A 115,343-nucleotide genomic window follows, 5' to 3' on the forward strand; every position below is an offset into this window, starting at 1 on the left:
CTGCTCCAGCTGGTAAAGTTGGTGTAAGCGTATAAGTATAAATAGGATTATTATTTACTGGTCTCAAATTAACTGTAATTGTACCATTGTTATTTGTGCCTTGCGGCGCATTACAATCTACTGGTGTAATGGCAATATCAGACGTTAATAAATCAACCGGAGTTGGATCTACCATCACCACTTTGTTTACAACAGTGTAAGAACAATTTCTTAAATCATAAACTACGATTTCATAGCTTCCTGCACCTGTTAAAGCAGGAACTGTATAATAAGCAGTATCTAAACCTGCTGGGAAAGCTATTGGAGCATAAGCTCCAGCGTTATCTTTATTAACTGTATAAGTATAAGAACCATATCCGCCTTGAGCAGTAATTTTAATGGTTCCGTCTACAGTACCTGTACAGAAAATATTTTTATCATTTTGTGCCGTAGCAAAAAGTTGAGGTTTGATCTCATTACTTGATACAGTTACTTCACAACCATAAGCATCTTTTACAATAATATCATAAATTCCTGGAGTCAGGTTCGTAAATGTATTATTTGTTGTCCAAGATTGTTTTTTATCAATACTGTATTCATAACCTCCTGCACCACCTGAAGCCGTTACAACTAAAGTAGCTAAATCTGTGCTATCGTAACAATAATCAGATGTTGAAGCAATTACTGCAGTAGGAGGTGTTGGAATTACCAAATTAAATGAATCTGTAATCGTACAACCGTTAGCGTCTCTTACAGAAACTCCGTAAAGACCATCAAGTCTAAGACCTGCAAAATTACCAGTTGTATTTGTTATTGCCGCACCAGATGGAGGAGAAAGAGTAAATACATTATTACCCCATCCGCCTTGAGTTGTTATTTTAACCGCACCATCAGTTGTACAACCTAGTGGCGTAACATCTAGAGGGTCTAAACTTAAGGCAATAGTTGGCTCGTTAATAATTGCAACTGTTGAAGTAGTAGTACATCTAGGATAAGCTGTTTCTACAATTCTTACTGTATAATTTGTTCCTGCGCCTAAACCGAAAGGTATTGTAAACGGATTAGAAGTAGACGTATCATGAGATCCAGATGCTCCAATTCCAACTACTGGTGTTACACCATCATACAATGCATAAGTGTATGGTCCAGTGTAGCCTGAAACAAAAATTTCAATATTTCCATTTGTTGCAGATTTACACTGAACATCTGCAACTGTAGTTGCTGTTACATTTATAGCATCAAATAATGGAACATCATAAATATTAGATAGAATCTCACAACCAGTAGCGTTATCTGTTATTCTAAACTGATAAGTGCTACCTGCTGAAGTTGCATCATAATTATATGTTCTTGATCCGCTTGAAGCTGCAAGAATAGTGTATGCATTACCATCGATTGAAACTTCATATTTCAAATCAATTGGTGTTGATGATCCACCTACTACATCTATTTGTATCAGCTCTCTACCATTCACACAATCAATTTGCGAACCTGCAACTGTTGATCTTGTTGCTGTTGCAGAAATTAATTTTGGCAATGGAGCCAATGGTGTCGTTAATGTTGAAGTATCTAAACAGCCATTAGAATCTTTAACCCAATAAGTAGGATTTTGGATTGCTAAATTATCTTCAATCTCAAATGTATATTTATTGTCTGGCGGAGTACTATTACTTGTAAAATAGTTCGTACCGTCTTTACTGAAAGTATAAGTACCTGTACCACCTAAACCTGTTACAACAACTGTTGTTATCGTAGGATCTACTGCACAACTAAATGGTGTAGCATCTGCACTTGCAACTACAGCTGCTGGAGCTGGCACATTTGCCGGTAATTCTAATTCACAACCTCGTCCAGAAATTACTTTAATCGTATAATCTCCTGCACTTAATCCTGTGAATACATTATTATTTAATTGCGTTTTAGCAAGTCCCGCTGGTAAAACTGGTGTTAATACATAAGTATAATCTGGATTATCATTTGCTGGATTTAAATTAACAGTCAATGTTCCGTTATCTGTCGCGCCTACTTGACCAGCAGTACAATCTACAGGAGTAGTAACAATATCTGTAACTACAAAATTGATTGGTGTTGGAAGTATCATATCTACATCTACTGATCTCGTACAAGTTGTATTAAGATCTCTAACAGTAATTGTATAATTTCCTGCAGTAAGACCTACAAATTTAGGATCATTAATCTGCGTTACATTAGGAATTGCAGGCGCTGAATTTTTTACTAAAGTATACTGAAAATTATTTGGCGTAAATCCACCTGTTACTTCAGCAGTAATTTCCCCATCATTATTTTCACAAATAGGATTTTTTGAAAAACTTGCTTTAAGTTCAAGCGGTGTAGAAATTAGATCTAAATCAACCTTATTGCCACATCCATTTACATCTTTAACTTCTACACTATGAGCTCCTGAAGAAAGATTTGTAATAGAGAATGATGTAGAAGGCAATGGAATTGGAGCACCACCATCTAAGATGTAATAATGCTGACCTACACCTGTTGTTGTCAAATTAACATCGATTACAAAAGAACCTTCTGTAACACAGATATCATTTGTTACAGCCGTAATTACAGGTACAGTATCCAATCCAACATTAATAAACGAATATTGAATACATCCATTTGCATCTTTTACATAAACTATATAATTACCATCATCTAAATTAAATGTATTTTTAGTTTGACCGTTTAAATCAAAAGTAGCAGGGAATGAAGGTTCTACAATTGGATCATTACTGTGATCCGTACCATCGATTACTCCAACTGCTCCAGTATCAGCAAAAATTTGATATAAATAGGGAACTGAAATAGTATGGTTTGGGTCTGTTGGTGTTGGATCTGGAATACTAGTTGTTCCTCCTTGTCCAAATGCCTCAACTATACCTTTTAAAGGTCCACAGTTGTCATTTTTAGAAGTCGTTGTTAATGTTAATGGTACAACTGACTGAGTAATTGTGAATGTTTTTGATGAATTTAAACACACAGTTGCTCCTAGTCCGTCTTGTTCTGTAAATAAGATATAATAAGTACCAGGAACTAGAGGTCCAACATTATTTACAGACATAGTTGGCAATGTAACTGTTCCACCTACTAAAGGCATAACCAGTTTATTTGTCTGCGAATTAAAAATTTCATATTTAACTTGTGTTGTTGTCGGTTGAGTGTTTGCAATAGTAAACGATACATTACCATTACCTGCTCCCTGACAAGTAACATTTGCTGCTTTTATTGTACTAGTTAAAACAGATGCCGTTTTTGTTGGAGACTCTGCTTGTTTAAAATAGTAACATCTTGTTGTCTCATCATAAACAATAAATGAATAAACAACTCCAGGGTTCAATCCTGTAAAAGTCGACTGTAAGTATAAAGGATTAGTTGAATCTGATGAATCTGCATCCTGATAAGCCGTTGGATTTAAAGGGTATGAATGAGGAATTGGTGCTCCAACTCCTGGAACAATTGGATACAATGCAAAGTGATATGGTCCTCCAGTAAATGCAGGATTCACGCTCACTATTACACTCGCATCGGTACAAGACGCAGCCCCAGAAGTAACATCAATAATCAAATCTGTAGGAGGCGAAGACATTGTAATTGTTTTGGTAACAGAACAACCATTTTTATCTGAAACTGTTAATTCATAAATACCAAAATTTAAAATATTGAAAGTATAATCTCCTCTAACATCAGATATTGAATGAGGTGCTACTTGAGTCGGTTCTCCTACATTGTTAGTTAATGTATAAGTAAATGGTCCTAATGGTGCTGTATCACTCGAACCTCCTGTAAAATCCTTTACAGAAATAGATCCATATGTCAAACCTGTACCATCACACGTTAATGGAACTGTAGGTGTCATAAATTCAATCTTTGCTGGCTCTCTTATAATAGTTGATTTGTCTAAATAACAGCCTTTAGCGTCTGTAACTCTAACAATATAATTTCCTGCAGGAAGCCCAGTAGTTTGAGTACCATAATTTACATTTGCTGTAGCAGGAATTAAAGTAGAATTGTCTTTAGTCACATTTATTGTATAAGGACTTGCTCCTTTTGTCTGATCAATTGTAACTGTGATAGAGCCTGTCGAATCTCCATTACATAAAATTGTAGAGTTTGGAGTAAGTGAAAAGTCTGGATTAGTTTTTGGAGCTACAACTACTGTTGAAGTAAGGCTACAATGTGTAGTTGAAGCATCACTCAATGTAAATAAATAAGTTGTACTTCCTGTTGCTGTTGTTGCAGTAGGATCTGTGTAAATAAATGTTGTACCTGTAACAGATCTAACAGTTGGATCTAATGTTCCATTAATCGTTACAGTATAAGTATAAGGCGTTTTTCCTCCCGATATAGTACCTTTAATTTCAACATCCTGACCATTACAAGTAGCTAAAGTTTCTAATTTAGCTTCAAATTTTAATTCCGTTTCAATAGCTTGTGCAGGTAAAGTCAAGATACAACCTGTGCTCATATCTTTTACTTTAACAACATAACTTCCTGGATTTAAATTATTGAAAGTTCCACTTGCTTGATACATTCCATCGTTAATATTGTACATATAAGTTGGAGAAACAACCGCAGGAGTAACTACGATTGTAGCTTTTCCTACTGCATCATAACATAAATCAGACAATGTTAAATCTATACTTGCATCTGGTTGAATCGCTGCTGCAACATTAAATGTTGTTGTAATTGTACATCCGTTTCCATTTAAATCTGTAACAGAAATACCATATGTTCCTGATTGAGTTAAATTACTAAACGTAGCACTAGCTTGTGGTCCAACTACTGTGTTATCAGGTAATGTTAAAGTATATCTGTTATTACCCCATCCGCCAACTGTATTGATAACTACTTTACCATTGTTTGGAGAACACGTAATTGGTGTTATAGTTGGCGCTGAAAATGCGAACTGAACAGCTGCTTCTTTTACCTCTAAGGCTTTAGTTGCAGTACATTGAGTTGTTGGGTTTGTAATCGTAATTGTATAAATACCCGCTGCTAAACCTGTATAATCTATTACGTTTCCAGTTTGTGTGGATTGTGAGATCGGAATAATCGCGTTCGCAGCATTTCTAAGAACATAAGTAAATGTACCTGAATTTCCTGAAACAGTAAATGAAAGTTTACCGTCAGCCGCACCTTTACAGTTCACATTTGAAGTTACTGATCCATTTACAGTTACTGGTAATACATTATCAATTTTAAAGTTTCCAGTAGTGGCACAATCATTCGCATCGGTAACTTTAAAGTAATAAGTTCCAGGAGCTAAATCGGCAAAAGTATGATCTTGAGCTGTAACCCCAGTTGCAATTGGAGCTGTTGGAGCAACCGCTGCATCTGTATTTGTTATTTCAAATCTAAATGGAGCAACTCCATCGTCTACTCTAACTGTTAAATCAGTTTTATCTCTACCTGATGCACAAGTAATTGCTGCCGGAGCATCAAAAGTCATATTAGTTGGTGGAACTAATGCCTTAACATCTGGAGAAATAAGTACTCTAAAAGGACAATTATTAGCATCATAAACATCAACTGTAACTGTTCCAGTTGTAGTTGTTGTGTATGTATTTGATGTTACTGGAGTTGCACCATTGTAACTATATCTGTATTTATTAGCTCCCGTATATGGTGTTCCTGGGTTATCAATAGTTACCGTAATGGTAGCTGCTTGAGTAGCATTATTCGCTCCACATTTTAAAGGCGTAGTAACATCTGCATGAGCTGTTAATTGCGCTGGATTTGTTAGTGCTCTAGATACTACAACTTGACATTTTTTAGCATCTGTAACTCTAAACCAATAAGTTCCTGCACCAACACCTGTTAGCTTGTTTGAAGTCATACTAGAAAATCCTGTTGTACCAGAAATTGTAGAAACTTCATAAGTATATGGTGCTAAGCCTAAACTTGGTGTTACTTCGATTGAACCATCTGTTCCGTTGTAACAAGTAGGATTATTTGGAGTTGTATCTGCTGTTGGAGATACCCTTGCGTTAATATTTTGAGTAACAGTTGTTCTACAACCTTTGTTATCAAATATTTCAAATTGATAAGTCGCTGCCGCAGAACCTGTGGTTGTTGTGTAATTAAATGTATTTAAACCTGCTCCAACCGCAATTGGGGTACCGCTAAATCCGCCTCCATTTGTACTTACTCTGTATGTATAATCTGGATATCCATTACTAATAACAACTTTAATAATAGCATTAGGATTTGTTGCATCACAATCTAAATCTTTAACCAATGGATCTAATTTAGCAGATAAAGGAACAGCAATTGTTTCTTCAGCTAAATCGGTTGTACAACCAGTTAAAATATCTCTTACTGTAATAATATGTTTTCCTGGATTTAATCCTGGGAATGTTCCAGAAGCCTGATAATTGCCTTCATCAATTCTGTATTCATAATTTGGATTTGGCTGTGGTGCATTGGTTGGCGTTGCAATTAACGTTGCTCCAGCTCCTCCAGCACAATAATCTGAAGTTACATCTATATTAGCAGCTGGATATACTTCTGGTTTAATTGTAAAAGTTCCTGTTACTTGACACCCTTTCAAATCTGTTACAACAAATGAATAATCACCTGCTGATAAATTTGAAAATGTTTTAATGCTTTGCTTAATTGGTGTCCCGGCTGGTAACGTTGGTGTTACCTCATAACTATAAGTTCCCCAACCCCCTTTAGCGTTAATAGTAGCAGAACCTTTTGCTTTACAAGTTACATCTACAGTTCCTGTAGGATCTAAAGCCAATACAGCTGTAGGAGCAGAAATTGTTTCATCATCTGATTGAGAACATTTTGTAACATCATTTGTTACTATAATTGTATGTAAACCTGCATTTAAATTTGGTGCAGAAATAGTAAATGAAGTTCCTGTATTAGGTGAAGTTCCTTTTTGAACTGGTAAAGTACCATCAATTTGATATGTATAATCTACATTATTTCCTAATCCAGAAACTGTAAAAGTAACTTCACCTTTTGAGTCTCCTAAACAATTTACATCACTTACTACTGAACTTGAAATTGAGAAAACTGGTAATGCATCAATTTTATCTGTTTTACTAAAAGAACAATTTTTAGCATCTTTTACTTCAAAAGTGTAAGTAACTCCTGGATTTAAATTTGCGAATGTTCCTGTAGTATTACTTGTTACTGCACTTGCCGGAGCCGTAATAGAATAAGTAAAAGGTCCCGCTAAAGGCGCTCCTAATGCATCTCTTACATCAGTAATAGAAAAAGTTGATTTATTTGTAGGACAAGTAAGCGCAGATTTATTGATAGTCATTGCTTTTGGACCATTTAATGCTTCAATAGTTAAAGCCGGTGTAGTAGTAAATGTACAAGAATTGCTGTCTGTAATAGTTACTGTATAACTTCCTGCAGTTGTAATACCACTGAAAACTTTAGAGTCCTGAGTTACTAAAGCAACACCATCTCTATTTAATGTGTATTTATAAACACCATTTCCACCAGTAACTACAGCACCAACTGTTATAGTTGCAGGGTTATCACAAGTATAAGGTGTCGTTATTGTTGCAGTACCGTTGATAGCATCTGGAGCAATCAAAGTTACTTTTAAAGTTTGAGTACATTTATTAGAATCTATTACATAATAAGTATATTCTACACCAGCACTTAATCCGGTAAAATATGATTTGTCATTATACGTGATTCCATCCGTACTATATTTAAAGTCGCCTGATCCTCCACTTGGTTTTAGAAGAATTGTTCCATCATTCGAAGTATTACATTTTGGATTAACATTCTCAGAAGTTAAAATAATAGCGTTTAATGGTAAAATAGTAGCTTTAACACTAGTAACAGAACAACTTCCAGAATCTGTAACTCTAAAAGTATAATCTCCTGCTACTGTAGTACTATACGTAAAAGTATTTCCTGTTATAGTAGGTTGTACCAAAGTACCCGTAGTATCTCCTGAAGCAATTGCTACTACAAAAGGTCCTTTACCTCCTGAAATGGTTCCCGTAATGATAGCTCTATTATCTGGAGCAACATCACAACTTAAGGCTCTTGTTACAGGAACCTCAACTGTTAATTTTTCGTTTATAATTTGAGTTATGGTATTTGAGAAACAACCAAAACTGTCTTTAATTTTAAAAGTATAAGAACCAGGATCTGTAGCGGTATAAGTAAAAGTTGGACCATCAAAAGGTGCACTTTCTTCACTTTCATTTCCGCCATTAAATTGTGTAGTGTAAGTATATTTTCCAACTCCACCATTTATTTTCACTATTATTTCAGCAGAATTGTTAAAACATAAATTAGAAGTTTGAAATTCAATTTGTGCAGGAACCGGAGCCACAACATCTACAGAAGCTAAAACTGCTGTCTGACATGAATTTAAATCTCTCGCAATAACTTTATAGTTACCAATTTTTTTGATATCTAGGAATTCTCCAGATTGTTGAAACGGTTTTACAACTGTTACACCGTCAGATTCTCTTAATTCATATTCATAACCTGGAGTTCCATCGCTTGCTTCTGCTTTGATCGTTGCACCGAAATCACAAGTCAATACTTGATCTACCCAAGCTCTAACCTTTAACTCTTTAGGCATTTTGATTTCCTGAGCTAATGGGAAAGTACAACTGTTAGCCGAATTATCGTAACGAATCTGAATATTGTAAGTACCTGCTTGAAGGTTTGTTAAAGTTATACTACCACTAGAAGCCGCAGGAACCGGAATATAAGTTCTCCAACCTGCTGGATCACCTGCTACAAAATATTGGAATCCCTTAACTGGGTCAAAATTTTTGGCAGATAAAGTGATTTCACCATTTTGCTCACCACTACATTGTATATTTTTAAAACCTGTAATCCCTGCTGAGAAAGCTTTACTTCCATCAACATAGATAGGAAAATCAGCAACCGTATTACACGATTTTGGTATTTGACGAACCCAAATATCATCAATAAGTACGTCGTTACCGTTGAACTGATTACTGTAAGAACGAATTACAAAACTCAGGTTTTTATATGCACCTGGATTTAACATCAATTCTTTATACTCCCATTTCTCCGACTTAGGAACAACCCAAGGATTTGAAGTATCAGTTGTAGCAACAATTGTCTCAGTACCACCAACTCCATTTAAGTTATTAACCAGCTGAATGGTTAATTTTGGATCGTCATGCGTGGTTGAAGTCTTAACAATTAAGTTTTCAGCCCATAACGAAATTATTACATCTTGGTTTTCAATAACATCTTTAATAGGTTTACTATATAAGATACCACCAATTCCTGCCGTTCCTCCGACGTTTACAACTAGGAATCTTCCAAGTGCATCTGTTGGTGTAGTATGATCTTTCGCTACAATCCAAGAATTATTAAATCTTGTTCTAATTTTACTTGCAACTGCATATTCTCCATCATTAATCCATTCATCTCTATTACATGCATATCCAGGTAAAAGGTGAGTAAATGCCTCATCTTCGTAGCAATATGCAGGATTAATTCCAGGAGTTGTTGTAAAACCACCTTTTCCAAAATCTTCCTGCAATAAGTTACTATAAGTAGAAACTTTTAATACATTATATTTTACAGTTACGGTATGATCTCCTTGTGTCACGTTTCTGAAAACGTTTGTTGGAATAGAGGTATTTAAAACACCGTCCATGTAGTAATCATAAGCATATTTTGGATCTCCAGAACCGCTATTTGTAACTGTTACTGTAGTTGTTGCCGATCCGTCACAATTAAAAACAGGATCTAAAACTTTAATTGTTGGAGGGTCTGGTTTTTTATCAATTGTAATTCCACCCATGGCGTACTCACAACCCGCAGCATCTTTTATATAAACTGTATGGCTTTGACCATAATTCATATACTCAGAATTCTTGTCTGTCCAGGTTTTTTTACCATCAAAACTATATTTGTAAGGAAATGGCTCTGGAAAGGGAGTTCCCCCCTGAGGGTTTATAATCCTTACCAATCCATAAAGTTCTTTTCCTACTGGACCACAACCCGACAATTCACCTACACCTGCTGATGCTGTCAAAGCCACAGAAGGACCTACTGTAACTATAGTTGCTGGTTCAGTACAGAAAGAACCATTTCCATTAATATTTTTTCTATATCTTACAATTACTCTATAGCTTCCTTCATTAGGAATATCGAATACAGTTGTACTAGGTGAAAAGTTAGCTCCATTATCAATACTGTATTCTATAAGATTGTACGTATTATTGTTGGTTACACTAAGTGAAATTTTACCGATATTACCTAAGCAATCGCCATCAACCTTATTAATTTGGTAAATAGGTTTAGTAACGGCTGGAACGTTTACTGTCACATTATTAGCAGCACTACAGCCGTTAGCATCTTCTACACGGATGATATAACTTCCAGGTTGCGTTACTACAATAATGTTCGTCGGATTTTCTGTAAAACCGGCACCATTCGTATTTACAAAATATTTATAAGGAGCTGTTCCCCCATTTCTTGTAATTGTTATTTGACCAGAACTACATACGCCTAATGCAGTAGTTAGACTTGCACCAGAAGTTATTGGATTTGGTGCTCCTGCGATCGTGATAGTGTTTTTTTCTGGATCACAAGTAGAACCTTTTATAGAAGTTAATACCGTGTATGTTCCTGAAGATAGTCCATTAAAAGATGTTATTGGATCTAGTGTTGGACCAACTCTATTTAAATAAGATCCACCTGTATTAGTTCCATTGTATATAGTGTAAGTATACTCCTGATTTATATCATTTGTAATTACTTGTACACTTCCTGTTGCTCCACTACATTTTGGAGAAGCAATAGAGGTCGTTACTGCGAAAGTAACATTTTTTATTTCAAGGTTTATAACTTTAAATTCGCATGAACCAACTACTCCTTTTATTCTTATAAAAGCAGTGTAATTACCAGGAGTACTTGTTGTAAAAATGTTACTATCTTGCCATGCTCCCGAAGTCCCTGTTCTTGTAAAACTATATTCGTAACCAGCTCCAAACCCACCTACAGAAATTCTACCATTAACCTGGCAATTTCCGGCACTATTTCTAATAATATCACTTTTTGTAGTAGCCGTTGGTATTAATGTATTCTGATAAACATTAAAGTAAAAAATATACGGATTTCCTGCTGCATCCACTATTCTAACACGAAATTGTCCTGCTGAATTTGCCAAATAATCTTTTCCTGTACCCACTTGATTCCAACAAGTAGATGCTGCGCCTTCATTTGCACAATCACTATTCGAAACAGTGACACAAGTTCCACCTGAAATAAATCTTTCCCAGATTATAGATTGTGCATCTGTTATTTGCGTATTAATAAGACGAGAATCATTTCCGCCGCACAAAAACAACTTTGGAAGTAATTTACCATCATTTGGACATTGCGTTACTTGTCCAGCATAAGGTAGCTGTGCATACGGAATTACTGGATTGGTTAAAGCTGCAACTTTAGCATCTTTATCTTTCGATTCTCCAGCATTTAAACTAAATGGATTTTCAAGCTGATTACTTGCATCTAAGAATAAATTCCCATTTGAACTTGGAGTAAGTTTTGAATTAAATGCAATTCCATTTTGCGCTTGGGACACAAAATTGAATAGCAAAGCTAAAGCAAAAATCAGCGTTCTTAATGTAGTAGGTTTTTTCATAATCATTTTTTGTTACTTCTTCTTAATGCTAAGGGGCATTAGCTAATAAGATTATTTATTTTAGATAACATTTATTTCAAAGTCTCTCTCACAATTTAAGAGAGACTATTATTTTTCTTTATTAATTCTCCACTTTTACAATGGCCATTCTTCCATTATATGATTTGTTTCCTTTTGCCTCCAATGCTTTTGTAGCCTCTTGCAAACCATCAAACTTCTCGTAATAGATATAATATTTACTTGTTGTTACATTGTAAAAGAAATTAATATCAGTACGTCCTGCAGCAACTGCTTTTTTCAGGAACTCATCTCGTTTTTCAACACTATTGTGAACCGCAAGAATTAAATAATAACCACTGTCAGAGTTTTTAATATTCTTAATAATCTGCATGTTTGACTGCTCTTCACCAAAATCAAAATCATTTGCTGTCAAAGGTGTATTACTTACTTTCGTTGTCTCTTTTATACGTTTAAGAGCTGCAACGTCCTGCGCATATCTTCCTTGATCATTCTCATAAGCAGCACGTTTAATTCTACGTTTACGCTCAATCTCAGTCTCCGTTTTGATACGCTCTAAATCTGCAATTAAAGCCGCACCTTGTTGTTCCATTCTCAACTGAGCTGCTTTCAACTCATTTATTTTCTCCAAATAAGCCTTGTTTAAAGGATCATTTTTAGGGAATTTTTTAAGCCTTTCATTGTATAGATTAGTCAACTTCGCAATCTCATTTTTCATGCTTGCATTAGCATCAGCAATCTGTACTTTCAACGCTTCAATCTGACTGTTTTCTGCCGCTACACTCTTAAATGGTTTAGGCTCTCTGTAAATTCCTTTTTCGCTTAAGTCATTCTCCTCTTTTAAGTCATTCAAATCTTTTTGTTTATTAGCAACAGTCGCTGTGAATTGTGCTAATAACTCATTTTGCATTTTACTTGTATTCGCAATAGAATTAGTTAACTCCTCAATAGCTTTTGCAGTTGCATCTTTGTTTGCCGCCTCTGCAGCTAATCTTGCTCTTTCTGCTTCAGCATCCGCTTTTGCTTTTGCGTCTGCAGCTAATTTTTCCTGACGAGCCTGTTCTTCCAATCTTGCTTTTTCTTCAGCAGCTTGTTGCAATTTTATCGCTTCTGCATCTGCCTTTGCTTTTGCTTCAGCTGCCAGTCTAGATTTCTCTGCTTCCGCATCTGCTTTTGCTTTGGCATCAGCAGCCAATTTCGCCTGACGTGCTTCTTCTGCTAATCTTGCTTTTTCTTCAGCAGCTTGTTTTATTAGTAATGCCTCAGCGTCTGCTTTCGCTTTTGCATCTGCAGCTAATTTTATTTTCAGTGCGTCTGCATCTGCTTTTGCTTTTGCATCTGCAGCTAATTTCGCTTGACGTGCTTCTTCTGCCAATCTTCCTTTCTCTTCAGCATCAGCTTTTGCTTTTGCATCGGCAGCCAATTTCGCTTGACGAGCCTCTTCTGCTAATCTTGCTTTTTCGTCAGCAGCTTGTTTTGCTTTTAATGCTTCAGCATCTGCCTTCGCTTTTGTATCAGCTGCTAATTTTGCCTGACGTGCATTTTCTTCTTCTTGTAATCTCTTCGTTTCAGCATCTGCTTTTGCCTTAGCTGTAGCTTCAGCATCAGCTTTTACTTTTGCATCTGCTAATAATTTTGCTTGTAAAGCAACCATATCTGCTTTTGCTTTAGCATCTGCTGCCAGCTTAGCTTCTAGTGCTTCAGCGTCTGCTTTAGCTTTCGCATCGGCAGCTAATTTAGCTTGGCGAGCTTCTTCTTCAACTCTTGCTTTTTCATCTGCCGCTTGTTTTGCTTTCAATGCTTCGGCATCTGCTTTCGCTTTTGCATCAGCCGCTAATTTAGCCTGACGAGCATCTTCAGCTTCTTGTAATTTTTTCGCTTCAGCTTCAGCTTTTGCTTTTGCAGTAGCTTCAGCATCGGCTTTAACCCTTGCATCAGCGATTAGTTTAGCTTGTAAAGCTTCCATATCTGCTTTTGCTTTGGCGTCCGCTGCTAACCTTGCTTTTTCTGCTTCGGCATCTGCTTTCGCTTTTGTTTCAGCTGCTAGTCTTGCTTTTTCTGCTTCGGCATCTGCTTTCGCTTTTGCATCAGCAGCTAATTTTGCTTTTGCTGCAGCTTCAGCATCTGCTTTTGCTTTAGCATCTGCCACAAGTTTTGCCTGAAGTGCTTCTGCATCTAATTGTTTTTGACGAGCTTCTTCAGCTTGTCTTATTTTTAATGCCTCTGCATCCGCTTTTGCTTTTGCTTCTGCAGCAATAAGAGCTTGTCTTGCTTCTTCATCTGCTTTAGCTTTCGCTTCGGCAGCTAATTTTTCTTTTTGAGCAGCATCCTCAGCAGCTTTTGCTTTTGCATCTGCAGCAGCTTTTGCTTTGTTTGCAGCATCAATAGACGCTTTTGTTTTTGCTTCTGCAGCAGCTTTTGCTTTTGCTTCTGCAGCTAATCTTGCCTGTAATGCATCCGAATCTGCTTTTGCTTTGGCATCAGCAGCTAAAATAGACTGCATATCTGCCGCTTCTGCTTTTGCTTTGGCATCTGCTTTACGTTTTGCTTCTGCCGCATCTGCCTTCGCTTTATTATCTGCAATTAATTTTATTCTAGCAGCTTCTGCATCGGCTTTTGCTTTTTCCGCTGCCGCCAATCTTGCTTGTCTTGCAGCTTCAGCATCTGCTTTTACTTTTTCTGCAGCTGCTAATCTCGCTTTTGCTGCAGCTTCTGCATCTGCTTTTGCTTTATCAGCAGCTAATTGCGCCGCTGTTTTTTGTGGTGCAGGTGCTGGTTTTGCTACTTCAGCTTTTGCTTTTGCTGCAGCTTCGGCATCGGCTTTCGCTTTTGCATCTGCTGCTAATTTCAATTTCATTGCTTCAGCATCAGCTTTTGATTTATCAGCAGCTAGTTGCACTTGTGTTTTTGGTGCAGCAGCAGTTGGTTTATTTGCAGCAGCTTGTGCTCTTGCAGCCGCAGCGGCATCTACTCTAGCTTTGTTATCTGCAGCCAACTTAATTCTACGTTCTTCTGCATCTGCTCTGGCTTTATCAGCAGCCAATTGCGCTTGTGTTTTTTGTGTTGCAGCAACCGCTCTGTTTGCCGTTGCAGTTTGCGCTCTTGCTGCAGCCGCTGCATCTGCTTTGGCTTTAGCTTCGGCAGCTAGTTTTATTTTAACAGCTTCAGCATCGGCTTTAGCTTTATTATCGGCTTCTAATTTTGCTTTTGCTGCAGCTTCGGCATCTGCCTTAACTTTTTCTGAGGCAGCTAATCTAGCCTGTCTTGCTTCGGCATCTGCTTTTGCTTTTGCTTCAGCGGCTAATCTTTGTTTTTCAGCACCATCTTCTCTCGTCACCTTCGCGGCTGTTGATGGTTTTGCCATTACTGGTTTTGGTTTTGCCGGATCAATTAAAGATCCTTCATCTTCATCTGCGTAGTAGTAATTTCTGTTTTTGAATCTGTAGGCAATAGCAAATTCATGTGAACCGCCTAAATTAGAGAAATTGCCCATTCCCCTTTCGTAATTGTATTCAATAGCAATACTTGGAGAAATATTAATCCCAAGTCCTGCTGAAACTCCGTATAAAGTATTATATCCTGCTTGTGCCCAAATTCCTTGTTGCAATGTCAGCATACCAAGACCAGAAATAACTGTTTTGTCTTTTTTAATCTCTGTTCTAACAATACCTGAAAATTTACTTCTGTCGAAAAAACCGTAGCTATCAATATATCCGGTGTACATGGCGTGCAATCGAATTGCTCTTTCCGGATCTTCTTTTACCATTCCAGAACCGAAATTGTATAAAACTAAATTGTTAATCGATAATCCGAAATCCAAGAAAGCTGTACCGTAGTTAATTCCAGGATTTACTGTTAGTAAAGTACTTGAAGGATAGTCTCCTGTTAGAATAGTTGAATCATCAGAAATGATTTTACCTTTGTTTAAACCACTTTGATAAGCACCTACGTTTAAACCAAAAGTCAAGTTACTATCCTGATCCAAAACAATATTATGGGCAAAATTGGCGATTCCTCCAAACACAGTCATCAAACCATAATTTTGTTGAAACAAACCAATCGCAAAGGCGTCATTTTCTCTAATACGCCCAGAATAATTGGCTAAATACGTTTGTGGAGCATCCTCAAATTGAACCCATTGTCTTTTGTTATAAAAACTTACATACGGATTTGCTTCACGAACAAAACTGAATGTTGGGTTGATTAAATATCTATTAAATTTTAAAGAATTTCTAATGGGTAATGAAAACGAAACAACTCCATCCTCAGAAGCGTCTTGAGAATAGAGTACATTTGAAAAGCCGTAAAATAAAGTGATGAATAGTAGGATTTTCTTCATATTATTTTATAACAGTTATTGATCCTTTTTTTTCACCGGTGTCGCCTTGAATGACATAGTAATAAACGGGATTTACATTTTTAAAATCTATATTGCTTTTGGGCCAATCGCCTTGATAATTTACGACATCAAGTACCATATCACCATTTGAACTGATGATCATAACCTTGGTAGTCGCATTTTTGTATTCGTCTGGAATGTTCCAATACGGATTCATTCCGCTCAATTTAATAATGTTTGGAATAACGCTTGCCGGACCAGAATCACCATTTATCCTAAATGAAAACTCTTTAGTGGCAACACAACCAGATGACTGAGAAATTTTTACTTTATAGTTACCTTTAACTTTTACCAAATAACTACTTGCTGTTTCTCCTGTAATTAAATTATCATTTAAATACCATTCAAAACTTGGGGCCGTTGCATCAGTAGTTACTGCTACATTCAAAGTTTCACCTTCGCTTAATTTATAGCCATCTTGTGCATCAATGCTTGCGTTAAAACCATTGCTTTGAAGATTGATAGAACCTGTGGCACTACATCCTCCAAAATCAACTTCTACAGAATATACTCCAGATTCGTTTGTCGAATAGGTTCTGTTTGTAGCACCATTAATGTTCGCTCCATCTTTTTTCCATTGGTATCTGTTTCCAGAAGTTGCCGTCAAAACAGTTCCTGTTCCACTTGAACAAAATGGGTTTCCTAAACTAGAATTAATGACTACCGCGCCACTTGAAGAAGAATTTCCGACAGTAACGTGATTAGAGCTAAAATTGGTATCTGTACAAGAACCATAATCAATAGTTACAAAATAATCACCGGCAGAATTTACTGTTAACGTTTTAGCACTTTGTCCTGCAATAACAACATTATCTTTATACCAAATATATTTTAGATTTGGGTAATTTACTGGTGAAGAAGAAGGAACTCCTGTTGTACCATTATCTATTGATAAAGTAATACTTCCGCCAGAACAAATTGTAGCACTGGTTTCTTTATTGTTGATTGAAAAAGTGGTCTCGTAATCTTTGAAATAAGCGGGAAAAGAAGTCACTCCTTGAGAATTTCTAAATCGAGGACTTGCATAAGTTTGAGAACTTTTTATTCTCAAACCATAATTGTCAGAACCGACAAGATTTACCGGAACCGCAAACTTTATAGTTTTTTGCGTTGCCGATAAATCTACAGTCTGTAATAATGTGGTAGCAATTGGGTTATTTGATGCATCTAAAAGTTCTACCGTGAAGGTAGTTCCTGCAGGAAAATTAACATAGCTAAATGTTGCATAAAATTCATTAAAAGAATTACCAGCACACAGTTTCTCCAAACCATCTAGTTGCTGTGGCACTATGGTTTGGGCATGCAAATTCCCTTTAGCAAAAAACAAAATGCTAACGAAAATTAAAAATTTGGTAAAAGATAAAGTAGTTTTTTGAATCATATAGTGCGTGTTCTTGCTAAGTCGATACGCTCAAAAAACAAAATATCAATGAAGGTTTCTGAGAAGTCATACTTATAGTTTTCAATGATATCTTTTGCAAGAATTGAAGTTGCTGTAAGTGATGTATTCTCTTTACAATCGTTAGATACTGTATTGGTTTCAGCTGCTATAGTAAGGCTGTCCTTGGGGTTGGACATCCCTACTATAAACTGATTAAATTTGTCTGAATTGCTGTTTTCTACAACAGCATTAGTACTTTTTTGGTTACTAATACCTATAGTTAAGTTGCACTCAGAACCAGCAGCCTTTGTAGGTTTTTCTGCTGTATTCTGTGCATATAGAGTTAACGATATAGGCGAAACCAAAAATATTATATATAAAAAATATTTTTTCGTAGATACCATTATGTCTTGATCTTTATTTGGGGTCCTTTAACGATACAATGTGTCTGGGGACTTTATTAATAAAATTTTCGTGTGGGAATAAAAATCGAAACTATTATCTATTTACCGCTTGAAGCTGTGATTTTTCCTAATTGTAATCTGAAATCTGGTTTTTTAGGATTGAAGATATCAATAAAAGTTTCTTTGTTGTCACTTTTTGAGTAAACGTTAAAGAAAATACTATTTCCATACCAGCTCTCTAAATCTTCGTTATTAGAATTGTATTCTGTAAAGATGTTTCCATTACATAAATTGAAATACATTTCTTCAAACTTAATTTTCTTAAGATTGGCGTCATTGATTTCTGTTTTGCTGTCTAATAATACTGCAGGGCTAAATCCAGAGATTACACTTCTCTTCATTTCAAGAGAAGCACCCTCTGCAATATAAACAGCTTCTTTTACCAAACCTGCTTGAATATCAGCGTTGATGTTTTCACTGTCATTAACCATTGTAATATTACTTGCAACAACTAAAGTTTGTTTTTTAGTAAAATCTGTTTCACTTTTCTTCTCAAAAGATCTTACTTCCATACAACGAGATCCGTCTTTAGTACTTGAGAAATAAGAAGATCTTACTGCTAAAGAATTAAAGAAACGACATTGTACACCTTGAGAAAATTTAAAGTCATCATTAACTGATTTATAAGAAACAAATTTTGTAGCATTTAAGTCACCTCCTAAGACTCCGAAAGAATCTCCACCAGCGTAACTAACCATGATATTTTCTAAAATTGTTTTGTTTCCAACACCAGCAAGAGTTAAACCGTTGAAAGTATCTGCACCTTTAACTTTTTTACCAGCGAACTCGATTCTTACGAATCTTAAAACTCCAGAATTTGAAGCCACATTATCTCCTCCGTAAGTAGTAAGAGTTGGATCAAGATCTAAGTTGTAAGAACCAACATTTCCAAATTTATTGATTGGAGCATCTCCAAGAACAACAATTCCACCCCAATCACCAGCTTTTTTCATGCTTCTGTTTGAAGTAAATACAATTGGATCTGTTTCTAAACCGTCAGCAACTAATTGTGCACCTTTTGTAACTACCAATGTTCCTTTAGTTTCGAAATCACCAATAATTACTGTTCCTGGCTCAATAGTCAAAACAGCATTGTTTGTAACGTATACGTTTCCTTGCAAAACGTAGATGTTTCTTTTAAGCAATTTAGTATTAACAGAAATGTTTCCTGCTAAAATTTGGTTTGCTTCTCCATAGTCAACTTTGTTAGGCTTAAATTCGGTCCAGTTGTTTAACCAATTAGTGTAGCCCATAATTCCTTTCTCTTGTTGAGCATTCATACTCGCAACTGTCAAAAGAACGCAGATTAGTTGAGTAATTTTTTTCATGATAAGGGGGTATTACGGTTAATAATAAATTTGGGTATGCGTAAATGAAAAAACTCCTCTCGAATTTTCCGAAATTATCAGAACCCTCGAGAATGAGTCTTTTTTTATTATGTTTTTCAAAAGCATTCCACTTAGATTTTTTCAATCTACGTAAACGCTTCGAAAAAGGTTTTAAAAAAATTAATCAGTTATTACATTTCGTTCAAATCGTTGAACTCGTGTAATGATTTCAATGTACTTTCGTAAAATAAAATTGCAGCGATTAGATTTCCTTTATCAGAATAAGGCATCATTTTTCTCTGAAACTCTACAGTAGTATCCAAAAATGTTGAAGTACCAACTGCCTGAGCATCTAAGATTTTTTTGTGATCACCATCGTCTGGAATACCTAAGTCTGCCATAGTAACACCTGGTTTAGTTACCAAAGCAATGTAAGGGAGAGTTTTTACTAAAACTTTAATACGCTCAATGTATAATTCCAAAAGCTCACCTTTTTGCATACCACTCAATTCTTTTTGATCATGGTATTTACGGATAAGAGCCGTTGTACTAATAATACTTCTAGGAGCATTCTTTGCCTGTGCTGAAACAGCAGCTGTAGTTAAGATAAAAAAAGCACTTAATAGAGTAATTTTCCCTTTCATAGATTCTTATTTTATAATTGGTTGTTGATAAAAACAAAAATATAGAAATTAACTTAATTAACAACTCTTATGGATTTTTTTTTCAAAATATTTTCTTAAAAAAAGCTTAAAAACCAGCGTTATGTCGAGAAAATGTGCGTTTTAACGTGCTTTTTGTTAAAAAAAATGGGGGTTAAAACGTAGGATATTAGCTATAGAATTTAAAAATAACAAACATTAAATAATCAAAAAAAACTTACGTTTGTCATTTTTTCAAAAAAAATATTAACAAAAACATCTTGATAAATGCTCAGGTTGAGATCTTTATTAACAAAATTGTGTCTAAAAAGAGACAAAAAAAAATCAAAAACGCACTCGTAATTTGAAAATTATAACTAAGCAAGAAACTTTGCTTTTAAAATTTTTGACTACATCATTTTCTTTTATCTTTGCTCCATGCAATTTTCTCAAATTTTAGGTCAAGATTACATCAAAAGCCACTTGACAAAAAGTGCTGCTTCTGGTAGAATTCCACACGCACAGTTATTCGTTGGTCCGGAAGGAAGCGGAACATTAATCACTGCTATCGCTTATGCCCAGTACATTTTATGCAATAATACCGGAGATGAGAATTCGAACGGAAACGATTCCTGTAATCTAAAGTTTGATAACATCTCTCATCCGGATTTGCACTTTATCTATCCGACTGTTACAACCGAAGACGTAAAAACAAAACCCAAAAGTTTAGATTTTATACAAGACTGGCGAAGCTTCATTCAGGAAATGCCATACGGTGGTTTGTTCGATTGGTATAAAATTCTTGGTGTTCAAAACAAACAAGGAGAAATCCGTGTCGAAGATGCTCAAGAAGTTCTAAAATCGCTTGCACTAAAATCTTATGAAGGTGGCTACAAAATCATGATTATCTGGATGGCAGATAAAATGAATATAGCCGCATCAAACAAATTATTAAAACTTTTAGAAGAACCATCAGAAAAAACCATGTTTATTCTGATTTCTCAAAATGAAGAAGATATTATTCAGACCATACGATCTCGTTGTCAGGTAATTCACTTTAACGGACTTCCAGAAAAGATAATTGCCGAGGCTTTAGTTTCGCAAGAAAATATAGATCTGAATTTAGCCAAAAAAATTGCTCATCAGGCACAAGGTAATTTCAATAAAGCATTGCATTTGTTAAAAGAAGATGACGATGAATTTCCGTTTGAGCAATGGTTTGTCAATTGGGTTCGCGCTGCTTTTAGAGCAAAAGGAAATGCGGCTGCCATTCAGGACTTAATTTCTTGGAGTGAGCAAATTGCCGCACTAGGACGTGAAAGCCAGAAAAAATTTATTCAGTATTGTATCGAAATGTTCCGCCAGGCTCTAATGTTAAATTATCAGGCACCAAGTTTGGTTTACATAGAACCAAAAGTCGATAAATTTAAATTGGAAAATTTTGCTCCTTTTGTCAATGGAAACAACATTCATGAAATATTCAAAGAGCTTTCAGACGCAATGTATCACATTGAAAGAAACGGAAATGCAAAAATAATTTTAACCGATTTATCCATCAAATTAACTCGTTTAATTCACAAAAAATAAATTTAAGATGAACAACGTTGCCTCTATTCTGATTTTGGCTTTTTTAGCTTTAACCTTTTTGCAATCTGGTTATGAAAAAATTTTTTATTGGAAAGATAATGTGACTTGGCTGAAAGAACATTTTGCAAAAACACCACTAAAAAATCAAGTTCCGCTTGCTCTTTTGCATTTGTTAATTTTAGAATTAATTTCAGGAATTTTATGTGTTGTCGGAGGTATTCAGTTAGTAACAAACAACGGAAGAGAATTTGGTTTTTATGGAGCCATATTTTCATGTATCTGTTTGTTAATGATGCTTTTCGGACAAAGACTTGCTAAAGATTACGATGGTGCGAGAACCATCGTTATATATTTTATTCCCGCTGTATCAGCAGTTTATTGGTTGAATTAACCAATACAATTTTTAAATTTTAGATTAAAAAAATGAATCCAAAACATCCTTCAGAATCCCTGACTATTTTAACTGATTTAGTTTTACCGAGCGAAACAAATCCTTTAAACAATCTTTTTGGTGGCGAATTATTAGCCAGAATGGATCGTGCCGCAAGTATTGCCGCTCGCAGACATTCGCGCCGAATTGTAGTGACCGCTTCTGTAAATCACGTTGCTTTCAACAGAGCCATTTCGCTTGGAAGCGTTGTAACAGTAGAGGCAAAAGTCTCAAGATCATTCAAAAGTTCTATGGAAGTTTTTATTGATGTTTGGGTAGAAGATCGCGAATCTGGAAACAGAACAAAAGCCAACGAAGCCATATACACTTTCGTAGCCGTTGATGACAATGGAAGACCTGTTGAAGTACCGGCAATTATACCGGAAACCGAACTTGAAATTCAACGTTTTGATGCAGCTCTCCGACGTAAACAGCTGAGTTTACTGCTTGCCGGAAAAATAAAACCTGCAGATGCAACTGAATTAAAGGCTTTATTTTTATAGATCAAATTTGTGACAATTTGGAACAATCAAACTTCAAAAAAAGAAGTAATTTTACAAATTATAAAACTGATCAATAAATTTGTAGGAGAATTTTCCTATATTTATCCAAAAAGACAAATAATAATTTAGATATTAGAAAAAAATGAGTTCAGAAAAAGAAGCCAAATTAAAAGCGTTACAATTAACTCTTGATAAACTTGACAAAACCTACGGAAAAGGTACCGTAATGAAAATGGGCGACAGAGCTATTGTAGAAGTAGAAACGATTTCTTCTGGCTCACTTGGTGTTGATTTAGCTCTTGGAGTAAACGGTTATCCAAAAGGTAGAATTATCGAAATATATGGTCCGGAATCTTCTGGAAAAACTACTTTGACGCTTCACGCAATTGCAGAGGCTCAAAAAGCGGGTGGTATTGCTGCCTTTATCGATGCCGAACACGCATTTGATAGAAACTACGCAGAAAAATTAAACGTTGATATTGAAAATTTAATCATATCTCAGCCAGACAATGGAGAACAGGCTTTAGAAATCGCTGAAAACTTAATTCGTTCTGGAGCAATTGATATTGTGGTAATTGACTCTGTTGCAGCTTTGACTCCGAAAAGTGAAATTGAAGGTGAAATGGGAGATTCTAAAATGGGTCTTCACGCTCGTTTAATGTCACAAGCTTTAAGAAAACTTACCGGAACTATCAGCAAAACAAACTGTACTGTTTTCTTTATCAACCAGCTTCGTGAAAAAATTGGTGTTATGTTCGGAAATCCAGAAACTACAACTGGAGGTAACGCACTTAAATTCTACGCTTCTGTACGTTTAGATATTCGTCGTTCTGCTCAAATTAAAGATGGTGAAAACGTAATTGGTAACAGAACTAAAGTAAAAATCGTTAAAAATAAAGTAGCACCGCCTTTCAAAACTGCTGAATTCGATATTATGTACGGAGAAGGCGTTTCTAAAACTGGTGAAATCCTAGATTTAGCAGTAGAATTTGATATCGTTAAAAAAGCAGGATCTTGGTTCAGTTACGGAGATACAAAATTAGGACAAGGTCGTGATGCTGTTAAAACTTTAATCAAAGATAATCCAGAACTAGCTGATGAACTGGAAGTTAAAATTAAAGAGCATATTAAAGAATTAGCAAACGCATAAGCGATATAAATTTAGTTAAAGACTCATTCTAAACCTCGGCATATTGTCGGGGTTTTTTATTTTAAAAAAAAATAAACTTTTGACGCAACCATTTCAAAAAATCATCATCTAGTAAAAAAAGCAGTCTCATAATTTGATACCGCCATATATCAATTTGGAGGTTTTTTTAGAATTTACATTGGTTGGTAATTTTGAACAAAATCCGTTAGTTTTCTTCATCTAACGGATTTTTATTCAATTATTTAGATTTTTTTTCCGTTCAACGCAACCATTTTTATTTTCGTGCATCTATAATAATGTGACATTAACTTGAGTTTATACTTTTAAACTCTTTATTATCAACCATTAATATTTTTAACCATGAAAGAAAAAATAGAATTGTTGTACAATAAAAACCGAAGAAAAACCAAATTGAGATTTAAAAAAGTATTGCGTTTTATTTCAGAAAAGATCATTCATAGATAACTTTTGAATAAAAATGGGGGTTTTTAATTCAAAGCAAAAATCCGGTAGATTAAATAAATCTACCGGATTTTCTATTTTTTATCAAGACAATTATTTTTTATCGAAAGCAATTAATGCATCATAAATTATATTTCTAACCTGATCTTTCAGTTCTTTTCTATGATCAATTGTCAAACCTTGTGTTTCTATGAAAGGTAAGATTCGGACACGCATTTTACCAGGACTTCCACTTAAAAAAGTATAAGAAAAACGTTTTTTGTTGTCTGGAAAAACAATTGGTACAATCGGAATCTGATGATCAATTGCCAATCTGAAAGCGCCATCTTTAAATTCATCCAGTAAAATACTTTCATCATCTGGAACTCCGCCTTCAGGGAAAATGCAAATACTCAAACCTTGATTTAAACGACTTTGGGCTCTTTTGAAAACTTCATTTTTACTTTTCGACGAATTTCTATCAACCAAAATACAGGTTCTTTTATAGAAAAATCCAAAAAGCGGAATCTTGACCAACTCTTTCTTCCCGACAAAAACAAACGGATTTTTAATTAAAGCCAGCATAAGCATGATATCGGTCATTGAGGTATGATTGGCTACAATCATGTAACTTTTTCCTTTAATGAGCTTCTGTTCGCGTTTTACGGTATAATAAAACCCCATTCCGAAAAGGATAAATTTGGCCCAAACACGCGCCATTTTAAAAAAATACGGATATCCTTTTTCTGATAGTATAGAAATCAGTAAAAATGGTAGCATAATAATGATCGGAACCGCCATTACAACGTAAAACCAAACGCGCCAAAGAATCCAAAAAGCAATTTTCAATATTTTCATAGAATCAAATGTAAGAAAGAGAAATGAATATTTTAGTTGGTTGTATAAAAACAATTGCCGCTTTTTTGTAACGCAGAGGGCACGGAGTTTTTCGCAGAGTACGCTGAGATTTTTTTGAGAGAATGCTTTGCATGAGTTCGCAAAGATTACACTTTACTTTTCTTATAATTTTTTAAAGCTTCAAAACTCTACGAAAAAACTCCATACCCTTTGCATTAAAATTATTATTTTTGAACGAAAATTTTTGTTAAAATATTGATTAATTTTATGACTGAAAATGAACTATCAACTGTAGTTATTGGACTTGCAATTCAAATTCATAGAACACTTGGACCAGGATTATTAGAAAATGTTTACAAAGAATGTTTGTTTTATAAAATCAAGCAACGTGGACTTCAGGTTGAAAAAGAAAAATCAATGCCATTGATTTTTGAAGAAATCAAATTAGAATGTGGTTATCGCATTGACTTATTGGTTGAAAACAAATTAGTTATTGAAATAAAAGCTGTTGAAGACTTAACCGAAAATCACTTAGCGCAGACTTTAACATACTTGAAAATTGGAAAATACAAACTTGGTTTATTAATAAACTTCAACGAAGCACTTTTAAAAAACGGAATCAGAAGAGTAGCAAACAATCTTTAAATATAAAATAACATGTCAGCGAACTTCCAAAAACTCTAAAAAAACTCAGCGTACTCTGCGAAAAACCTCCGCGCTCTCCGCGTTACAAAAAACAGTAGGATTTAAAGATCAAGCTTAGCGAACTTCATGCAAAGCATTTTCTCAAAAAACTCAGCTTACTCTGCGAAAAAACTCCGTGCTCTCTGCGTAACATTATCCAGCAAAAATAGCCTTAAATCTTTACGAGCTTTGCGGTTAGAAAAAACATTCCGACATTTGCAATTCAGAAAAAACTAGAATGGCGAAAATACTTACTGGTGTTCAAAGTACAGGAACACCGCATTTAGGAAATTTATTAGGAGCAATTATTCCAGCAATCGAATTGTCTAACAATCCGGAAAATGAATCTTATTTGTTTATTGCTGATTTGCATTCAATTACTCAAATTAAAGACGGAAAAACTTTAAGAGAAAACACCTATAGTACTGCAGCAGCTTGGCTTGCGTGTGGGCTAAATCCTGAAAAAGTTACTTTTTACAGACAATCTGATGTAGTGCAAACTACAGAATTGACTTGGTATTTAAGCTGTTTTTTTCCATTCCAAAGACTGACATTAGCCCATTCTTTCAAAGATAAAGCAGATCGTTTAGATGATGTTAACGCTGGACTATTCACTTACCCAATGTTAATGGCAGCCGATATTTTATTGTATGATGCAGAATTTGTTCCGGTTGGAAAAGATCAATTACAGCATTTAGAAATTACTCGTGATGTTGCCTCTCGTTTCAATCACCAAATGGGTGAAACTTTTGTTCTTCCTGAAGCGAAAATCCAGGAAAACATTATGTTGATTCCAGGAACAAACGGCGGAAAAATGAGTAAATCTGCCAACAATATCATCAACATTTTCTTGGATGACAAAGCTTTAAGAAAACAAGTAATGAGTATTGAAACTGATAGTACTCCTCTTGAAGATCCTAAAAATCCAGATACTTGTAATGCATTTGCTATCTATTCTTTGTTAGCAAATGAAGAACAAACTGCACAAATGAGAGCCAATTATTTGGGCGGAAATTACGGTTACGGTCACGCAAAACAAGCTTTGTTTGAACTGATTACAGAAAAATTCAAAACCGAAAGAGAAAAATACAATTACTATATCAACAACCTTGAAGAAGTAGATGCTTTATTGAAAAAAGGTGCTTCCAAAGCTTCTGTTATTGCTGATGGTGTTTTAGCAAAAGTTAGAGAGGTTCTAGGATTTGGGAAATAACTCGTAATCCTTTAAGATAAAAAAAGCGCTGATCGATTTTAAAATCTGATCAGCGCTTTTTCTTTGGACTAAATTCTGTTTTATGGATTTATTTTTTGTAACTTCAAGTAAATTAATCATTTAAAAAATAAAAGATGAATAAGTATATTGAAGATTATGATGTTCCTCCGTATTTATTTCAAATCCTAAATATCGTTTTTGGATTATTGTTAATTTATATTTTATACCGATTGTATAAACATTTTACTAAAAAATAAAATAGGATTTTCTGCGTTAAATTGACTCAAAAAGTTTTCCAGGAAGAGGTCTGATTAAACCCTTTAATTCCATGTTTATCAGAACTCCAGAAAGTTTAAAAATTGGAAAATCACATTCAATCGCAATTATATCCAATAATTCTTTTCCGTTCTTTTGTAGAAAATCATAAACCTCTTGTTCTTCAGGTTCTAATTCAACAAAAAGTTGTTTTTGAATGTTTTTCGGTTTTTCTTTAATGTCCCAATTCAGCATGTAAATAATATCGGCAGCATTTGTTAACACATTTGCTTTCTGAGTTTTAATCAAATTATTACAGCCTTGACTGTACTTATCAGTAATTCTTCCTGGCACTGCAAAAACATCACGATTGTATTCGTTGGCCATATTCGCAGTAATTAAAGAACCACCTTTATCAGCTGATTCTATCACAATTGTAGCTTCGGTCATCCCCGCAACAATACGATTTCTTCTAACAAATTTTTCCTTATCCGGATTAGAATCACTCCAAAATTCTGTTATAAAACCGCCGTTTTCTTCCATTTTAGCCATGTACTTTTTATGCGTTCTCGGGTAAATCTGATTTAAACCATGAGCCAAAACTCCAATAGTCTGTAAATTAAAATCCATTGCAGCCTGATGTGCTACAATATCCACTCCGTATGCAAATCCGCTAACAATTATTGGGTCTAATGGAGCTAAATCTTCAATCAGTTTTTTACAAAAATCTGTTCCGTAAGAGGTAATTTGTCTTGTTCCTACAATGCTGATTAATTTCCTGTTTTTAAAATCAATATTACCAGCGGTAAAAATAAGGATTGGTGCATCGAAACAGTGTTTGAGTCTGTCCGGATAACTTTCATCCTGAAAATAAGAAGTTTTAATTCCATTATTTCTAATAAACTCCAATTCCTTTTCCGCTTTTTCAAATATTTTCTTGTCTTTTAAATTCTTTAAGAGGACTGTTCCAATCCCATCAATTGAAGCTAGTTGTGTACTTTTCGCTTTAAAAATATCCGATGGATTTTCAAAATAATGAAGTAATTTTTTACCCAATACATCTCCTACTCCATCAACTTTTAACAAGGCCAATACATTAAACAAATCCTGATCGCTCATATTCTTAAAAACATTATGTAAAATAGAAAATTTGTTTCTATTTTTTTGAAGTGCAAATATCAATAAAACAAAGTAATTTCTTAATAAATTTAAAGATTAAAATTAAGCGGATTTATTCCTTTGCAAAAAATAAAACTTTAAAGTATTGACTTTTAATACACTAAAAATATTTTCTAATTGTTAATAAAAATTGTGAATAAAATTTTGATAAGTATAAGCGTTGCATAACTTTGTTACTATGAAAATCGAAGTATATATTTCACAGTTATTGTATCGTTATCAGTGCGTAACGGTTCCAGGATTTGGTGCATTTTTAACAGAAACTCACTCAGCTCAGCTGAATGAAAGCACTAATTCGTTTTTTCCTCCAAAAAAAACTATTTCTTTCAACAGTCGTATCAAAAATAACGACGGTTTGTTAGCAAATCATATTGCTCAAGCTGAAAAAACATCTTATGGTTTTGCGGTTAGCGCTATTGCATTTGAAGTGACAAACTGGAAAAAGTCTTTAGAAGAAGATGGTGTCATCTCTCTAAAAAACATTGGCGAATTGCGTTTAAATTCTGAAAGCAATATCATTTTCATTCCGAATGATCAAACCAACTATTTATCAACTTCATTTGGTTTAAGTCCGTTTGTTTCTCCGATGGTGAAAAAAGAAATTTTCGAGAAAAAAATCGAAAAAATTGCCTCAAAAGAAAAAGATGTTGTTTTGTTGCCTACTAATGAAGAACAAAACAGATCTACTAACCCTTTCCTTAAATATGCTGCAATTTTAGTATTAGCACTTGGAATTACTGGAAGTATCGGTTATCCTTTATATCAAAATCAAATTGAAAATCAGACCCTTTTAGTAGAACAAGCAGTTCAGAAAAAAGTTCAGAACAAAATTCAAGAGGCAACCTTTTTAATTAAAAATCCTCTTCCGGCAGTAACATTAACTGTAGATTCTGCAAGTGTTGAAACAGCAGAACCAACTATGCCTTATCATATTGTAGCTGGTGCTTTTAGAAGTGAACAAAATGCTGCAAAAGCTTATAACCAATTAATTAAAGATGGTTTTAAGGCTCGAATGCTAAAAGAAAATAAGCACGGTTTGTTTCCTGTTTTGTACGGAAGTTATGCTACAATGAGAGAAGCCGAACAAGCTCAAAAAGAAATTCAAAAAGGAGAAAATCCATTAGCTTGGATTTTGGTCGAAAACCTATAAATCTCAAAAAAATCCCGTTCTTCTGACTGGGATTTTTTTTTGTCTTATTCTATTGTTTTTAAATTTTTTACTAGCACTATTCCAAGATTTCTTCTAATAAATTAGCGAGCAAAAATTTAAAATAAAAATGGATAAAATTTTTAAAACTTTAGTGGTTGTATTACTGCTTAATTCGCACTCTTTTTTTGCACAAACCCAAATCGCTAAACAAGATTTGGAACTCCAAAAATCTGAAATTCAAGCTCAAAAAACTTTAAAAGAATATCATAAAAAATTGGACGACAAAATTGAAATCTTAAAAAGAGACCAAAAGGAATTCGAAAAGAAAAAGAAAAACTTAGCTAAATCAGAAAACAATTTAAAAACTACAAAAGCTAAAGTTGAAAAGCTAGAAATGGCGAATCAGAAAATGGAAAACAAGATAAATACCTTTTCTGTTTCTGATGAAGAAATACAAAAGCAACGTATCAAAATTAAAGAAAATGAAGTCAATATTCAGAAACTGAAATTGACCCAAATTACTCAGGAAAAGGAACTTGAAAAAGTAATGTCGACGATTTAAAATAAAAAAACCGAATTCGCAATGAATTCGGTTTTTTGTTTATCGTGAAACAATTTTAGCATTTTGAGATAAGATTTCCTTTCCAGATTGATAAACAGTCAATGTTGCGGGAGGGGAATCTTTTTCTCCCAAAACGATAAAATAGCATTCATATTTGAAATTACCTTTTTTAAATTCGTAATAATGATTTCCGCCTGTTCCATCGGCAACAAAAACACCATTTTCAATTACAAGATCTGGAGTATCCGTCATTTTCTTTTTGATTGACCACGAAGCGTATCGAAAATTATTATTTCCTAAATCGTCAATTCTGATTCTGAATTTTGAAGTTTCTAAAATAGCAACTGGTTCTTTAAATTTTGAAAGCGAAGCATTTACGTTTTTTTTCTGAGCCGCAATCAATTCATTTTTCAATTTCAATTCTTCATCTGATTGATTATTGATACTGATAATTCTTCCATCAGTATCAATCCACATATCGCCACGATTCAGCATAATTCCACGCCACCCTACTTCTGACCAATCTTTTGCTGGATCCGATTTTGTTATTTTTTCAATCAAAACTTTATCAAAAATTTGGTTGTATCTTTTTACAAAATCAGCTTTATCCTTAACCGAAGGAATTGGATAATTTCGTTTAAAGGGAAATTTGATTCGTTTTGAAATTGCTTCTTTATCCCCGTTTTTCACTTCAAGAATAAATTTCGAAATGAACTTTTGATATTCTGGTTTCAAATCCTGGGCATTCAAAAACAAAGAATTAAACATCAGAATCGTTAGCAATATTTTAAATGTTTTCATGTCAAAAATAATTTAATGCGTTAAAAATTAAACGTTTGAAAAACAGAAAAACAATGTTTCACGTGGGACGTTTAAAAAATCAATTTATGCTCGCCTTGAACATTTTTAATTCATCCCAAGTAAATTCATCTCCATATTTTTCTTTCAAAGGACTCAAAGATTCTTCTTGGTAAAATTGAAAAGCTTCGCGCAAAGCCAAAATTTTATCATAAGGCAATACGTCGCCGATTTCTATTTTTTTCGATTGAATCAATTTAATCAAATGCCCTTCAATTGTTTGAACGTTTAATTTACGCATTCTTGCAATATCTTCGACAGAATATTTATCTAACCACAGATCATAAGTTTCTTCAACTGTCGTTTTTTTAGCCGTTTTAAGCTCGTTTTTCTCTTTCTTAGTTGATTTGTATCGAATAACGGGTTCTTCTGTCCTAAAAATGTCTGTATTTGTCGTTTTAAGCTCTTCCCTAATCCTTTCTGCTTTGTTGGTTTTGTAATTTTTAATATTTGGCGAGGTTAACTTCTCTTTGCTGATTTCTTCGCCAGCAACCACAACTTCAATTAATAACTTGGCTTTCATTAATCGTAAAACGGCTTTCGTTTGCAAATCTTCCAAAAAGTTAAGCTCTTCGTAGAACTCTTTTACTTTTTTAAATTTTTGAATTTCAGCTATTTTATAAATCAGATCATCCACCAATTTGTCCATTGCTTTAAAAAAATAATCGTAGGCCGCATCTACCCTTTCTTTCACAAAAAATAAATCAACCGTTTCTTTGATGAAAATTTTATTGAGTTGTGCGATGAATTTCTGCGAAGGATCTAGAAGCTGCTCCATAATTTCCATTCGCTTATGCGCCCAAACTGCGTGTTTCGATTTTTCTGAACCTGCCGCATTTTCGTTATAACTAAAACGGTGATTGCGCCATTCTTGCGCCAATTCTCCCCAATTAAAACTATTAATCAAATAGTTATGAATAAAATTTTTGGTTTCGAAGTGAAGCGCTTTCTCCAAAGTTTCCTCCGTAGCTTTATTCAATGCGTAATCCATCACATCTTGGTCGTTGGAAATACCATTCATCTGCATCGGAGAAAGTAAAATAAGCCCGTTTAACGAACGCAAACGCGAAAGTGCTACATAGGCTTGTCCGGGAAGAAAAACTTGCGATACATCAAGCGCTGCTTTGTCAAAAGTTAAACCTTGGCTTTTGTGCACTGTAATCGCCCACGCCAACTTGATTGGGTAATGCGCAAAAGTTCCTAAAACTTCTTCTTCGATATCTTTGGTTTGTTCGTTGACTTTGTATCGGATATTTTTCCATTCGTACTTCTCAACTTCAAGCGTCATATTTTCTTCTGGAAAATGAACAAAGATTTCTTCATCTGAAAGCGATTTGATTACGCCCATCTTTCCGTTAAAATATCTTTTCTCAAAAGACAAATCATTTTTGACGAACATGATTTGCGCGCCAACTTTCAATTTCAGTTCTTCTTCAACCGGAAAAATCTTTTCTGGAAAATCTCCCACCACAAATGGCGTATAAACGTATTCTTTACCATCTAAATCATTGATTGACTGTGAGTTGATAGAATCTGCCTTAGCATTATGCGTTGTCAATGTGATGTAACCTTTGTTCTCTTTGAAGTCAAAATCGGGCTTAACATATTGATTTAGAATAGCTATATCTTCTGGAGTGATCTGATTATTTCGAAGATTATTCAAAACCGAAATAAAAGCATCGTCCGTCTGGCGATAAATTTTAGAAAGCTCAATATAAATCGGCGGATACGTTTGCAGAACATGAGAATGAAAAAAGAATTTCCCACGGTAATAGTTTTTCAAAGTTCGCCATTCTTCGTCACGAATTACTGGCGGCAACTGAAGCAGGTCTCCAATGAACAAAACTTGAACTCCACCAAAAGGATGTGTGTTTCTTCGAACGGTTTGCATCATGAAATCAACAGCATCAAGAAGATCTCCTCGTAGCATACTGACTTCATCGATAACCAGCAATTCCATGTTTTTAATAACATTTCGCTTGACATTATTCATTTTGAAATGACGTCGCAAGGTTTCTTTATTTTCAAATTTTACCGTTTCTGTAAATTGCGCACTCGCATCGTAAGACGGAATAAATGCAGAAAACGGAAGCTGAAACATCGAATGAATCGTTACACCACCCGCATTCAAAGCGGCGATTCCTGTTGGTGCAACGACCACTGTATTTTTGTGTGTTGTTGCTATTATTTCGCGTAAAAGCGTAGTTTTTCCAGTACCTGCTTTTCCGGTAAGGAAAATAGATTTCTGTGTCTGATTGATGAATTGTAAAGTATAAGCTGCCGCTTCTGAAACATTCTGCATTGGGCTTGTATTAAAAAATAAAATTACCGCATTTTTATAAAAAGAAAAAACCTAAATCGTAGTGGATTTAGGTTTTCAGTAATTTAGTTAGTTTGGGTAGTTTTTATTTTTTTGCTTCACCTTCTTTAGTTTCAGCGGCTGGTTTTGCATCTGCTTTTGGTGTTGCTTTGTATTTATCATTTAATTCTTTAATGATATCCTTTGTAATATCATATTTGTCTTCAGCATACAAAACAGAAGCAGCATCTCCAGTTCCGTAGATATAGGCGTAACCGTTTTTCTTTCCGTAATCTTTGATGAATTTTTTAACTCCACTAACAAGAGAATCCATTTCTACTCCACTTTCTTGTTGTAATTGTTGTGCTAAAGCTTGTTGTGCGTAACCTAATTGCTGCTCTCTTTTTTGCAACTCAGCACCTCTTTGCTGTGCCCAAGCCTGACCGTTTGCTTGCGCCTGGCTTTGAAAATTAGCAGCGTCTTGTTTAAAACGTGAAATTTCAGCTTGTAATTGTCTTCCTTTTTCTTCCGCCTGAGCTTTATACTTAGCTTCTAGATCTTTTGCCTCAGTGTACTCTTTCATTAAAACCGAAGTATCCACGTAAGCTGTTTTTACTTCCTTTACCTCTGCTGTTTTGTTACAAGAAACTGCGAAAACTGAAAGTGCGATAATAACGAATGCTTTTTTCATTTTTTTAAATTCTATTTTTTTAAGTATGAAAGACAAAAATATAAAAAAATCAATAGGATTAACATAAACTTTAAAAAATGCTCCAATTTTATGATATTGTTTTTATTTATAGAAAAAATAATAGCAATAAACCGTCGCTATTACAGTAAAATCGACATTTTTTTATATTTTTTACAAAATAAAAAAGCTATTCTATCACTTTTCGATAAAATAGCTTTTTTAATATAATTTCGATTTTTACTTATTTTTCAAAACGTAAATATGCGAAGAATATTCTTTTGAGCTTTTAGCTTTCCAGTTTGATTTTAAACCGACGAAAAAAGCTTTGATGTAATTCATTTTTCCTGTTTTGTATTTTTCTGATAAAAGACTCACATAAAATGAATCGAACTTCATTGGAAGTACTTTTTCCAATTTCATATCTACTCTTTCAAAAAGCAATTGAATTGATTTTTTTGAAAAATGCCAAAAATGAATTGGCACATCAAAAGCTGCCCAAAACGTTTGATAATGATTCGCATCAAATGATTTAAAATTTGGAACCGCAACAATTAATGTTCCAGTTGGCTTTAATAAACGTTTCAATTCGCTGATTTGTTCTTCTAAATTTGGAACATGTTCTAAAACATGCCACATTGTAATTACATCCAAAGAATGATTTTCTAAAGTGCTAGTTTCTTCTACAAATGAAATTCCTTTTTGTTTGGCAATATTTTTTGCTCGATCGCTTGGTTCTATTCCAATCGTTTCCCAACCGTTGTTTTTTGCAGTTAAAAGAAAATCTCCTGTTCCAGCTCCGATATCCAAAAGTTTTCCTTTTTGCGGTTGTTGTGAATTAATTAAATTCAATTTATTCTGAAGTGCAATATTTTTTACAAAATGATATGCTTTTTCAAATAACGAACGTTTGTTGTCTGTATGCGAAATATAATCTTCGCTTTCGTAATATTTACCTAAATTTTGAAGTTCAGGTTGTGGCGAAGTAATTAGCATATCTAATTCTTCATCATGATACAATTCGAAAATTTCTTTTGAAACAGAATGGTCTTTTACAGTAAGAAAATGTTTTTTGTTTAAAACGTCCATTTTTAAAATTCTAGTATTGGTTTAATTTATAGCAAATCCTAAAAACGAAATTATTTCATTTTTAGGATTTATTGTTTTTTTATTTATTTGTTTTTTCAAAACGTTTCACGTGGAACATTTATAGTTTTCAGTCGCAGTTTTCAGTCGCAGTTTTCAGTCGCAGTTTTCAGTCGCAGTTTTCAGTCGCAGTTTTCAGTCGCAGTTTTCAGTTACAGTAAAACTGAAAACTGAAAACTGCGACTGTAAACTTCCTATCTTCCCATATAAATCAAAAGTACAGAAATATCACTTGGTGATACTCCGCTGATTCTTGAAGCTTGCGAAATAGTTACAGGACGAATCTTGCTTAATTTCTGTTTTGCTTCAATAGACATTGATTTTATTTTGTTATAATCAAAATTGTCCGGAATTTTTACTTCTTCCAAACGATTTAATTTATCTGCATTGTTTCTTTCTTTTTCGATATATCCAGAATATTTTACCTGAATTACAGCTTGCTCTACAATTTCTTCGTCAAGTTGATTCTCTTCGACGTACGCTGAAACTTTTTCAAACTTCAACATGTCTTCCAATTCAATTTGCGGACGAGAGAAAATCTTGAACATTTTATCTCCTTGCGAAATTGGTGCAGATTCTTTTGCTTCCAAAATAGGATTTGTTTCTGCAACACTTACACTTGTTTCTTTGAAGAACGAAACCATCTTTTCAGATTCGTTCAATTTTCTTTCCATTCTGCGTAAACGAGCTTCAGAAGCTAAACCAATTTCGTATGACATTGGAGTCAATCTGAAATCGGCATTATCTTGACGCAACAATGTTCTGTATTCTGCTCTTGATGTAAACATACGATATGGTTCTTCTGTCCCTTTCGTAATCAAGTCATCAATTAGAACTCCGATATACGCTTCGTCACGTTTTAAAATCAATGGATCTTTTTCGTGAACTTTCAAGTGTGCATTTATTCCGGCCATCAAACCTTGAGAAGCTGCTTCTTCATATCCTGTAGTTCCGTTAATCTGACCTGCGAAATACAATCCTTCAACCAACTTTGTTTCTAAAGTATGTTTCAATTGTGTTGGCGGAAAGAAATCATATTCTATAGCATAACCAGGTCTAAAGAATTTTACATTCTCAAAACCTGCTACCGAACGAAGCGCTTTAAATTGAATATCTTCTGGAAGAGAAGTTGAAAATCCGTTTACATAAACTTCGCATGTATTCCATCCTTCTGGCTCCACAAATAATTGGTGACGCTCTTTATCTGCAAAACGATTTATTTTATCTTCAATCGACGGACAATATCTTGGCCCTAAACTTTTGATTCTTCCGTTGAACATTGGAGAACGATCAAAACCTTCTCTCAAAATATCATGAACATTCAACGACGTATACGTCATGTAACAAGAACCCTGATGCGTTAACGGAGAAGTCACATCTGAATAAGAAAACTTATCTGGTTTAGCATCTCCTTTTTCTTCGTTCATTTTAGAATAATCTAAAGAACGTCCATCTACTCGAGGTGGCGTTCCTGTTTTCATTCTTCCTGCTTCAAAACCTGCTTTGATTAAATCTTCGGTAATTCCAGTTGCAGCACTTTCTCCTGCTCTACCACCTCCGAATTGTTTTTCTCCGATATGAATTAAACCATTCAAAAAAGTACCATTTGTCAAAACAACAGATTTGGAACGAATCTCCACACCAAGTGAAGTTCTAATTCCTTTTATCTTTCCGTTTTCAATAATTAACCCTTTTACCATTTCTTGGTAAAAATCTAAATTTGGAGTTCCTTCCAGCATCATTCTCCATTCTTCTGCGAAACGCATTCTGTCACTTTGAACTCTCGGAGACCACATTGCAGGTCCTTTTGATTTGTTCAGCATTTTGAATTGGATTGCAGTCTTATCAGAAACGATTCCTGAATATCCTCCAAGCGCATCGATTTCACGAACGATCTGTCCTTTTGCAATTCCTCCCATCGCAGGATTGCAAGACATCTGTGCAATGTTTTGCAAACTCATTGTAACCAATAAAGTTTTCGATCCCAAATTTGCAGCCGCAGCCGCAGCCTCAGAACCAGCATGGCCTGCACCCACCACAATTACATCATATTCTTCTAAAAACATTTTGTTTTATTATTCTCCAAAAACCGCTGACGCGGTTTCTAGAATTACATTTATAACTTTCTTGTTCCACGTGGAACGCATATTCTTTTTGTTTCAGGTTTGAGGTTTCATGTTTCAAGTTCAAACTGGAATCTTCAAATTGGAATCTTCAAATTGGAATCTTCAAATTGGAATCTTCAAATTGGAATCTTCAAATTGGAATCTTCAAATTGGAATCTTCAAATTGGAATCTTCAAATTGGAATCTTCAAATTGGGATCTTCAAATTGGAATCTTCAAATCAAATCTTCAGATCGAAATGTTTCACGTGAAACATTTTAAACTTCCATTCTAAACTTCTATTCTAAATTCTCAAATCAGAACTCTCAAATCAGAACTCTCAAATCAGAACTCTCAAATCAGAACTCTCAAATCAGAACTCTCAAATCAGAACTCTCAAATCAGAACTCTCAAATCAGAACTCTCAAATCAGAACTCTCAAATTTAAACTCAAACTCATGTTCCACGTGGAACGTTCTAAAATATCATTCTTCAAAATATCAATTTCAAAAATCGTTCCACGTGAAACATTACTTATTTTTCTTTAAAATTCAAACCTAAAAAATCGTTCCACGTGGAACGATTTAATCTTTCATCCGAATTCGTTATAAAACGTTCCACGTGGAACGTTATTATTTAACCTTAAACTTTCTAAGTATGTTTCACGTGGAACGTTATAAAAATTCAAAATCTAAAACGTTTCACGTGGAACACACACTTATTTTATAAAAGAAGTTTAATTACTGTTCCACGTGAAACATCTTCATCTTTTCTTCTTCTTTTGCTCTCATTAATTGAGCGTCTTCATCTGTCTTATCCTTGTATCCACAGTAGTGTAGAATACCATGAGACAGTACTCTTTTAAGTTCTTCTGCAAATGAAACATTGAAGTCTTTTGCATTGTCTGCAACACGTTCTACAGAAACAAAAATATCTCCATTCAACTCGTTACCAACAGTATAATCAAAACTGATAATATCTGTAAGTGTATCGTGATCTAGATATTCAACATTGATCTTATGTAGATATTCATCATCACAAAATATATAGTTGATTTCTCCTTCACTCTTCTTTTCAGAAACAATAACAGCACTTAGCCAATCGCTAAAAGCCTGCTCGTCTCCTAAAGTAAAATCTGTTTCGTAATTAAAATTTATCATTTTGTATTAAAGTATTCTTGAACTTTTTGATTAAAATTCGAGCGCAAAGGTAGTGATTGTCTGTTTAATATCTCTACACTGTTTAAATAATCCAATAGTGAACTAGGTAAAGCATTCGAACGATTTGTAAATTCAGCCTTATTTGTTTCAGATTGTCTTTGTGTATCTTGCCCTTGTTGCTGAACTGCGTTGTTCAATTTCCATAATTCTTGCTGGATATTTAGTATACGTTGCAAGTTCTCATTTTTAAAACCTTTATTTAAAATCTGCTTTTCAGATTGCTTCATTTGATCTATTATAGATTTACCTTGAGAGTCCAAACCTTTCTTTGCTAATTCTTTTTGCAATGCTTCTCTCAGTTTAACTTGCTCTTTGTAAATCTCCATGATAGCTTCTGCATCTCCTTCTCCATCTTCACCTTCATTACCGTTCTTTTCTCCTTTACCATTCTTACCATCTTTACCAAAACCTTTATCTCCACTTTTGTTTCCTTGTCCTTCTTTCCCCTGACCGTCTTTCCCTTGACCACTTTGTCCTTGTCCAGACTTTCCATCTTTTCCTTCACCTGGTTTATCACCCTGCTGTTGTCCAGATTTCATTCCGTCTTTCATCTTATCGGCAAGACCTTTTTGTTTCTGAATAATATCTGGCAATTGCATTCCTTGTCCGTCTCCCGGTTTTGGTTTTCCTGCTCCTGGTTTAGCCATTGACATCTGCATATTATTTAATAAATCACTTAAGAAATCGGCTAACTTATTAGCAGATGAAACTGCATATTGTTGGTGTGAAACTCCTCTAGGAATCTGAACATCGGTTAAGGTTTCAATTGCCTTGTCCATGTTGTATTGCACATTTCCAATTTCTTTAGTTACGTCTTCTGCTACCTTTGGGTTACGTAATGAAAGGGCAAACAAACTATCATCAACATGTCTGAACTGTTGTTTCAAATTCTGCTGAATCTTGATATTCTTTGTAAAGGTTGACGAACCCAATTTCATTGCTTTAAACTGTTTCATCACATCTTCTTGTGATAAAGAATAAGCTAGAAGATTATCAAGAATCTGACGAAGCATGGCAACATCTTCTTCTAATTGTTCTTGTTCCCCACCTTCCATTTCGCTCTGCATTTCCTGAGCCATGTTTTTCATTTTCTTAGCCGCACTCTTCTGTTTTGGCTTAGCTCCAGAAGTATTCTTTTTACTTAATTCTTCAGAAGCTTTGTTCAGATCATTGTCTACATCTTTCTCTTTAGAAGCATCTGATGGAATATCAAGAGGTTTCTTTAAAGTCTTATTCTCCTCTTTCAAATCTTTTAAATCTTCCTGAATCTTATCAAAAGATTTATTGATTTCATCTTGCTTCTCTTTAGTGTTTTCTTTTTCTTTATTTGATAACTGTTCCTGTTGTTCTGACAGTTTATTTAATTTCTCAGCAACTTGTTCTGCTTTCTTTGAAACATAAAAACGCTTGGTTAACTCCACCAATTGTTCTAAATTACGAGATTGGTTTTTACTGATTTGTTTGAACTTTTCCATTTTATCAAACAGTTCTTCGCTGTTTAATTTATCATTCAAGTTCTTTAATTCGTCTAATAATTTCTGATTCTTTTCTAAATCTTTCTGTGCATTATCTAAACGCTTTTGTAAATCTTCAGCCGTTTTATCTTTCTTATCGTCTTTAAACTTATCTAGATTCTGATTCATTTTTTCAGAGAACTGCTTCATCATTTCGTCTTGTTGTTTCTGACGTTTGATGAAATCACTAATCTTCTGCTGATCTTTAAACTCTAAATTGTCTTTTTCTTTTCCTGTATTTTGAAGCTTATCCATTTCAGAAATCTGCTTCGTTTGGTTCTTCAAAGATTTAGATAAACTATTGATATTATTATTTTGCTGTTGTAATTCTTGATCTTGAATTTCATCTGTCGTAGCTACACGATCTGAAAACGTAGAAGACTTTGTACTCTTAAATCCGTGTGGTGCATCGTTATCAAAAACTTCAAAATAGTATTCGTATGAAACACCTTCTTCAACTGGAAGGTTACTTGGAAAATTAAAAACGAATTGATCAAATACTCCAGCCTTCACAGGAATGTTTCCACGCTTAGCAGATTGTGGTTTGTTACGTTCGTAGTATACAATTTGAAGTTTCGAAAGTCCGTTGTCATCACCTAATCTTCCTAAAATATAGTTCTTATCTAGCTTTAAACTATCTGGTGCAGGCCCTACATTGATGGTTGGATACTGATCTTTTATGACAGACAGCTGATAGTCTAATTTTTCGTAGTTTTTAACCTTATCGTTTGACGTAAGAATTTGATATTCTGTATTTTGACTAATATTTTTAGCCAATTTAAACTCATTTTCTACCTTATTAAACTTGAATACCTCATTATCTCTTTTCCATGTTACCTCTTGGGTAGATTTGGTATTCATTTTCCAAGTTACGGTTGTGCCTTCAGGTACAATTGCGTTTCCAGTTCCTTGAATTATTTCTGATTTTTTCTTTAAATAAGAAGGAAAATTCAAAACCATTTCGAAGTTTGCAATTGACGGAACAGTGATAACTTTCAAATCATATTCTTCTGAAAGAACTGAATTTCCTTCAAAAGAAAAACGAATATCTTCTGCTGGTTTCTCCACTTTAAATTCAAACTTTCCAGGTTGAGAAGATTCCATAAAATAACTTTCGTTACCAATATGAATCATCACATTTTCTGGAACTACGTTTCCAACAGATTCCATTTTGATTACGAAATCTTTGTTTTGCTCTGCCTGCAAATTATAATTCAGAACAACAAATTTGAAAGGAGCTGGTGGTAAAAATGCAGAATTAAAATGCACTACTCTATTCAAACTTTGAGAAATTACATTACTATTTCCAGAAATATAAAACACTGCAAAAAGCAAAATTGGAACTAAAGCTAATGGCAAATATTTTTTGTTTGCTTTAAAATTGATTGCATTTCCAAATGGAATTGGTTGCAATGAATTTGCCTTTTGTTCTATTGAAGCCAAAACTAATTCTGAATTTTCAGCATTATTTTCTGAAGACAATTGTAAAAAGTTCGTCAGCTTATCGCTCACTTCTGTGAAATGATTTCCGATAATTTTTGAAGCTTGAGAATAATCAATTCCTTTTTGAAGTTTAAATAATTTGAATAATGGAAACAGAATTAAACGAACCAAAAGGAAAACTTCAACAGCAATAAAAATCCAAAAAAGAAAAGTTCTTCCTAATGGTTTTAACCAAAGAAAGTATTCCACAAAAAGCGTAAACAAAAAATATAATAAACCAAAACCGGTAAAAAGTAAGATCCCTTTTATCAATTCGTTGGTATAATATTTCTTAATGAAAGCCTCGAGCTTTTGATATATTGCAGATGATGTCTTCAAAATAAATCTCTTTTAATTATAACCTATAAAAGTAGTAATTATTAATTAGATAATATTCAATTAGAAAATTAGTCAATTAAGCTTAACACAAGAAATTATCTAATTTTCTCATTACTTAATTTTCTAATTCAGAGTCGTATCTTTGCATCAAAATTTAAACAAATGTCAAAGCAAGTTCGTGTGCGTTTTGCACCAAGTCCGACTGGACCATTACATATTGGCGGAGTTCGTACTGCCCTATTTAATTATTTATTTGCAAAGAAACATAACGGAGTTTTTTATCTGAGAATTGAAGATACAGATCAGACTCGTTTTGTTCCTGGTGCAGAGGCTTACATTATGGAAGCTCTTGAATGGTTAGGAATTGCTCCTGAAGAAACTGTTGGAAAAAATGAAAAATTTGGTCCATACAGACAAAGCGAACGTAAAGATCTTTACCAACAATATGCCGATCAATTAATAAATTCTGGTTGGGCGTATTATGCTTTTGATACTCCAGAAGCTTTAGATGCACATAGAAAACAACACGAAGCTGAAGGAAAAACATTTATTTACAATCATCACAATCGTGAAAAATTAGATACTTCTTTAGTAATTTCTGCTGAAGAAACTGCGAAGAGAATTGCAAATGGAGAACATTATGTGATCCGTTTTAAAACTCCGGTTGATGAAACTTTACATTTGAAAGATATCATTCGTGGTGATGTTAAGTTTGAAACCAATCTTTTGGATGATAAAGTTTTGTTTAAAAGTGACGGAATGCCAACATATCATTTAGCCAATATTGTTGATGATCATTTGATGGAAACTTCACATGTAATTCGTGGAGAAGAATGGTTACCATCTATGCCACTTCACGTTTTATTATATAGAGCATTTGGTTGGGACGCTCCAGAATTTGCTCATTTACCTTTGATTTTGAAACCAGTTGGAAATGGTAAATTATCAAAAAGAGATGGAGACAAAATGGGATTCCCAGTATTTCCTTTAGAATGGAAAACAGAAGAAGGTGTTTCATCAGGTTACAGAGAAAAAGGATTTTTCCCTGAAGCTGTTGTAAACTTCCTTGCTTTACTTGGATGGAATGATGGAACTGACAAAGAAATATATTCTCTAGAAGAATTGGCTGCATCTTTTGACTTGAACAGAGTTCATAAAGCTGGAGCTAAATTTGATCCTGAGAAAAACAAATGGTTCAATCACCAATATTTAGTAAAACAAAATGATTCAGATTTAGCAAAAACCTTCTCTCCTATTTTAGTAGAAAAAGGCTTCTCAACTCCGCTCGAAGTGACAACTAGAATTGTATCACTAATTAAAGAAAGAGCCAATTTCGTTTCTGATTTTTGGGAATTAACAGATTTCTTTTTCCAAGCACCAACATCTTATGATGAGAAAGCAAGCAAAAATTGGAAAGAAGAAACTCCAGCTTTAATGCAAGAATTGATTTCTGTTTTAGAAAATATCGAAGATTTTACATCAGCAAATATTGAAACAATTGTAAAAGATTGGTTGACTAAAAACGAAATTGGAATGGGTAAAGTTATGCAACCTTTCCGTCTTAGTTTAGTTGGAGCTTTAAAAGGTCCCCACCTATTTGATATTGTAGAAATTGTTGGAAAAGAAGAAACTATTTCTAGAATTCAGAAAGCAATTTCAACATTATAAAATAATTTAATTTACCATTAAGGCATTAAGAAAATTAAGCTCAACAAAATGGTAAAAAAATAAGTTTTTAAGTTCATAAAGCTTAGCTTAATTATCTTGCCAAAGCTTGACTTAATTTACTTAATGCCTTAATGGTTCAAAAAAACGAAACGCTAAGTAACATCATTAAAATGTTCTTAGCGTTTTTTTAATGTTTGATAATTTTAATTTAGAAGAATTTTCGTAATTTACCAGAATCATAAATATAAATTAAATAACCATGAACACAGCATTAATTATCTTTTTAGTATTGGCATTCTTCATTTTTATGTCGTCTTTCTTTACTGTAAAACAACAATCTTCTGTAATTATTGAGCGTTTTGGAAAATTTCAAAGTGTTAGAAATTCAGGATTACAACTTAAAATTCCGATGGTTGATAGATTGGCCGGAAGAGTAAATCTTAAAATTCAACAGTTGGATGTTATCATCGAAACTAAAACTAGAGACAACGTTTTTATCAAAATGAAAGTTTCAGTTCAGTTTAAAGTAATCCAGGATAAAGTTTACGAAGCATTTTATAAACTAGAATATCCACACGATCAGATTACTTCTTATGTATTTGATGTTGTTCGTGCAGAAGTTCCGAAACTAAAATTGGATGATGTTTTTGAAAGAAAAGATGATATTGCGGTTGCAGTAAAACGCGAATTGAACGAAGCAATGTCTACTTACGGATATGATATCATCAATACTTTGGTTACTGATATTGATCCAGACATTCAGGTAAAAAATGCAATGAACAGAATCAATGCTGCTGATAGAGAAAAAACGGCTGCAGAATTTGAGGCTGAAAGTTCAAGAATTAGAATTGTTGCAAAAGCAAAAGCCGAAGCAGAAAGTAAACGTTTACAAGGACAAGGTATCGCAGACCAACGTCGCGAAATTGCAAGAGGTCTTGTAGAAAGTGTTGAAGTTTTGAACCAAGTTGGCATTAATTCTCAAGAAGCTTCTGCCCTAATTGTAGTTACGCAACATTATGATACTTTACAATCTATTGGATCAGATACCAATTCAAACTTAATTCTTCTTCCAAATTCTCCACAAGCCGGAAGCGATATGCTGAATAATATGGTTGCTTCATTCTCAGCTTCAAACCAAGTTGGCGAAATGATGAAAAAGAACACTAAAAAAGTAGAGAAACCAAAACCAATTCAAAGACAATCAGGTTATGAAGATGACATTCAACCAGATGTTCAACAATAATAATAAATGAAAAAGAGGCTTAATTGCCTCTTTTTTTATTTATAAACCAATTGATAACAAAAGGTAAAATGGATTGTAAAATTTGTGGAAACGATTTTTTGACATAACCTGTATAAGATGAAACAAATCCGTTTACTATATTTTGTGGTGTAATGCTTTCTTTAGTTTTCTGAAAACTCAAAACCAATTTCTGATAATTGATTTCTTTTTCTAATTTCAGAATTTCTAAATCTCTATCAATTTCAGCATAAGATGAGTATTTTTTCTTTTCCATAGTAATTAATCATTAAAAAAGATTTCTGAAAATTTCTCTAAAATCGGACCTTCAACCATTTTATCTTTTATAAAGAAAAGCAAAATAGTAAAGAAAAGATAAATCCCTCCTACTGCTAAAAATCCAAGTGCATTACTTTCAAACAAAGAACCAAAAGCATATGCTGCAGCAAAAGATCCAAAAATTAAAACCATTGTAAAACAAACTAAAATCAAAGTAAACTTAAAAATTAAAGTTGTTGATTTCATTGCCACTTTAAAACCCCAAAGTTTGTAATAAGCTAAATGACTGTCAATATAAACTTTAGTCTGTTCCTGAATTTTCTCTGTATTTTCTTTTAATTCTTCGAAAGGCATAATTGGAATTTTAAAAAATAAAAAAGCACAAAACTTCCTTATAAAAATAAGCAAGTAATGTGCCCTTTGTAATTGTTATTATTTTTGAAGCTTAGCGTTTTGCGCTTTTAATTCAGCCAATTTAGATTCTAAAAAAGTAATCACTTCTTCTGTTTTATGACTAACATTTGAAAGTAATTCATTTAAAGTTCCATCAAGATTTTGAGTTGCACTTGTAAATTTTTCACGAAGAACTTCAGAACTAGCATCAAAAGAGTCTTTTATGTTATGCTTGGCATCATCTATACCTTCTTTTATTTTTGCTCTGGTTTTAGATCCTTTATCCGGTGCAAATAAAATTCCGATTGCTGCTCCTGCAGCTGCTGCAGCTAAAATTGCCGCTGCTGTATTTAAGTTCTTAGACATGATATTACAATTTTAAATTATTACTTAAAGATACTCTTTTTTGAACTTATAAATTTCTGATTAATTGTAATTTACAAAAAATTAACAATATAATTAATACACATACGTTGTAGCCTCGTATTTACCATCTTTCTCAGCTATACTAACGAATGGCGAACCACTTGAAGCCGACTTACTTTTAATTCTCATAGCAGTTTGTTTCTCATTTGCAATAGGCGGTTCACCTTTTGTCTTGGTCGAGACTCCAGTAAATGTTCCTGTCTGCTTCAGTCCTATTGTCTTTTCCTGAGGTAAAACAGTTACCATTTTGTAATCGTCTTTTGAATCTACAACTATTTTATCAGAAATTTTTTGAGTCTGTTTTGTCTGTTTATTTGTAATAGATGAAACAGCATGTTTACTGATTTTGATTTCCTCAGAACTTCCAACATTTGAATAATAAACTAAACCATTTTCTGATTTAATGAAATTTACATCAAGACTTTCACCATTGTGTTTTGTAATTTGATGTGTTTGTGAAATTGCAACATTTGCAAATAACACCGCTAGTGTAAAATATAATACTTTCATGATAATTAGATTTAAATTAAAAATGATCAGATTTGAAATTTAAAAACTAAATTTTCACAATTCAAGATTATGGAATTTTTTGAATTATGATACAATTTGAAAAATACCTTTTACGAGAAATATTATCAAAATTACATCACAATAAAAATGAGAACATAAAATTGTCTTTTCAAGAAATCGGTTTTGAAAATCTACTGCAATAAAAATTACGAGTTTTTAAAAACAATAAATTTCAGATTAGATTCTTTAACGGCAAATTTTAATTTTTGATAAAAATCATCTCTGACTTCTACTTTACGCTAAAAATAACAGTTTTTGGAAGAATTGCATGTTAATAAGCCGTTAAACTGACCAAAATAACAGCTAAAATTAAAATAAGACTCATAAATAAGCAATAATTTAAAAAAGGAGTTATCTATCAAATGATATTAAAAATTGCTTTAAAATCAATTTATTGAAGTCGAAATTAATCTATAAAAACTATTAAAATTAAATTTAAAATCATTTTTATATATAATAATTAAAAACTTAGTTTTATAAAAATTAATAATTAAAATTCATGAATAAAAAATCGAAATCAAAAAACTAAAAAATAATAAAAAGCTATAGTTTTAAACTTTATAGTTAGTTTTATAAATAATAAATAAAAACTAAATTTTATACAAAATGATAACCAAAACTTATAAATATGCAAAATGAAGTAAAAAACTAAAAAAATAAGAAAAAACTTTAATTTTAGTTTTTTGAAAAGAAAATTGACGCAAAAAAACTCTAAAATTTAAATAAAGAGTTTTAATGAATGAAAAATTAAAAAACATCTTCTCTGTTCGACCATTTTTTATTTTAGCTTAAAAACTATTTATGAATGTTATTTTTAATATATAAAATTGATTAAAATTTCAATTATCATATCTTTTATAAATAATAAATACAATCAATTAAAAATACTAATAAAATCATTTAAAACTATATTATAAACTTTGATCGAAAAATTGGGAGTAAAAAAAGCAAAAAATTGAATTGAAGAGTTTTAATAAACTTAAATTAAAAGAATGAATTGGTTATCCAACATTTTTTTATTTTTCATTAAAATCGATTTATGAAAGTCACTTTTAATCTATAAAAATTATAAAATTATAAATTTCGATAGTAAATATATATAATAAAAAAAAGCGCTTATAAAAGCGCTTTTCATAAATTTAGTTGATATTACTTCTTCACCATTTCAGAAAGAATTTCAATTTCTCTCTCCGAAGCATTTTTTGGTGGATTTGAATATAATTTCAAAATTTCATCATCAAACTGATTTCTTAAACTTTCGTTTTCAATATCTCTTAAGTTCAAAAGTGCTTTTGATCTTACATAAGTAGATTCACTTTTTAAAGACATTGAATATAATTTCTTAATATCTTCTTCTTCAAAATCTGTAGATTTCCAGCTTGAATACTTCAAAATAAACTGAGAAAACAACAGCGAAGCCTTATTATTGTTGATGTTTTTCTTTAATGAATTCTGCATCAAAGAGAAACTAGAAACATTTTTGATGTTCTCCCCTATTGCACTTTCAATTGCAATTCGCTCTGGTTTACTTTCAACTTTGAAATATTTGTTGATTTCTTTTAAAGAATTATTGATGCTGTTTTCTTCTTTCTTACCTTTTTCTTCCCAAGCATCTTTCAATCCAACTGTTTTGTTAAATACTAATTTTGAAGGAGTTGAGTCTTTATCAACAGTAAAATATCCTAAACGTTGAAACTGAAATTTATCTTCATTTTGAGCTGTTGATAAACTTGGTTCAACATATCCAGTAACAATTTCTAACGAATTTGGATTCACAAAATCTAAGAAGTTTTTCTCTTTATAACTGTCTGGAGCTTCATCAGTAAACAAACGATCGTACAAACGAACTTCTGCTTCTAAAGCATGTTTTATAGAAACCCAATGTAAGGTTCCAGATACTTTTCTTTGGCTTGCTTCTGTTCCGCTTCCGCTTAAAGAATCGGTATCATAAGTTACATGAATTTCAGTAATATTGCCTTCAGTATCTTTTATAACTGATTCTCCTTTAATGATATAGGCATTTTTAAGACGCACTTCTTTTCCTAAAGTCAAACGGAAATATTTAGCTGGAGCTTCTTCTAAAAAGTCTTCTCTTTCAATGTATAATTCACGAGAAAAAGGTACTTTTCTGAAACCTGCATTTTCATCTTCTTGATTGTTTTCAGCTTCTAACCACTCTTCTTTATCTTCTGGATAATTAGTAATTACCAGTTTTACAGGATCTAAAACAGCCATTACACGAGGTGCAATTTTGTTTAAATCTTCACGAATACAGAATTCTAAAACTGATACATTGATCAAATTATCACGTTTTGCAATACCAATTGTGTTAGCAAAATTACGCAAAGAAGCAGCTGTATAACCACGTCTTCTTAACCCAGAAATAGTTGACATTCTTGGATCATCCCAACCGTTAACATGCTTTTCTTTAACAAGTTGCTGTAATTTTCTTTTGCTAACAACTGTGTGTGATAAGTTACGTCTTGCAAATTCTCTTTGCTTTGGACGCAATTTATTATCATCAAAAATCTGATCTAAAAACCAATCGTATAATTCGCGGTGAGGCAAGAATTCCAGCGTACAAAATGAGTGAGAAATTTGCTCTAAATAATCACTTTGTCCGTGTGCCCAATCGTACATTGGATAGATTTTCCAAGCATCTCCAGTTCTATGGTGATGTTTGTGTAAAATCCTGTACATGATAGGATCACGCATCAACATATTTGTTGATTTCATGTCAATTTTTGCACGAAGAATATGTGTACCAGCCTCAAATTCACCATTTTTCATTCTTTCGAATAAATCTAAGTTTTCTTCAACTGAACGATTTCTATACGGACTATCAGTTCCTGGAGTTGTTGGAGTTCCTTTTTGAACTGCCATATCTTCAGAAGATTGACTATCAACATAAGCTTTATCTTTTTTAATTAATAAAACTGCCCAATCGTATAATTGTTGGAAATAATCTGAAGCATAACATTCTTCTGCCCAAGTATATCCTAACCATTCTACATCTTTTTTAATAGCATCAACAAATTCCTGTTCTTCTTTTTCAGGGTTTGTATCATCAAAACGTAAATTCACAGGAGATTGATAATCAATTCCTAAACCAAAATTTAAAGCAATAGAACTTGCGTGCCCAATGTGTAAATAACCATTAGGTTCTGGTGGAAAACGAAAGCGAAGTTTAGTATTTGAAAGACCTGATTTTACGTCTTCCTCTATGATTTGTTCAATAAAATTGAGTGATTTCTCTTCTGATGCCATTATTTTATAGTAATTTTAGCAAAGATAAAAAAAAGGTTTCAGGTTTCAGGTTTAAAGTTATTTAACTAGCGCAAAACCTGAAACTTTAAACTTGAAACAAGATAAAATGGGAGTTATTAAACTTAAAAATATCCGTACTTTTTCTTACCACGGATGTTTAATTGAAGAGGGAAAAATTGGATCTGATTACACTGTGGATCTAAAAATTAAAACCAATTTACAGAAATCAGCCGAAACAGATCATCTTTTAGACACTGTTGACTACGTTCATTTGAATAAAATTGTGACGGAAGAAATGGCAATTCGTTCGCATTTATTGGAACATGTTGCTAAAAGAATCAATATTCGCGTGCTGGCAGAGATAGAAACAGTAGAAAAAACAACAGTTTGGGTTTCAAAAGTTAATCCTCCTATTGGTGGTGATGTTGAGTCAGTTACTATAAAAATGACGGAAATTAGAAAGTAATCATTGCAATTAAATCTGTATTTTTTTAAAATAGTTCATTTGAAACTTTTGAAATTTAAAGATTTTAGTTACTTTTGCCATCCGTTCAAGTAATGGCGTCGTGGCCGAGCGGCTAGGCTGGGCTCTGCAAAAGCTCCTACTCCGGTTCGAATCCGGACGATGCCTCAAAAGAGATACAGAAATGTGTCTCTTTTTTTTATGTCTAATTTTTAGAAAAAATTAATTAAAGATATTGGCTCGAATCCGAACGATGCCTCAAAACGAGATACAGAAATGTATCTCGTTTTTTTATGTTTAATTTTTAGAAAAAATTAATTAAAGATATTGGTTCAAATCAGTATGATGCCTCAAAAAGAGATACAGAAATGTGTCTCTTTTTTTTATGTTTAATTTTTAGAAAAAACTAATTAAAGATATTGGTTCAAATCCGGACGATACCTCAAAACCTTCAAATTACTTTGAAGTTTTTTTATGTTTAATTTTTTAGTCATTGCGAGGAACGAAGCAATCGCACTAAGTAAATCAGTATTAATAAACTTATATTAGTACGATTGCTTCGTTCCTCGCAATGACAATTAACACTTATAAACACAAAAAAGCCCCTGAAAATCAGAGGCTTTTTTGATATAATTTGAGTTATTAACAACTACTTCTTCTCTATTCTTTCGAAAGCATTCTTAACCATTTCTTTTTCTCCTGGAAACCAGCCTTGAGTTATTAACGCTAATCCAAAAATCATTAAAACAATACTAATTCCTTTTTTGATTTTAAGAATATTAGTCGGAGTCATTTTCGATTTTAATTGTTTGGCTAATAGAATTTTAATACAATCTACTAACAGATAAGCAACAATTACAGAAGCAAAAAAAGTCATCATTCTTGGAGTCTGCATTTGTAATTTTGGACCGATTGAAATAATTACGGCAAGCCAAAAGCCTAAAACACCAATGTTGATAACGTTAAGTAAAAAGCCTTTTACGAATAAACTTCCGTAATTTCTTTTGATAATATCACGATCTATTTCTTCATCATCAATTTTCTCTTCGTTTTTAAGTCTTACGAAAGAAATAATACCGTAAGCGAGCATTATTATACCACCAAAGATAAAAAGTGCAGGCTTATCTTTTAAACTAGAAATCAATCTGTAACTTCCTAAATAAGCAATTGCTATAAAAAAAATATCACCTAATACTACGCCGCAGTCAAAAACTAATGCAGCTCGAAATCCTTTGGTAATACTGGTTTCTAATAGTATAAAAAATACCGGACCTACCATAAAGCTTAGAAAAAGTCCCCATGGCAGTCCAGCCAAAATATCATTTATCATCAAAATACGACTTGTTATTTTACTTCTTCGATTTTACCACCGAAAACTGTTTTTTGGTTTATTTGTTTTGGTTTTCCATAAATGTAAATAGAGCCTCCTGCGCTCACTTTTGCATCAACAAGGGTCGAAGCATTAACATCGGCTTTTCCGCCCGCAGAAACGCTTACTTTGGTCTGAGAAGTGGCTAATTTACTTCCAAGGAAATATCCTCCCGCTCCTAAACCTGCATCAAGGTTATCTGCTTTACCAGTTGCAGTGATTTCTCCACCAGAAACTGAACTTACTTTTAGTTTATCAACATTCAAATCTACGTTAATTTTTCCACCTTCTTGTGCACTTACTTTAAACGAAGTTGCTTTTATAGTTTCTTTGCTTGTAACTAAAGCACCTTCATTAACATCGATTAATTCTAAATGTTTATAATACAAAGTTACATCAAGATCGTTTCCTGACAAAAGTTTTGGAAATGGCATTCTCAATTTCAGAATACCGTTTTTATTAACAGCTTCTAATTCTGTTTCTCTTGCTCCTTTTATAACAATTTTATTCTCAGATGATGGAACTAGTTTTACACTTAATTTATCGTAAACTTTTACGGTATCAAAATCTCCTAATTCTTTGGTAACCTGACCAAAAGACATTTGTGCAAATAAAATTACCACTCCTATAATTAACTTTTTCATACTTTTATTTTTAAATTAATATTTATTCTGCTCTTCGTAAAAAATGAAAATCAAGTTGTTTTTTAACTAAATCGGCATTTTTTACCTTAACGTAAATCTCGTCTCCTAATTGCAATAAACGGTTTGACGTAGCTCCTACCAAAGCATATTGTCTTTCGTCGAAAGTATAATAATCATCTTTTATTTCTCTGATTCTTACCATTCCTTCGCATTTGTTAGAAACGATTTCAACATAAATTCCCCATTCTGTAACACCAGAAATAACCCCAAGGAATTCTTCGTCCTGATGATCCTGCATGTATTTAACCTGCATGTATTTGATACTATCTCGCTCCGCATTTGTAGCTAAACTTTCCATGTTCGAACAATGCAAGCATTTGGTTTCATAGGTTTCTTCATCTACAGAAGCTCCTCCATCCAAATAATACTGCAACAAACGGTGTACCATAACGTCTGGATAACGACGAATTGGCGATGTAAAATGACTATAATAATCAAAAGCTAAACCATAATGGCCAATATTATCTGTCGAATATTTGGCTTTACTCATACTTCTAATGGCAAGAGTATCAATAAGATTTTGTTCTTTCTTACCGTTTACTTCTTCCATTAAAGAATTCAGTGATTTAGCAATATCACCTTTATTTCTAAAATCTATCTTATAACCAAACTTAGCGATAACGGTTTGCATAGCAATCAATTTGTCTTCATTTGGTTCATCGTGAATACGATACACAAAGGTTTTCTTTTGTTTTCCAATGTATTCAGCCACTTTTCTATTGGCTAAAAGCATAAATTCTTCAATCAAATGATTGGCATCTTTTGATATTTTGAAATAAACACCTTCTGGTTCTCCTTGTTCATCCAAATTGAATTTCACTTCGACTTTATCAAAAGAAATGGCACCTTGCTGCATTCTCTTCTTTCTTAAAATCTTAGCTAATTCATCTAGTTTTAAAGTAGCTTCAACAATTTCATCTGAAACAACATAAGAATCTCCAGTGATTGAAATATCAACCGGAATTGTATTATTTCCTTTTGTTTCAATAATATGCTGAGCCTCTTCATAAGCAAAACGTTGATCCGAATAAATTACAGTTCTTCCAAACCATTGGTTAATAACCTGAGCTGTCGGAGAAACTTCAAATACAGCAGAGAATGTGTATTTCTCTTCATTTGGACGAAGTGAACACGCAAAATTCGATAAAACTTCAGGAAGCATTGGTACTACTCTATCGACTAAATAAACTGAAGTTGCTCTTTGATACGCTTCATCATCCAAAATTGTTCCTTCTTCCAAATAATACGAAACATCCGCAATATGAATTCCGATTTCAAAATTTCCATTTTCTAACTTTTTGAAAGACAAGGCATCATCAAAATCTTTTGCATCTTTCGGGTCAATCGTAAACGTAAGAGTATCACGCATATCACGACGTTTTGCAATCTCAGATTCTTGGATCGAAGTATCTAATTTTTGTGCATACACTTCTACTTCTACAGGGAAATCAGATGGTAAACCGTACTCTGCTAAAATGGCATGAATTTCTGTATTATGTTCTCCAGGTTTTCCTAAAACACGAATTACAGATCCAAACGGACTATCTGCTCTTTTTGGCCAATCTTCAATCTTCACTAAAACTACATCACCGTTTTCTGCTTCACCAATTTTATCTTTTGGAATAAAAATATCGGTATACATTTTAGGATTTGCAGTCGAAACAAAAGCAAAATTAGGCTGCATATCAATTACACCAACAAATTCTGTTTTATCTCTTTCAAGAACTTCAATTACTTCACCTTCAGGTCTTTTTCCTTTTCTTCTGTTATAAACGTAAACTTTTACTTTGTCTTTGTCTAACGCACGATTCAAATTATTGGTCGGAATAAAAACATCTTCTTCAAATTCATCACAAATAAAATATGCCGTTTTTCTACTCGTCATATCTATTGTTCCTTCGTAATAATCCTGGCTTACTGCTTTAATCAAATATTTTCCAGGTTCTGTTTCTATAATTTTCTTTTGCGAAGCCAGAATTTTTAGTTCTTTTATGATCTGATTTCTACTATTGGTATCATCAACTTCAAGCTTCGCTCCTATTTGTTTATAATTGAATGGTTTATTAGCATTTTGCGATAAAATCTTTATAATTTTTCCAGAGAAATCCTTCTCTTTTTTTATCGGCTTTCTAATTTTCTTACTCATATATCTTTTCTTATAAGGTTTAAAATTACAAATAAGATACCAAATAATACTTTTTAAGAAATAGAATTATTAAAAATGTAACTTTTCGTACATTTACAAAAAGACCTAAAATGGGAAGCTTTAAAACGATTGCCGTATTCAATTATCTGCACGAAACCGTAATTCTCAAACACTTACTGGAACAGGAAGGAATTCCATACTTTTTTGAAAACGAAATGACGCTCTCCGTCATGCCATTTTACTCCAATGCCTTGGGCGGAATCAAGCTCAAAGTTCATCCAAACGATTTCGAACACGTTCAGGAAATTCTGGACAATCTCAACAATCCACTCAAAATTGTCTGAAACAGAAATCAATTTCAAAATTCAAATTCAATTTTGAATCAGGTTAAAATTCAATTCAAAATAAAATTTTTTCTTTTTAAACTTTTTTAGTTTTCAACATATATTAAATACAAAAAAAAAAGATTTTTAAAATTTAAAAAAATTTGGTTGTTATTATAGCGTGTTAATATGTCGAATAAATTTATTTTTGAAGTCATTGAAATCTCGTTTTACTTATTTATTCTGAGTTATCAACATAGTTATTTTTGGTTAAATGATTAATTTATAAGACTTTTTGTATTTTAATTAACAACCGTTGACAACCAAAAATGAATTGATTTTGTAGATAAGTTGATATGTTGATTTCTGTTGAAAATGGTATTTTTGATATTGATAACTTTTCCAAAAATTCACGAAACTTTTCTTGCATATTTAATTTCAGTTTTGGATTAGGTATTTTTTCCAAACATCCAAAAAAAACTTCTAATTTTCTTTTCGAACTTATTAACATTTTCTGTTAATTTAAAGTTAACTGAATATCAACGAATTACGAACCCGTATTAACACCTCAAAATTTTAACAAATATTATGAATATTATTTATTGATTATGAGATACTTATGAAGTTATTAAAATTGTTGATAACGTATAAGATTTTGAAATTAAGATAGTTATATAATGCTGCTTTTTTGCCACGAATTTCAAAAACGTACAACAATTAAAATTTTGAATTTTAAGAATGTTTAAAACTCTAGATTTTAAAAGAAATTAGTGAAAATTAGTGTAATTCGTGGCAAACATATAATTATTAAGTAAATTTGCAATACACAACTTAATAGTATTAAAAATGAAAATTTCGATAGGAAACGATCACGCAGGTCCAGAATATAAAAAAGCAATTGTTGAGATGCTTAAAGCTAGAGGATATGAGGTAACTAATTATGGTACAGATACGGATGCTTCTGTAGATTATCCAGATTTTGGACATCCCGTTGCCAATGATGTATCTGAAGGAAAAGCTGATTTTGGAATCGTAATCTGTGGAAGCGGTAACGGAATTGCAATGACTGTTAATAAACACCCTAAAGTAAGAGCTGGTTTATGCTGGACTAAAGAAATTGCGTATTTAACTCGTTTACACAACGACGCAAACATTGTAAGTATTCCGGCGAGGTTTACATCTATTCACCAAGCTGTTGAAATCGTTGAAACTTTCTTAGATACAGCTTTTGAAGGTGGAAGACATCAAAATAGAGTCAATAAAATTGCTTGCGCATAAAAAGTTCAAAAAAAATCGGTGCTTCGCACCAGAAAAAATAAACAAACCGGGCGGATTTTTAATAATTCGACCGGTTTTTATTTTTTAAAACATTGAAATAGAAATATTTAAAATACCGTTTTTAGAGTTATTAACAATGTTAATATCTAAATACTATGGGTTAATTTTAGGTAGATAACAACAATCTGCACAATAATAACATAAGAGAATTTCATAATAAATGTGATTTTTCCCGTTTTATGTCTAAAGAAAAACATTCCTGTTAATAACCCAATTGTACCACCAACAAAAGCAAGGAAAAACAGTACAATTTCAGGAATCCGCCTTTTATGCCTTCTGGCCTGAAATTTATCATAGCCGGTAAGTATGAAGGTAAAGCAGTTTACAAATAAAATATATAGTAATAAAACTTTCATAGGCTAAAAATTAAAAACAAAGATATTATTTTAGCAAACTAATTGATTACATACTTCGTTTTTTAACAAGTAAAATGTATCATTTTAAAATTAAGAATTTATTTCATTAAAACTATGACTAACATTCAATTCATTGCCAAGTCAGTTCAGGCACCGGCAGTCAGTATTCAAAACACCGTAAAATTATTAGAAGAAGATTGTACGATTCCGTTTATTTCACGTTATCGAAAAGACGCTACCGGTAATCTGGATGAAACTGTAATAGAGCTGATTGCAAAACTTCAAAAAGATTATGATACGCTTATAAAACGCAAAGAAGCAGTTCTAAAATCGATAGAAGAACAAAAGGCACTTACGCCAGAATTGAAGAAAAAAATTGAAGATAGTTTTGATTTGCAAGAAATTGAAGATTTCTATCTTCCATATAAAAAGAAGAAAAAAACAAAAGCAGATGTTGCACGAGAATTTGGTTTAGAACCTTTGGCTAAAATCATTATGTCGGAAAGCGATGTTGATGTTGATTTTATCTCGACACAATATTTGAATGACAACGTTGTAAATGAAGAAGCGGCAATGCAAGGGGCGAGAGATATTGTTGCAGAATGGATCAATGAGAATATCTATGTTCGTAAACAACTTAGAAGATTGTTTCAACGCAAAGCAACTATCGGTACAAAAGTGGTTAAAAAGAAGGCTGAAGAAGAAGGAGCACAAAAATTCAGTCAATATTTTGATTGGGAAGAACCGCTAACCAAAACACCGGCGCACCGTTTATTAGCGATGCTTCGTGCAGAAAATGAAGGCTTTATAAAAATGAAAATTGATGTTGATATTGATGATGCTTACGATGTTATCGATGAGATTATCATTAAAAAACAAAATAATACAACGGCCCATTTACAACTCGCAATTGAAGACAGTTATAAACGTCTATTGAATCCAGCAATTGGAAACGAAACGCTGCAGGAAGCAAAAGCAAAAGCTGATGCCAATTCTATTCAGGTATTTGCTAACAATTTGGGTCAGTTATTACTAGCTCCACCGTTAGGAGAAAAACGTATTCTGGCAATCGATCCTGGATTTAGAAGTGGTTGTAAAGTGGTTTGTTTAGATGAAAAAGGCGATTTGTTATACAATGAAACGATTTATCCGCACGCGCCTCAAAATGAGGAAACTATGGCAATAAAGAAAATTCGTTCTATGGTAAATGCCTATCAAATTGATGCCATTTCTATCGGAAATGGAACAGCTTCACGCGAGACGGAATTTTTTATCAAAAAAATAGCTTTTGATAAACCAATTCAGGTTTTTATTGTTTCTGAGGCAGGAGCTTCTGTTTATTCGGCTTCTAAAATTGCGAGAGAAGAATTTCCTAATTATGATGTAACGGTTCGTGGTTCGGTTTCTATCGGAAGACGACTTTCAGATCCGTTGGCCGAATTGGTAAAAATTGATCCGAAAGCCATTGGAGTAGGACAGTATCAGCACGATGTTGATCAAACGAAATTAAAAGAAGAATTAGATAATACGGTTATTCGATGTGTAAACTCGGTTGGAATTAACATCAACACGGCAAGTAAACATTTGCTAAGTTATGTGAGTGGAATCGGGGAGAAGCTGGCGGAAAACATTGTACAATACCGCTCTGAAAATGGACCTTTTGAAGATAGAAAACAACTGAAAAAAGTGCCACGTTTAGGAGATAAAGCCTATCAACAAGGAGCAGCGTTTATCAGAATTACAAATGCTAAAAATCCGTTGGATAATTCGGCGGTGCATCCAGAAGCTTATCCAGTTGTGGAGAAGATGGCAAAAGATTTGAAAATCTCGGTAAATGACTTAATTGCAAACAAAGAGAAAACAGCCTTAATTAAAGCTGAAAACTATATTACACCTGAAATTGGTTTGCTTACCCTAAAAGACATTATAAAAGAGCTTGAAAAGCCTGGATTAGACCCGAGAAAGTCGGCTAAGGTTTTTGAATTTGATGCCAACGTAAAATCAATCAAAGATTTGAAAACCGGAATGATATTACCAGGTATTGTTAATAACATTACCAACTTTGGCTGTTTTGTTGACATCGGAATCAAAGAAAGTGGTTTAGTGCATATTTCGCAGTTAAAAGCAGGATTTGTAAGCGATGTAAATGAAGTTGTAAAATTGCACCAGCATGTTGATGTAAAAGTTACCGAAGTTGATGAGGATAGAAAACGTATTCAGCTGACGATGATACTTTAAAAAATGAAATTTTAGATATTCCAAACTCCAAAAAACTGGAATCATTAGATAAAAACTCCCAAAATTATATTTGTAATTTGGGAGTTTTTCATTTAACACAAATTATATGATAAAAGAATCTTTGTAAAATATATATTTGTAGGAAAATATAAACCCCAAATTATGAAAAAAAGCATTTTAATTTTAATTACCCTATTATTTACTTCTATTGGCCACGCTAATTTTTACAAGGTTATCTTGTATATGGAAGATGGAACAAAAAAAACAGGTTTTGCCGAATTGGTAAAGAGTGAAGATTCTAAAATAAGTTTTAAAACAGATGAAAGCGCTAAAAAAGAAAAAATAGCAAGTACAGAAGTAAAGAAAATAGAATATTTTGATGAAGAAGAATGCATTACTACGGTAGAAGCTTTGTATGCAACTACAGCAAACATTTTGACAGGAAAATTTTCGAAATCTAAAAAGAAATTATGGTTTAATGTTATTTATGATAAAGATGTTAAAATCGGCGTTATTCGCGATGCTGGAACTATAAGACCAAATGCAGGAGGAACTAGTACAATTGTAAGTTCATCTAGTAGTTCTTATTTTTTCGGAAAGAAAAACAGCGATGCATTGGTTTTTGGATATTTTACAACTGCTAATACCGTTGGAGCTATAGGAACAGAATCTCTATTGAGAAAAATGTCGAGGGAAGCTTTTTCAGATTGTCCTAAACTTATAGAAGCAATCGGAAAGGAAGATTTTAAGCTTAGAACATTGCTGGAGCAATTGGTAACGATTTTTGATAAAGAAAAATGTAAATAAATCAAATAAAAAAAATCCCAGACTACTATTGTAATCTGGGATTTTTAATAAGTTTTCGAATTTCTTATTTTGTTTCTTCCTCTTGTTTTTTAGAAGCAGCAGGTTGATCGTCTTTAGCAGCGTTTTTAAATTCCTTAATTCCGCTTCCTAAACCTTTCATTAATTCTGGAATTTTTTTACCTCCAAAAAGTAATATCACAATACCTACGATAACAAGGATTTCTGTAAGACCTAATCTTCCCATGACTATTATATTTAATGCCGAAGCAAATTGTTTTTCTAAATTATCCCGCAAAGGTATATAGAAATATACGAAATAGAAGTATTTTTAGTTTAAAATATTTGTTGCAGACCACGTTAAATATTTTATAAAATAGTAAATTATAGCTTTTCATAGAATTTTCCAGATCATTATCATGATGATTAATTACTATATTTGCTAGCATAATGAAGTACAATGGCTAAAAAGAAGAAAAAAAATTTAAGAAAAAAATTATTCATAAAAAATCGTCTGGTAATTTTAAATGAAGATACTTTTGAAGAAATTTTTTCTTTTAGACTTACTTTAATGAATGTTTTTGTAACGTTTACTTTAGGAGGTATTTTTTTAATTTTAGTAACAACTTTCATTATTGCTTTTACGCCGCTTCGCGAATTTATTCCAGGATATTCTTCGACAGAATTAAAGAGAAATGCAACCCGATTGGCTATAAAGTCAGATTCGCTGGAAACAGCTTTAAAACAGAATGAAGCTTACATAAAAGGCATTCAGAAAGTTTTAAGAGGAGAATTGGAATATTCAAAATTTAATAAAGATTCGATAGTAACAGAATCTCTTGAAGATGCTTCAGATTTAAACATGAAAGCATCAGAAGCTGAAATAAAATTAAGAGAAGATGTCTCTGCAACCGAAAAGGAGTTAAAGGCAAAATCTCAAGACAAAAAGAAAAGTGATAAAAAATAATACCACTCAAAATGTCAATTAAGTCAATTGCGGCAAAAATATTTGCCAGAAAAATATATAAACAAACGCTTAGATGGGCAGAAAAACCGGTTGAAACACAAGAAAAGGTTTTTCAAAAATTAATTAAAAGTGCTACTGAAACCGATTTTGGAAAAGATCATCATTTTAATCAAATAACAACGGTTGCAGATTTTCAAAAAAACGTTCCGGTACGAGATTACGAAGACTTAAAACCATATATAGAAAAGGTTGTAAAAGGTGAAGAAAACATTCTCTGGAACGGAAAACCGCTTTACTTTGCCAAAACTTCGGGAACAACTTCGGGAGCCAAATTTATTCCGCTAACGAAAGAATCGATGCCGTATCATATAGAAGCGGCTCGAAATGCGATTCTGCATTATGTTAACGAAACTGGAAATGCCGATTTTGTCGATGGAAAAATGATTTTTCTGCAAGGAAGCCCAATTCTGACGGAAAAATACGGAATTAAATTCGGTCGACTTTCAGGAATTGTAGCGCATTTTGTTCCTAAATATCTACAGAAAAACAGAATGCCATCTTGGGAAACCAATTGTATTGAAGATTGGGAAACCAAAGTAGATGCGATTGTAGACGAAACAATAAAAGAAGATATGTCGGTTATTTCGGGAATTCCATCTTGGGTTCAGATGTATTTTGAACGTTTACAGCAAAAAAGCGACGGAAAAAAGATTGGCGAAATATTCAAAAACTTCAATTTGTTTATTTACGGAGGTGTTAATTATGAGCCTTATCGTGCCAAATTTGAAAACATGATTGGCAGAAAAGTTGACAGTATCGAATTGTTTCCGGCTTCTGAAGGTTTTTTTGCTTATCAGGATTCACAGAAAGAAAAAGGAATGCTTCTGTTATTGAATTCTGGAATTTTTTACGAGTTTATAAAAGCAGATGAATTCTTTGAGGAAAACCCAAAGGCATTGACTATTGGCGAAGTTGAAATAGGCGTAAATTATGTTCTTATAATTTCTACCAACGCAGGACTTTGGCGTTATAATATTGGAGATACTGTTCAGTTTACATCTTTAGCTCCATATCGTGTGATAGTTTCCGGACGTATCAAACATTATATTTCGGCTTTTGGAGAACACGTAATTGCCAATGAAGTGGAAAATGCTATGAAAGAAGCTGTAGCTGAAACCAATATTGTAATTAACGAATTTACGGTTGCACCACAGATTAATCCGTCTAGCGGACTTCCGTATCATGAATGGCTGATTGAATTTGAACATGAACCAGAAAACATGGAAATTTTTGCTGAAACAATTGACAATTCAATGCGAAAGCAGAATATTTATTACGACGATTTAATTACTGGAAATGTTTTAAGAAAAGTTGTGGTCACGAAAGTTTCTAAAAACGGATTTCAAGATTACATGAAATCTCAAGGAAAACTGGGCGGACAGAATAAAATTCCGAGATTATCTAACGATAGAAATATTGCGGATAATCTTACAAAATAAAATAATATTTCCAAGATTAAGCAGTTTACTTATTCATATAAATTAGGATGAATAAGTAAATGAAAATTAAATGAGTCAAGGAAAGTTTCAAAATAAATACCGTATTTCTTCAATAAGAGCTCAATGGTGGGATTATGGCTGGAATGGAGCCTATTTTATAACAATTTGCACACAGGACAGAAAACATTATTTTGGAGAAATTCAAAATGGAAAAATGATTTTGTCACATGTCGGAATTATTGCCGATCTATTATGGCATCAAATTCCTAGTCACCATAATAACGTTGAATTAGGCGATTTTGTGGTAATGCCGAATCATATTCACGGAATTTTGATTATTGATAGACAAAATAATATTGATTTGGATGATGAGAATAATATAAATGATATAGATGACGCCAATATTGTATTACAGACAGGGCATGACCTGTCTCTATCGGAAAAACCGGGATCTAAACGATTTCAAAATATTGGAAAAAATACCATTTCGTCTATTGTAGGATCCTATAAATCTGCTGTGACCAAACATGCGAATAGATTAGGATATTCACATCAATGGCAAAAATTATTTTATGATAATATCATTAGAAGCAATGATGATTATCAAAGAATTTCTGATTATATTGTTTCAAATCCAGAAAATTGGACAAAGGATAAATTTAAGTCAGAAGATAAATCAAAATAAAATGATTTTTAAAAAATAATGTTGTAGATACACGGTATGGCGTGTATTTGTTTACATTTGAATTTACAAAATAATAAAGAATGAAAGAAACCAAACATATATCAAGATCAAGAGCGCAGGAATCTTCTGCGGCTATCGAAAAAATGTACATTACAATGCGCCATTTATTCAACCGTGGTTTTTACAAACCAATGGGAGTTTCTGGCGATAGTTTAAGAGAATCATTATTAGCATTACGTCCTGAAATATACGGGAATATTGCAGAAGAAAAAGTAGAGTTAAACGGACTTTTATACGTTATTGAGCGTCTTCCAATCGGGATTGAACAATGCCGTTTTATCAATTTAACCTCAGACGAAGGTTATTCTAAGTCGCATTTCCAGCCGATTGTTCCTCCAAAAAGAAGAAGAAACTGCTACAGAATCGACGAAGAACAAATGAACGTAGAAATCACTCGTGGACGTTCTGACATATACGATATTCTAACACATTTGACTTTCATTTTCATTGAATCGCATAAAATCAAAAATAGAGTTTTAGTAGACGATGGGGGAGAAGTTTCTCGGGATTGGCAGAAATTGGAACAAGCTGTAATGCAAACCAAAAAGCTTTCTCAGGTTGAAAAAGAAAAAGCTATTTCTCATGTTGCTAATATCTTAGCTAGAACTTTCGAAGAAGTTTTAGATATTTATGATGCTTTTGGTTCAGAAAATGCGCCAGATCGTTTCTTGCACGTAATTTATTGGTTAGGAAAATTGGCTATCGAAGAAATTGTTGAAAACAACAAAAGAACAATTACTTTTAGTCCGGTTTTGCGTGAACGTCTTGGACACCATATTCACGGAGAAATCTGGGCAACAAATATAAAAGAGGTTTTAAAAGCAAATGATTTACTGCAAAGACCAATTCATGTAATTAGTGCAAACATGCACAGTGTGATGAATTCGATTTTTGCGACTCCTTTGTTGAAAACTAAATTTAAAGGCAAAACAGATTTCTTTATTTATGAAGAATTAAGCAGCTCTGGATCTAAAGAAATTAGAAGCCAGGTTGAAGAATTAGCGTTTAAAAACGGAATGATTTCGTTACCAGATTCTTCTGGAACTAACATAGACGTTCAGATTTTTGATACTGCTAAAATTGACTGGTCAAAAACAGCTTTTTCACATGCAAATGTGGGTGAAGAGAAACCAGTAATCATTGTAATGGATTACGCTTTTGGAGAACAGGCATATGAAACAATCGATGAGCTTTTAAAACCATTTAAAAAAGAAACTTTACTAAATGTAAAATCGGTTTCTATTATGGGAAAAGCCGGAATTTTGGAAGGTGGAAAAGGAGATATCATGATTCCTACAGCGCATATCAACGAAGGAACAGCAGATAATTATTTCTTTGAAAATGAACTTACAGGAGCCATGTTTGAAGGAAATGATATCGATATTTACGAAGGAGCAATGGTAACCGTTTTAGGAACTTCATTGCAAAACAGAGATTTGTTGAAATTCTTTCACGAATCAACCTGGGGTGTAATTGGTCTTGAAATGGAAGGTTCTTATTACCAAAAAGCAATTCAATCGGCATCTAAAATTAGAAAAAGTGTGCCACAGGATATTAAAGTTCGTTATGCTTACTACGCATCAGATAACCCTTTGGAAACTGGAAGTACTTTGGCTTCTGGCGGATTGGGAACTACAGGTGTAAAACCAACCTATTTGATTACAATTAAGATTTTAGAGCAGATTTTCAACATCAAATAAAAATCGTAAATGAGTACAAAAGTACCGCAAGATAATTCAGATCAAGAGATTGATTTAGTTGTAATTTCTAAAAAGATAAACAATTTTTTTGGCAGATTGAATACTTCTATTTTTAGAAGTATTCAATTCTTTCTGCGAAACTGGATTATCGTTTTAGTTCTGGTTATTGCTGGTTTTTCAATTGGCTGGTATTTAGATCAAAGCCAGAAAAGCTACAAGCACGAAATTATTGTTGCACCTAATTTTGGAAGTACAGATTATTTGTACGCTAAAGTTGATTTAATTAATTCGAAAATTATTGAAAAAGACACTTCTTTTCTGAAAAAAGTAGTTGGTATTTTAATACCTGAAGATCTCAAAAAAATAGAAGTTAAACCAATTGCAGATGTGTATACTTTTATTCAGAATAAGCCGGAAAATTTTGAACTAATAAAATTGATGGCCGAAGATGGTGACATAAAAAAAGTACTAGAGGATAATGTAACAAGTAAAAATTACAATTATCAAACAATTGTTTTGCTTACAAATAATAAGACAACAGAAGAAAATTTAATAGTACCGATTTTGAAGTATATAAATACTTCAGAATATTACTCAAAGATCCAAAAGGTAACTAGTAGAAATGTCGAATTAAAACTTCAGCAAACAGACTCAATTATTAAACAAATTGATGGCATTTTGAACAACCTGTCTCATTCTTCTAAAGGAGCTTTAAAAAATGATAAATTGATTTATTTCAATGAAAATACCCAACTCAATGATATTATTAAGACGAAAGATGCTTTGATAAATGAACAAGCAGCACACAGATTAGAATTAATCGGTTTTGATAAAATTATAAAGGAAAATAACGTTACTACAAATCTGCAGTTAATCAAATTAGGTAATGGTAAATTAAAATTCTTAATGCCTTTTGTATTTATTTTAGGATTTGTTTTTTCGAAATTTTTTGTTGCATTTTATAAAAAACAGAAGGATTTAGCAAGATAAAAAGAACTCTACTAAAAATTTTAACATAATTAGTAATATACATACTTTTGCAAAAAAAAAGCAGATGAAAAAACAGTTGATTTATTTGAATTTAATTTTAGTAACATTATTTATTTCTTGTAAAAACAAAGAAGAAGCACAGCCAGTTGAAGAAATAAAAGCAAACACATTTGATGTGATTGTAGATTTAAAAATTGAAAAAGATGACGAACTCATTCTTTTTTATAAAGATCCTTCAATTGCTTATTTTGATGCTAAAAATACTGTTTATAATGGTGTAAAAGGGAAACCAGAATCACAACAAATAACATTTAGTATTCCTGAAGGAATTTTGCCTAACGATATACGTTTTGATATTAGTTCAAATAAAGAGCAAAGCCCAATAATAATAAACTCTATTACATTAAGTTTTGAAGGAAGAGTTTTCAAAATTGAACAAAAAGATCTTTTAAAATATTTTACACCTAACGAGTTTATTAAATTTGATGAAACGACAGGCACAGTATCTTTTATCAAAAAAGGAGAAGATTTCGACCCATATTTTTTAACTAAAGAAGTGATTTACCCTCAAATTGAAATGGTTAGAGGAGTTAAAATGTAATTTTTTTAAAAAGATAAACTAATAAATTTAAGGCTGTTCCTTCACAAAAGGTATAGCCTTCTTTTTACTCTAAAGCTAAAAAAGTTTGAAGCCAAATTTTGAGATATTCCAACAATATAAAAAGCACAAAATTTTAGCTTCAAATTTTGTATATCTTTCTATACTTCAGGCTTTAAACGTAATATTACCGTTAATTACATTTCCATATCTTATTCGTGTTTTAGGAGTTGAATATTTTGGCCTTTTATCCTTTTCTTTCGCTTTTATAACATATTTTCAAATTGTTACAGAATACGGTTTTAATTCAACAGGAACTCGTGATATTTCATTAGCTGTAAATGATCCTGAAAAGCAAAACCTGATTTTTAATCAAATTATGTCTGCAAAAATGCTTTTAACAGGCATGAGTTTTATTGCAATGATGGGAATTGTTTTCGCATTTAACATTTTTAGAACATATTGGATTGTCTATTTATTTTCTTTTGGTTCTATTTTAGGGCAAGCAATATTTCCTGTTTGGTTCTTTCACGGAATGCAAAAAATGAAATATGTAACTTATTTAAATTTAATTACCAAAATTATATTTGCACTTGCATTATTTGTTTTTGTAACCAAAAAATCAGATTATTACTTAGTTCCTCTTTTCAATGCTTTAGGATTTATTACAGCAGGAATTTTTGCTTGGTTTTATATCTGGAAAGATTTTAAGATCAGATTTAAAATTCAACCTTTTTCAGGAATTAAGGAACAACTTAGTAAATCGAAATATATGTTTTTATCAGAGCTTAAAATTTCTTTATTTACTAATACCAATACATTAATCTTAGGAATATTTGCCGGAAATCAAGCTGTAGGTTTCTTTTCGGCAGCAGAAAAATTGGCAAGAGCAATTGGTAATTTGCAAACACCAATATCAAACACTATTTTTCCTTACCTTTCAAAAGAAATGGCGTTGGATAAGATCAAAACGCTTCAAAAAATTAAAAAAATAACAATTATCGGAACTATTATTTTTTCTTTAACGATAGTACTGTGTTTTTGTTTTGCGGAACAAATTATTGAAATCATTTACGGAAAAGAAATGTTTGGTTCTGTTATTATTTTAAGAATCTTAATTTTTATTCCGTTACTTTCATTTCTGGATACTATGTTTGGTAAACAGATTTTGCTAAATCTTGGAAAAGATGAACTATATTTTAAAGTTATAGTTTTGGCTACAATTTTAAATTTTGGTATTAATTTTATATTGACCTATTTTTATCAGGAAACAGGAACGGCAATAACAGTTCTATTTATTCAAATTTTTATGGTTTTAGGAATGTGGTATTTTGTCCGTAAAGAAACAGATTTGATTCTAAAAAATTAGTGCAGACATGACAGCTTACAAAGTTAGTATTGTTATTCCGGTTTATAATGCAAAAGATTATCTGCACGATTGCTTAAAGTCAGTTCTTGATCAAACGCTTTCAGATTGCGAATTTATTTTTATAAACGATGGATCGACAGACAATAGTTTTGAAATAATCGAATTATACCAAAAAAAAGACAATCGAATAAAACTTCTAAATCAGGTTAATAAAGGAATAAGTGGGGCAAGAAATGCCGGAATTGAGATAGCTACTGGAGAATATATTGGGTTTTTAGATAATGATGATTTTTTGAAGAAAGATTTCTTAGAAAATTTATATAATAATGCTAAGCAACATGATTTAGACATTTTAATATCAAAAACAATATTAGGAAGAGATGGTAAGTATATTATCAAATACTCTGGTTTTGATGTCAATACAATTTTTAATCAGGATTTTATACAAGATCAGATTATTCCAAATCTTCTAAAAGTGGAGGATTTATTTGCTGTTTGGAATAAAATCTATAAGCGAACTTTTATAAACAAAAATAATATTCGATTTCCAGAAAGCAGAGTTATTGAAGAAGATAATATATTTAATATTCAAGCTTTTAACAAGGCAGAAAGAGTTTTGTTTATTGATTATGCAGGATATTATTATCGAGATGTAGCTGATAGTAAATCAAGACAAATTTTAGAAAACGATTACTTTTCAAAAGCACTAGAAAAATACTATTTTGATTATAAAACAGAATATAGTCTTTCAATTTTAGATGCTGAATTTGAAAAATTAAAGGCAATTAGATTTATACAAAGAATTTTCTATCTGGTGTATAAATGTTCAGTATTAAAAGTTCCATTTAAAGAGAAAAGGGATTATATAAAACATATGGTTTTTCATGAAAAAGTATATGAATTATCAAAAAAATATACTGAAGAAATTCTAAAAGACAAAGGAGTATATGAAAAAATGGTTCTGAAAATTATTATCAATAAGACACCAAATTTGTTGGTATTATTAATTTTAAGCATTCAAATAGGATATCATCCACGAATTTCTGAGACAATTAGAAGAATAAATAAATTGACAAAAAAACACTAAAAGTGCTCACAAAAATATATACCATATTATTTTTTTTAGGTCTTTTCTTTTTCCCTTTTAATAGTTATGAAGGAATAGCTTTTTTAGGAGAATTTAAAACCGAATCGGGTGCACTTTTTTTATTTGCTGGATTTTTGGTCTTAGTAGCGAATGTCTTTATATCAAAAAAAATAGTAATCCCCTATAAGAATATTATTTTTCAACTTGTTATCTTGTTCTTAGTTTGGTGCTTAGCAGCAACGATTTTAAATGCATCATCCGTCAATTCTAATTATTTCAAAAGTACAAGTGGCATCAACAGATTTATAAGGCAATATTTTGCTCTGCTTATTTCTGCATTGATTTTCTTTATTTTCTATATCAATGTTTTATCAAAAATGAAATTAAAAGAAATACTTTATAAAATAAGGAAAGTATTTCTTTGTTCATTAATTGTTGCTTCTGTTTATGGATTTTTAGAAATTCTAATTTCAATTTTTGGATATGTATTTTTGTATCCTCTTTTAAAAGGGTTTGATTATTTTCCTTTTCTTGAAGTGAATCTTCATCCCGAGGGAAGAATTTCGACAATAAGTTATGAACCTCCTTTTTTAGCTATTTATCTTATTACAATTTCAGGATGGATGTTTAGCTATATTCTCACTAGTAAAAAAAAGACAAGATTTCTGCCCGCGCTTGCAATTCTACTTCTCACTTATTTTTCGGGATCTCGTACAGGATTAATTGTAATATTCTTTCAGGTATTTATTTTTTCGATTTTCTTGTATAAGGATATAAGATTTAAAAAATATGTGACCAATTTTGTTCTTGGTTTTGCAATCGTTTTTTCGGTTCTGATTGTTTTTAAAGGAGAAAAAGTTATTCAATCTGTATCAGAAAAGATGGATTCTTTAGACTTCAAAAAGAATTTAACTAAAAGCGTATCCAATCAATCTAGATTTGGGATGCAATATGCTGCAGTACAAGTTTTTTTAGAAAATCCTATTACAGGAGTTGGATTTGGCCAGCAGGCTTATCATAACAGAACACATTATCCTACGTGGGCAACAAGAAATAATTACGAGTTTAAGCTCTTTTATAAAAATAAAAAAGAAAAAGCCTTTCCGCCAGGCTATAATCTTTATACAAGATTGTTGGCCGAAACAGGTCTCATAGGTATTAGTTTATTTTTAATGCTGCTATATTTTTCTTTAAATGAGATTAGAATTTTATTTAAAAACGCAAAAGACGAAGAAAAAACAATTCTAATAATTGTTTTAATTTCACTTTTAGGATTATATATCAATTGGTTGCAAATTGACACTTTTAGAATTTATGGTGTCTGGCTTTGTTTGGCAATCTTGATTAGAATGCGAAACAAATCTTTAAATTTAAGAGATGAATAAGGTTGTACTTTTAATACCATATTATAACAATTCTGATGGATTAATGAAATCGCTAAGATCTATAGATCATGACGAAGAGTTAGATGTTATGATTGTTGACGATGGAAGCTTAAATAAGTTTGATGAAGATACTGCTTTACTAAGTTTTAAGGCAAAAGGTAAACTGTTTTTTGAATACTTAGAAAGCAATAAAGGTATTGAAACTGCTTTAAATACAGGTTTAAAAATTATAATTGAAAAACAATATCAATACGTTGCTAGATTAGATTGTGGCGATATTTGTTTAGGAAAAAGGTTTGAAATCCAGGAAAAGTTCTTGAATGAAAATCCTGGTGTAAAAATCGTCGGATCAAATGTAATTGCTGTAGACAGTAATGATAATTTTTTGTACTCAATCAATTTGCCATTAAGAGATAGAGATATAAAAAACAAAATGTATTTTAATTGTATGCTCATTCATCCTGCAGTAATGTTTTCTGTAGAAATATTAAAAGTAGTTGGATTATATCCTTTAAATCATAAATCTGCCGAAGATTATGCCTTTTTCTTTACTATTTCAAAATCATACGAAATGGCAAACATGAATCAATATCTTACTCAAATTGAAATTAATGAAAAAGGGATTTCTGTGCAGAGAAGAAAACAACAAGTCAAGAGCAGAATTAAAATTATTAAAGAAAATTTTTATTTTGGATTTTATCCGATTTACGGATTGTTTAGGAATTACATATTAATGCTTCTTCCATATCGTTTTATTTTGTTCCTCAAAAAGATTAAGAAATGAAAAGTCTAATTCAGAAAAACGTATATAATTATACTGCTTACTTTATGGTTTTAGTGCTTTTCTTTTCGAAAGCATTACCAAATATTGGCCTTATTTTACTAACAATTTTGTTTTTTGTAATTTTTAAAATAGAAGTATTTAAGCCTAGATTCTCCGCAAAAAACATATTATTACTGTTGACATCTTATTTAATACTAAAATCAGCGTTAAATGGCAATTTACTTTTTGATTTTAAGATTTTGAAAGGTCTTTTATTAGTGTTTTGGATTTCGATTTTACTGCATAAAATAGAGGATTTAAAAACACTAAAGTTTGTTATCTTAATCGGAATTAACAGTTGTATTTTAGTTTCTTTAATTTTAATTGGAGCATTCTTTTTTAAAACAGGGATTTTACCTTTTTCTAATACTGCTGAGGTTAATAAATTATTACTTTTAGAGCGTCCATATATTGGTTTTATTGCAGTTTTGGGTTTTTTATTAGCCTTAGAAAAAGCTGTAGAAATAGTAAAATGGCGCAAGATTTATATTTTCAATTCTGTAGTTTTGTTAGGTTTTATTTTATTGATTTCTGCTAGAATTTCTATAATTACAATTTTTTTTATAGCGGGAATTTATTTCTTATTTTATTTAAAAACAAAATGGTATAAGAAGATTTTAGGAGCTTTGATGCTATTTCTTTTATTTGCCGTAATTGTTGTTTCGAATAAAAATATTGCAGAAAGGTTTTTTATAAAAAGTAATTTAGAACAATCTTTACAACAAGCTTCTGACTATGAACCAAGAATTGTAATCTGGAATTGTGCCTACAAAATGACAAAACTGGATGATTTTAATTTTTTTACAGGTTTTGATGGATATCAAACAATAAAAAATAACTTGTTAGATTGTTATTCCTACTCTATAGAAAACGCCTCTAAGAAAGAATATTTTTTAACAGAAAAGTTTAATACTCATAATCAATTTATTGATTTTTATTTGGTAGGAGGAATTATTGCTTTTCTCTTGTTTACTTTATTTTTTATTAAATTATTTTTAGAAGTAAAATTAGATTTTTTTAAAATTGCAATAACAGTTTCTTTTTTACTTTTTTTTATAGTAGAGAACATATTTTACCGACAATTTGGATGTTATTTGTTTGGTATATTTGTACTAATTTTGCCCCAGACTAAAATAAATGAAGAAAATTAAAATTGCGCATATTTTACATTCAGTAGGAGGAGTTGATGTTTCTTTGAGACAGATACTTCACAATTTGGATACAAAAAATTTTGAAAATATAGTAATTCATGGAGATTCTGATAGTATAAATGGATTTGTAGATAAAGACGGCAGATCAATTGTTGATTATCAGCTTCCAATTTATAGGGAGATATCTTTGAAAAGTGATTTCCAAGCGATTTTAAAAGCATGGAAAATTGTTCGTAAAGAAAAACCAGATTTAATACATTCGCACAGTACAAAAGGTGGGGTTACAGGAAGAATTGTTGGATTCTTAACAGGAATAAAAGTTTTGCACACACCACAAGCATTTTCTTTTTTGAGTGCTGAAAGTAAAATTAAAAAAGTATTTTTTTTAGGAATTGAAAAATTACTTTCAAAAGGAAAAACAATTCTATTAGCATCTTCACAATCTGAGTTAAATAGAGCAATAAACGAAGTAGGCTTTCCAAAATCAAAAACGAGTCTTTTTAATAATGCAATAGAACCAATTGATCAGATTTTGGATCTATCAATAACAAAAACATGGCCAGACCAGTACCTTTGTACTGTTGGAAGACCGTGTTATCAAAAAAATATCGAAGAATTAATTGAGGTTTTATACGAACTTAATAAGACAAGAGATGTACATTTGGTTATTTTAGGATTAGGACATCATGCAGATCACATCAAACAAGTAGAAGATTTAATAACAAAACTAAATTTAAAAAGTAAAGTAACGTTATTGAGCTGGACAACAAGAGAAGATGTTTTAAACATTATAAGTAAGTCAAAATTGTATCTATCTACCGCGAGATATGAAGGACTGCCTTATTCTGTTATCGAAAGTTTAGCATTGTCAATTCCTGGTGTAGTTTCTGACTGCGATGGTAATCGAGATTTAATTATAAATGGATTTAATGGTTATTGCATTAAAGAAAATGATACAGAAGAATTTAGCAAAAAAATAATCGAATTACTTCAAAATGAAAATAAATACGATAAGTTCTCAAAAAACGCAAAGGAGACTTTTGAAAAGAATCATAATATTTATCAAAAAATAAATGATCTGGAGAGTATTTATATAGCACAATTAAAATAACATGAAAAGAATACTTATTACTGGAGCAGCAGGATTTTTAGGATCACATTTATGTGACAGATTTATAAAAGAAGGTTATTTTGTAATCGGAATGGACAATTTGATTACAGGAGATCTTAAAAATATTGAGCATTTATTCAAACTGGAAAATTTCGAATTTTACCACCATGATATTACCAAATTTGTTCATGTTCCTGGTGATTTAGATTATATTCTACATTTTGCATCGCCTGCAAGTCCGATAGATTATTTAAAAATTCCGATTCAGACTCTTAAAGTAGGATCTTTAGGAACTCACAATTTATTAGGATTAGCAAGAGTAAAAAAAGCCAGAATATTGATTGCATCGACTTCTGAAGTTTACGGAGATCCATTGGTGCATCCACAAACTGAAGAATACTACGGAAACGTAAACACAATTGGTCCGCGTGGTGTTTATGACGAAGCAAAACGTTTCCAAGAATCAATCACAATGGCTTACCATACTTTTCATGGCGTAGAAACCAGAATTGTACGTATTTTTAATACTTATGGACCAAGAATGCGATTAAACGACGGACGTGTTATTCCTGCATTTATTGGTCAGGCATTACGTGGCGAAGATTTAACGATTTTTGGTGACGGAATGCAGACACGTTCTTTCTGTTACGTAGACGATCAAGTCGAAGGTATTTTCAGATTATTGCATTCGGATTACGTATATCCGGTAAATATTGGAAATCCAGACGAAATCACAATCAAAGATTTTGCCGAAGAAATCATAAAACTGACGGGAACAAATCAAAAAGTGGTTTATCATCCATTGCCAATAAATGATCCGTTACAACGTCAGCCAGACACTACAAAAGCAAAAGAATTGTTAGGTTGGGAAGCAAAAGTCAGTCGTGCAGAGGGAATGAAAATCACTTATGAATATTTCAAATCATTATCTGCAGAAGAACTTGCCAAAGAAGAACACAAAGACTTTTCTAGTTATATAAAATAAACTTGATACAGCTCGAATTTTGAATTGAATTCGGGCTGTTTTTTAATAAATTCCAAAAACAATTAGCATCAGATGAACGAATTAGTTTCTATTATTGTACCCACATATAATACTGAAAAGTTCATTAGACAAACAATTGAATCTGTTCAAAATCAAACCTATACCAATTGGGAAATGATTTTGGCTGACGATGCTTCAACAGATAGAACGGTTGCTATAATTGAAGAATTTGCAAAAAAAGACAGCCGAATAAAACTCTTTAAATTACCGGAAAACCGCGGCAATGGTTTTGCCAGAAATTCAGCTCTAGAAAAAGCTACCGGAAAATATATTGCTTATTTAGATGCTGATGATCTCTGGCATCCTGAGAAATTGAAGAAACAAATTCAGTTTTTAAAAGCAAATAATTTACACTTTACTTTTAGTTTCTACGATTCTATAGACGAAGAAGGAAATGATTTAAATAGAAGAGTCGAATCACCAAATCCGTTAACCTACAAACAATTGTTTTTCTGCAATTACGTGGGTAATTTGACAGCGATTTACGATGCAGATTATTTTGGAAAAATAAAGCTGGAAAGTTCACAAAAGCGTCAAGATTGGAGAATTTGGCTTACGATTTTAAAACAAATTAAAATAGTAAAGCCAGTTCCAGAACCTTTGGCTTTTTATAGAATTAGGAAAGATTCTGTTTCTTCTTCAAAATTCAAATTAATCAAACACAATTTTGGAGTTTATAGAGAATTCCACGGGTATAATTTTGTGTTTTCCGTTTTGTTGATGATTCGCTTTTTATACACGCAGTTGATTGTAAAAAAACAATATATAAAGAAGATTTAAAAGATTGGAGGTCGCAATTTTGACCTCCAATCTTTTAAGGCTATTTTTAAAAATAGCCCACGGTTTCAACAGTGGGAAACGTATTTAGAATATATATGCGTCCCACGGTTGAAACCGTGTGCTATGTTTTTAAAAAGTTAAAGAATTACTTTTTGTATCCAATTTTTACTCTTTCAGAATCATTTTCTTTTTTCTCCGTTAATTCATCCAAATAAGAAAAAACCAATTCTATATTTTTATCATGATTCTCTAACTTCTTCTGAATCTGAAGAATATCAACTTTAATTTCAGTTGTATCCAAAATCATTTGTCTCACTTTCGTGAAAATCCTCATGATTTGAATATTGGTTTGGATTGCTTTGTCGCTTTTTAAAACGCTTGAAAGCATTAAAACACCATGTTCTGTAAACGCAAATGGCAAGTATTTTTGATGTTCTCCTCGTCCTTTCTTTAAGGTCGCAATTTGCGACCTTAAAGAGACATATTCATTTTCAGTTAATTGAAACATGAAATCTTCAGGAAATCTTGATAAATTTCTTTTAACCTGTTCGTTTAGTCTTTTAGTTTCAACTTCATAAAGCAAAGCCAAATCAAAATCCAGCATCACTTTTTGTCCACGAATAAAATATATTTTATCAGAAATTGTTTCTTCAGAAAGTAGAGAATGATCGTCCATCAGTTTTTAATTAAAAAAAAACAAATGTAGGATTTTATTTATGTTTTTAAATAGGATTTGAATTGTTTTAGTTTTCCACTTTTACCACGTTCCAGATTATCTTTTCGCACAAATATGTACTTTAAACCAGGTTCTAAATAGTTAGAAAACTCTTTTTCAATATTTTCTATTTCAGAATTCGTTAATTCATGTTCGCTGGTATATTCTATTTCAAAAACATCTAATTGGGTCTGAATGATTTTAAACTCTTTGACATTTCCTTCGTCGTCAAATAGTTTTTTAGTAATAGAATAAAAGGTCATTCCAGGAGATTTTTTGCCACTTGGTAAAACGGCAACATCATTGGTTCTGCCAATTAATTTTTTTAGGATAGGCTTTTTAGCAGTACTTTTTTCATCTAAAATTCCATAATCTCCAACTTCGTATCTAATAAACGGATGTGCTTTGTTATCTAAACTGGTAACAAGAATTCTACCCTCTACTCCGTTAGGAACAGGTAAGTTATTTTGATCTACGATTTCTACAAAAAGCGTTTCAGAATTTACCAACCATTCTCCATCAGGATTTTCAAAAGCAATAATTCCTATTTCTGAAGCTCCATATTCATTCACGATTGGAATACCAAGTTGTTTTTCGAGTAAGATTTTATCTTCTTCAAATAACATCTCTGAGGTAACGACACAGACCTTTAATGACGAACAAATATGCGCTAAGACAATATTTTTTTTCTGTAGATATTTTGCAAGTAAAACAATATTGCTGGTGTAACCATTTATGTAATCAAAATTCTTTTTCTCAAAATTTGCCGTAATTTTTTTTAAGCCTTTATCAGATAGATCAAAGATGTTGAAGCGGTATCTATGACTTAAAAAATCTTTAAAACGTAGTTTTTTGTTTGCTAAAAAAGTCAAAGGCATTCCGTAAAAACGTGCTTGAAGAGATTTATTGAAATCAATTTTGTACCAAGAAAAAAGGCGTTTATAATCGGCCCATGTTAAGGCATGAGAAAATTTATCTTTCGCAAAAACCATCGGATTTCCACTAGAGCCCGAAGTTTTATTTATATAAACATTTTTTTCGTTAAATCCAGTTGATAATCTTTGGTTTAAAGGGATTTGTAAATTGTATTTAGTTAAAACAGGTAAATCATACCAATTTTCATAAGAATCGATATTGGCCAGCTCTTTATAAAAAAGATTGTTTTTTAAATGAAAATTGACAATCTCTTTTTTTCTACCTTCAATAAAATCATTGTAATTATCTTCTGAAACATTCAAAATTTTATCCAATTCGGCTTTAGCTTTCTTTATTGGAAAGCCATTTAATTGAAGCGAAATATCGAAGAGTGGAATCATTATATTTTTAAAACTATATTTATACTACCAGCTGTCAACTCTTTTTCAGAATATTTTGAAAAATCTTGATGTATTTTCAAGCTTTTAAACTTCTGTTCCTGGGGAGAATTTGGTTTTGGGTTATCATGAGAAATATAAACTATTTCTAAATCTAAAGAATTGAAAATTTCTAAATATTGAGGTAATCTTAATCTATTGTGATAATCAAATCTTGTTTGAATATTATTCCATTCTTTAGAACTATATTTTAAAAAATCTTGAAGTGATAATGAATTGTCAGAATATGCTCTATGATCGCTAGGAGAAATAAAATGAACAACATAAGATCCTTTTGGCAAAGAGCTTTTAAATTTTTTATGCATTTCTGTTATATCATCTGGAGTTACATGTTCTAATACAAATCTTGAAAATACGATATCTGCTTTAGGAATTTCTGTATTTATTATATTTTGAGACGGATAATAATGAACATTTTCTGGTAGAGGATATTGATTCTTTTTGTCTACAACTATATCATAATTGAATATTTTTGAAAATAAAGAATTAAAAGTTAGGATATTTTTGGTTTGATAATGTTCATTAATATCAAAAGTATAAATATCTTTTAATTTATATTTCTGAATTAGTATGTATGGAGATATAGGCAACCATCCTGAACCAATTTCAATTGCAGATTTGTTTTGTAGATCAATATTCAAGCCTAAAAAAATTTGACCTAAAGTATTAAGCGTATTTTCTGTGCTTTTTAATTTTGCTTCAACATTTTTATTTTCAGATACATTCTGTAATTGATGGTAAATTTTTGAGCCTAAAGAATCCGGAAGAATACTAAGAACTTTGAAAATAGATGTTTTTACGTAATGTTTCATGAGAAGATTTTTGTCAAAAATAAGGTTTACGAATTACTAACAGTATAGAACCAACAACTTTTTAGAGATTTAATTATTTTTTACGTGCAAAAGCAAGTATTTTTGCACCACAACTAAATACAACAACACCATGACAATTTTATTATTGGGATCAGGCGGAAGAGAGCATGCATTTGCATGGAAAATGACACAGAGTCCGCTTTGCGAAAAACTTTTTGTAGTGCCTGGAAATGCAGGAACTGCTGCAATTGCTGAAAACGTTGCTATTTCTGCGACAGATTTTGAAGCGGTAAAAGCTTTAGTACTTAAAGAAAATATAAGTTTAGTAGTCGTAGGACCAGAAGATCCGTTGGTAAAAGGTATTTACGATTTTTTCAAAAACGACGAAAGTTTAAAACATATTCCAGTTATCGGACCATCAAAATTAGGTGCTCAATTAGAAGGAAGTAAAGAATTTGCAAAAGAATTCTTGATGAAACACAACATTCCAACTGCAGCTTACGACAGTTTTACTGCTGAAACTGTAGAAAAAGGATGTGATTTCTTAGAAACGTTACAACCTCCATACGTTTTAAAAGCAGATGGATTAGCAGCTGGAAAAGGTGTTTTGATTATTCAGGATCTTGAAGAAGCTAAAACGGAATTAAGAAACATGCTGGTTCATTCAAAATTTGGAGCAGCAAGTTCTAAAGTTGTTATTGAAGAATTTTTGGACGGAATCGAATTAAGCTGTTTCGTTTTGACAGACGGGAAAAGCTATAAAATTCTTCCAACAGCAAAAGACTACAAAAGAATTGGAGAAGGAGATACAGGTTTAAATACAGGCGGAATGGGAGCAGTTTCTCCAGTTCCTTATGTTGATGCCGTTTTAATGGAAAAAATTGAAACTCGTATCGTAAAACCAACAATCGAAGGTTTCCAAAAAGACGGAATCGAATACAAAGGATTTGTTTTTATCGGTTTAATCAATGTTAAAAACGAACCAATCGTTATTGAGTACAACGTAAGAATGGGAGATCCGGAAACGGAAGTAGTAGTGCCGAGATTGAAATCAGATTTAGTAGAATTGTTTTTGTCTGTTGCAGATCAGAAATTAGGAGACTTTAATTTAGAAGTTGATCCAAGAAGTGCAACAACAGTAATGGTAGTTTCTGGCGGATATCCTGAAGATTTTGAAAAAGGAAAAGTAATTTCTGGTTTAGAAAATGTAACAGATTCTATCGTTTTTCATGCAGGTACAAAATTAGATAACGGAAATGTCGTTACTAATGGAGGACGTGTAATTGCTGTAACATCATACGGAGACAATTTCCAAGAGGCCATAAAAAAATCTTACCAAAACATAGATAAACTAAGCTTTGATAAGATGTATTTTAGAAAAGATATCGGCTTCGATTTAATTTAAAAAATAAATTCTGACCAACCCTTTTAATTAAGGGTTTGGTTTTTATTTTAAAAATGAATGAGCTGTTGTATCTTGGTTTTCTGTTCCAGCGTCATCAAAAATACGTAATTGTTTAATCCAATAAACGATTGCGCATGAGCAGATGATCATGAAAATCCAGTTAATAGTGTTTGCACCAAACCATGTAACTAGTTCCAAACGACGTAAAAAGTCAAGAGGAGCAAACAAAATATTAACGAATAAGTATTGAATTCCTTCGAAAAAAGCTTTCATAAATTTTAAAATTATATGTTATTTATGTTGTGTAATATCTTGAAGATAAAATTCGGCGAACCAAATCTTTTTTCCACTTGTTAGGTTTTTCCTTTTAAACAAGTATTATCTTTACAACCACAAAAGTATAAAATATCCTTATGATAACAAGTGTTTTTAAAAAATCTACACCATTAAATTATTCATTTGTTGTAATTTTAATACTGGTTTTCTTTTTTATGTTCCAAATTAAAGACCCTTCTTGGGTGAGTTCTTATTTTTTGGCTTTCCAAAAAGTGAGTTTGCTGCTCTTTATTTTGGCTTCATTTTTTATGATAAATTTTGTCGTAAAAAAGAACGGACTCAGTAAAGACAATGGTTACGCGATACTTTTCTATTTACTATTTCTTTTGTTTTTCCCGACGATATTCAATAATCCGAATGTTATTTATGCCAACTTCTTTATTTTATTGTCACTTCGAAGGCTAATTTCACTGCAATCACTTAAAGCATCAAAAGAAAAAATATTTGATGCGGCATTTTGGATTTTTGTAGCTTCTTTATTTCAATTCTGGAGTATTTTGTTCTTAATATTGGTATATATATCAATTGTTTTTCACGTTTCGAGAGATTATCGAAACTGGGTTTTACCATTTATTGCATTTTTGGCTGTAGCAATTTTGTTCTATATGACTTCTTTAATTTTCAAGATTGATGTCGTGGCATTTTTCCAGGAAAGGGCTCAAATCGATTTTAGAATTGATTATTTTAAGAATAATTACGAAAATGCAGCACTCTCAATTTACACTGCAGTCGCTTTGTTTTTTGTTACTTCAATGCTTATGACCTTATCTAACAGACCACAAATTGTTCATTCTTCATACAAAAAAGTCGTAGCTTATTTCTTTATTGCTGTCTTGGTTTTCATTATTTCGCCAAACAAAAGCAATGATTTGTTGCTTTTTAGCATAGCACCATTAACCATTATGGCAGCCAGTCATGTCGAATACATGCAGCAAAAACTGAATAACGAAATTGTATATTATGTATTGATTGTGTGTAGTTTATTTACGTTTTTCTCTCAACTATAATTTACTTCCATAAGCCAAATCTCCAGCGTCTCCAAGACCAGGAACAATATAATTTTTCTCATTTAATTTTTCATCCAAAGAAGCAACCCATAAATGACAATTTTCGGGAAGATTTTGTTCTAAATGTGCAATTCCTTCAGGAGCTGCAATAACTACAACAATATGAAATTCTGTTGGAGCAGCATTTTCAAGCAATTTTTTATGAACAGCAACTATAGATTGTCCAGTTGCCAACATCGGATCCAGAAGTAAGACCGTTTTATTATTTAGATTTGAAATAGCTTGATACTCAACTAAAATTTCAAATTCATCATCATTATTTGGATGATACCTGCAAGCCGAAACAAAGCTGTTTTCTGCGTGATCAAAGTAATTCAAAAACCCGTTATGAAGCGGTAATCCAGCTCTTAAAATTGGACATAAAACCAAGTCGGTATCAATTTGAGTGGTCTTTTTGATGCCAAGGGGAGTCTTGATTTCAATCTCTTTGTAAGGTAAAATTTTGCTTAGCTCGTAAGCCATAATTTCTCCAATACGTTCAATATTTCTACGAAAACGCATGCTGTCGTTTTGGACATTTACATTTCTAATTTGTCCAAGAAAATGATTTAAAACGCTGTTGTTTTCAGATATATAGTGAATTTTCATGATGAAATATTAATTTATTAACGAATAAAAGTATAAAAACGAAAAATAATTGCTTTTTTTCGTAGCATAAAAGTATAAAAAGTATCTTTGTAACTCTAAAAAAATAAATACATGTTTTCAAAATTAGCATATTCTGTTTTCGAGCAAAGTATCAAAGATTATCATCAATTTGATAATGTTGACCAGCCGATCAATAATCCTTATCCAAAAGATAAGTTCGAGCATTTGTTATATCTAAAAAATTGGATTGATACCGTTCAATGGCATTTTGAAGATATTATTCGTGATCCACAGATTGATCCAGTTGCGGCTTTAACATTAAAAAGAAGAATCGATGCCTCAAATCAGGAACGTACTGATATGGTTGAATATATCGACAGTTACTTTTTGCAAAAATACAGTAATGTAAAAGCTAAAGATGGAGCAAAAATCAATTCTGAAAGTCCGGCTTGGGCATTTGATAGATTGTCTATTTTGGCTTTAAAAATTTATCATATGCATGAAGAAGCTACACGTGCTGAAGCTTCTCAGGAGCACAGAGATAAATGTCAGGAAAAATTAAATGTACTTTTAGAACAAAGAACAGATTTATCTACAGCAATTGAAGAATTATTGACAGATATCGAAAATGGCGATAAATTCATGAAAGTGTACAAACAAATGAAGATGTACAATGACGATGAATTGAACCCTGTGTTATATCAAAATAAAAAATAATTTGGCAGACCTGTCTAGCAAAATTAAGCATATAGCCGTCATGAGACTATCCGCAATGGGAGATGTCGCCATGACGGTTCCTGTTTTACGAGCTTTTGTAAAACAATATCCAACGGTAAAACTGACTGTTATTTCACGTCCTTTTTTTAAACCTTTTTTTGATGGAATTCCGAATTTGGAGTTTTTTGCTTTTGATGAAAAAGAAAGACACAAAGGATTTCCTGGACTTTTACGATTATTTAAAGATTTGAAAAAGCTGAAAATTGATGCTTTTGCAGATCTTCATAATGTATTGAGATCTAAAGTTGTGAGCTTGCTTTTCGCTTTAAGCGGAAAAAAAAGAGCAACTGTTGATAAAGGTCGTGAAGGAAAAAAAGAATTGACTCGTGCCGATAACAAGGTTTTTAAACAATTGCCAACCATGTTCGAAAGACATGGAAAAGTGTTTGAAGAATTGGGTTTTCCTTTAAATTTATCGAATCCTAACTTTCCAGAAAAAGCGATTTTAAGTCCTGATATTCTTGAAATTATCGGAAATCAAAATTCAAAATTAATCGGAATTGCACCTTTTGCGCAATATGATTCAAAGGTTTATCCTTTAGATTTGATGAAAGTAGTCATTGAAAAATTGGCTGAAAATTCAACGAATAAAATTTTACTTTTCGGTGGAGGAAAGAAAGAAATAGAGGTTCTAGATACGCTTTCAAAGCCATTTGAAAATGTTATAAATGTTGCCGGAAAAATTAAATTTCAACAGGAATTACAATTGATAAGTAACCTGGATGTAATGCTTTCTATGGATTCTGGAAATGCACATATTGCTGCAATGCTGGGAGTTAAAGTTGTAACGCTTTGGGGTGCAACACATCCGTACGCGGGATTTTTGCCATTTAACCAGACTCTAGAAAATGCATTGACTTCAGACCGAAATCAATATCCAAAACTACCAACTTCGGTTTATGGAAACAAGATTGTTGAAGGTTATGAAGATGCGATGAGAACAATTTTTCCAGAAGATGTAGTTTCTCTAATAAATACCAATATTTAAAATTCCAAATTCCAAGTTAAAATAGGAATTTGGAATTTTTTTATTTGAATTTTATCCAAGCCAAATCTTCTCATCACGACATCTGCGATAAAGATAACTTTTAAGATTCGAGATTGTTTCTTGATAATCTGGAGCATCATAACCAAATCGTTCGTGTTCCATTTGTTCTTTTTCTAAAGCTTCACAGCCTTTTATGACTTCTTTAATCATATCAATCAATGGAAGCTCTTTATTATCTGTTTTTTGAAATTTGAGTTCCACAATTTCATCTTGCAATTCTGAACAATAATCTACAAGTTGAATAACTTCTGATTCTTCCAAAAGCGATTGGTTATTTTTAAAAATCTCTCGTATTGACTTCATCTTTCAAATTTTAAACTTTGACAAATATCCTTAAATTTTTTATCTTTTAGTCAAAGTATTTCTCCAAGCAGACCATTGAAAAACTAGAGTAGATGAAATTTTATAAACTCAGAAAAAGATAGCCTAGAACTTTCTTTTTGTTTTTGTCAACTACGACTTTAACAAAATGATTTTCTTGTTCAGTAGCCAGTAAAATATGTTCAAAATCATCGGTTGAATTTCGGTAAACTTTATGAACCAAATCAGATTCTTTAATTTTTCTAGATAAAATTTTAGCCGCTTTTAATTCACTTACATAAGGCCAAATATTAAAAAAGCTATCATTAGCTGAGATTTCTGTCATTCCGTTAACCATCGTAGAATTATATTTTTCTTCTGAAATCAGTTTAGGACCTTTTCTGTTTTTTCTTTTTTTGATCACAAAATAGATGCAGAATAAAGAGGTTATTACGAAAAGTAAAATAAAAGTAAGGCGAAGATAATGATGTGTTGCCATTATATTTAATGTTTTAAAAGTTTTGACAATTAAATGAAGGCTTACAAAATCTATCCATAAGATAAAAAATGTATCAGTCTTGTGTGCACTACTAATTTAATGAATTTTCGGCATATTTTTTAAAAAATCTTTAGAAACAAAAACGGTTTTTTAAGTATCTTTTAAAATGAAAATGGGAGTAGTAAATTCTCAGAAAGTGGAAAAAAAATTCCAAATCCCAATTTTTTGCATTGGAATTTGGAATTTTATATTTTTAAGACTTCCTAACGATTATACATCGTCGTAATCAACATAAATAGTCTCAGAAGTTGGATGCGCTTGGCAAGTTAAAATTAAACCTTCAGCAATCTCGCCATCAGTTAAAATAGAGTTTTTTGTCATTTCTGCACTTCCTACAGTAACGCGGCCTAAACAGCTGCTGCAGATTCCGCCTTGGCAAGAATATGGAGCATCAACGCCTTGTTTTAAAGCAGCATCAAGAATGGTTTGTTTTTTAGACATTTCAAAAGTAGTCTCTTCATCATCTACCAAAACTGTAATTTTTGTGTGTCCTTCCTGAGAACCCTGAATTACGTTTTCTTCTGTAGAAGAAGTAAAAAGTTCAAACTTAATAGCAGATTCTTTTACATTTTTCTCTTTTAAAACATCAGAAACCGTATTGATCATTTCTTCTGGTCCGCACAAGAAAAATTTATCAAATTGAAGTTCTTTGTGTTTATTGTTCAGCACAAAATTTACCGCCGATTTTTCAATTCTTCCGAATAAAGCATTTTCAGCTTTTGCCTGACTGAATACATAATGCACAAAAAATCTGCCTACGTATTGCAATTGCAAATCGTGAAGTTCCTGGTGAAAGATTGTATTTTCAGGAGTTTTATTTCCGTAAACCAATACAAATGAGCTTTTTGGTTCATGTTTTAAAACCGATTTTATAATAGAAAGAACAGGAGTAATTCCGCTTCCTGCTACAAATGCAGCATAATTCTTTTGTCTTTCAGCATCTGGCTCAAAAGTAAATTTACCTTCAGGCTGACCTACTTCAAGAACATCTCCGGCTTTTAATTTAGTATTGGCAAATTGAGAAAAAAGACCATTTTTTACTGCTTTAACCGCAATTCTTAATTCGCCGCTGTCTGGAGCAGAACAAATAGAATAAGCACGTCTAATTTCTTGATTGTCAAGAGTTAATTTTAAATTTATATATTGACCAGCTATAAATTTATAGTCTGGTTTTAGTTCTTCGGGAACATTAAAAAGTACTGAAACAGCATCTGCAGTTTCGCGTTTTACCTCTTTAATTATAAGTTTTAAGAATGAAGGCATGATAGAATTTTTATGCAAAAGTAGCAAACCACTCTTAAAAGCGTAGCACGAAATTATTTTTTTTAACTTTTTTTGTAACGTTTTCCTACATTTGGTCTCTTACTACAAAAATACTAAAACCATAAACCATGATTAAGAAGTTTATTTACCTAGAATGGAAAGCTTTCATTAGATCGGCATCTTTCGGTAAAAACCTGGCTATGAAAATACTAATAGGTTTTTTTATGATCTATTTTTCATTAATTTTTATAGGAATGGGCGTTGGAGCATTTTATGCTCTTAAAGAGATGAAATTAGAACCATTTGTAACTGTTAACAAATTTCTAGTTTACTATTTTCTACTTGATTTGATTATACGATTATTATTGCAGTCAATTCCGGTTCTAAATATCAAACCTTTACTGGTCCTTCCCTTTAAAAAACCAACTATCGTTCATTTCTCTTTGGGAAAAACAGCATTGTCTTTTTTTAATTGGATTCATGCCTTGTTTTTTATTCCGTTTTCGGTGGTATTAATTTTAAACGGATACGATGTTGTGGGAATTGTTTTCTGGCATTTAGGAATTATAGCATTAGTTTATATCAATAATTTCCTGAATATTATTTTAAGTAACATTGATAAATTATTCGCTGTTTTCGTGATGTTAATTTTGGTATTTGCAAGTGCTCAATATTACAAATTGTTTGATGTTACAGTATTTACGACGCCATTTTTTCAAAACTTTTACGATATCGAAGGCGTTTTTTTAATTCCAATTCTGATACTAATCGGATTGTATGTTTTTACTTTTAAATACTTCAAAAAGAATTTGTATCTGGATGAAGGACTTTCTGTAAAACAAGATGAAGCTTCTACAGAAAACCTTACTTGGCTGAATCAGTTTGGAACTTTGGGAACTTTCCTTAAAAATGATATCAAATTGATTAAAAGAAATAAAAGATCAAAAACCACAATTGTAATGAGTGTAATCTTTTTATTCTATGGTTTAATCTTTTTTGGAAATTCACATCAGCCAGCTATGATGCATATTTTTGCGGGAATATTTGTTTCAGGAGGATTTTTATTTGTTTTTGGTCAGTTTGTACCGAGTTGGGATAGTTCGTATTATCAATTAATGATGACACAAAATATTCCGTATCGAGGTTATATCACTTCAAAATGGTGGCTTATTGTAATCGCAACATTTGTCTCTACAATATTGGCTTCGTTTTATCTTTTCTACGGATGGGAAGTTTATTTGACTATTGTAGTTGGTGCAATTTATAATATAGGAGTCAATTCTCATTTGGTTCTTTTGGGAGGTGCTTTTACTAAAACACCAATAGATCTTAGTAATGCAGGTGGTGCTTTTGGCGACAAAAAAGCTTTTAATGCAAGTGCGATGCTACTATCTCTGCCAAAAATTTTACTTCCTTTAGGCTTATACGCACTTGGAATGTATTTCGGAAACAAAATGATTGGTCTGGCATTAGTTGCTGGAGCAGGAGTGATCGGTTTTGTCTTTAAGGAAAAAGTTTTTTCTTTAATTGAAAAGAGATACAAAATTGAAAAATACAGTACAATAAGTGCTTACAAACAAAAGAATTAATAACATAATTAGAAAATTTGTCAATTAGATAATTAATCTAAAATCAACAATTACCATGATACAAGTAAATCAGCTTTCAAAAAAATATAACGGAACAACAGTTTTAAACATCAGTAATCTTGAAATTCCAAAAGGACAAAGTTTTGGATTAGTGGGCAATAACGGAGCAGGAAAAACAACATTTTTCAGTTTGCTTTTAGACCTTATTCAGCCTTCTACTGGATATATAAAAAGCAATGGAATTCAAGTAAATACAAGTGAAAATTGGAAATCTTTTACTGGTTCTTTTTTAGATGAGAACTTCCTTATCGGATATTTAACTCCTGAAGAATATTTTTATTTTATCGGAGATTTACGCAATCAGAACAAAGCAGATGTTGATGCATTATTAACGAAACATGAAGAGTTTTTCAACGGAGAAATTTTAAAAAATAAAAAATACCTTCGTGACTTATCAAAAGGAAATCAGAAAAAAGTTGGAATCATTGCCACTCTAATAGGAAATCCTGAAGTTGTAATTTTAGATGAACCTTTTGCAAATTTGGATCCAACAACGGTTAGCAGGTTAAAAAAAATTATCAAAGAATTAGCCGACAATCCAAATGTTACCGTTTTAGTTTCAAGTCACGATTTGCAGCATACTGTTGAGGTTTGTGATCGAATTGTGGCACTTAATAAAGGCGAAATTGTAAAAGATATTCAGACTTCCAAAGAGACCTTACAGGAACTGGAATTGTTTTTTGCGGTATAGGACTTCTATATTTCAAAAAGAAGCGTATTTTTACAAATGAATATACTAAAACTGATTTTTAGTAGTTATCTGTTTTAAACTGTTTTCTATTGAAAAAGAATACTCTTAAATATAGTTTTACTCTCCTTTTTTTATTCTTTTTGATAGCTTGTTCTACCAAAAAAAATACCTTTTTGGCCAGAAGTTCGCACTCTATTGGAACAAAATATAATATTTTGTACAATGGAGGAATTGGTCTGGACAAAGGTTTACTGGCTATTCAGGCCAATAATGAGGACAATTTTTGGAAACAGCTGCCAATTGAAAAAATGCAGTTTGACGAAAATTTTTCTGAAGGAGAAAAAGCTAAAAATCCTGATTTTGAAAAAGCAGAAACAAAAGCAACGAAAGCGATTCAGAAACATTCCATGAATATTGGAGGAAGAGAAAGAAACTGGCAGATTGACGAAGCATATCTTATGCTAGGAAAAGCACGATATTATGATCAGCGTTTTATTCCGGCTATCGAGGCATTCAATTATATTTTGTATAAATATCCTGAAAGCAATAATATTTACACGGCAAAAATATGGCGTGAAAAAACCAATATGCGTTTAGGAAACGATGCAATTGCACTTAAAAACATCAAAATTTTACTTAAAAAGACAGATTTAGATAAACAAACTTATGCAGATGCCAATGCTCTTTTGGCAGAAGCATTTTTGAATATAGAAGAAAAAGACAGTGCAGTTGCTAGATTGAGAATTGCGGAAGAGTTTACAAGAAAAAATGAAGAACGTGCAAGATACCGTTTTATTCTCGGGCAAATGTATCAAGCTGAAGGAAAGGTCGACAGTGCTAATTATTTTTATGATGCTGTCATTGATTTAAACAGAAAAGCAGATCGTAAATACATGATGCATGCTTATGCAAAGAAAGCTCAGATGTATGATTATGATAAAGGAAACGATACGATTTTCTTAAAAATGTACAATAAGTTAGTTGCAGATCGTGAAAACCGTCCTTATTATGATGTCCTTTTTTACGAGATGGGTAATTTTTATGATAAAAGAAAAGACACTAAAAATGCTCTCGTTTTCTATAACAAATCATTAAGAAGAAAATCAAAAGACCCTTATTTAATGGCTTCTGCGTACAGAAACATTGGAAATATGTATTTTAAAAATACAGATTATACAATGGCTGCAAAATATTATGACAGTACGTTGGTAAAACTGGATCCAAAAACGAGAGAATTCGCATTCATAGAAAAAAACAGAAAAAACCTTGACAACGTAATTAAGTACGAAGCCATAGCAAAACGTAACGACAGTATTATTAAGGTATACAATCTGCCAGCAACTGAAAGAAAAATTTACTTTGAAAATTATATTGCAGAACTAAAAAAGAAAGACGAAGCAAAACGACTTTTAGAAGAAAAGGAAAAAGAGAGATTGGCCAATATTGACCTTAATTCTCGTTCAGAAGTTTCAGGTAATGGAGCTGTTAATCCGCAATCTCTAGGAAAATCATCAGAACCAGAATTTATTGGTATGCCAGTAGGTGCCAATGATAATGTAAGTACATTTTATTTTTACAATCCAACAACAGTTGCTTACGGAAAACTGCAATTCAAGAAAATGTGGGGAACCAGAACTTTGGGTGGTAACTGGAGATTGGCAGGAGTAAAATCTGCTAATGACCAGGCAATGAATGATACAATTGCAAACAAAGAAATTGCAAATCCGATAAATGATACTGTCGTTGCAGAGAAATATACTGTCGCTTATTATGTAAAGCAACTTCCAACAACGCAGTCTGCGATGGACAGTATTGGTAAAGAACGTAATTTCTCTTACTATCAATTGGGACTTATATATAAGGAGAAGTTCAAAGAATATAATTTGGCAAGCGACAAACTAGAGCAATTATTACGCAACAATCCTGAAGAAAAGTTAGTATTGCCGTCGATGTATAATTTGTATAAAATATACCAGATTACAAATCCGGCAAAAGCCGAGGCAATAAAAGCCGAAATATCATCAAAATATCCAGATTCAAGATATGCGCAGATTTTAAATAATAAAACAGACGATTCGAGTTCTAGTCCTGATACAGAATACAAAAAATGGTATAAACTTTTTGAAGAAGAAAAATTTGATGAAGTCTTGGCAAATATTGACAACCTGATTAATCAATATTCTGGTGATGACATTGTTTCGAAATATGAATTATTAAAAGCCAATACTTTAGGAAAAGTAAATGGTTTAGAAGCCTATAAAAAAGGTCTCGAAAACGTAGCAGATAATTACCCAAATAGTGAAGAAGGTAAAAATGCCAGAGAGCTTCTAGAAAAACAAGTTCCTGTTTTAGAAAAACTTGCTTTTACAGATGTTGACAATAAAAATTGGAAAATTTTGTATCGAGTTGCCAATACTGATACAAAAACGGTTAAAAAAATTGAAGAAGCAATTAGGGTGTTTTTGTTAGTTGAAAATTTCGAAAGATTGACAACATCTTTGGATAAATACAATAAAACAGAAAGTTTTGTAGTTATTCATGGTTTAAAGTCTGAAGCTTATGCAAAAGATATTGCCGGAGTTTTCAGAGATGATAAAAAATATAAAATTGCAGATCCTGCAATAATTATATCGACAGATAATTATAAAATCGTACAGATCAAAAAGAATCTGGAAGCGTACTTGACCCCAAAAGCCCCTTAACACTTAACCGCCATGTTTGAAAAAGTAAAAAAAAACGGAACTGAACAATTAGGAAAAACGAATAGAATTGTAGAAGGAACATCAATAATAGGAGACATTGTCTCAAAAGCCGATTTTAGACTAGACGGCGAATTGATTGGAAATTTTACTTCTCAAGGTAAAATCGTAATTGGCGCCAAAGGATCTGTTAAGGGCGAAATAATCTGTAACAATGCTGATATTGAAGGAGAATTTCATGGAAAAATTAAAGTTCTGGAAATCCTTAATATCAAATCGACAGCTCAAATTCATGGAGAAGTTGCAGTTGGCAAATTATCAATAGAACCAGGAGCCGACTTTACAGCAACCTGCACTATGCTAGCACATTCAAATCAGGTAATCATGTTAGAAGATGGAAAAGGAACCGAAGAATAGTAGAAGAAATAAATGGCTGGCATTTATTAATATTCCCTTTCAAATGGGAGTAATTATTTTTCTGTTTTCTTATTTAGGAACTTGGCTTGATGAAAATCATCCAAGTCCTAAAGTTTATTATAATACCATTTTTGTGCTCCTTGGTGTTGGACTTGCCTTGTACAATGTAATCAGGCAGGTAAATGATATTAACAAAACAAAGTAGATTGTAAGTAAAAATAGCTTGAGATAAAAGTTGCATCTTTGCACCAAAATTATTTCAAATGCTTTCAAAAAATTACAAACCAGTATTTTATTTATTTTGTGTTGCTTTAGTAACCTATATTCTTCATAAAGCAATTTTCTTTTTTTTCGAAATCAATATTCAAAACTTCCATTATAGTTTTGAAATACTTTATTTATTCTTCTTCGGAATTTCGGCTTTATTATACCTTATATTATTAGTAGTAAAAAAGAAGAATTTTGAAATCGTCGGAATGGCATTTTTATTTGGAACTTTTACACAAATGTTATTGGCATATTTAGTTTTACAGCCAATCTTAAAAAGTGAAAAAGGAGAAACTAGTGTTGAGAAAATTAGTTTTTTTATAACATTTGTGCTGTTTTTGTTATTTCAGACGCTTTTAACTGTCCGATTATTAAATGAAAAGCGTTAAAATAACAATTCTTTAAAACAAGGTTTAAAAATAATTTTTCATATCCTTTTGAATATTAATAAAAAATGTACCTTTGCACCAAATTTTAGAAACGTAAAAAATAAGATTTTCCAAGATATGGTGATTTCAAACAAACCACTCAGCTTTATTCTAGCAGCTTTTGTAGCTTCTCTACCAATTATGGGTTTTGCAAACTCAGAGAATGATTCAACGCATGTACAAACAGAAACAGCTCACGAAGAGAAAGTAATTTCACATGATGCTCCTGCGGAAGGAGAGCACGCAGCTCTTGATCCAAAAGCAAAAGTGGATGCTTTTATTGATCACCACTTACAAGATTCTCACGATTTTGTTTTCTTTCAAGATGAGAAAGAAAATAAAAGTTATGGTTTTTCATTGCCAGTTATATTAATTGATGGAGGATTGAAAATTTTCTCTTCTTCAAAATTACACCACGGTGAAGCTGTTGCAGAAGTTGATGGAAACTTTTACAAATTAGTTCACGGTAAAATTTACAAAACAGATGCAGCTGGAACAATTAACTTTAATGAGCACGGACATCCAGAAAACGAAAAACCATTAGATTTTTCTATTACAAAAAATGTTGTTTCAATGCTTTTTGTTGCAGTATTATTATTCTTAATGTTTACTGGTTTAGCAAAATCATACAAAAAAGGACCAATCCCAACTGGATTCGGTAGAGTTTTAGAACCACTTATCATTTTCATCAGAGATGAAATTGCTGTTCCTAATATTGGAGAGAAAAAATACCGTAAATACATGGGATACCTATTAACTGTATTTTTCTTCGTATGGTTGTTAAACTTATTAGGAATGACTCCACTAGGAATTAACGTTACAGGAAATATTGCTATCACAGTTTGTTTAGCAGCATTTACTTTCTTAATCACACAATTTAGTGCAAATAAAGATTATTGGGGTCACATTTTCTGGATGCCAGGAGTGCCTGTTCCAATGAAAATTATTTTAGCTCCAATTGAAATTTTAGGAACACTAACAAAACCATTCGCATTATTAATTCGTTTGTACGCAAACATTACTGCAGGTCACGTAGTAATTATGAGTTTGATCGCAATGATTTTTGTTGGAAAAAATTTAGCAGCAGATTTGCCAATCTCATTAGGATTGACATTGTTTATCTCTGTAATTGAAGTTTTAGTTGCATTCTTACAAGCGTTTATCTTTACAATGTTATCATCATTGTTTATTGGTATGGCAGTTCAAGATCACCACCATGATGATCACGGACACGAAGAAGAAAATGCAATCATTTAATTAGAAGTTTAATTTTATATATATAAATACTTATGGGAACAATTCCAACTTTAGTAGGTGCTGGTTTAGTAGTAATCGGTGCAGGTTTAGGTTTAGGTAAAATCGGTGGATCTGCTATGGACGCTATTGCTCGTCAGCCAGAAGCTGCTGGTAAAATCCAAACTGCGATGATTATTATCGCTGCTTTATTAGAAGGTTTAGCATTCGCTGCTTTAATCTTAGGAAAATAATAAAGAAAAAAATAACAACATCTTTAACGGTTGGTTAAAGGTGTTGTTACTTTAAAAAAAGAAATTAAATATTTAATATAGTTATATAAAATGGATAAGTTAATTAACGATTTTTCATTCGGTTTATTCTTTTGGCAAGCTTTAATCTTGTTAGTATTAATTTTGCTTTTAGTAAAATTTGCATGGAAACCAATTATGGATTCTATTACTGCAAGAGAAGAAGGTATCAAAAATGCATTGCTTTCTGCTGAAAATGCAAAAAGAGAAATGGAAAATTTACAAGCTGACAATCAAAGAATTTTGAATGAAGCTCGTGCAGAACGTGACGCGATGTTGAAAGAAGCTCGTGAAATGAAAGAGAAAATGATTGCTGATTCTAAAAACGAAGCGCAAGAAGCAGGTCAAAAAATGATCGAGCAAGCAAAAGCGGCTATCGAAAGCGAGAAAAACGCTGCTATGGCTGAAGTAAAAGCTCAAGTTTCTACTTTATCATTAAGTATCGCTGAAAAATTATTGAAAGAAGAATTATCTAACAAAGAATCTCAAACTAAATTAGTTGAGAAAATGTTAGGTGACGTAAAGTTAAACTAAGATTATGGCAAGTACAAGAGCAGCGATTCGTTATGCAAAAGCAATTCTAGACTTAGCAAACTCTAAAGGTGTTGCCGAAGCTGTAAATAACGATATGAAATCAATTGCAAATGCAATTGAAACAAATTCAGAATTAAGTACTTTTATTGAAAATCCAACTACAAAAGTTGAAGTTAAAGAAAGTGCTCTTCTAGAAGTTTTCGCAGATGTAAATGGAGTTACTAAAGGATTATTTCATTTATTATTCGAAAACAAAAGATTTGAAATTCTAAAAGCAATTGCATTAGAATACAATAAATTATTTGATGAAAATAATGGTGTTGAAGTAGCAAGAGTTACTACTGCAATTCCAATGGATGCCGCTTTAGAAGCTAAAGTTTTAGCAAAAGTTGCAACTTTATCAGATAAAAAAATTACAATTGAAAATATAGTAGATCCTTCAATTATTGGTGGATTTATTTTGAGAATAGGTGACAAGCAATACAATGCTTCTGTTGCAAACAGATTACAAGTATTAAAAAGAGAGTTAAGTAATTAGTTTTTATAACACAATAAAGTGTCTAAATTATAAATTAAGATGGCGGAAATCAAACCTGCTGAAATTTCAGCAATATTAAGAAAGCAAGTAGAAGGTTTTGAATCTGGTGCTACGCTAGAGGAAGTAGGAACAGTACTTCAAGTTGGAGACGGTATTGCTCGTGTTTACGGGCTATCTAATGTACAATATGGAGAGTTAGTAGAATTTGATAACGGTATGGAAGGTATCGTATTGAATCTTGAAGAAGATAATGTTGGAGTTGTACTTTTAGGACCATCAACTGGACTTAAAGAAGGATCTACTGCAAAAAGAACTCAACGTATTGCTTCTCTTAAAGTAGGTGAGCAAATGGTAGGACGTGTTGTTAACACTCTTGGTTTTCCAATTGATGGAAAAGGACCAATCGGTGGAGATTTATACGAAATGCCTTTGGAAAGAAAAGCACCTGGTGTTATCTTCCGTCAGCCAGTAACTGAGCCATTACAAACAGGAGTAAAAGCAGTAGATGCTATGATCCCAGTTGGTCGTGGACAACGTGAGCTTGTAATCGGTGACCGTCAAACAGGTAAATCAACTGTTTGTATCGATACAATCTTAAATCAAAAAGAATTTTACGATGCAGGAAAACCTGTATTCTGTATATATGTTGCAATTGGACAAAAAGCTTCAACTGTAGCAGGAATCGCTAAAATGTTAGAAGAAAAAGGAGCAATGGCTTATACAGTTATCGTTGCTGCTAATGCTTCTGATCCAGCTCCAATGCAAGTTTACGCTCCATTCGCTGGTGCTGCTATTGGAGAGTACTTTAGAGATTCTGGTCGTCCAGCTCTTATCGTTTATGATGATTTATCTAAACAAGCTGTTGCTTACCGTGAGGTTTCTCTTTTATTAAGAAGACCACCGGGACGTGAGGCTTACCCTGGAGACGTTTTCTACTTACACTCTCGTTTATTAGAGCGTGCTTGTAAAGTAATCGCTGATGATGGTATCGCTAAAAACATGAACGATTTACCAGATTCTATCAAATCTATCGTAAAAGGTGGTGGTTCATTAACTGCATTGCCAATTATCGAAACTCAAGCTGGTGACGTTTCTGCATATATCCCAACAAACGTAATCTCTATTACAGATGGTCAGATTTTCCTTGATGGAGATTTGTTCAACTCTGGGGTTCGTCCTGCAATTAACGTAGGTATCTCTGTATCTCGTGTTGGAGGTAATGCTCAAATTAAATCTATGAAGAAAGTTTCTGGAACTTTAAAATTAGACCAAGCTCAATTCCGTGAATTAGAAGCTTTTGCTAAATTTGGTTCTGACTTAGATTCTGTTACTTTAAACGTAATTGAAAAAGGTAAAAGAAACGTTGAAATCTTGAAACAAGGATTAAACGATCCTTATACAGTTGAAAACCAAGTAGCTATTATCTACGCTGGTTCTAAAAACTTATTAAGAAACGTTCCTGTAAATAAAGTAAAAGAATTTGAAGCTGATTTCTTAGCTTACTTAAACAGTAAACATAAAGATACGCTTAACGCGTTGAAAGCTGGTAAATTAGATGACGCTATTACAGATGTTATCGAAAAAGCAGCAAAAGAAATCTCAGCAAAATATAACTAATTAGATAATTAGTAAATTAGATAATTAGATAATGTTACATCATTATTCTAATTGTCTAATTTGCAAATTGTCACATTTTCTAATTAATAGATGGCAAATTTAAAGGAAATCCGTAATAGAATTACTTCCGTTTCATCGACGATGCAAATTACATCGGCTATGAAAATGGTTTCTGCTGCAAAGCTGAAGAAAGCACAAGATGCAATCACTGCAATGCGTCCTTATGCCGAGAAATTAACGGAGTTATTGCAAGATCTTTCTGCAACACTTGAAGGTGAAGTAGGAGGTGATTACACTACACAACGTGAAGTAAAAAAAGTATTGTTAGTAGCTATAACTTCAAACAGAGGTTTATGTGGTGCTTTCAATTCAAATATTATTAAAGAGATTAAAAACCGTACAGACTTTTACGCTGGAAAGCAAGTTGATATTTTTGCTATTGGTAAAAAAGGAAATGATGCTTTAAGCAAATCGCATAAAGTTCACGGTCATCATAATGCAATTTTTGATCATTTAACTTTTGAAAATGTTGCTGGAATTGCAGATAATTTGACTGAGAAATTTTTATCTGGAGAATACGATAGAATTGAGTTAGTTTACAATCAGTTTAAAAATGCTGCAACTCAAATTGTTCAGGTAGAACAGTTTTTACCGTTAGCACCTATTAAATCTGATGCAAAAGCTTCTACTGGAGATTACATTTTTGAACCAGGAAAAGAAGAAATTGTTTTGACTTTAATTCCGAAGTCTTTAAAAACACAATTGTACAAAGGAATTCGTGATTCATTTGCTTCTGAGCACGGAGCACGTATGACTGCAATGCACAAAGCAACAGATAATGCTACTGAATTAAGAAACCAATTGAAACTTACTTACAATAAAGCACGTCAAGCTGCTATTACAAGTGAGATTTTAGAAATCGTTGGTGGAGCAGAAGCTTTAAATGGATAATTTATCCATAATATATAAAAGAAAAGCCAGCATTAGCTGGCTTTTTCTTTATTCTGGAAGTTTTCTTTTTTAAAAATAATTTTATAAAATGGTGATTCTCAAATTATTAAAAAATTTGAGAATCACTACCATTTTATAAAAATAGACAGATAACTCTGTGTGCTTTGTCTTTCATGGGAACAAACTAGCTTTATTAATCCCAATGCTCTGTTTTTTTAAGGGTTACATTTCAGCAGAATCAATCCCTGTGCTTTGTCTTTTATGGGAACAAACAAGCTTTATTAGTCCCAGTGCTTAGTTTTTTTTTAAGGGTTACATTTTAGCTAACTTCAATCCCTTTATGCTTTGTCTTTTATGGGAACAAACAAGCTTTATTAGTCCCAGTGCTTCCTTTTTTATAAGGGTTGTATTTAGCTTTCTCAATCCCTGTGAAACAAATTTAGGAAGAGAGTCGTAAAAAATTGTTACATAATTTTCTGTCATCTTTTATATATTTCACATGTTCTTAAGTGTTAATTATGTAACTGTTAACTAAGTTGTTAAGTAATTTTGATTATATTAAATAGTAAAAACCATGAATCTTCATATAAAAGAGCTTACTACAATTAATGAAATGATGGCTCAAATTGAGACTATCAAATTTCTGTATCCTCAGTTGAGTATAGAAAAATATGAATCTTTCCTTGAAGAAATGCTGCCGCATAATTATACTCAAATTGCAGTTTTTGAAAATGAGATCTGCCTTGGTCTAACAGGATGTTGGTCTGCAACAAAATTGTGGACAGGCAAATATCTTGAAATCGATAATTTTGTCGTAAATCCTGAATACAGATCTAAAGGTATAGGAAAAATGTTAACAGATTATATGGAGAAGAAAGCAATAGAATTAAATTGCAGCAGTATCGTTTTGGATGCATTTACAGGAAATTTTGGAGCGCACCGATTCTATTATAATCAAGGATATGTACCAAAGGGATTTCATTTTGTAAAAATCTTGGACGAAAAGAAAATGACAGTTTAGAAAACAAACATAACTTTTCTTTATTGCAACAACAAATACGCCATTAAACAAAAGAAATGGTTATTTTTGTCTTACAAACATTATTAGAGTTATATTTTGGGATTATATAAAAATCTATTTAAGCAAACGGCAATTTACGGACTGGCAACAGTTTTACCGAGAATGTTGAGTTTTTTATTAGTGAGATTATATACAGGAATTCTGCCAACTGCTGAGTATGGAGAAGTTTCAATTGTATTGTCTTGGATGGTTTTCTTTAACGTAGTTCTTTCTTATGGAATGGAAACGGCATTTTTTAGATTTTATAGTGCCGAAGATGATAAGAAAAATGTAATTGCAACTTCTACAATTTCAATATTTTGGACTTCAATTATTTTCCTTTTTGTTGCTTTAATTTTTAGAAATACACTAGCGAATCTTGCAGAGGTCGATGTTCAGTATATTACCTACACCGTTTGGATTTTGGTTTTAGACGCTTTAGTTCTAATTCCGTTTTCTAAACTAAGAGCCAATCAAAGGCCGATGGTTTATGCAGCGATCAAGATTGGAAATGTTGTCATTAATCTTTTACTGAATATATTCTTTTTAATGTATTTGCCAACATTGGCCGCTACACACCCTAATTCTGTTTGGGATAATTTATATGTAGAAAACTTTCAAATAGCCTATATTTTCATTGCTAACCTTTTGGCAAGTTTGGCGACATTTATAGTTCTTTCTCCAAATTATCTTTCGCTAGGGCGAAAATTTGATCCAGAGCTTTGGAGAAGAATGATGAAATACGGACTCCCAATTTTGGTTGCTGGATTAGCTTTTGCAGTAAACGAACATTTTGATAAAATTCTATTAGGTTACTTACTTCCAGAAAATTTGGCAAAATCTGAAGTCGGAGCGTATTCGGCTTGTTATAAATTAGGATTATTTATGGTTCTTTTTGCAACAGCTTTCAGATTAGGAATCGAGCCTTTCTTTTTTAGTCATGCAAAAAATGCAAATGCACCTCAGACGTACGCCGTAATTACTAAATATTTTGTAATTCTTGGATCTTTAATTTTATTAGGTGTAATCGTTTTTGCAGATGTTTTAAAATATCTTTTATTAGACAATAAGTCTTATTGGGAAGCAATGAAAGTGGTTCCTCTAATTATATTGGCCAATTTCTTTTTAGGAATTTACAACAACTTATCGGTTTGGTATAAACTGACAGACAAAACAAAAATCGGGGCCTACATTTCTATAGTTGGTGCAATCGTAACATTGGTTTTAAATTATTTATTAATTCCAAAATATAGTTATTACGGTTCGGCAATTGCTACTATTTCTGCCTACGGAAGTATGATGCTTATATCTTATGTTTTAGGTAATAAATATTATCCAATTCCTTATGACATGAACAAAATTGGCGCTTATTTAGGTGTTTCTATATTATTTTCCATTATCTCGTTTTACGGATTTAGAGAGAAATATTATGTTGGAATTCCGCTTCTTTTAGCTTTTATGTATCTTGTTTATCATTTCGAAAAAGACACTATAAAAGGTATAATGAAGAGAAAATAACACGCATTAAAAATTTATACATACAAAATGAAAATTCAAATTATCAATAAATCTCAGCACGATTTACCAAATTATGAAACTATTGCTTCTGCAGGAATGGATTTGCGTGCCAATATTTCAGAATCAATTACGTTAAAACCTTTAGAAAGAGCTATTGTAAAAACAGGACTTTTTATTGAATTACCAATTGGTTACGAAGCGCAGGTTAGACCAAGAAGCGGTCTGGCGGCTAAAAAAGGAGTAACGGTATTGAATTCTCCTGGAACTATTGATGCAGATTACAGAGGAGAAATAGGAGTAATTTTAGTAAATTTATCTAATGACGATTTTGTTATTGAAAATGGAGAGAGAATTGCCCAGCTAATTGTAGCTAAACATGAAAGAGCAGAATGGATTGAAGTTGAAACACTTTCTGAAACATCTAGAGGTGAAGGAGGCTTCGGAAGCACTGGAGTGAAATAAGTGTTTTTCATTCAAAAATTAAAAGAAAGACCAAACCCCAAGAAGATTTTTTTAAGTCTTCGTATAAAATCGAATAAAGAATGAAAATAATAGTGCCAATGGCAGGCCGTGGATCGAGATTGAGGCCTCATACATTAACAGTACCGAAACCATTAATTCCTGTTGCAGGAAAATCTATCGTACATCGTTTAGTTGAAGATATTGCTAAAATATTAAAAGAACCGATTGAAGAAGTGGCTTTTATTTTAGGAGACGAGGCTTTTTTTGGAAATGATGTTGTAAAAAGTTTAGAAGATCTTGCTCAAGGATTAGGTGCAAAAGCTTCCATCTATCGTCAGGATCAGCCATTAGGAACAGGTCACGCAATCATGTGTGCAAAAGAATCTCTTTCAGGGCCAGCTGTAATTGCTTATGCAGATACTTTAATTAGAGCAGATTTTGAATTAGATCCAGAAGCAGACGCTGTAATTTGGGTAAAACAAGTAGATCAGCCAGAAGCTTTTGGTGTTGTAAAACTGAACCAAAATAATGAAATTATAGAGTTGGTTGAAAAACCAAAAGAATTCGTAAGTGACTTGGCAGTTATCGGAATTTATTATTTTAAAGAAGTTGGTGTTTTAAGAAATGAACTTCAAAATGTTTTGGATAATAATATTCAGAATGGTGGAGAATACCAAATCAATGATGGTATTAAAGCGATGATGGCCAACGGAAAAGTTTTTAAAACCGGAAGTGTTGACGAGTGGATGGATTGCGGTAACAAAGATGTTACTGTTGAAACCAATACAAGAATGTTAGGTTTCCTTCATAACGATGGTGAGCATTTAGTTGATTATGGTGTGACTTTAGAAAATTCGACAATTATTCCTCCTTGTTATATTGGAGAAAATGTGGTTTTAAAAAACACTACAATCGGACCAAATGTTTCTCTTGGAAAAGGATGTCATGTAACAGACAGTACAATAAAAAACAGTTTAGTTCAAACGTATTCTCAAATCAAAAATGCTGATTTAGACAATGCAATGATCGGAAACCATGTACGTTATGACGGTAAATTTACCAGCGTTAGTATTGGTGATTACGCTGTTTTAGAATAAAATAAAAATTAAGAAAGTTTCGTTTTGTTTAAAATGTAATTTTTAGAAATGATCAGAAAAAGAGTTTTTACGGTATTGTTTTTTGCTTTATTTAGCACATCGTTTTCGGTTTTTGCGCAACAGACAGAACCCGAAGATATTGCTATGGCAACAGATGAATATCAAGACTCATTTTATGAATCATTAAAACAAAAAGGAATTGAAAATTATGATAAAGCTATTGTATCATTGGAGAAATGTATCAAACTAAAACCCAATGATGCAGTTGCTTATTTTGAATTAGGAAAAAACTATTTTGCGCTTAAACAATATCAAAATGCGCAAGATGCTTTTGAAAAAGCAACACAGATTGATCCTAAAAATAAATGGTTTTGGCTCGGAATTTACGATGTAAGTTACGAAACCAAAAATTATGCGTTAGCAATAGAAATCATTCAGAAAATAATTGTCTTTGACGAAGAATACAAAGACGATCTAATTTCGTTGTACATGATTACCAATCAGTATGATAAAGCTCTAATTGCAATTAACGAAATGAATGAAAAGTTCGGAAAATCTTCTGATCGTGAAATTTATAAAGCACAGATTTTATCTCAAGGAAAATACCAAAATGCTGAAATTGACAATTTAATTGAGCAGATTAAAAAAGATCCAAAGGAAGAATCCAATTATGTAAATCTCATTTTTTTATATTCAAAAAATAATGAAAATGAGAAATCTTTAAATGTTGCCAAACAATTGGCGAAAGAAATTCCAACTTCTGAATGGGCACAGGTGAGTCTATTTAAAGGATATTTGGATGCGAATCAGGCTGATAAAGCTATAAAATCAATGAATGTGATTTTGGCAAGTTCAAAAATTGATTCAAAAATCAAACATAGAACTTTGAATGAGTTTTTGATTTATGTGAATAAGAATCCACAATATTCAGCAGATTTAGAAAAAGCCATTTCGTATTTTGATAACGATAAAGACGTTGATGTTGCTAAAGAGATTGGAAAATTTTATCATAGTAAAGGTCAGTTCGAAAATGCAATTAAATATTACGAAAAAGATTTAAAGGCACATTCAGACACAGATCTGGAAACGAATATGTTATTGTTAGAAGCCTATTCTCAGGTAAAACAATACGATCCAATGACCAAAAGAGCAATGATGCTGATTGAAGTTTACCCAAGTCAAGCGCAGTTTTATTATTATGCCGGTTTAGGAAACAACCAGATAAAGCAGTTTAAAAATGCTAAAACGGTTTTAGAAATGGGTCTTGATTATGTTGTAGACGATGCAAAATTAGAAGCAAATTTTAATATTCAATTGGGAGAAGCATATAATGGATTGGGAGATGCCAGAAAAAAAGAGGAATACTTTTTGAAGGCAAATGAAATATTAAAAAAGAAAAAATAAAATAAGAATCCAGATGAAAAAGTATATATCAATCCTAATATTGTCAATTGCTGTTATTTCGTGTAAAACAAAAGCAGTTGCAGTACAAGGGTCTACAAGCCAAACAGTTGCGCCAAAAGAAGACAAAAAGGTAATAGAAAAACATTATGAAAATAAATTAGATTTTTCTACCCTGTACATAAAAGCAAGTGCAAAATACGTTGATGAAAAGCAAAGCCAAAATGTTAGTGCAGACATCAGAATTGAAAAAGACAAGCAGATTTTAATAAGCGTACGTTTCTTAGGAATCACAATGGCAAAAGCCTTGATAACACCTTCTTCAGTAAGTTATTACGAAAAAATAAACAGTACATATTATGAAGGTGATTTTACAAGTTTAAGTAAATGGTTAGGAACAGATTTAGATTATAACAAAGTGCAGAACTTATTGGTTGGTGAAGCATTTGACGATTTAAGAAAAGGAAAGTATACACAGACAATTGTAGATAATCTTTTTAGATTGGATGAAGAAAAAGAGAGTAATTTAAAGAAGTCTTTTTTCTTAGACAGCGAAAAATATCTGATTCAAAAAGAAGAGATTTCGCAACCTTCAGAAAACAGAAATTTACAAATCAATTATTCAGACAATAAAGTTTTCAATCAAGGAATCCTTCCAACAAGTATAGAAATCAATGCTGTTCAGCCTAAAGGAAAGACGAATATTAATTTAAATTATAATAATATTTCATTTAACGAAGAACTTTCTTTTCCTTACAGTGTTCCGAGTGGTTATAAAAAAGTTACAATTCAGTAAATTTGCAAAATAAAAATAGAAACATGCCAAAATTTCTCCTAAGTCTAGTTTTAATATGTGCCACTACATTTGTGTGGGCGCAGGATTCTCAGCAAGAAAAACTGGAACAGCGTAAAGCTCAAATTCAACAGGAAATCAGAGACAATGAAAAAATGCTTCAATCTGTTCGAAAAAAAGAGAAATCTGCTGTAAATGAATATTTAATTCAGGCTAATAAAATCAAACTTAAAGAGAAATTAATTAATACAACTGCAAAGCAGGAAAGACTGATTAGCAACGACATGTACATTAATCAGGTTCAGGTTAATAAGCTGAAAAAAGAATTAAAGGTTTTAAAAGAAGACTATGCCGAGATGATTTTAAAATCATACAAAAGTCGTTCAGAACAAAGCCGTGCCATGTTTATTTTGTCTTCTGAAAGTTTTTTACAAGCTTATAAGAGAGCGCAATATTTAAAACAATATACCGCTTTTAGAAAAAATCAAGGTCTTGAAATTCAATCTAAAACAGCTCAATTAGTTGATTTTAACGCAAAATTAGACGGACAAAGACAGGTTAAAAAGAAGATTATTGCCGAAAACCAAAAAGAAAAAGTGACTCTTGAAGTAGAAAAAAAAGAGCAGCAAAAATTGGTAAATTCGCTTAAAAAAGATAAAAATAAAATCGCTGCAGATATTCGATCTAAGCAAAGTGAATCTAAAAGAATTGATAGACAAATTGATCGTTTAATTCGTGAAGCGATTGCAGAAGCCAATAGAAAAGCTGCAGCAGAAAGAGCCAAAGCAAATCCTGGTTCTGCAGAGACAAAAGCGCCTGTTTCTTCTTCTAAAATTGTAATGACTCCAGAAGATAAAGTTCTTGCGGCAGATTTTAAAGCAAACAGAGGAAGACTGCCATGGCCTGTAGAAAAAGGATTTATTTCTCTAGGATATGGAGATCAGCCACACCCGTTGCACCCTTCAATTACAGTACACAATTCAGGAGTTGAAATTACGACCGAAGATGGCGCCAGTGCCAGAGCAGTATTTGCAGGAGAAGTTTCAAAAGTTATCGTTTTATCTCCAGTAAATAAAGCGGTTGTTATACAGCATGGAGACTATTTTACGGTATACCAAAACTTAAGCTCAGTTTCAGTAAGTCAGGGCGATAAAGTAACAATTAAACAAAATATAGGAAGAGTTAGAACAAGTGGTGATACAGGAAAAACAATTATTAAATTCCTGATTATGCAAAACACTTCAAATAATAATCCGGAAGGATGGCTGCAAAGCAGATAAAAATTTAAGGGAGCAATTAAGCTCCCTTTTTTATTTCAATTTTAGTTTAATCGTATTGTTCTAAAAAGTATTTTACTACATCGGTTGTGGTTACTATTCCTTTAAGTTCGCCTTTATCAACAACGGGAAGAGCGTGAAAATCTTCTTTTACAAAAATTTCAGCTAAATCTCTAATAATGGTATCTGGCGTCACGGTTTTTGGTTTTGAAGTCATTACCTGAGGAACGGTCAACATTTCTAGAATTGCTTCATCGGCATTTTCTTGACCTTCAAACAAGGCTCCAAAAGTTAGTCTGTTAACGTCGGTTCGGCTTATAATTCCAATTACTTCTTTGCCTCTTACAATCGGAATGTGACGAATTGCATTTGCTTTTAATTTTTCGACTACGGTTTTAAGTCCATCATTTTCATTTGCAGTCACTACGGTTTTAGTCATAATGTGACTAATTGGTTCTCTTTTTTTCATGATATTTTGGTTATTATTCTATATAAAGGTGTAAAATATTTCATACAAATAATATGATTTTTATCATCTTTAAAAGCTGAAAATAAGAGTATTAGTAGGTGAAAAAAGAGCAAAGAAGAGATTCTAATTTTAAGAAAACGATTAATAGAGATAAAAATCATTCTATTGTTCATTTAGAAATTGTTTAGAGTCAAATTTAAAAGTAGTATTTTTGCAGTATGGAAACAAATAGACAGAAAAAAATAGGCGGTGTCATTCAGAAAGATCTGGTTGATATCTTGCAAGGTGAAGTGCGAAAAAACGGAATTACTAATTTGGTAATTTCAGTATCCAAAGTAAGTGTAACTACAGATTTATCTGTAGCGACAGTATATTTAAGTATTTTTCCACAAGAAAAAGCAAAAGAAACTTTAGAAGCAATAAAAACAAATACTACTTTAATAAAACATGATTTATCGCAGCGCGTTCGTTTGCAATTACGTCGTGTTCCAAATTTAGTTTTCTTTATTGACGATTCTTTAGATTATATCGAAAAAATCGACAATGCACTTGCTGGAAAAGAAAATCCAATAGAAAATCGTGATCTTTTAGAAAAAAGAAGAAAATCATAAATTGAATTTCCCTTTATACATAGCCAAACGTTATATTTTTAGCAGTAGTAAAAATAATGCTATCAATATCATTAATCGTATTGCCAGCATGGGAATCATTGTTGGTACGATGGCTTTGTTTGTGGTTTTATCCGTTTTTAGCGGATTAAAAGTTTTCAGTCTCTCCTTTACAAATGAAATAGATCCTGATTTAAAATTGGTTACGACCTATGGAAAATCATTTTTAATTACTCCGAATCAGGAAGATCAAATTAAGAAAATCAACGGCGTTGTTTCTTACACAAAAATTATCGAAGAACGAGTTTTGTTTTTATTTAAAGACAAACAACAAGTTACTTATTTAAAAGGAGTAGATAGTTCTTATGCTGGTGTTAATGACATCAGAAAAAAACTTTTTAATGGACAATGGCTAAAACCAGATAGTTTTCAGGTTGTAATTGGATATGGTTTAGCTCAAAATTTCTCTTTAGGAATTCTAGATTTTGAAAACCCGCTTCAGATTTTTGCGCCAAAACCAGGAAAAGGAGCAATCGATAATCCGGAAGAAGCATTCAATAAAACAGATGTTCTGCCTGTTGGAATTTATTCTATCAGCGAAGATTTAGACTCAAAATATGTGTTTGCAGATTTAGGTCTAACACAGGAGTTACTAATGTATAAACCCAATCAGATTTCTGGAATCGAATTTAAATTGAAACCAAATGCAGATGAAAATGCAATCAATGCACAACTGAAATCAATATTTCAAAATAAAATTACGATAAAGAACAGAGCGCAGTTAAACGAGTCATTGTACAAAATGCTCAACACAGAAAATATTGCCGTTTATCTGATTTTTACTTTGGTAATTATTGTGGCACTTTTCAATTTAATCGGAGCATTGATCATGATGATTTTAGAAAAGAAAGGAAACTTAAAAACGCTTTTCAATCTTGGAACAGACATCAATCACCTTCGCAGAATATTTTTACTTCAAGGAACATTACTAAGTGTATTTGGCGGTTTAATAGGACTGGTATTGGGCATAATTTTGGTAATCTTACAACAACAATTTGAGTTGATCATGATTACTCCAACACTTGCATATCCCGTAGTTTTTACCGTAGAAAATGTGCTAATTGTGATGACAACTATTATTTCTTTAGGATTTGTCGCTTCATTAATAGCAAGCAGTCGTGTTAGCAAAAAATTGATTGAGTAATTTTTACTAAGAAATATTACTTATATTTACCGCCATAAATTACTACAGCATATGATTGTTTCTGCCTAATCCTATTTTATTTTTTAGAATAATTAGGATACTTACGTTTACTTTTTTTAGCTCAGATTATAAAATATTTGGGCCAATATTATCATTTATCCTAAAATATCATGACAGAAACAACGATAAAGAAAAGTCTATTTTCTAAAATTTTTACCACTTTAAAACAAGCTTTAAAAGGTGACGAATCATTTGACTATACTTCTGGAAGTATAAAAAAAGCCGTAATTCTTCTAGCCATTCCTATGGTTTTAGAAATGATGATGGAATCGGTTTTTGCATTAGTCGATTTGTATTTTGTTGGGCATTTGGAACATAGCAGTTTTGCTATTCAGACCGTTGGTTTAACCGAATCGGTATTGACTGTAATTTATTCTCTTGCCATCGGAATGAGTATGGCGGCAACAGCAGTTGTAGCGCGACGTATTGGAGAAAAAGATCCGATTTCTGCAGCAAAAGCAGGTATGCAAGCTATTATTGTAGCATTTGCAGTTAATAGCTTGTTGAGCATTTTCGGAATTATTTATGCGAAAGATATTTTGATTTTAATGGGTTCTTCTATAGAATCGGCTGAGCACGGTTATCAATTTACACAAATTATGATTGGTTCTAGTTTGTGTATTATGCTTTTGTTTTTAATAAATGGAATATTTCGTGGTGCAGGAAATGCAGCAATAGCCATGAAAAGTCTTTGGATTGCCAATATCTGCAACATTATTTTATGCCCAATTTTAATTAACGGTTTCGGACCAGTTCCAGCTTTCGGATTAATTGGTGCAGCTTTGGCAACAACTATTGGAAGAAGTATTGGAGTTTTATATCAGGTTTATCATTTGTTTTTTGGAAATGGAGTTTTAAAAATTAAAGTTTCATATTTCGCTCCAGATTTCAAACAGATAAAAGCTTTAATAAAAATTGCGGCTCCTGGAATTTTACAATTCGTAATTGCATCTTGCAGCTGGATTTTTTTGGCGCAATTAGTAGCCACAACAGGAGGAGATCATGGTTCGGCAGGATATCAGACGGCTTTGAGAATAATGATGTTTTTTATTCTTCCAGCTTGGGGATTGAGTAATGCGGCCGCTACTTTGGTTGGACAAAACTTAGGAGCCAAACAAATCGAACGTGCCGAAAAATCAGTTTACACAACCGCGAGATATAACGTGATTTTCATGGCTTCGATTATGATTATTACTTTAGCTTTTGGACAATATATTATCTCATTTTTTACGAATGATGAACAGGTAAAAACCATTGCGATTGAAGCTTTACAAATCATGAGCATCGGATTTATTTTCTACGGAATTGGAATGGTTTTGATCAATACTTTTAATGGAGCAGGAGATACTTGGACACCAACTGGAATTAATTTTTTCGGCTTTTGGCTATTCCAAATTCCTTTAGCTTTTGTATTGGCAAAACATTTTAATATGGGACCAACGGGAGTTTTTATTGCTATTCCGGTTGCTGAAACTGCGATTACCTTGGCAGGAATCTTTTTTTATAAAAGAGGAAAGTGGAAGAGGGTTCAGGTTTAGAAATACTATTTGTACAATATTTCTTAAATTTTAGCGTTGAAATTTACTTAACACCAAAACAAAATTAGTATGAAAACCAACAAAAAAATTTTAGGAATTATTAGTGCAATATTTTTATTTGGGCTTTTTGCTTTTATACCATTAGAAGAAAAAAAGATAATTGTAATTGATGCTGGTCATGGAGGACATGATCTTGGGAAAGACCTGTATGGATTCGAAGAAAAATCAATTACCGAATCGCTTGCGAAAAAAATCAAACAACTTAATAGTAATGCAAATGTTGAAATCATTTTGATTAGAGAAGGTGATACAAGTATGGAATTAAAAGAAAGAGTTGCTATCATAAATAACATAAAGCCAGATTTAGCAATATCACTACACGTCAATTCAAACTTAAATATGAAGGCCAATGGAGTTCAAGCATTTATTCCTTCTAATGAAACATTTAGAGACAAATCAAAAGCGATTGCTGAAATTATAACAGATAAATTGGCGGCAACTGGAAATCTTCAAAAGAGAAACACAACAGAAGCTCCTTTTTATATTTTAAAAAATTCAAATTGTCCTGTTATGACTTTAGAAATAGGATTTTTATCAAATGAAAATGATAGAAACTATATTACAAGTGAAAAAGGGCAAAACGAAATTGCAGATAAAATCTTAGAATCATTAAATTAGAATGATTTATATAAAATGAAAAAGACCTTCAATATTGAAGGTCTTTTTTTATGATTTTAAACAAATTCGTATCCTGCGTAAACCTGTTCGATTTCTTTCATGATGGCAAATAAATCTTCAGGCGCGTCAGTGGTAACTAATTTTTGTTTGAATTCTTTAAACGAATGAATTCCTTTGAAATAATTGGTGTAATGACGGCGCATTTCTACAATTCCCAAACGTTCGCCTTTCCAATCCATTGACCATTGCAAATGATTTCTGGCAGCTTCAACACGATCAATAACTGTTGGAGCAGGTAAGTGCTCACCCGTTTTGAAATAGTGCTTGATTTCATTAAAGATCCACGGATAACCAATTGCAGCACGACCAATCATGATTCCGTCAATTCCGTATTCGTTTTTATATTGTAATGCTTTTTCCGGACTGTCGATATCGCCATTTCCGAAAATTGGCATTGTAATTCTTGGATTGTTTTTTACACGTGCAATATGCGACCAATCAGAATGACCTTTATACATTTGAGCACGAGTTCTGGCGTGAATTGTCAAAGCTTGAACACCAATATCTTGAAGTCTTTCTGCAACTTCATCAATGTTAATAGAGTTTTCGTCCCAGCCTAAACGCGTTTTTACTGTAACTGGCAAATTAGTTCCTTTGATAACGGCTTGTGTCAAGCGCACCATCAAATCCACATCTTTTAAAACTCCAGCACCAGCACCTCTGCACACTACTTTTTTTACCGGACATCCAAAATTGATATCCACTAAATCGGGTTTTACAGTCGAAACGATTTTAGACGACATTTCCATCGCTTCTTCATCACCACCAAAAATCTGGATTCCAACAGGACGTTCGTAATCAAAAATATCCAGCTTCATTCTACTTTTAATAGCATCACGAATCAATCCTTCCGATGAAATAAATTCAGAGTACATCATGTCAGCTCCGTGCGTTTTGCATAATCTGCGAAACGGCGGATCACTAACATCTTCCATCGGTGCGAGTAATAAAGGAAATTCGGGTAATTCTATGTTGCCAATCTTGACCATCTTCAATATTTTTTGCAAAATTACAACTTTTTAATCGAATTGGCACAATTCGAGTGACAAAGGCTCAAAGTAACAAAGGGACAAAGTTTTTCTAAACTAAACTCTAAATCATTTACAACCAAATATTTGTCATTTTGACCGAAGGGAGAAATCACACAAGAAACTCCACAAAGTATATCCAATCTTTGCAGATTTACGAGTGTGATTTCTCCCTTCGGTCGAAATGACAATAAAACTCATTTATAGTTTAGATAAGAAACCTTTGCAACTTTGTCCCTTTGTTACTTTGTCCCTATATTAAGCCCTATAATCAAAAAATCGAATTGGTTTTCGACTCATTGGATTAAATACCAAAGGATTCAGAACTTCCTTTGAAGCAAATTCAATCTTTGGTGTTACTCTCAATTTAGCTCTAAAGTGATCTTTAATTTCCTGAAGAAATTCTGGAGATTGATTTTTTGCAGCAATTTTGATCAGGATTTCATCTGTACCTAAATCGTTTGTTGAGATTTCAATCAAATGATTTTCGATATTGTCAAAACTGCTCAAAACATCATTCATCGCTGGCGGATATAATGTTGTTCCTTTATATTTTATCATTTGTTTTTTACGACCGACAACTGGTCCAACGCGCAAAGTATTTCGTCCACAAGCACAAGGTTCATTATGAAGTTGCACAATATCTCCGGTTTTAAAACGCAATAATGGCATGGCTTCAATTCCTAAAGTAGTAAAAGTAAGTTCGCCGGTTTCACCGTTTTTTACAGGAATATTATTTTCGTCCAGAACTTCAACAATGATTAATTCCGGATGATGATGTCCGCCTTTTCCGTGTTCACATTCTGTAAAAGCGGTGCTCATTTCTGTTGAAGCATAAGTAGAAAACAACTTAATATTCCATTTATCGGTGATTTTTTTCGATAGAATATTCATTGAGAAATCTTGTTCTCTTAAAGATTCTCCGATGCAAATTGCCCCTTTTATACTCGAATTATTGTAGTCGATTCCGTGAATTTCGGCGTATTCAATTAATTTTAAAAGGAAAGAAGGAACCGTAATTAAGTAACTCGGATTGTATTTTAAAATCGAATCCCATTGCATTTCGGGAATTCCCGCGCCAACACGAATTACGCCGACTTTCAATTTTCTAAGACCAAGAAAATAAGCCAGACCGGCCATAAATTTTCGGTCAATTGTGGTCATTAATTGTACCACATCGCCTTCTGCAATTCCGGCGCAGGCAAACGAAATCGCTTCATTGTAAGCCAAACGATCCAAATCAGAATCGGTTAAACCAAAAGTGACAGGATCTCCTAAAGTTCCTGAAGTTGATGCGTAATCGATAATTTGATGTTGCGGAACACACAAAAAATCATCATTATATTGTTGTAAATCTTCTTTCGTGGTAACAGGCAAAAATTGTAAATCTTCAAGCGTTTTAACTTTCGAAATGTCAATATTTTGTCCCGCAAAAAGTCTTTTGTAAAAAGGAGAATTCTCGCTGATGTAAGCCAAAAGTTCAACTAATTTTTTTTCTTGAAAAATTTTAATTTCTTCTAAAGAATCTTTTTCTATTGCTGGAATCATTTTAATTTTCTTTTGACTTTTTTTAAATATTTTTCAATTTCTTCTTTTTCAGGAACTGTCGTAATTTCATGCGTTAAAGCTTTTTCAAAATTAAGCTTTGCTTGCCCATATTCCTTTTTTTGGTAAAAGTACAATCCTGTCTTATAATATACAACCCAATAATTAGGGTTTAATGCTTGATAATTCTGAAGAAACTCAGAAGAAACAGTTTCTTTCTTTTCTAAAAGAGAGTCTATTTTAGAATCTTCTATTTTAAATTTTTTATAATTCTGATAAGCAGTAGTTTCTAAAAATGGATCTTTGGCAATATTAAGATTTTCTTTTTGAAAAGATTGAACGTCATTTTTTCTTTCTCCAAAAACAGCATTCAAATCATAACAGATAAATTCGCCCAATTGATACGGATTTGCCGAAACCCAAACTAATTTTTCTTTTGGTTTAAAGATAATTCCGTGATGTGCCATTAATTGATTTAGAGCTTTTTCTGAACCAAAACCTAATTCAATGTTTTTTAAACCTTCTTTATTTCGAAGAATTTCAGAAGCAATTTCCGGATTTACTTTTGGGTTTTCAGACAGCAATTCCTGCATTCTTTCATAGCGATATTCAGAATGACTATTGGCAATTTGTTCCAAATTTCTTTTATCGGCTGCAAAAGCCTCACCCTGAAAATGATTCGAACAAATTAATTGATCTGTATTGAGAACATCGTAAACATCCATTTTGTTTGGCGAGACTTCAATTAAAATCGCTTTGTTATCATGAGCGCTTCCAACCATAATTGATTCAGAAACAAATACTTTTCTGTTTTTTGCAATCGCAATTGCCTCGTCTAGATTTTTGGCATGCTGTAAAATCTCGCGGGTTAAAATCGAAATCGGAGTTTTTGCTACAAGTGGAATTTTAGATTTTGAAGCATTTATCGTAACGGTCAAACCTTCAAGATTCATTCCGGAAACCGCGCCAATCATTCCGGGCCAAGTCACCATCATAAACGGATTTCCTTCTTTTGGTTTTATAAAGGCAATTATTTTATTTTCCGCGAAAGCGTCATTCACATAAAAATCAAAGTTTCGAGCCAAGATTAAATTTCCATCTTCTGATTTTTCGTCCCAAGCTGCAAAAGAAGAACAGCCCACTAAAGCCAAATCCTGAAGCGCGTGTCCAATATCGTGCGCGGCATGCAAATACAAACCCCGTTGATATTGCGGTGCGATATTGTCAAATTCGTTCGAAGTATATTGAGAAACCCCATAAATCTCAGTTTGATATTCTTCTGGAACATTTAAATATAGTTTCCGATTGAACCATTTTAAGAATTGACGAAGTATTTTCTGTTGAAATTTTGACGGAACAATATCTGTTATTTTCGAGAAAAAAATGCGTTGTTGTTTTTTTAGAAGCGAATCGGTCAAAGCGCCCGTTGTGAGTCCGATTTCTAGTGGATCGCCTTCAACGTACAATTCCCAAACGCCTTGTTTATTTTTTAGAAATGAATTTTTTCCAGAGGTAAAAATGCTGTCAGAAACTCTAGAAACAACCGGTTTTGTATTATTAAAAGCAGTAAGATCTGGTTTATGATTTTTGGATTTGGAAGTACCACAGGAAGTCAGCAAAATTAAAAAACCGATAAAAAAGAAATATAGAATTCGGTTTTTCATAATGAGATTATTCAGATGCTTTTTTAATTTTTTCCAGCAGATATTCTTTTCCTACAATTTCTGAGCAGGTTACAACCGCTCCAACCGTAACACCCAAGACACCGTGCATGTTAATACTTTGGCCTGTAAGATAAAGATTTTCTAACTTAGTTTTAGAAGGAATTAACGTTTTCATCGGATTATTTGAATCTTTAACATATCCGTACATGTTTCCGCCGTCGCCGCCAATATAATCGCGATAAGAAAGTGGAGTAGAAGTGTGAATAGATTTTATGCAATCTTTTATTCCTGGGAATTTCTTTTCTACTTCTTCTAAAAATCTAGCTGCTTTTCTCGTTTTGAATTCCTCATAACTTTCACCTCGGTCATTTTCTTCAAAAGTGGTATTGAAGGTGTTTTCCCAATTTTTAACATCATCATATTTCATGTAAGTCAAAAACGTGATTCCGTCTGCCCATTCTTCTTCTTCTTTTGATGGACTCATAGAAGCCATAAAAGTCTTTGGCCAAGAGTTTTCGTCATAATCATACGAACTCCAAACTTCATTACTACTTTTAAAATGGTAGTAATTATGATTGATGTATTTGAAAGTTTTAGGTTTAAAAACGATATACAAACTGAAAGCAGAAAGTACGCTTTCGAGATTTTGAATTCTGCTGAAAAAGGGTTTTCTGAAATTTTCCTGCCCTGCCAATTTTAAAGTCGTTTTGGGTTCGATATTAGAAATAAAAAATGTTCCCGAAACAGCTGTTCCATCTTTTATTTTAACCGAATTCACTTTATGATTTTCAACTTCAATTTTGATAACTTCCTTATGTTTAAAGAATTCGCCACCATATTTTTTAAGTTGTTTCAGAAGTTGTTTGGTAATCTGACTTCCACCATTTATGCAACGCCAAGAACTTTCGATATAAGAATTGACAATCAACGCATGAACGTAAAATGGAGATTTTTCGGCAATTCCGGCATAAAGAAAATTCGAACCCGCCAAAACAGCTTGTAATTTTTCGTTTTGAGTAAAGGCATCTATTGTTTCTTTCGCGTTAAGCGTTAAAACTTCATCGTCATATCTGCCTTGCGATTCGAGATTATAGAGAGGAAAAGCTTTGCAGACTTCTTTTATTTTTTGACAATATCTTTCCAGATTTTCTTTTTCTTCAGGGAAATATTCAGTCAGTTTTTCAATAAAATTTTCAAATCCCTGCGCATGTGGATATTCGATTTTATCATCATCAAAAGAAATAATATCGAAACCATTTTCGTCTAATTTTTTTAGATTTAAATGATCCATTATTCCAATATAATTGAAATATTGATGCAGATTTTGGCCTTCGCCTAAACCTCCGATATAATGAATTCCAGTATCAAAAATGGTTTTATCTCTTACAAATGTCTGCAGATTTCCGCCATATTGATTGTTTTTTTCGAGTACACAAACGCTGTAACCTTCTTTTGCCAGAATAACGGCAGAAACTAATCCGCCTAAACCGCTGCCAATTATGACTACATCGTACTCTTTTTTCATTATTTTTTCTTTAAAACAAGTAAAGCATTTTCTTCAGAAACAATCTCGAAATTTTCAAACTGATTTTTCAAACGAGAACAATTTACTAAAATTATAAAAGAAACATTTGGAATAATCTTTTGGAAATCATTTTGATCAGAAATCAAAAGAACATCATATTGATTTTCAAATGCTGATTCTAAATTGTCCAGATAAATTATTTTTCTCTTTTTAAGGAAATAATTCGTTTTGGCAACCAGCAATTTTTCTTGATCAGTAATAAAAGAAATTATTTTTCGCTGTGGTTCTTGCAAAGCCAATAAAACATCCAATTGCCCGTAATCATTTCCTAAATGCAGGATTTTTGCTTTTGGCTGAATGTGTTTATTTAAATTATAATAAATTTCGAGATTTTGTTTTAAATCTTTCTTGACGCTGTTTCCAACTTCAATTTCTTTATAATCGTAACTGTTGATTACCATAGATTTAAAATAATCTGGACCTTCAAGCTTTTCACGAATTTTGCGATATTCTGCTTTAAAGAACGAACTTATTTGTTTGGTTCTTTCAGCATAATTATGTCCAAATGAGAGATTGTCTGGCGAAATTCTTTCTAAAATAGTAAGTGTAAGCGAACTTTTATGAATGACAAAATCGCCTTTAGGAATGGCCTCTGAAGCACCGTGAATAACAACTGGAACAATATCTAATTTAAATTCTTCTGCCAAAAAGAAAGCGCCTTTGTGAAATCTTTTGATGACATTGTTTTCTGAACGGGTTCCTTCCGGAAAAACCATTAAGGAATAACCTTCGTTTACTTTTTTACGCAAATGTTCCACGCCACCTTCAATGCCTTCTGAAACGGGATAGAATCCGGCTTTGCGAACAATTCCGCCAAAAATGGGAGAGTTGTAAACCCAATCACTTACTAGAAAAATGATTTTTGGGCTTAAACTTCCAATAGCTAAAATGTCTATAAAAGAAGAATGATTGGCAATAATTACGGCTGGTTTTTCGAAAGTTTCCTGATAATTATTGACGATATTTTTTCGGATAAAAGGATTCGAATACAAGACCGATTTCATCAATTTTGAAACCACATATCGAAATGCTTTCATTTTGGTTTTCGCTTTAAGCGGAATAATCGGCATTAACGTAAAACTGAAAACAGACATTACAATTCCGCCCAAACCATAATAAGCAAATGAAATAACACCATGAATAAAAGTGCGTAATTGAAAAGGCGGATTTCCTTTTTTTGAACGATTGGACAAAAACACCTTGAACAAAATCGGATAGAAAATAAACGTAATAATTAATGCCGCGAAAACCCCGATTAACGAAACCGATGAAATAGAAGTTAAGGCCGGATGTTTTGCAAAAATCATCGCACCGATTCCTAAAATCGTGGTAATTACCGCTAGAATAATTGAAGTTCTGTAAATGGCAATT

At 32.4% G+C, this 115,343-nt stretch carries 97 protein-coding genes and 1 tRNA gene (2 of these 98 only partly in view); 59 read left to right on the top strand and 39 right to left on the bottom strand.

Annotated elements, in window-relative coordinates:
• The 6 genes from K6T82_RS13295 to K6T82_RS13320 form a co-directional block, all read right to left on the bottom strand.
• A protein-coding gene (locus K6T82_RS13295; protein WP_223706443.1) for a T9SS type B sorting domain-containing protein crosses the window boundary here: on the bottom strand, positions 1–11,620 show its 5' portion. The gene continues 5,060 nt to the left of window position 1, outside the view; 11,620 of the gene's 16,680 nt are visible here — the first part of the coding sequence; the start codon lies at positions 11,618–11,620; its stop codon lies off the left edge, out of view.
• Between the two features lie 121 nt (positions 11,621–11,741).
• On the bottom strand, positions 11,742–15,977 hold the full coding sequence (locus K6T82_RS13300; protein ID WP_223706445.1) for a PorP/SprF family type IX secretion system membrane protein: 4,236 nt from the start codon (positions 15,975–15,977) through the stop codon (positions 11,742–11,744).
• Between the two features lies 1 nt (position 15,978).
• Positions 15,979–17,418, bottom strand: coding sequence for a gliding motility protein SprC (sprC, locus tag K6T82_RS13305; protein WP_223706448.1), 1,440 nt, complete (start codon positions 17,416–17,418; stop codon positions 15,979–15,981).
• Positions 17,415–17,822, bottom strand: coding sequence for a hypothetical protein (locus K6T82_RS13310; protein WP_223706450.1), 408 nt, complete (start codon positions 17,820–17,822; stop codon positions 17,415–17,417). Before K6T82_RS13310 ends, sprC begins: the two co-directional genes overlap by 4 nt.
• A 98-nt stretch (positions 17,823–17,920) precedes the next feature.
• Complete coding sequence (locus K6T82_RS13315) at positions 17,921–19,210, bottom strand: hypothetical protein (RefSeq protein ID WP_223706451.1); 1,290 nt, start codon at positions 19,208–19,210, stop codon at positions 17,921–17,923.
• Between the two features lie 191 nt (positions 19,211–19,401).
• Positions 19,402–19,854 carry a hypothetical protein gene (locus K6T82_RS13320; protein WP_184158860.1) on the bottom strand — a complete coding sequence of 151 codons (453 nt, stop codon included), beginning with the start codon at positions 19,852–19,854 and terminating at the stop codon, positions 19,402–19,404.
• A gap of 435 nt (positions 19,855–20,289) precedes the next feature.
• On the opposite strand from K6T82_RS13320, the gene K6T82_RS13325 reads away from it, so the two are divergent.
• The 4 genes from K6T82_RS13325 to recA all read left to right on the top strand — a co-directional run bounded on the left by K6T82_RS13325 (position 20,290) and on the right by recA (position 23,521).
• Positions 20,290–21,438, top strand: a complete 1,149-nt coding sequence (locus tag K6T82_RS13325) for a DNA polymerase III subunit (RefSeq protein ID WP_223706453.1) — start codon at positions 20,290–20,292, stop codon at positions 21,436–21,438.
• A 7-nt stretch (positions 21,439–21,445) separates the two neighbouring features.
• Entirely contained in the window at positions 21,446–21,829 is a 384-nt protein-coding gene (locus K6T82_RS13330; RefSeq protein WP_223706455.1) for a DoxX family protein, read from the top strand.
• 32 nt (positions 21,830–21,861) lie between these two features.
• The gene (locus K6T82_RS13335) at positions 21,862–22,371 is read left to right on the top strand and encodes an acyl-CoA thioesterase (protein WP_223706457.1); all 510 of its coding nucleotides are present in this window, start codon (positions 21,862–21,864) and stop codon (positions 22,369–22,371) included.
• A 142-nt stretch (positions 22,372–22,513) separates the two neighbouring features.
• A complete protein-coding gene (recA, locus tag K6T82_RS13340) occupies positions 22,514–23,521 on the top strand; it encodes a recombinase RecA (protein ID WP_223706460.1) in 1,008 nt (335 codons plus the stop codon).
• A gap of 555 nt (positions 23,522–24,076) precedes the next feature.
• On the opposite strand, the gene K6T82_RS13345 is transcribed toward recA, so the two are convergent.
• Complete coding sequence (locus K6T82_RS13345; RefSeq protein ID WP_223706462.1) at positions 24,077–24,820, bottom strand: lysophospholipid acyltransferase family protein; 744 nt, start codon at positions 24,818–24,820, stop codon at positions 24,077–24,079.
• A 267-nt stretch (positions 24,821–25,087) separates the two neighbouring features.
• Here K6T82_RS13345 and K6T82_RS13350 point away from each other — a divergent pair, with 267 nt between their 5' ends.
• The 3 genes from K6T82_RS13350 (at position 25,088) to K6T82_RS24530 (ending at position 26,974) form a co-directional block, all read left to right on the top strand.
• A complete protein-coding gene (locus K6T82_RS13350) occupies positions 25,088–25,465 on the top strand; it encodes a GxxExxY protein (RefSeq protein ID WP_223706464.1) in 378 nt (125 codons plus the stop codon).
• Positions 25,466–25,742: 277 nt separating this feature from the next.
• Positions 25,743–26,717, top strand: coding sequence for a tryptophan--tRNA ligase (gene trpS / locus K6T82_RS13355; RefSeq protein WP_223706466.1), 975 nt, complete (start codon positions 25,743–25,745; stop codon positions 26,715–26,717).
• 134 nt (positions 26,718–26,851) lie between these two features.
• Positions 26,852–26,974: a hypothetical protein gene (locus K6T82_RS24530; RefSeq protein ID WP_255596553.1), complete on the top strand. Its 123-nt coding sequence runs from the start codon at positions 26,852–26,854 to the stop codon at positions 26,972–26,974.
• Between the two features lie 16 nt (positions 26,975–26,990).
• Here K6T82_RS24530 and dprA read toward each other — a convergent pair whose 3' ends face one another.
• Complete coding sequence (gene dprA / locus K6T82_RS13360) at positions 26,991–28,091, bottom strand: DNA-processing protein DprA (protein ID WP_223706468.1); 1,101 nt, start codon at positions 28,089–28,091, stop codon at positions 26,991–26,993.
• 238 nt (positions 28,092–28,329) lie between these two features.
• Between dprA and K6T82_RS13365 the strand changes: the two genes are divergently transcribed.
• Positions 28,330–29,301, top strand: a complete 972-nt coding sequence (locus K6T82_RS13365; RefSeq protein WP_223706470.1) for an HU domain-containing protein — start codon at positions 28,330–28,332, stop codon at positions 29,299–29,301.
• 127 nt (positions 29,302–29,428) lie between these two features.
• Complete coding sequence (locus K6T82_RS13370) at positions 29,429–29,863, top strand: hypothetical protein (protein ID WP_223706472.1); 435 nt, start codon at positions 29,429–29,431, stop codon at positions 29,861–29,863.
• A 39-nt stretch (positions 29,864–29,902) separates the two neighbouring features.
• Here K6T82_RS13370 and K6T82_RS13375 read toward each other — a convergent pair whose 3' ends face one another.
• The 5 genes from K6T82_RS13375 to mnmG all read right to left on the bottom strand — a co-directional run bounded on the left by K6T82_RS13375 (position 29,903) and on the right by mnmG (position 36,920).
• On the bottom strand, positions 29,903–30,664 hold the full coding sequence (locus K6T82_RS13375; protein ID WP_223706473.1) for a hypothetical protein: 762 nt from the start codon (positions 30,662–30,664) through the stop codon (positions 29,903–29,905).
• 79 nt (positions 30,665–30,743) lie between these two features.
• Positions 30,744–33,023 (bottom strand): helix-turn-helix domain-containing protein, encoded by a 2,280-nt coding sequence (locus tag K6T82_RS13380; protein WP_223706475.1) that lies wholly within the window; start codon positions 33,021–33,023, stop codon positions 30,744–30,746.
• Between the two features lie 103 nt (positions 33,024–33,126).
• Positions 33,127–33,711 carry an OmpH/Skp family outer membrane protein gene (locus tag K6T82_RS13385; RefSeq protein WP_223706477.1) on the bottom strand — a complete coding sequence of 195 codons (585 nt, stop codon included), beginning with the start codon at positions 33,709–33,711 and terminating at the stop codon, positions 33,127–33,129.
• 237 nt (positions 33,712–33,948) lie between these two features.
• A complete protein-coding gene (locus K6T82_RS13390) occupies positions 33,949–34,797 on the bottom strand; it encodes a class I SAM-dependent methyltransferase (protein ID WP_223706479.1) in 849 nt (282 codons plus the stop codon).
• Positions 34,798–35,048: 251 nt separating this feature from the next.
• Positions 35,049–36,920: a tRNA uridine-5-carboxymethylaminomethyl(34) synthesis enzyme MnmG gene (gene mnmG, locus K6T82_RS13395; RefSeq protein WP_223706481.1), complete on the bottom strand. Its 1,872-nt coding sequence runs from the start codon at positions 36,918–36,920 to the stop codon at positions 35,049–35,051.
• Between the two features lie 153 nt (positions 36,921–37,073).
• Between mnmG and K6T82_RS13400 the strand changes: the two genes are divergently transcribed.
• A complete protein-coding gene (locus K6T82_RS13400; RefSeq protein ID WP_223706483.1) occupies positions 37,074–37,253 on the top strand; it encodes a hypothetical protein in 180 nt (59 codons plus the stop codon).
• Positions 37,254–37,698: 445 nt separating this feature from the next.
• On the opposite strand, the gene ybeY is transcribed toward K6T82_RS13400, so the two are convergent.
• Together ybeY and K6T82_RS13410 are read right to left on the bottom strand one after the other, a co-directional pair.
• Positions 37,699–38,118 (bottom strand): rRNA maturation RNase YbeY, encoded by a 420-nt coding sequence (ybeY, locus tag K6T82_RS13405; RefSeq protein ID WP_144216437.1) that lies wholly within the window; start codon positions 38,116–38,118, stop codon positions 37,699–37,701.
• Positions 38,115–41,513: a hypothetical protein gene (locus K6T82_RS13410; protein ID WP_223706485.1), complete on the bottom strand. Its 3,399-nt coding sequence runs from the start codon at positions 41,511–41,513 to the stop codon at positions 38,115–38,117. Before K6T82_RS13410 ends, ybeY begins: the two co-directional genes overlap by 4 nt.
• Positions 41,514–41,675: 162 nt before the next feature.
• Between K6T82_RS13410 and gltX the strand changes: the two genes are divergently transcribed.
• Both gltX and K6T82_RS13420 read left to right on the top strand, forming a co-directional pair.
• Complete coding sequence (gene gltX, locus K6T82_RS13415) at positions 41,676–43,181, top strand: glutamate--tRNA ligase (RefSeq protein WP_223706487.1); 1,506 nt, start codon at positions 41,676–41,678, stop codon at positions 43,179–43,181.
• 259 nt (positions 43,182–43,440) lie between these two features.
• Positions 43,441–44,424: an SPFH domain-containing protein gene (locus K6T82_RS13420; RefSeq protein ID WP_223706490.1), complete on the top strand. Its 984-nt coding sequence runs from the start codon at positions 43,441–43,443 to the stop codon at positions 44,422–44,424.
• 19 nt (positions 44,425–44,443) lie between these two features.
• Here the strand turns inward: K6T82_RS13420 and K6T82_RS13425 are convergent, their stop codons facing one another.
• The 5 genes from K6T82_RS13425 to K6T82_RS13445 all read right to left on the bottom strand — a co-directional run bounded on the left by K6T82_RS13425 (position 44,444) and on the right by K6T82_RS13445 (position 49,356).
• A complete protein-coding gene (locus K6T82_RS13425; protein WP_223706492.1) occupies positions 44,444–44,698 on the bottom strand; it encodes a DUF6327 family protein in 255 nt (84 codons plus the stop codon).
• Between the two features lie 5 nt (positions 44,699–44,703).
• Positions 44,704–45,054, bottom strand: coding sequence for a competence protein (locus K6T82_RS13430; RefSeq protein ID WP_223706494.1), 351 nt, complete (start codon positions 45,052–45,054; stop codon positions 44,704–44,706).
• A gap of 78 nt (positions 45,055–45,132) precedes the next feature.
• Positions 45,133–45,459 (bottom strand): YtxH domain-containing protein, encoded by a 327-nt coding sequence (locus tag K6T82_RS13435; protein ID WP_223706496.1) that lies wholly within the window; start codon positions 45,457–45,459, stop codon positions 45,133–45,135.
• A gap of 93 nt (positions 45,460–45,552) precedes the next feature.
• A complete protein-coding gene (locus tag K6T82_RS13440) occupies positions 45,553–46,029 on the bottom strand; it encodes a hypothetical protein (protein ID WP_223706498.1) in 477 nt (158 codons plus the stop codon).
• A 1,209-nt stretch (positions 46,030–47,238) separates the two neighbouring features.
• Positions 47,239–49,356, bottom strand: a complete 2,118-nt coding sequence (locus K6T82_RS13445) for a glutamine--tRNA ligase/YqeY domain fusion protein (RefSeq protein ID WP_223706500.1) — start codon at positions 49,354–49,356, stop codon at positions 47,239–47,241.
• Positions 49,357–49,462: 106 nt separating this feature from the next.
• Here K6T82_RS13445 and folB point away from each other — a divergent pair, with 106 nt between their 5' ends.
• Complete coding sequence (gene folB / locus K6T82_RS13450; protein ID WP_223706502.1) at positions 49,463–49,822, top strand: dihydroneopterin aldolase; 360 nt, start codon at positions 49,463–49,465, stop codon at positions 49,820–49,822.
• A gap of 94 nt (positions 49,823–49,916) precedes the next feature.
• Positions 49,917–49,987, top strand: a tRNA-Cys gene (locus K6T82_RS13455).
• A 481-nt stretch (positions 49,988–50,468) separates the two neighbouring features.
• On the opposite strand, the gene K6T82_RS13460 is transcribed toward K6T82_RS13455, so the two are convergent.
• From K6T82_RS13460 to rnr, 3 genes are read right to left on the bottom strand one after another with little or no spacing between them, the layout of a single operon-like run.
• The gene (locus tag K6T82_RS13460; protein WP_223706504.1) at positions 50,469–51,149 is read right to left on the bottom strand and encodes a LysE family translocator; all 681 of its coding nucleotides are present in this window, start codon (positions 51,147–51,149) and stop codon (positions 50,469–50,471) included.
• 14 nt (positions 51,150–51,163) lie between these two features.
• Positions 51,164–51,832 carry a head GIN domain-containing protein gene (locus K6T82_RS13465; protein WP_223706506.1) on the bottom strand — a complete coding sequence of 223 codons (669 nt, stop codon included), beginning with the start codon at positions 51,830–51,832 and terminating at the stop codon, positions 51,164–51,166.
• A gap of 22 nt (positions 51,833–51,854) precedes the next feature.
• Positions 51,855–54,038, bottom strand: coding sequence for a ribonuclease R (gene rnr / locus K6T82_RS13470; RefSeq protein ID WP_223706508.1), 2,184 nt, complete (start codon positions 54,036–54,038; stop codon positions 51,855–51,857).
• Positions 54,039–54,148: 110 nt separating this feature from the next.
• Here rnr and K6T82_RS13475 point away from each other — a divergent pair, with 110 nt between their 5' ends.
• Positions 54,149–54,382 (top strand): putative signal transducing protein, encoded by a 234-nt coding sequence (locus K6T82_RS13475; RefSeq protein ID WP_223706510.1) that lies wholly within the window; start codon positions 54,149–54,151, stop codon positions 54,380–54,382.
• An 825-nt stretch (positions 54,383–55,207) separates the two neighbouring features.
• The gene (gene rpiB, locus K6T82_RS13480; protein WP_008465784.1) at positions 55,208–55,639 is read left to right on the top strand and encodes a ribose 5-phosphate isomerase B; all 432 of its coding nucleotides are present in this window, start codon (positions 55,208–55,210) and stop codon (positions 55,637–55,639) included.
• Between the two features lie 146 nt (positions 55,640–55,785).
• Here the strand turns inward: rpiB and K6T82_RS13485 are convergent, their stop codons facing one another.
• On the bottom strand, positions 55,786–56,055 hold the full coding sequence (locus K6T82_RS13485) for a DUF1294 domain-containing protein (RefSeq protein ID WP_223706512.1): 270 nt from the start codon (positions 56,053–56,055) through the stop codon (positions 55,786–55,788).
• Positions 56,056–56,169: 114 nt separating this feature from the next.
• Between K6T82_RS13485 and K6T82_RS13490 the strand changes: the two genes are divergently transcribed.
• Complete coding sequence (locus K6T82_RS13490) at positions 56,170–58,293, top strand: Tex family protein (protein WP_223706514.1); 2,124 nt, start codon at positions 56,170–56,172, stop codon at positions 58,291–58,293.
• 162 nt (positions 58,294–58,455) lie between these two features.
• Positions 58,456–59,100 carry a hypothetical protein gene (locus tag K6T82_RS13495; RefSeq protein ID WP_223706516.1) on the top strand — a complete coding sequence of 215 codons (645 nt, stop codon included), beginning with the start codon at positions 58,456–58,458 and terminating at the stop codon, positions 59,098–59,100.
• A gap of 64 nt (positions 59,101–59,164) precedes the next feature.
• On the opposite strand, the gene K6T82_RS13500 is transcribed toward K6T82_RS13495, so the two are convergent.
• Positions 59,165–59,344 carry a Sec-independent protein translocase subunit TatA/TatB gene (locus K6T82_RS13500; protein ID WP_008465789.1) on the bottom strand — a complete coding sequence of 60 codons (180 nt, stop codon included), beginning with the start codon at positions 59,342–59,344 and terminating at the stop codon, positions 59,165–59,167.
• A gap of 213 nt (positions 59,345–59,557) precedes the next feature.
• Here K6T82_RS13500 and K6T82_RS13505 point away from each other — a divergent pair, with 213 nt between their 5' ends.
• The 14 genes from K6T82_RS13505 to K6T82_RS13570 all read left to right on the top strand — a co-directional run bounded on the left by K6T82_RS13505 (position 59,558) and on the right by K6T82_RS13570 (position 74,347).
• Positions 59,558–60,064: a peptidase gene (locus K6T82_RS13505; RefSeq protein ID WP_223706518.1), complete on the top strand. Its 507-nt coding sequence runs from the start codon at positions 59,558–59,560 to the stop codon at positions 60,062–60,064.
• An 11-nt stretch (positions 60,065–60,075) separates the two neighbouring features.
• On the top strand, positions 60,076–61,563 hold the full coding sequence (locus tag K6T82_RS13510) for a GH3 auxin-responsive promoter family protein (protein ID WP_223706520.1): 1,488 nt from the start codon (positions 60,076–60,078) through the stop codon (positions 61,561–61,563).
• A gap of 70 nt (positions 61,564–61,633) precedes the next feature.
• A complete protein-coding gene (locus tag K6T82_RS13515; RefSeq protein WP_223706522.1) occupies positions 61,634–62,248 on the top strand; it encodes a transposase in 615 nt (204 codons plus the stop codon).
• 80 nt (positions 62,249–62,328) lie between these two features.
• A complete protein-coding gene (locus tag K6T82_RS13520; RefSeq protein WP_223706524.1) occupies positions 62,329–64,008 on the top strand; it encodes a DUF6909 family protein in 1,680 nt (559 codons plus the stop codon).
• A gap of 9 nt (positions 64,009–64,017) precedes the next feature.
• Positions 64,018–64,998, top strand: a complete 981-nt coding sequence (locus K6T82_RS13525; protein ID WP_223706527.1) for a hypothetical protein — start codon at positions 64,018–64,020, stop codon at positions 64,996–64,998.
• Between the two features lie 64 nt (positions 64,999–65,062).
• Positions 65,063–65,599, top strand: a complete 537-nt coding sequence (locus K6T82_RS13530; RefSeq protein WP_223706530.1) for a hypothetical protein — start codon at positions 65,063–65,065, stop codon at positions 65,597–65,599.
• 85 nt (positions 65,600–65,684) lie between these two features.
• Positions 65,685–66,965: a flippase gene (locus K6T82_RS13535; protein WP_223706532.1), complete on the top strand. Its 1,281-nt coding sequence runs from the start codon at positions 65,685–65,687 to the stop codon at positions 66,963–66,965.
• Between the two features lie 7 nt (positions 66,966–66,972).
• Entirely contained in the window at positions 66,973–68,052 is a 1,080-nt protein-coding gene (locus K6T82_RS13540; protein WP_223706535.1) for a glycosyltransferase family 2 protein, read from the top strand.
• 377 nt (positions 68,053–68,429) lie between these two features.
• The gene (locus K6T82_RS13545) at positions 68,430–69,437 is read left to right on the top strand and encodes an O-antigen ligase family protein (protein ID WP_223706537.1); all 1,008 of its coding nucleotides are present in this window, start codon (positions 68,430–68,432) and stop codon (positions 69,435–69,437) included.
• Complete coding sequence (locus tag K6T82_RS13550) at positions 69,430–70,221, top strand: glycosyltransferase (RefSeq protein WP_223706539.1); 792 nt, start codon at positions 69,430–69,432, stop codon at positions 70,219–70,221. Before K6T82_RS13545 ends, K6T82_RS13550 begins: the two co-directional genes overlap by 8 nt.
• 107 nt (positions 70,222–70,328) lie before the next feature.
• The gene (locus K6T82_RS13555; protein WP_223706542.1) at positions 70,329–71,411 is read left to right on the top strand and encodes an O-antigen ligase family protein; all 1,083 of its coding nucleotides are present in this window, start codon (positions 70,329–70,331) and stop codon (positions 71,409–71,411) included.
• Positions 71,398–72,522, top strand: coding sequence for a glycosyltransferase (locus K6T82_RS13560; protein ID WP_223706546.1), 1,125 nt, complete (start codon positions 71,398–71,400; stop codon positions 72,520–72,522). The genes K6T82_RS13555 and K6T82_RS13560 overlap by 14 nt, the downstream gene beginning before the upstream one ends.
• Position 72,523: 1 nt before the next feature.
• Positions 72,524–73,507 carry a UDP-glucuronic acid decarboxylase family protein gene (locus K6T82_RS13565; protein WP_223706549.1) on the top strand — a complete coding sequence of 328 codons (984 nt, stop codon included), beginning with the start codon at positions 72,524–72,526 and terminating at the stop codon, positions 73,505–73,507.
• Between the two features lie 72 nt (positions 73,508–73,579).
• The gene (locus K6T82_RS13570) at positions 73,580–74,347 is read left to right on the top strand and encodes a glycosyltransferase family 2 protein (protein ID WP_223706552.1); all 768 of its coding nucleotides are present in this window, start codon (positions 73,580–73,582) and stop codon (positions 74,345–74,347) included.
• Positions 74,348–74,492: 145 nt separating this feature from the next.
• Here the strand turns inward: K6T82_RS13570 and K6T82_RS13575 are convergent, their stop codons facing one another.
• From K6T82_RS13575 to K6T82_RS13585, 3 genes are read right to left on the bottom strand one after another with little or no spacing between them, the layout of a single operon-like run.
• Positions 74,493–75,023, bottom strand: a complete 531-nt coding sequence (locus K6T82_RS13575) for an ORF6N domain-containing protein (RefSeq protein WP_223706554.1) — start codon at positions 75,021–75,023, stop codon at positions 74,493–74,495.
• Between the two features lie 38 nt (positions 75,024–75,061).
• Positions 75,062–76,378, bottom strand: coding sequence for a phenylacetate--CoA ligase family protein (locus tag K6T82_RS13580; protein ID WP_223706556.1), 1,317 nt, complete (start codon positions 76,376–76,378; stop codon positions 75,062–75,064).
• Positions 76,378–77,247 (bottom strand): hypothetical protein, encoded by an 870-nt coding sequence (locus K6T82_RS13585; RefSeq protein ID WP_223706558.1) that lies wholly within the window; start codon positions 77,245–77,247, stop codon positions 76,378–76,380. Before K6T82_RS13585 ends, K6T82_RS13580 begins: the two co-directional genes overlap by 1 nt.
• A gap of 130 nt (positions 77,248–77,377) precedes the next feature.
• Here K6T82_RS13585 and purD point away from each other — a divergent pair, with 130 nt between their 5' ends.
• Positions 77,378–78,652 (top strand): phosphoribosylamine--glycine ligase, encoded by a 1,275-nt coding sequence (gene purD, locus K6T82_RS13590; RefSeq protein WP_223706560.1) that lies wholly within the window; start codon positions 77,378–77,380, stop codon positions 78,650–78,652.
• Between the two features lie 42 nt (positions 78,653–78,694).
• Here the strand turns inward: purD and K6T82_RS13595 are convergent, their stop codons facing one another.
• Positions 78,695–78,925, bottom strand: coding sequence for a DUF6341 family protein (locus K6T82_RS13595; RefSeq protein ID WP_223706562.1), 231 nt, complete (start codon positions 78,923–78,925; stop codon positions 78,695–78,697).
• 140 nt (positions 78,926–79,065) lie between these two features.
• Between K6T82_RS13595 and K6T82_RS13600 the strand changes: the two genes are divergently transcribed.
• On the top strand, positions 79,066–79,995 hold the full coding sequence (locus K6T82_RS13600; RefSeq protein WP_223706565.1) for a DUF6427 family protein: 930 nt from the start codon (positions 79,066–79,068) through the stop codon (positions 79,993–79,995).
• Here K6T82_RS13600 and upp read toward each other — a convergent pair.
• Positions 79,990–80,643 carry a uracil phosphoribosyltransferase gene (gene upp / locus K6T82_RS13605; RefSeq protein WP_223706567.1) on the bottom strand — a complete coding sequence of 218 codons (654 nt, stop codon included), beginning with the start codon at positions 80,641–80,643 and terminating at the stop codon, positions 79,990–79,992. The genes K6T82_RS13600 and upp overlap by 6 nt on opposite strands.
• A 111-nt stretch (positions 80,644–80,754) precedes the next feature.
• On the opposite strand from upp, the gene K6T82_RS13610 reads away from it, so the two are divergent.
• Positions 80,755–81,360, top strand: coding sequence for a DUF4254 domain-containing protein (locus K6T82_RS13610; RefSeq protein ID WP_223706568.1), 606 nt, complete (start codon positions 80,755–80,757; stop codon positions 81,358–81,360).
• A 40-nt stretch (positions 81,361–81,400) separates the two neighbouring features.
• Positions 81,401–82,408 carry a glycosyltransferase family 9 protein gene (locus tag K6T82_RS13615; protein WP_223706570.1) on the top strand — a complete coding sequence of 336 codons (1,008 nt, stop codon included), beginning with the start codon at positions 81,401–81,403 and terminating at the stop codon, positions 82,406–82,408.
• Between the two features lie 51 nt (positions 82,409–82,459).
• Here K6T82_RS13615 and K6T82_RS13620 read toward each other — a convergent pair whose 3' ends face one another.
• From K6T82_RS13620 to K6T82_RS13630, 3 genes are all read right to left on the bottom strand, one after another.
• Positions 82,460–82,771 carry a hypothetical protein gene (locus K6T82_RS13620; RefSeq protein WP_223706573.1) on the bottom strand — a complete coding sequence of 104 codons (312 nt, stop codon included), beginning with the start codon at positions 82,769–82,771 and terminating at the stop codon, positions 82,460–82,462.
• A gap of 100 nt (positions 82,772–82,871) precedes the next feature.
• Positions 82,872–83,267: a hypothetical protein gene (locus K6T82_RS13625; RefSeq protein ID WP_223706576.1), complete on the bottom strand. Its 396-nt coding sequence runs from the start codon at positions 83,265–83,267 to the stop codon at positions 82,872–82,874.
• A gap of 270 nt (positions 83,268–83,537) precedes the next feature.
• Entirely contained in the window at positions 83,538–84,590 is a 1,053-nt protein-coding gene (locus tag K6T82_RS13630; RefSeq protein WP_223706577.1) for a ferredoxin--NADP reductase, read from the bottom strand.
• 128 nt (positions 84,591–84,718) lie between these two features.
• Here K6T82_RS13630 and K6T82_RS13635 point away from each other — a divergent pair, with 128 nt between their 5' ends.
• From K6T82_RS13635 to K6T82_RS13725, 19 genes are all read left to right on the top strand, one after another.
• Positions 84,719–86,179, top strand: coding sequence for a DUF5687 family protein (locus K6T82_RS13635; RefSeq protein WP_223706579.1), 1,461 nt, complete (start codon positions 84,719–84,721; stop codon positions 86,177–86,179).
• A 55-nt stretch (positions 86,180–86,234) separates the two neighbouring features.
• Positions 86,235–86,930: an ABC transporter ATP-binding protein gene (locus tag K6T82_RS13640; protein WP_223706582.1), complete on the top strand. Its 696-nt coding sequence runs from the start codon at positions 86,235–86,237 to the stop codon at positions 86,928–86,930.
• Between the two features lie 89 nt (positions 86,931–87,019).
• A complete protein-coding gene (gene porW / locus K6T82_RS13645) occupies positions 87,020–89,632 on the top strand; it encodes a type IX secretion system periplasmic lipoprotein PorW/SprE (protein ID WP_223706584.1) in 2,613 nt (870 codons plus the stop codon).
• Positions 89,633–89,644: 12 nt separating this feature from the next.
• Positions 89,645–90,046, top strand: a complete 402-nt coding sequence (locus K6T82_RS13650; protein WP_223706586.1) for a bactofilin family protein — start codon at positions 89,645–89,647, stop codon at positions 90,044–90,046.
• Positions 90,024–90,251 carry an AtpZ/AtpI family protein gene (locus K6T82_RS13655; protein ID WP_223706588.1) on the top strand — a complete coding sequence of 76 codons (228 nt, stop codon included), beginning with the start codon at positions 90,024–90,026 and terminating at the stop codon, positions 90,249–90,251. Before K6T82_RS13650 ends, K6T82_RS13655 begins: the two co-directional genes overlap by 23 nt.
• Before the next feature lie 58 nt (positions 90,252–90,309).
• Positions 90,310–90,702 (top strand): hypothetical protein, encoded by a 393-nt coding sequence (locus K6T82_RS13660; protein WP_223706590.1) that lies wholly within the window; start codon positions 90,310–90,312, stop codon positions 90,700–90,702.
• Between the two features lie 117 nt (positions 90,703–90,819).
• Positions 90,820–91,998, top strand: a complete 1,179-nt coding sequence (atpB, locus tag K6T82_RS13665; RefSeq protein ID WP_223706593.1) for a F0F1 ATP synthase subunit A — start codon at positions 90,820–90,822, stop codon at positions 91,996–91,998.
• A 32-nt stretch (positions 91,999–92,030) separates the two neighbouring features.
• On the top strand, positions 92,031–92,228 hold the full coding sequence (atpE, locus tag K6T82_RS13670; protein WP_008465835.1) for an ATP synthase F0 subunit C: 198 nt from the start codon (positions 92,031–92,033) through the stop codon (positions 92,226–92,228).
• Positions 92,229–92,318: 90 nt separating this feature from the next.
• A complete protein-coding gene (locus tag K6T82_RS13675) occupies positions 92,319–92,819 on the top strand; it encodes a F0F1 ATP synthase subunit B (RefSeq protein WP_223706594.1) in 501 nt (166 codons plus the stop codon).
• 4 nt (positions 92,820–92,823) lie between these two features.
• Complete coding sequence (atpH, locus tag K6T82_RS13680) at positions 92,824–93,357, top strand: ATP synthase F1 subunit delta (protein WP_223706596.1); 534 nt, start codon at positions 92,824–92,826, stop codon at positions 93,355–93,357.
• A 39-nt stretch (positions 93,358–93,396) separates the two neighbouring features.
• On the top strand, positions 93,397–94,974 hold the full coding sequence (atpA, locus tag K6T82_RS13685; protein ID WP_223706599.1) for a F0F1 ATP synthase subunit alpha: 1,578 nt from the start codon (positions 93,397–93,399) through the stop codon (positions 94,972–94,974).
• 90 nt (positions 94,975–95,064) lie between these two features.
• Entirely contained in the window at positions 95,065–95,925 is an 861-nt protein-coding gene (gene atpG / locus K6T82_RS13690) for an ATP synthase F1 subunit gamma (protein ID WP_223706601.1), read from the top strand.
• A gap of 574 nt (positions 95,926–96,499) precedes the next feature.
• Positions 96,500–96,946, top strand: coding sequence for a GNAT family N-acetyltransferase (locus tag K6T82_RS13695; protein ID WP_223706606.1), 447 nt, complete (start codon positions 96,500–96,502; stop codon positions 96,944–96,946).
• Positions 96,947–97,042: 96 nt separating this feature from the next.
• Positions 97,043–98,503 (top strand): lipopolysaccharide biosynthesis protein, encoded by a 1,461-nt coding sequence (locus tag K6T82_RS13700; protein ID WP_223706608.1) that lies wholly within the window; start codon positions 97,043–97,045, stop codon positions 98,501–98,503.
• A 27-nt stretch (positions 98,504–98,530) separates the two neighbouring features.
• Complete coding sequence (gene dut / locus K6T82_RS13705; RefSeq protein WP_223706610.1) at positions 98,531–98,965, top strand: dUTP diphosphatase; 435 nt, start codon at positions 98,531–98,533, stop codon at positions 98,963–98,965.
• An 80-nt stretch (positions 98,966–99,045) separates the two neighbouring features.
• Complete coding sequence (locus tag K6T82_RS13710; protein ID WP_223706612.1) at positions 99,046–100,062, top strand: sugar phosphate nucleotidyltransferase; 1,017 nt, start codon at positions 99,046–99,048, stop codon at positions 100,060–100,062.
• Between the two features lie 48 nt (positions 100,063–100,110).
• A complete protein-coding gene (locus K6T82_RS13715; RefSeq protein WP_223706614.1) occupies positions 100,111–101,466 on the top strand; it encodes a tetratricopeptide repeat protein in 1,356 nt (451 codons plus the stop codon).
• Between the two features lie 13 nt (positions 101,467–101,479).
• A complete protein-coding gene (lolB1, locus tag K6T82_RS13720; RefSeq protein ID WP_223706616.1) occupies positions 101,480–102,259 on the top strand; it encodes a lipoprotein insertase outer membrane protein LolB1 in 780 nt (259 codons plus the stop codon).
• 23 nt (positions 102,260–102,282) lie between these two features.
• Positions 102,283–103,536 (top strand): murein hydrolase activator EnvC family protein, encoded by a 1,254-nt coding sequence (locus K6T82_RS13725; protein ID WP_223706618.1) that lies wholly within the window; start codon positions 102,283–102,285, stop codon positions 103,534–103,536.
• A gap of 46 nt (positions 103,537–103,582) precedes the next feature.
• On the opposite strand, the gene K6T82_RS13730 is transcribed toward K6T82_RS13725, so the two are convergent.
• A complete protein-coding gene (locus K6T82_RS13730; protein ID WP_223706620.1) occupies positions 103,583–104,002 on the bottom strand; it encodes a CBS domain-containing protein in 420 nt (139 codons plus the stop codon).
• A 218-nt stretch (positions 104,003–104,220) separates the two neighbouring features.
• Here K6T82_RS13730 and rbfA point away from each other — a divergent pair, with 218 nt between their 5' ends.
• The 4 genes from rbfA to K6T82_RS13750 all read left to right on the top strand — a co-directional run bounded on the left by rbfA (position 104,221) and on the right by K6T82_RS13750 (position 108,090).
• Positions 104,221–104,613: a 30S ribosome-binding factor RbfA gene (gene rbfA, locus K6T82_RS13735; protein WP_095930618.1), complete on the top strand. Its 393-nt coding sequence runs from the start codon at positions 104,221–104,223 to the stop codon at positions 104,611–104,613.
• 1 nt (position 104,614) lies between these two features.
• Positions 104,615–105,814 (top strand): ABC transporter permease, encoded by a 1,200-nt coding sequence (locus tag K6T82_RS13740; RefSeq protein ID WP_223706624.1) that lies wholly within the window; start codon positions 104,615–104,617, stop codon positions 105,812–105,814.
• Between the two features lie 170 nt (positions 105,815–105,984).
• Complete coding sequence (locus K6T82_RS13745) at positions 105,985–107,412, top strand: MATE family efflux transporter (protein WP_223706626.1); 1,428 nt, start codon at positions 105,985–105,987, stop codon at positions 107,410–107,412.
• 69 nt (positions 107,413–107,481) lie between these two features.
• Positions 107,482–108,090: an N-acetylmuramoyl-L-alanine amidase family protein gene (locus tag K6T82_RS13750; protein ID WP_223706628.1), complete on the top strand. Its 609-nt coding sequence runs from the start codon at positions 107,482–107,484 to the stop codon at positions 108,088–108,090.
• Between the two features lie 56 nt (positions 108,091–108,146).
• Here K6T82_RS13750 and dusB read toward each other — a convergent pair whose 3' ends face one another.
• From dusB to K6T82_RS13775, 5 genes are all read right to left on the bottom strand, one after another.
• Positions 108,147–109,139 (bottom strand): tRNA dihydrouridine synthase DusB, encoded by a 993-nt coding sequence (gene dusB / locus K6T82_RS13755; RefSeq protein WP_223706631.1) that lies wholly within the window; start codon positions 109,137–109,139, stop codon positions 108,147–108,149.
• Between the two features lie 297 nt (positions 109,140–109,436).
• Positions 109,437–110,726 carry a flexirubin biosynthesis putative acyl-CoA ligase FlxY gene (flxY, locus tag K6T82_RS13760; RefSeq protein WP_223706633.1) on the bottom strand — a complete coding sequence of 430 codons (1,290 nt, stop codon included), beginning with the start codon at positions 110,724–110,726 and terminating at the stop codon, positions 109,437–109,439.
• Positions 110,723–112,387 carry a C45 family autoproteolytic acyltransferase/hydrolase gene (locus tag K6T82_RS13765; RefSeq protein WP_223706635.1) on the bottom strand — a complete coding sequence of 555 codons (1,665 nt, stop codon included), beginning with the start codon at positions 112,385–112,387 and terminating at the stop codon, positions 110,723–110,725. Before K6T82_RS13765 ends, flxY begins: the two co-directional genes overlap by 4 nt.
• Before the next feature lie 7 nt (positions 112,388–112,394).
• Positions 112,395–113,912: a phytoene desaturase family protein gene (locus K6T82_RS13770; protein ID WP_223706637.1), complete on the bottom strand. Its 1,518-nt coding sequence runs from the start codon at positions 113,910–113,912 to the stop codon at positions 112,395–112,397.
• On the bottom strand, positions 113,912–115,343 hold the end of the coding sequence (locus tag K6T82_RS13775; protein WP_223706641.1) for a 1-acyl-sn-glycerol-3-phosphate acyltransferase. 2,234 nt of this gene lie beyond the right edge of the window; the window shows 1,432 of its 3,666 coding nt (coding positions 2,235–3,666); its start codon lies beyond the right edge, outside the window; it ends in the stop codon at positions 113,912–113,914. Before K6T82_RS13775 ends, K6T82_RS13770 begins: the two co-directional genes overlap by 1 nt.

This window comes from Flavobacterium potami (genome assembly GCF_020026915.1).
GTDB lineage: Bacteria > Bacteroidota > Bacteroidia > Flavobacteriales > Flavobacteriaceae > Flavobacterium > Flavobacterium potami.

What these genes read in the sequence shown, in the direction of transcription:
- K6T82_RS13320 (WP_184158860.1), bottom strand. Translation starts at nt 19,854, where the DNA reads ATGAAAGGGAAAATTACTCTATTAAGTGCTTTTTTTATCTTAACTACA.
- K6T82_RS13495 (WP_223706516.1), top strand. Translation starts at nt 58,456, where the DNA reads ATGAAAAAAAGCATTTTAATTTTAATTACCCTATTATTTACTTCTATT.
- K6T82_RS13375 (WP_223706473.1), bottom strand. Translation starts at nt 30,664, where the DNA reads ATGAAAACATTTAAAATATTGCTAACGATTCTGATGTTTAATTCTTTG.
- K6T82_RS13630 (WP_223706577.1), bottom strand. Translation starts at nt 84,590, where the DNA reads ATGCCTTCATTCTTAAAACTTATAATTAAAGAGGTAAAACGCGAAACT.
- K6T82_RS13520 (WP_223706524.1), top strand. Translation starts at nt 62,329, where the DNA reads ATGAAAGAAACCAAACATATATCAAGATCAAGAGCGCAGGAATCTTCT.
- K6T82_RS13620 (WP_223706573.1), bottom strand. Translation starts at nt 82,771, where the DNA reads ATGAAGTCAATACGAGAGATTTTTAAAAATAACCAATCGCTTTTGGAA.
- folB (WP_223706502.1), top strand. Translation starts at nt 49,463, where the DNA reads ATGGGAGTTATTAAACTTAAAAATATCCGTACTTTTTCTTACCACGGA.
- K6T82_RS13635 (WP_223706579.1), top strand. Translation starts at nt 84,719, where the DNA reads ATGATTAAGAAGTTTATTTACCTAGAATGGAAAGCTTTCATTAGATCG.
- K6T82_RS13370 (WP_223706472.1), top strand. Translation starts at nt 29,429, where the DNA reads ATGGATAAAATTTTTAAAACTTTAGTGGTTGTATTACTGCTTAATTCG.
- K6T82_RS13600 (WP_223706565.1), top strand. Translation starts at nt 79,066, where the DNA reads ATGATAACAAGTGTTTTTAAAAAATCTACACCATTAAATTATTCATTT.
- K6T82_RS13695 (WP_223706606.1), top strand. Translation starts at nt 96,500, where the DNA reads ATGAATCTTCATATAAAAGAGCTTACTACAATTAATGAAATGATGGCT.
- K6T82_RS13715 (WP_223706614.1), top strand. Translation starts at nt 100,111, where the DNA reads ATGATCAGAAAAAGAGTTTTTACGGTATTGTTTTTTGCTTTATTTAGC.
- K6T82_RS13485 (WP_223706512.1), bottom strand. Translation starts at nt 56,055, where the DNA reads ATGAAAGTTTTATTACTATATATTTTATTTGTAAACTGCTTTACCTTC.
- K6T82_RS13525 (WP_223706527.1), top strand. Translation starts at nt 64,018, where the DNA reads ATGAGTACAAAAGTACCGCAAGATAATTCAGATCAAGAGATTGATTTA.
- atpA (WP_223706599.1), top strand. Translation starts at nt 93,397, where the DNA reads ATGGCGGAAATCAAACCTGCTGAAATTTCAGCAATATTAAGAAAGCAA.
- K6T82_RS13550 (WP_223706539.1), top strand. Translation starts at nt 69,430, where the DNA reads ATGAATAAGGTTGTACTTTTAATACCATATTATAACAATTCTGATGGA.
- K6T82_RS13640 (WP_223706582.1), top strand. Translation starts at nt 86,235, where the DNA reads ATGATACAAGTAAATCAGCTTTCAAAAAAATATAACGGAACAACAGTT.
- K6T82_RS13430 (WP_223706494.1), bottom strand. Translation starts at nt 45,054, where the DNA reads ATGCCTTTCGAAGAATTAAAAGAAAATACAGAGAAAATTCAGGAACAG.
- K6T82_RS13585 (WP_223706558.1), bottom strand. Translation starts at nt 77,247, where the DNA reads ATGAAACATTACGTAAAAACATCTATTTTCAAAGTTCTTAGTATTCTT.
- K6T82_RS13380 (WP_223706475.1), bottom strand. Translation starts at nt 33,023, where the DNA reads ATGCAGAATGTTTCAGAAGCGGCAGCTTATACTTTACAATTCATCAAT.
- rnr (WP_223706508.1), bottom strand. Translation starts at nt 54,038, where the DNA reads ATGAGTAAGAAAATTAGAAAGCCGATAAAAAAAGAGAAGGATTTCTCT.
- K6T82_RS13580 (WP_223706556.1), bottom strand. Translation starts at nt 76,378, where the DNA reads ATGATTCCACTCTTCGATATTTCGCTTCAATTAAATGGCTTTCCAATA.
- K6T82_RS13575 (WP_223706554.1), bottom strand. Translation starts at nt 75,023, where the DNA reads ATGGACGATCATTCTCTACTTTCTGAAGAAACAATTTCTGATAAAATA.
- K6T82_RS13335 (WP_223706457.1), top strand. Translation starts at nt 21,862, where the DNA reads ATGAATCCAAAACATCCTTCAGAATCCCTGACTATTTTAACTGATTTA.
- K6T82_RS13365 (WP_223706470.1), top strand. Translation starts at nt 28,330, where the DNA reads ATGAAAATCGAAGTATATATTTCACAGTTATTGTATCGTTATCAGTGC.
- K6T82_RS24530 (WP_255596553.1), top strand. Translation starts at nt 26,852, where the DNA reads ATGAATAAGTATATTGAAGATTATGATGTTCCTCCGTATTTATTTCAA.
- gltX (WP_223706487.1), top strand. Translation starts at nt 41,676, where the DNA reads ATGTCAAAGCAAGTTCGTGTGCGTTTTGCACCAAGTCCGACTGGACCA.
- rpiB (WP_008465784.1), top strand. Translation starts at nt 55,208, where the DNA reads ATGAAAATTTCGATAGGAAACGATCACGCAGGTCCAGAATATAAAAAA.
- purD (WP_223706560.1), top strand. Translation starts at nt 77,378, where the DNA reads ATGACAATTTTATTATTGGGATCAGGCGGAAGAGAGCATGCATTTGCA.
- K6T82_RS13710 (WP_223706612.1), top strand. Translation starts at nt 99,046, where the DNA reads ATGAAAATAATAGTGCCAATGGCAGGCCGTGGATCGAGATTGAGGCCT.
- K6T82_RS13500 (WP_008465789.1), bottom strand. Translation starts at nt 59,344, where the DNA reads ATGGGAAGATTAGGTCTTACAGAAATCCTTGTTATCGTAGGTATTGTG.
- K6T82_RS13615 (WP_223706570.1), top strand. Translation starts at nt 81,401, where the DNA reads ATGAGACTATCCGCAATGGGAGATGTCGCCATGACGGTTCCTGTTTTA.
- K6T82_RS13655 (WP_223706588.1), top strand. Translation starts at nt 90,024, where the DNA reads ATGGAAAAGGAACCGAAGAATAGTAGAAGAAATAAATGGCTGGCATTT.
- recA (WP_223706460.1), top strand. Translation starts at nt 22,514, where the DNA reads ATGAGTTCAGAAAAAGAAGCCAAATTAAAAGCGTTACAATTAACTCTT.
- K6T82_RS13530 (WP_223706530.1), top strand. Translation starts at nt 65,063, where the DNA reads ATGAAAAAACAGTTGATTTATTTGAATTTAATTTTAGTAACATTATTT.
- K6T82_RS13725 (WP_223706618.1), top strand. Translation starts at nt 102,283, where the DNA reads ATGCCAAAATTTCTCCTAAGTCTAGTTTTAATATGTGCCACTACATTT.
- ybeY (WP_144216437.1), bottom strand. Translation starts at nt 38,118, where the DNA reads ATGATAAATTTTAATTACGAAACAGATTTTACTTTAGGAGACGAGCAG.
- dprA (WP_223706468.1), bottom strand. Translation starts at nt 28,091, where the DNA reads ATGAGCGATCAGGATTTGTTTAATGTATTGGCCTTGTTAAAAGTTGAT.
- K6T82_RS13610 (WP_223706568.1), top strand. Translation starts at nt 80,755, where the DNA reads ATGTTTTCAAAATTAGCATATTCTGTTTTCGAGCAAAGTATCAAAGAT.
- K6T82_RS13310 (WP_223706450.1), bottom strand. Translation starts at nt 17,822, where the DNA reads ATGGTATCTACGAAAAAATATTTTTTATATATAATATTTTTGGTTTCG.
- K6T82_RS13440 (WP_223706498.1), bottom strand. Translation starts at nt 46,029, where the DNA reads ATGAAAGTATTATATTTTACACTAGCGGTGTTATTTGCAAATGTTGCA.
- K6T82_RS13345 (WP_223706462.1), bottom strand. Translation starts at nt 24,820, where the DNA reads ATGAAAATATTGAAAATTGCTTTTTGGATTCTTTGGCGCGTTTGGTTT.
- K6T82_RS13560 (WP_223706546.1), top strand. Translation starts at nt 71,398, where the DNA reads ATGAAGAAAATTAAAATTGCGCATATTTTACATTCAGTAGGAGGAGTT.
- K6T82_RS13505 (WP_223706518.1), top strand. Translation starts at nt 59,558, where the DNA reads ATGGCTAAAAAGAAGAAAAAAAATTTAAGAAAAAAATTATTCATAAAA.
- K6T82_RS13730 (WP_223706620.1), bottom strand. Translation starts at nt 104,002, where the DNA reads ATGAAAAAAAGAGAACCAATTAGTCACATTATGACTAAAACCGTAGTG.
- K6T82_RS13765 (WP_223706635.1), bottom strand. Translation starts at nt 112,387, where the DNA reads ATGAAAAACCGAATTCTATATTTCTTTTTTATCGGTTTTTTAATTTTG.
- lolB1 (WP_223706616.1), top strand. Translation starts at nt 101,480, where the DNA reads ATGAAAAAGTATATATCAATCCTAATATTGTCAATTGCTGTTATTTCG.
- K6T82_RS13650 (WP_223706586.1), top strand. Translation starts at nt 89,645, where the DNA reads ATGTTTGAAAAAGTAAAAAAAAACGGAACTGAACAATTAGGAAAAACG.
- K6T82_RS13325 (WP_223706453.1), top strand. Translation starts at nt 20,290, where the DNA reads ATGCAATTTTCTCAAATTTTAGGTCAAGATTACATCAAAAGCCACTTG.
- K6T82_RS13385 (WP_223706477.1), bottom strand. Translation starts at nt 33,711, where the DNA reads ATGAAAAAAGCATTCGTTATTATCGCACTTTCAGTTTTCGCAGTTTCT.
- K6T82_RS13300 (WP_223706445.1), bottom strand. Translation starts at nt 15,977, where the DNA reads ATGAAGAAAATCCTACTATTCATCACTTTATTTTACGGCTTTTCAAAT.
- K6T82_RS13475 (WP_223706510.1), top strand. Translation starts at nt 54,149, where the DNA reads ATGGGAAGCTTTAAAACGATTGCCGTATTCAATTATCTGCACGAAACC.
- K6T82_RS13565 (WP_223706549.1), top strand. Translation starts at nt 72,524, where the DNA reads ATGAAAAGAATACTTATTACTGGAGCAGCAGGATTTTTAGGATCACAT.
- K6T82_RS13420 (WP_223706490.1), top strand. Translation starts at nt 43,441, where the DNA reads ATGAACACAGCATTAATTATCTTTTTAGTATTGGCATTCTTCATTTTT.
- mnmG (WP_223706481.1), bottom strand. Translation starts at nt 36,920, where the DNA reads ATGTTTTTAGAAGAATATGATGTAATTGTGGTGGGTGCAGGCCATGCT.
- atpE (WP_008465835.1), top strand. Translation starts at nt 92,031, where the DNA reads ATGGGAACAATTCCAACTTTAGTAGGTGCTGGTTTAGTAGTAATCGGT.
- upp (WP_223706567.1), bottom strand. Translation starts at nt 80,643, where the DNA reads ATGAAAATTCACTATATATCTGAAAACAACAGCGTTTTAAATCATTTT.
- K6T82_RS13540 (WP_223706535.1), top strand. Translation starts at nt 66,973, where the DNA reads ATGACAGCTTACAAAGTTAGTATTGTTATTCCGGTTTATAATGCAAAA.
- K6T82_RS13660 (WP_223706590.1), top strand. Translation starts at nt 90,310, where the DNA reads ATGCTTTCAAAAAATTACAAACCAGTATTTTATTTATTTTGTGTTGCT.
- K6T82_RS13510 (WP_223706520.1), top strand. Translation starts at nt 60,076, where the DNA reads ATGTCAATTAAGTCAATTGCGGCAAAAATATTTGCCAGAAAAATATAT.
- atpG (WP_223706601.1), top strand. Translation starts at nt 95,065, where the DNA reads ATGGCAAATTTAAAGGAAATCCGTAATAGAATTACTTCCGTTTCATCG.
- K6T82_RS13595 (WP_223706562.1), bottom strand. Translation starts at nt 78,925, where the DNA reads ATGAAAGCTTTTTTCGAAGGAATTCAATACTTATTCGTTAATATTTTG.
- K6T82_RS13445 (WP_223706500.1), bottom strand. Translation starts at nt 49,356, where the DNA reads ATGGCATCAGAAGAGAAATCACTCAATTTTATTGAACAAATCATAGAG.
- K6T82_RS13390 (WP_223706479.1), bottom strand. Translation starts at nt 34,797, where the DNA reads ATGGACGTTTTAAACAAAAAACATTTTCTTACTGTAAAAGACCATTCT.
- K6T82_RS13625 (WP_223706576.1), bottom strand. Translation starts at nt 83,267, where the DNA reads ATGGCAACACATCATTATCTTCGCCTTACTTTTATTTTACTTTTCGTA.
- atpB (WP_223706593.1), top strand. Translation starts at nt 90,820, where the DNA reads ATGGTGATTTCAAACAAACCACTCAGCTTTATTCTAGCAGCTTTTGTA.
- dut (WP_223706610.1), top strand. Translation starts at nt 98,531, where the DNA reads ATGAAAATTCAAATTATCAATAAATCTCAGCACGATTTACCAAATTAT.
- atpH (WP_223706596.1), top strand. Translation starts at nt 92,824, where the DNA reads ATGGCAAGTACAAGAGCAGCGATTCGTTATGCAAAAGCAATTCTAGAC.
- K6T82_RS13515 (WP_223706522.1), top strand. Translation starts at nt 61,634, where the DNA reads ATGAGTCAAGGAAAGTTTCAAAATAAATACCGTATTTCTTCAATAAGA.
- K6T82_RS13745 (WP_223706626.1), top strand. Translation starts at nt 105,985, where the DNA reads ATGACAGAAACAACGATAAAGAAAAGTCTATTTTCTAAAATTTTTACC.
- sprC (WP_223706448.1), bottom strand. Translation starts at nt 17,418, where the DNA reads ATGATTCAAAAAACTACTTTATCTTTTACCAAATTTTTAATTTTCGTT.
- K6T82_RS13490 (WP_223706514.1), top strand. Translation starts at nt 56,170, where the DNA reads ATGACTAACATTCAATTCATTGCCAAGTCAGTTCAGGCACCGGCAGTC.
- rbfA (WP_095930618.1), top strand. Translation starts at nt 104,221, where the DNA reads ATGGAAACAAATAGACAGAAAAAAATAGGCGGTGTCATTCAGAAAGAT.
- flxY (WP_223706633.1), bottom strand. Translation starts at nt 110,726, where the DNA reads ATGATTCCAGCAATAGAAAAAGATTCTTTAGAAGAAATTAAAATTTTT.
- K6T82_RS13435 (WP_223706496.1), bottom strand. Translation starts at nt 45,459, where the DNA reads ATGTCTAAGAACTTAAATACAGCAGCGGCAATTTTAGCTGCAGCAGCT.
- K6T82_RS13675 (WP_223706594.1), top strand. Translation starts at nt 92,319, where the DNA reads ATGGATAAGTTAATTAACGATTTTTCATTCGGTTTATTCTTTTGGCAA.
- K6T82_RS13425 (WP_223706492.1), bottom strand. Translation starts at nt 44,698, where the DNA reads ATGGAAAAGAAAAAATACTCATCTTATGCTGAAATTGATAGAGATTTA.
- trpS (WP_223706466.1), top strand. Translation starts at nt 25,743, where the DNA reads ATGGCGAAAATACTTACTGGTGTTCAAAGTACAGGAACACCGCATTTA.
- K6T82_RS13315 (WP_223706451.1), bottom strand. Translation starts at nt 19,210, where the DNA reads ATGAAAAAAATTACTCAACTAATCTGCGTTCTTTTGACAGTTGCGAGT.
- K6T82_RS13570 (WP_223706552.1), top strand. Translation starts at nt 73,580, where the DNA reads ATGAACGAATTAGTTTCTATTATTGTACCCACATATAATACTGAAAAG.
- K6T82_RS13330 (WP_223706455.1), top strand. Translation starts at nt 21,446, where the DNA reads ATGAACAACGTTGCCTCTATTCTGATTTTGGCTTTTTTAGCTTTAACC.
- K6T82_RS13465 (WP_223706506.1), bottom strand. Translation starts at nt 51,832, where the DNA reads ATGAAAAAGTTAATTATAGGAGTGGTAATTTTATTTGCACAAATGTCT.
- K6T82_RS13350 (WP_223706464.1), top strand. Translation starts at nt 25,088, where the DNA reads ATGACTGAAAATGAACTATCAACTGTAGTTATTGGACTTGCAATTCAA.
- K6T82_RS13770 (WP_223706637.1), bottom strand. Translation starts at nt 113,912, where the DNA reads ATGAAAAAAGAGTACGATGTAGTCATAATTGGCAGCGGTTTAGGCGGA.
- K6T82_RS13545 (WP_223706537.1), top strand. Translation starts at nt 68,430, where the DNA reads ATGAAATTAAAAGAAATACTTTATAAAATAAGGAAAGTATTTCTTTGT.
- K6T82_RS13460 (WP_223706504.1), bottom strand. Translation starts at nt 51,149, where the DNA reads ATGATAAATGATATTTTGGCTGGACTGCCATGGGGACTTTTTCTAAGC.
- dusB (WP_223706631.1), bottom strand. Translation starts at nt 109,139, where the DNA reads ATGGTCAAGATTGGCAACATAGAATTACCCGAATTTCCTTTATTACTC.
- K6T82_RS13750 (WP_223706628.1), top strand. Translation starts at nt 107,482, where the DNA reads ATGAAAACCAACAAAAAAATTTTAGGAATTATTAGTGCAATATTTTTA.